Source organism: Phocaeicola vulgatus ATCC 8482 (assembly GCF_000012825.1).
GTDB classification, from domain to species: Bacteria; Bacteroidota; Bacteroidia; order Bacteroidales; family Bacteroidaceae; genus Phocaeicola; species Phocaeicola vulgatus.
On record NC_009614.1, the window covers coordinates 865,070 to 980,412 of the forward strand.

The 115,343-nt window shown below is 44.5% G+C and carries 98 protein-coding genes, 2 tRNA genes and 1 pseudogene (2 of these 101 running past the window's edge); 38 read left to right on the top strand and 63 right to left on the bottom strand.

The genetic code is table 11. The annotated features are described in order from the left end of the window. Positions 1-309: the beginning of a hybrid sensor histidine kinase/response regulator transcription factor gene (locus BVU_RS03060; protein ID WP_008667576.1), read on the bottom strand. It extends 3,852 nt beyond the left edge of the window; 309 of the gene's 4,161 nt are visible here — the first part of the coding sequence; its start codon is at positions 307-309; the stop codon falls past the left edge of the window. Between the two features lie 148 nt (positions 310-457). Here BVU_RS03060 and BVU_RS03065 point away from each other — a divergent pair, with 148 nt between their 5' ends. Together BVU_RS03065 and BVU_RS03070 are read left to right on the top strand one after the other, a co-directional pair. Then, on the top strand, positions 458-1,378 hold the full coding sequence (locus BVU_RS03065) for an AraC family transcriptional regulator (protein WP_005841013.1): 921 nt from the start codon (positions 458-460) through the stop codon (positions 1,376-1,378). Positions 1,379-1,385: 7 nt separating this feature from the next. Further along, positions 1,386-2,384: a lytic transglycosylase domain-containing protein gene (locus tag BVU_RS03070; RefSeq protein ID WP_022508165.1), complete on the top strand. Its 999-nt coding sequence runs from the start codon at positions 1,386-1,388 to the stop codon at positions 2,382-2,384. A gap of 25 nt (positions 2,385-2,409) precedes the next feature. On the opposite strand, the gene BVU_RS03075 is transcribed toward BVU_RS03070, so the two are convergent. Beyond that, entirely contained in the window at positions 2,410-3,267 is an 858-nt protein-coding gene (locus tag BVU_RS03075) for an ion transporter (protein WP_005850728.1), read from the bottom strand. A 115-nt stretch (positions 3,268-3,382) separates the two neighbouring features. Between BVU_RS03075 and BVU_RS03080 the strand changes: the two genes are divergently transcribed. The 4 genes from BVU_RS03080 to BVU_RS03095 all read left to right on the top strand — a co-directional run bounded on the left by BVU_RS03080 (position 3,383) and on the right by BVU_RS03095 (position 11,030). Continuing rightward, the gene (locus BVU_RS03080) at positions 3,383-6,478 is read left to right on the top strand and encodes a glycoside hydrolase family 2 TIM barrel-domain containing protein (protein ID WP_008667581.1); all 3,096 of its coding nucleotides are present in this window, start codon (positions 3,383-3,385) and stop codon (positions 6,476-6,478) included. Between the two features lie 395 nt (positions 6,479-6,873). Further along, positions 6,874-9,441, top strand: coding sequence for an outer membrane beta-barrel family protein (locus tag BVU_RS03085; RefSeq protein WP_011964825.1), 2,568 nt, complete (start codon positions 6,874-6,876; stop codon positions 9,439-9,441). A 54-nt stretch (positions 9,442-9,495) separates the two neighbouring features. Then, positions 9,496-10,023 carry an RNA polymerase sigma-70 factor gene (locus tag BVU_RS03090; protein WP_005840998.1) on the top strand — a complete coding sequence of 176 codons (528 nt, stop codon included), beginning with the start codon at positions 9,496-9,498 and terminating at the stop codon, positions 10,021-10,023. Further along, entirely contained in the window at positions 10,020-11,030 is a 1,011-nt protein-coding gene (locus tag BVU_RS03095; protein WP_011964826.1) for a FecR family protein, read from the top strand. Before BVU_RS03090 ends, BVU_RS03095 begins: the two co-directional genes overlap by 4 nt. Positions 11,031-11,153: 123 nt before the next feature. On the opposite strand, the gene BVU_RS03100 is transcribed toward BVU_RS03095, so the two are convergent. The 19 genes from BVU_RS03100 to BVU_RS03195 all read right to left on the bottom strand — a co-directional run bounded on the left by BVU_RS03100 (position 11,154) and on the right by BVU_RS03195 (position 44,066). Next, on the bottom strand, positions 11,154-12,395 hold the full coding sequence (locus BVU_RS03100) for a Gfo/Idh/MocA family protein (protein WP_008667589.1): 1,242 nt from the start codon (positions 12,393-12,395) through the stop codon (positions 11,154-11,156). Between the two features lie 458 nt (positions 12,396-12,853). Beyond that, complete coding sequence (locus tag BVU_RS03105) at positions 12,854-13,855, bottom strand: glycoside hydrolase family 130 protein (RefSeq protein ID WP_005840987.1); 1,002 nt, start codon at positions 13,853-13,855, stop codon at positions 12,854-12,856. Between the two features lie 32 nt (positions 13,856-13,887). Beyond that, on the bottom strand, positions 13,888-15,186 hold the full coding sequence (locus BVU_RS03110; protein WP_011964827.1) for an MFS transporter: 1,299 nt from the start codon (positions 15,184-15,186) through the stop codon (positions 13,888-13,890). 47 nt (positions 15,187-15,233) lie between these two features. Next, positions 15,234-17,465, bottom strand: coding sequence for a DUF4838 domain-containing protein (locus BVU_RS03115; protein WP_011964828.1), 2,232 nt, complete (start codon positions 17,463-17,465; stop codon positions 15,234-15,236). A 73-nt stretch (positions 17,466-17,538) separates the two neighbouring features. Then, a complete protein-coding gene (locus BVU_RS03120) occupies positions 17,539-18,528 on the bottom strand; it encodes a BT_3987 domain-containing protein (RefSeq protein WP_158303732.1) in 990 nt (329 codons plus the stop codon). 24 nt (positions 18,529-18,552) lie between these two features. Beyond that, a complete protein-coding gene (locus BVU_RS03125) occupies positions 18,553-19,674 on the bottom strand; it encodes a DUF1735 and LamG domain-containing protein (RefSeq protein ID WP_011964830.1) in 1,122 nt (373 codons plus the stop codon). A 17-nt stretch (positions 19,675-19,691) separates the two neighbouring features. Further along, complete coding sequence (locus BVU_RS03130; RefSeq protein WP_011964831.1) at positions 19,692-20,750, bottom strand: glycoside hydrolase family 18; 1,059 nt, start codon at positions 20,748-20,750, stop codon at positions 19,692-19,694. Between the two features lie 31 nt (positions 20,751-20,781). Further along, a complete protein-coding gene (locus BVU_RS03135) occupies positions 20,782-22,323 on the bottom strand; it encodes a SusD/RagB family nutrient-binding outer membrane lipoprotein (protein WP_011964832.1) in 1,542 nt (513 codons plus the stop codon). Positions 22,324-22,336: 13 nt separating this feature from the next. Continuing rightward, positions 22,337-25,438, bottom strand: coding sequence for a SusC/RagA family TonB-linked outer membrane protein (locus tag BVU_RS03140; protein WP_011964833.1), 3,102 nt, complete (start codon positions 25,436-25,438; stop codon positions 22,337-22,339). 598 nt (positions 25,439-26,036) lie between these two features. Then, entirely contained in the window at positions 26,037-28,052 is a 2,016-nt protein-coding gene (locus tag BVU_RS03145; protein ID WP_011964834.1) for a glycoside hydrolase family 97 protein, read from the bottom strand. Between the two features lie 187 nt (positions 28,053-28,239). After that, positions 28,240-29,085 (bottom strand): endonuclease/exonuclease/phosphatase family protein, encoded by an 846-nt coding sequence (locus BVU_RS03150; RefSeq protein WP_005840982.1) that lies wholly within the window; start codon positions 29,083-29,085, stop codon positions 28,240-28,242. A gap of 43 nt (positions 29,086-29,128) precedes the next feature. Beyond that, the gene (locus BVU_RS03155) at positions 29,129-30,898 is read right to left on the bottom strand and encodes a SusD/RagB family nutrient-binding outer membrane lipoprotein (protein ID WP_011964835.1); all 1,770 of its coding nucleotides are present in this window, start codon (positions 30,896-30,898) and stop codon (positions 29,129-29,131) included. Between the two features lie 23 nt (positions 30,899-30,921). After that, positions 30,922-34,323 carry a SusC/RagA family TonB-linked outer membrane protein gene (locus BVU_RS03160; protein ID WP_011964836.1) on the bottom strand — a complete coding sequence of 1,134 codons (3,402 nt, stop codon included), beginning with the start codon at positions 34,321-34,323 and terminating at the stop codon, positions 30,922-30,924. Between the two features lie 288 nt (positions 34,324-34,611). Continuing rightward, positions 34,612-36,924 (bottom strand): GH92 family glycosyl hydrolase, encoded by a 2,313-nt coding sequence (locus BVU_RS03170; protein ID WP_005840972.1) that lies wholly within the window; start codon positions 36,922-36,924, stop codon positions 34,612-34,614. Positions 36,925-36,953: 29 nt separating this feature from the next. Continuing rightward, positions 36,954-39,236 carry a GH92 family glycosyl hydrolase gene (locus tag BVU_RS03175; protein WP_005850708.1) on the bottom strand — a complete coding sequence of 761 codons (2,283 nt, stop codon included), beginning with the start codon at positions 39,234-39,236 and terminating at the stop codon, positions 36,954-36,956. A 17-nt stretch (positions 39,237-39,253) separates the two neighbouring features. After that, positions 39,254-40,246, bottom strand: a complete 993-nt coding sequence (locus BVU_RS03180) for a FecR family protein (RefSeq protein ID WP_005850706.1) — start codon at positions 40,244-40,246, stop codon at positions 39,254-39,256. A 28-nt stretch (positions 40,247-40,274) separates the two neighbouring features. Beyond that, positions 40,275-40,850, bottom strand: a complete 576-nt coding sequence (locus tag BVU_RS03185) for an RNA polymerase sigma-70 factor (RefSeq protein WP_005850704.1) — start codon at positions 40,848-40,850, stop codon at positions 40,275-40,277. A gap of 204 nt (positions 40,851-41,054) precedes the next feature. After that, positions 41,055-43,277 carry a GH92 family glycosyl hydrolase gene (locus BVU_RS03190; protein WP_011964837.1) on the bottom strand — a complete coding sequence of 741 codons (2,223 nt, stop codon included), beginning with the start codon at positions 43,275-43,277 and terminating at the stop codon, positions 41,055-41,057. A gap of 93 nt (positions 43,278-43,370) precedes the next feature. Then, positions 43,371-44,066, bottom strand: coding sequence for a hypothetical protein (locus tag BVU_RS03195; protein WP_011964838.1), 696 nt, complete (start codon positions 44,064-44,066; stop codon positions 43,371-43,373). Between the two features lie 159 nt (positions 44,067-44,225). On the opposite strand from BVU_RS03195, the pseudogene BVU_RS03200 reads away from it, so the two are divergent. The 9 genes and pseudogenes from BVU_RS03200 to BVU_RS03240 form a co-directional block, all read left to right on the top strand. Then, a pseudogene (locus BVU_RS03200) lies at positions 44,226-44,489 on the top strand (hypothetical protein); the annotation flags it as partial. Between the two features lie 23 nt (positions 44,490-44,512). Continuing rightward, a complete protein-coding gene (locus BVU_RS03205; protein WP_005840958.1) occupies positions 44,513-45,328 on the top strand; it encodes a DUF6597 domain-containing transcriptional factor in 816 nt (271 codons plus the stop codon). A 73-nt stretch (positions 45,329-45,401) separates the two neighbouring features. Beyond that, positions 45,402-45,809, top strand: a complete 408-nt coding sequence (locus BVU_RS03210) for a pyridoxamine 5'-phosphate oxidase family protein (protein WP_011964840.1) — start codon at positions 45,402-45,404, stop codon at positions 45,807-45,809. 228 nt (positions 45,810-46,037) lie between these two features. Continuing rightward, on the top strand, positions 46,038-46,346 hold the full coding sequence (locus BVU_RS03215) for an ATP-dependent Clp protease adaptor ClpS (RefSeq protein WP_008781423.1): 309 nt from the start codon (positions 46,038-46,040) through the stop codon (positions 46,344-46,346). 17 nt (positions 46,347-46,363) lie between these two features. After that, positions 46,364-48,592 (top strand): AAA family ATPase, encoded by a 2,229-nt coding sequence (locus BVU_RS03220; protein WP_011964841.1) that lies wholly within the window; start codon positions 46,364-46,366, stop codon positions 48,590-48,592. Between the two features lie 95 nt (positions 48,593-48,687). Beyond that, positions 48,688-49,341 (top strand): leucyl/phenylalanyl-tRNA--protein transferase, encoded by a 654-nt coding sequence (gene aat / locus BVU_RS03225; protein ID WP_005840948.1) that lies wholly within the window; start codon positions 48,688-48,690, stop codon positions 49,339-49,341. Between the two features lie 140 nt (positions 49,342-49,481). Then, the gene (locus tag BVU_RS03230; RefSeq protein WP_008670883.1) at positions 49,482-50,321 is read left to right on the top strand and encodes a hypothetical protein; all 840 of its coding nucleotides are present in this window, start codon (positions 49,482-49,484) and stop codon (positions 50,319-50,321) included. A gap of 214 nt (positions 50,322-50,535) precedes the next feature. Then, complete coding sequence (locus BVU_RS03235; RefSeq protein ID WP_011964842.1) at positions 50,536-51,828, top strand: MATE family efflux transporter; 1,293 nt, start codon at positions 50,536-50,538, stop codon at positions 51,826-51,828. Between the two features lie 114 nt (positions 51,829-51,942). Next, entirely contained in the window at positions 51,943-52,527 is a 585-nt protein-coding gene (locus tag BVU_RS03240) for a hypothetical protein (RefSeq protein WP_005840942.1), read from the top strand. 17 nt (positions 52,528-52,544) lie between these two features. Here BVU_RS03240 and BVU_RS03245 read toward each other — a convergent pair whose 3' ends face one another. From BVU_RS03245 to BVU_RS03255, 3 genes are all read right to left on the bottom strand, one after another. After that, the gene (locus BVU_RS03245; RefSeq protein WP_005840940.1) at positions 52,545-53,315 is read right to left on the bottom strand and encodes a LuxR C-terminal-related transcriptional regulator; all 771 of its coding nucleotides are present in this window, start codon (positions 53,313-53,315) and stop codon (positions 52,545-52,547) included. 50 nt (positions 53,316-53,365) lie between these two features. Next, on the bottom strand, positions 53,366-54,973 hold the full coding sequence (locus BVU_RS03250) for an alpha-galactosidase D (RefSeq protein WP_011964843.1): 1,608 nt from the start codon (positions 54,971-54,973) through the stop codon (positions 53,366-53,368). Positions 54,974-55,255: 282 nt separating this feature from the next. After that, positions 55,256-55,328, bottom strand: a tRNA-Pro gene (locus BVU_RS03255). A 180-nt stretch (positions 55,329-55,508) separates the two neighbouring features. Here BVU_RS03255 and BVU_RS03260 point away from each other — a divergent pair. Next, positions 55,509-55,584, top strand: a tRNA-Phe gene (locus BVU_RS03260). 472 nt (positions 55,585-56,056) lie between these two features. After that, positions 56,057-57,292, top strand: coding sequence for a site-specific integrase (locus tag BVU_RS03270; RefSeq protein WP_011964845.1), 1,236 nt, complete (start codon positions 56,057-56,059; stop codon positions 57,290-57,292). 80 nt (positions 57,293-57,372) lie between these two features. On the opposite strand, the gene BVU_RS03275 is transcribed toward BVU_RS03270, so the two are convergent. Next, positions 57,373-57,555 carry a hypothetical protein gene (locus BVU_RS03275; protein ID WP_229038421.1) on the bottom strand — a complete coding sequence of 61 codons (183 nt, stop codon included), beginning with the start codon at positions 57,553-57,555 and terminating at the stop codon, positions 57,373-57,375. Between the two features lie 35 nt (positions 57,556-57,590). Between BVU_RS03275 and BVU_RS03280 the strand changes: the two genes are divergently transcribed. From BVU_RS03280 to BVU_RS03350, 14 genes are all read left to right on the top strand, one after another. Continuing rightward, the gene (locus BVU_RS03280; RefSeq protein WP_007838828.1) at positions 57,591-57,866 is read left to right on the top strand and encodes a hypothetical protein; all 276 of its coding nucleotides are present in this window, start codon (positions 57,591-57,593) and stop codon (positions 57,864-57,866) included. 20 nt (positions 57,867-57,886) lie between these two features. Further along, positions 57,887-59,014 carry a hypothetical protein gene (locus BVU_RS03285; RefSeq protein ID WP_011964846.1) on the top strand — a complete coding sequence of 376 codons (1,128 nt, stop codon included), beginning with the start codon at positions 57,887-57,889 and terminating at the stop codon, positions 59,012-59,014. A 3-nt stretch (positions 59,015-59,017) separates the two neighbouring features. After that, positions 59,018-59,911 (top strand): hypothetical protein, encoded by an 894-nt coding sequence (locus BVU_RS03290; RefSeq protein ID WP_011964847.1) that lies wholly within the window; start codon positions 59,018-59,020, stop codon positions 59,909-59,911. A 75-nt stretch (positions 59,912-59,986) separates the two neighbouring features. Beyond that, complete coding sequence (locus BVU_RS03295) at positions 59,987-60,352, top strand: hypothetical protein (RefSeq protein ID WP_011964848.1); 366 nt, start codon at positions 59,987-59,989, stop codon at positions 60,350-60,352. Then, on the top strand, positions 60,349-61,329 hold the full coding sequence (locus tag BVU_RS03300) for a hypothetical protein (protein ID WP_011964849.1): 981 nt from the start codon (positions 60,349-60,351) through the stop codon (positions 61,327-61,329). The genes BVU_RS03295 and BVU_RS03300 overlap by 4 nt, the downstream gene beginning before the upstream one ends. A 42-nt stretch (positions 61,330-61,371) precedes the next feature. After that, positions 61,372-61,851 carry a hypothetical protein gene (locus tag BVU_RS03305; RefSeq protein ID WP_011964850.1) on the top strand — a complete coding sequence of 160 codons (480 nt, stop codon included), beginning with the start codon at positions 61,372-61,374 and terminating at the stop codon, positions 61,849-61,851. Positions 61,852-61,945: 94 nt separating this feature from the next. Beyond that, the gene (locus BVU_RS03310; RefSeq protein ID WP_008777969.1) at positions 61,946-62,236 is read left to right on the top strand and encodes a DUF4120 family protein; all 291 of its coding nucleotides are present in this window, start codon (positions 61,946-61,948) and stop codon (positions 62,234-62,236) included. Between the two features lie 281 nt (positions 62,237-62,517). Next, a complete protein-coding gene (locus BVU_RS03320) occupies positions 62,518-62,796 on the top strand; it encodes a hypothetical protein (protein ID WP_032936852.1) in 279 nt (92 codons plus the stop codon). Then, the gene (locus BVU_RS03325) at positions 62,783-63,589 is read left to right on the top strand and encodes a DUF4121 family protein (RefSeq protein ID WP_011964851.1); all 807 of its coding nucleotides are present in this window, start codon (positions 62,783-62,785) and stop codon (positions 63,587-63,589) included. Before BVU_RS03320 ends, BVU_RS03325 begins: the two co-directional genes overlap by 14 nt. Position 63,590: 1 nt before the next feature. Then, positions 63,591-64,349 (top strand): N-6 DNA methylase, encoded by a 759-nt coding sequence (locus BVU_RS03330; protein WP_011964852.1) that lies wholly within the window; start codon positions 63,591-63,593, stop codon positions 64,347-64,349. 12 nt (positions 64,350-64,361) lie between these two features. Continuing rightward, on the top strand, positions 64,362-65,597 hold the full coding sequence (locus BVU_RS03335) for a hypothetical protein (RefSeq protein ID WP_041174400.1): 1,236 nt from the start codon (positions 64,362-64,364) through the stop codon (positions 65,595-65,597). 12 nt (positions 65,598-65,609) lie between these two features. Then, positions 65,610-66,491 carry a hypothetical protein gene (locus BVU_RS03340; RefSeq protein ID WP_011964854.1) on the top strand — a complete coding sequence of 294 codons (882 nt, stop codon included), beginning with the start codon at positions 65,610-65,612 and terminating at the stop codon, positions 66,489-66,491. Between the two features lie 26 nt (positions 66,492-66,517). Further along, positions 66,518-67,672 (top strand): hypothetical protein, encoded by a 1,155-nt coding sequence (locus tag BVU_RS03345; RefSeq protein ID WP_011964855.1) that lies wholly within the window; start codon positions 66,518-66,520, stop codon positions 67,670-67,672. Between the two features lie 119 nt (positions 67,673-67,791). After that, the gene (locus tag BVU_RS03350) at positions 67,792-68,646 is read left to right on the top strand and encodes a hypothetical protein (protein ID WP_049764093.1); all 855 of its coding nucleotides are present in this window, start codon (positions 67,792-67,794) and stop codon (positions 68,644-68,646) included. Positions 68,647-69,007: 361 nt separating this feature from the next. Here the strand turns inward: BVU_RS03350 and BVU_RS03355 are convergent, their stop codons facing one another. The 13 genes from BVU_RS03355 to BVU_RS03410 all read right to left on the bottom strand — a co-directional run bounded on the left by BVU_RS03355 (position 69,008) and on the right by BVU_RS03410 (position 79,059). Further along, on the bottom strand, positions 69,008-69,487 hold the full coding sequence (locus tag BVU_RS03355) for a glycoside hydrolase family protein (protein WP_007838806.1): 480 nt from the start codon (positions 69,485-69,487) through the stop codon (positions 69,008-69,010). Beyond that, positions 69,484-69,942, bottom strand: coding sequence for a DUF3872 domain-containing protein (locus tag BVU_RS03360; protein ID WP_004288765.1), 459 nt, complete (start codon positions 69,940-69,942; stop codon positions 69,484-69,486). The genes BVU_RS03355 and BVU_RS03360 overlap by 4 nt, the downstream gene beginning before the upstream one ends. Before the next feature lie 20 nt (positions 69,943-69,962). Next, on the bottom strand, positions 69,963-70,550 hold the full coding sequence (locus tag BVU_RS03365; RefSeq protein WP_011964857.1) for a conjugal transfer protein TraO: 588 nt from the start codon (positions 70,548-70,550) through the stop codon (positions 69,963-69,965). Next, on the bottom strand, positions 70,547-71,461 hold the full coding sequence (gene traN, locus BVU_RS03370) for a conjugative transposon protein TraN (RefSeq protein WP_008777983.1): 915 nt from the start codon (positions 71,459-71,461) through the stop codon (positions 70,547-70,549). Before traN ends, BVU_RS03365 begins: the two co-directional genes overlap by 4 nt. A gap of 50 nt (positions 71,462-71,511) precedes the next feature. Beyond that, on the bottom strand, positions 71,512-72,819 hold the full coding sequence (traM, locus tag BVU_RS03375; protein WP_011964858.1) for a conjugative transposon protein TraM: 1,308 nt from the start codon (positions 72,817-72,819) through the stop codon (positions 71,512-71,514). Beyond that, positions 72,770-73,072, bottom strand: a complete 303-nt coding sequence (locus tag BVU_RS21230; protein ID WP_005802644.1) for a hypothetical protein — start codon at positions 73,070-73,072, stop codon at positions 72,770-72,772. The genes traM and BVU_RS21230 overlap by 50 nt, the downstream gene beginning before the upstream one ends. Beyond that, a complete protein-coding gene (traK, locus tag BVU_RS03380; protein ID WP_004288760.1) occupies positions 73,069-73,692 on the bottom strand; it encodes a conjugative transposon protein TraK in 624 nt (207 codons plus the stop codon). Before traK ends, BVU_RS21230 begins: the two co-directional genes overlap by 4 nt. A 122-nt stretch (positions 73,693-73,814) precedes the next feature. Then, complete coding sequence (gene traJ / locus BVU_RS03385; protein WP_005802642.1) at positions 73,815-74,828, bottom strand: conjugative transposon protein TraJ; 1,014 nt, start codon at positions 74,826-74,828, stop codon at positions 73,815-73,817. 2 nt (positions 74,829-74,830) lie between these two features. Further along, on the bottom strand, positions 74,831-75,460 hold the full coding sequence (locus BVU_RS03390) for a DUF4141 domain-containing protein (RefSeq protein ID WP_004288758.1): 630 nt from the start codon (positions 75,458-75,460) through the stop codon (positions 74,831-74,833). Beyond that, positions 75,457-75,813 carry a DUF3876 domain-containing protein gene (locus tag BVU_RS03395; RefSeq protein WP_032936879.1) on the bottom strand — a complete coding sequence of 119 codons (357 nt, stop codon included), beginning with the start codon at positions 75,811-75,813 and terminating at the stop codon, positions 75,457-75,459. Before BVU_RS03395 ends, BVU_RS03390 begins: the two co-directional genes overlap by 4 nt. Positions 75,814-75,821: 8 nt before the next feature. Further along, positions 75,822-78,347 (bottom strand): TraG family conjugative transposon ATPase, encoded by a 2,526-nt coding sequence (locus BVU_RS03400; RefSeq protein WP_011964859.1) that lies wholly within the window; start codon positions 78,345-78,347, stop codon positions 75,822-75,824. Continuing rightward, entirely contained in the window at positions 78,344-78,673 is a 330-nt protein-coding gene (locus BVU_RS03405) for a DUF4133 domain-containing protein (protein WP_011964860.1), read from the bottom strand. Before BVU_RS03405 ends, BVU_RS03400 begins: the two co-directional genes overlap by 4 nt. Positions 78,674-78,678: 5 nt before the next feature. Then, the gene (locus BVU_RS03410; RefSeq protein WP_007838794.1) at positions 78,679-79,059 is read right to left on the bottom strand and encodes a DUF4134 domain-containing protein; all 381 of its coding nucleotides are present in this window, start codon (positions 79,057-79,059) and stop codon (positions 78,679-78,681) included. 250 nt (positions 79,060-79,309) lie between these two features. On the opposite strand from BVU_RS03410, the gene BVU_RS03415 reads away from it, so the two are divergent. From BVU_RS03415 to BVU_RS03425, 3 genes are read left to right on the top strand one after another with little or no spacing between them, the layout of a single operon-like run. After that, positions 79,310-80,713: a DUF262 domain-containing protein gene (locus BVU_RS03415; RefSeq protein WP_005802634.1), complete on the top strand. Its 1,404-nt coding sequence runs from the start codon at positions 79,310-79,312 to the stop codon at positions 80,711-80,713. Beyond that, positions 80,706-81,689, top strand: a complete 984-nt coding sequence (locus tag BVU_RS03420) for an AAA family ATPase (RefSeq protein WP_005802633.1) — start codon at positions 80,706-80,708, stop codon at positions 81,687-81,689. Before BVU_RS03415 ends, BVU_RS03420 begins: the two co-directional genes overlap by 8 nt. After that, the gene (locus BVU_RS03425; RefSeq protein ID WP_005802632.1) at positions 81,686-82,591 is read left to right on the top strand and encodes a hypothetical protein; all 906 of its coding nucleotides are present in this window, start codon (positions 81,686-81,688) and stop codon (positions 82,589-82,591) included. The genes BVU_RS03420 and BVU_RS03425 overlap by 4 nt, the downstream gene beginning before the upstream one ends. A gap of 114 nt (positions 82,592-82,705) precedes the next feature. Here the strand turns inward: BVU_RS03425 and BVU_RS03430 are convergent, their stop codons facing one another. From BVU_RS03430 to BVU_RS03440, 3 genes are read right to left on the bottom strand one after another with little or no spacing between them, the layout of a single operon-like run. Then, the gene (locus tag BVU_RS03430) at positions 82,706-83,371 is read right to left on the bottom strand and encodes a DUF4122 domain-containing protein (RefSeq protein WP_005802631.1); all 666 of its coding nucleotides are present in this window, start codon (positions 83,369-83,371) and stop codon (positions 82,706-82,708) included. Beyond that, on the bottom strand, positions 83,359-83,808 hold the full coding sequence (locus BVU_RS03435; RefSeq protein ID WP_004288745.1) for a DUF3408 domain-containing protein: 450 nt from the start codon (positions 83,806-83,808) through the stop codon (positions 83,359-83,361). The genes BVU_RS03430 and BVU_RS03435 overlap by 13 nt, the downstream gene beginning before the upstream one ends. Before the next feature lie 8 nt (positions 83,809-83,816). Then, positions 83,817-84,611, bottom strand: coding sequence for a ParA family protein (locus BVU_RS03440; protein WP_005802628.1), 795 nt, complete (start codon positions 84,609-84,611; stop codon positions 83,817-83,819). A gap of 724 nt (positions 84,612-85,335) precedes the next feature. Here BVU_RS03440 and mobA point away from each other — a divergent pair. The 4 genes from mobA to BVU_RS03465 all read left to right on the top strand — a co-directional run bounded on the left by mobA (position 85,336) and on the right by BVU_RS03465 (position 89,779). Then, positions 85,336-85,758: a conjugal transfer protein MobA gene (gene mobA / locus BVU_RS03450; RefSeq protein ID WP_005840900.1), complete on the top strand. Its 423-nt coding sequence runs from the start codon at positions 85,336-85,338 to the stop codon at positions 85,756-85,758. Beyond that, on the top strand, positions 85,743-86,990 hold the full coding sequence (gene mobB / locus BVU_RS03455; protein WP_005636905.1) for a conjugal transfer protein MobB: 1,248 nt from the start codon (positions 85,743-85,745) through the stop codon (positions 86,988-86,990). The genes mobA and mobB overlap by 16 nt, the downstream gene beginning before the upstream one ends. 36 nt (positions 86,991-87,026) lie before the next feature. Continuing rightward, positions 87,027-89,063 (top strand): conjugal transfer protein MobC, encoded by a 2,037-nt coding sequence (gene mobC / locus BVU_RS03460; RefSeq protein WP_005636903.1) that lies wholly within the window; start codon positions 87,027-87,029, stop codon positions 89,061-89,063. A gap of 221 nt (positions 89,064-89,284) precedes the next feature. Then, complete coding sequence (locus tag BVU_RS03465; protein WP_005636900.1) at positions 89,285-89,779, top strand: hypothetical protein; 495 nt, start codon at positions 89,285-89,287, stop codon at positions 89,777-89,779. Between the two features lie 5 nt (positions 89,780-89,784). Here the strand turns inward: BVU_RS03465 and BVU_RS03470 are convergent, their stop codons facing one another. From BVU_RS03470 to BVU_RS03580, 22 genes are all read right to left on the bottom strand, one after another. After that, the gene (locus BVU_RS03470) at positions 89,785-91,089 is read right to left on the bottom strand and encodes a sigma-54-dependent transcriptional regulator (protein ID WP_005636898.1); all 1,305 of its coding nucleotides are present in this window, start codon (positions 91,087-91,089) and stop codon (positions 89,785-89,787) included. Continuing rightward, positions 91,034-93,409 carry a hybrid sensor histidine kinase/response regulator gene (locus BVU_RS03475; RefSeq protein ID WP_005840888.1) on the bottom strand — a complete coding sequence of 792 codons (2,376 nt, stop codon included), beginning with the start codon at positions 93,407-93,409 and terminating at the stop codon, positions 91,034-91,036. Before BVU_RS03475 ends, BVU_RS03470 begins: the two co-directional genes overlap by 56 nt. Before the next feature lie 329 nt (positions 93,410-93,738). Further along, positions 93,739-96,000, bottom strand: coding sequence for a Helicase associated domain protein (locus BVU_RS03480; protein ID WP_005636894.1), 2,262 nt, complete (start codon positions 95,998-96,000; stop codon positions 93,739-93,741). 24 nt (positions 96,001-96,024) lie between these two features. Next, the gene (locus BVU_RS03485) at positions 96,025-96,333 is read right to left on the bottom strand and encodes an Arm DNA-binding domain-containing protein (RefSeq protein WP_005636892.1); all 309 of its coding nucleotides are present in this window, start codon (positions 96,331-96,333) and stop codon (positions 96,025-96,027) included. A 436-nt stretch (positions 96,334-96,769) separates the two neighbouring features. Next, on the bottom strand, positions 96,770-96,940 hold the full coding sequence (locus BVU_RS22490) for a hypothetical protein (RefSeq protein ID WP_005636888.1): 171 nt from the start codon (positions 96,938-96,940) through the stop codon (positions 96,770-96,772). A 288-nt stretch (positions 96,941-97,228) separates the two neighbouring features. Further along, positions 97,229-98,389 carry a non-hydrolyzing UDP-N-acetylglucosamine 2-epimerase gene (wecB, locus tag BVU_RS03495; RefSeq protein ID WP_007219053.1) on the bottom strand — a complete coding sequence of 387 codons (1,161 nt, stop codon included), beginning with the start codon at positions 98,387-98,389 and terminating at the stop codon, positions 97,229-97,231. An 11-nt stretch (positions 98,390-98,400) separates the two neighbouring features. Further along, the gene (locus BVU_RS03500; protein WP_005656920.1) at positions 98,401-99,099 is read right to left on the bottom strand and encodes a WecB/TagA/CpsF family glycosyltransferase; all 699 of its coding nucleotides are present in this window, start codon (positions 99,097-99,099) and stop codon (positions 98,401-98,403) included. A gap of 12 nt (positions 99,100-99,111) precedes the next feature. Further along, positions 99,112-100,305: a glycoside hydrolase family 88 protein gene (locus BVU_RS03505; RefSeq protein ID WP_005636881.1), complete on the bottom strand. Its 1,194-nt coding sequence runs from the start codon at positions 100,303-100,305 to the stop codon at positions 99,112-99,114. Positions 100,306-100,311: 6 nt separating this feature from the next. Beyond that, the gene (locus BVU_RS23080; RefSeq protein WP_005840881.1) at positions 100,312-100,434 is read right to left on the bottom strand and encodes a hexapeptide transferase family protein; all 123 of its coding nucleotides are present in this window, start codon (positions 100,432-100,434) and stop codon (positions 100,312-100,314) included. A 462-nt stretch (positions 100,435-100,896) separates the two neighbouring features. Then, positions 100,897-101,277 (bottom strand): serine O-acetyltransferase, encoded by a 381-nt coding sequence (locus BVU_RS03515; protein WP_011964865.1) that lies wholly within the window; start codon positions 101,275-101,277, stop codon positions 100,897-100,899. 4 nt (positions 101,278-101,281) lie between these two features. Then, positions 101,282-101,620 carry an acyltransferase gene (locus BVU_RS03520; protein ID WP_005656926.1) on the bottom strand — a complete coding sequence of 113 codons (339 nt, stop codon included), beginning with the start codon at positions 101,618-101,620 and terminating at the stop codon, positions 101,282-101,284. A gap of 69 nt (positions 101,621-101,689) precedes the next feature. After that, positions 101,690-102,871 (bottom strand): glycosyltransferase, encoded by a 1,182-nt coding sequence (locus tag BVU_RS03525; protein ID WP_005636871.1) that lies wholly within the window; start codon positions 102,869-102,871, stop codon positions 101,690-101,692. Between the two features lie 31 nt (positions 102,872-102,902). Further along, the gene (gene wecB / locus BVU_RS03530; protein WP_005636869.1) at positions 102,903-104,084 is read right to left on the bottom strand and encodes a non-hydrolyzing UDP-N-acetylglucosamine 2-epimerase; all 1,182 of its coding nucleotides are present in this window, start codon (positions 104,082-104,084) and stop codon (positions 102,903-102,905) included. A gap of 6 nt (positions 104,085-104,090) precedes the next feature. Then, positions 104,091-104,489, bottom strand: coding sequence for a WbuC family cupin fold metalloprotein (locus tag BVU_RS03535; RefSeq protein ID WP_005636866.1), 399 nt, complete (start codon positions 104,487-104,489; stop codon positions 104,091-104,093). A gap of 6 nt (positions 104,490-104,495) precedes the next feature. Continuing rightward, positions 104,496-105,650 (bottom strand): capsular polysaccharide biosynthesis protein CapF, encoded by a 1,155-nt coding sequence (locus BVU_RS03540; protein ID WP_005656928.1) that lies wholly within the window; start codon positions 105,648-105,650, stop codon positions 104,496-104,498. A gap of 174 nt (positions 105,651-105,824) precedes the next feature. Further along, positions 105,825-106,898, bottom strand: a complete 1,074-nt coding sequence (locus BVU_RS03545; protein ID WP_005636862.1) for a polysaccharide biosynthesis protein — start codon at positions 106,896-106,898, stop codon at positions 105,825-105,827. Positions 106,899-106,903: 5 nt separating this feature from the next. Further along, a complete protein-coding gene (locus tag BVU_RS03550; protein WP_005636860.1) occupies positions 106,904-108,073 on the bottom strand; it encodes a glycosyltransferase in 1,170 nt (389 codons plus the stop codon). 6 nt (positions 108,074-108,079) lie between these two features. Continuing rightward, a complete protein-coding gene (locus BVU_RS03555) occupies positions 108,080-109,282 on the bottom strand; it encodes a hypothetical protein (protein WP_005636858.1) in 1,203 nt (400 codons plus the stop codon). After that, positions 109,270-110,613 (bottom strand): lipopolysaccharide biosynthesis protein, encoded by a 1,344-nt coding sequence (locus tag BVU_RS03560; protein ID WP_005636855.1) that lies wholly within the window; start codon positions 110,611-110,613, stop codon positions 109,270-109,272. Before BVU_RS03560 ends, BVU_RS03555 begins: the two co-directional genes overlap by 13 nt. Positions 110,614-111,431: 818 nt before the next feature. After that, positions 111,432-112,637 (bottom strand): UDP-N-acetyl-D-mannosamine dehydrogenase, encoded by a 1,206-nt coding sequence (wecC, locus tag BVU_RS03570; RefSeq protein ID WP_005636852.1) that lies wholly within the window; start codon positions 112,635-112,637, stop codon positions 111,432-111,434. 81 nt (positions 112,638-112,718) lie between these two features. Beyond that, positions 112,719-113,423: a tyrosine-protein phosphatase gene (locus tag BVU_RS03575; protein WP_005656934.1), complete on the bottom strand. Its 705-nt coding sequence runs from the start codon at positions 113,421-113,423 to the stop codon at positions 112,719-112,721. A 13-nt stretch (positions 113,424-113,436) separates the two neighbouring features. Next, on the bottom strand, positions 113,437-115,343 hold the 3' portion of the coding sequence (locus tag BVU_RS03580; protein ID WP_011964866.1) for a GumC family protein. 472 nt of this gene lie beyond the right edge of the window; 1,907 of the gene's 2,379 nt are visible here — the last part of the coding sequence; the start codon falls outside the window, past its right edge; the stop codon is at positions 113,437-113,439.

Sequence of the window (115,343 nt, forward strand, 5' to 3'; positions counted from 1 at the left end):
ATCGGGTTTATATACAACAATAGAATAACCATCGTAACGCAAGAGACCATTGTAGGTCGAAATCCATATATACCCCTGGCTATCCTGAAATAACTTCCTGACTTCATTGGTAGGGAAGTTCACCGAAGTGGAAATGGATTTAAAATGATAAGTATTCACCTTATTATCAGCCCAAAGCAAAACAGGAAAAACAAAAAGATATATTACTCCAAGAATATATTCGCAGTTACGGTGTGCCAAGTGCATAGATTCAACTTTAAGATTTGATGCAATATTCGCAAAAAAAAGCATTTTAAGCAAATATTCCATAAGATTTGTTCTAAATTTCCCCCATTTGCATACATAAGAAACTAAAATTATACCTCCAGAAACACTTAGAACAAAAAGGTTAGAGGCTGTTAAGATAAAAAATTGTATATTTGCCGATAAGTGTGACCTAATTTTAAAACAGAGAAACATGCATTACAACGACCAAGGCGCTGATTTTAAATACCTAATTGTCAATGAGCGTGACAAGCGTTTCGGCTTGTCGGTGACTACCGTCGGATTCCAGGCTATCAGGGCCGGAAGCGTTTATCCACCACGCAACCACCCGGACGCCTATTATTTCACAGCCCAGAAAGGACGTGTGCTGCATGAATATCAGTTGGTATATATCACTAAAGGACGAGGAACTTTCGCCAGCGACACAACCCCGTCTGTCGACATATCCAAAGGGCAGATACTTTTCCTGTTTCCCGGACAGTGGCATACCTATGCGCCGCTGCAAAAGACAGGATGGAACGAATATTACATCGGTTTTGAAGGCCCGATTATAGACAATCTGGTAAAAAACAGCTTTATCTCAAAAGAAAGCCAGATTCTGGATATCGGTATCAATGAAGAACTGGCCAGTCTTTTTGCCCGTGCACTGGAAGTAGCGGAAGCAGACAAGACCGCAGCTCAACAATATTTGTCCGGCATCGTTTTACACATTATGGGAGCCGTACTTGCTATCTCGCAGAACAAACGCTATGAGGTGGACAATGCGGCACAAAAAATAGAAAGTGCCAAAATCATCATGCACGAAAATGTGTACAAGGATATAGACCCGGAAGAACTGGCCATGAAATTGGGAATCAGTTATTCCTGGTTCCGCAAAGTATTCAAAGAATACACCGGTTATGCGCCCGCCAAGTATTTCCAAGAGCTGAAACTGCGCAAAGCGAAGCAGCTGTTGATTGAAAGTTCCATGTCAGTGAAAGAGATATGTTATGAATTGAATTATACCTCTACTGAACACTTTTTCTCGGTATTTAAAAAGCGTACCAATTTCACCCCTACCGAATATCGTAACTTCGGACGGGGCGGAAAAGAAAAAGAGAATGAAAACGAATAAAGAAAAAATGAGAAAAATAACCATCAATCTGGCTGCTGTGGCAGCCTTTTGCATTGTAGTTGCATCACCGGCCTTAGTAAGCAGCAGTTGCGCTACTCCAAAAACGGAGCAGGAAGATACCACTATCATACGGGAAGATTCAGGTATTACGGCATTGAAATACAGTAGTCCCGAAGTTCCCACCAGTATTGAGTTCTGTGGCAAAACCATTGATTTGAGCCGCTTTGACCGCCACGAGCGTATGGACCGTGAACTATTGGCATTCACCTATATGCACAGTACTTCCTTGCAAATGCTGAAAAAAGCCAACCGCTATTTCCCCATTGTAGAACCCATACTGAAAGAAAACGGAATACCTGATGATTTTAAGTACCTGATGGTAATAGAAAGTAATATGAATCCCACCGCCCGTTCTTCTGCCGGAGCTGCCGGACTATGGCAATTCATGCAAGGTACGGGACGGGATTACGGATTGGAGGTAAACAACAATGTGGACGAGCGTTACCATATTGAGAAAGCGACCCGTGCCGCCTGCCGCTATCTGAAAGACGCGTATGCAAAATATAAGGACTGGGTGGCTGTCGCCGCCTCTTACAATGCCGGTCAGGCACGCATTGCCAGCCAACTGGCCAAACAGGATGTGGACGACTCGTTGGATTTGCAACTGGTAGAAGAGACTGCCCGGTATGTGTACCGCATTCTTGCCGCCAAACAATTATTCAATGCCCCCACTACTTTCGGTTTCCGCCTGCGTGCATCGGATTTGTATCCGCCTATTCCTTATACGGAAATCACTGTGACGAAAGGAATTGCAGACTTGGCACGTTTCGCACGCAGCAAAGGAATCAATCTGGCCATATTAAAGAATATGAATCCCTGGTTACGGGAAACATCCTTGTCCAACCACAGCGGGCGGACTTACGTGATAAAAATCCCTACCAAAGAAGGAATGACTTATGATCCGAAAAAGACGGTGGCGCATGATAAGCGATGGGTGATAGAATAACTTTCTATCATACAGCATTCCATAATCAATTTACCAGTTTTCCTCCACAGTATTTACAATAAGCAGCCCCGTCCTCATGTCCGTCCTTACCACAATGCGGACATTTCAGGGCCACCCTGCGTCTATGTTCCTGGATCATAGACGCAGAAACAATTCCTGTGGGGACTGCAATGATGGTATAGCCCAGTAACATTACAATGGCCGAAAGGAAGCGCCCTAGCGGAGTTTCCGGAGTGATATCCCCATAACCTACCGTCGTCATCGTCACTATCGCCCAATAAATACTATTCGGAATATTATTGAAAGAAGTGCCCGGTCTCTGTCCCTCAATCATATACATCAATGTACCGATCGAAGTCACCAATATCAGTACAAACAAGAAAAAAACAATAATCTTCCGACTGCTGAACACCAAGGAACGCAACAAGAAATTACCTTCATTCAGATAATTGAAAAGTTTAAAGATACGGAACACACGAATCAACCGGAAAGTGCGGATCACCAGCAGATAACGTGCCGTGCCGAAAAGCCAGCCTATATATAGAGGTAAGGTAGCCAGCAAATCCACTATACCGAAAAAACTCAGAGCATACTTCCGCGGTTGGGGAGAACAATAAAGCCTCAACACATACTCTAACGTAAAAAAGAAAGTAAAAACATACTCCGACACCCGCAGATAAGGCCCGATAACGGTATCCCAACTCTTGATACTCTCGGCAATAACCACCAGAATACTCAAGACAATGAACCCTATCAACGCCACATCGAATAACTTTCCCATCGGTGTGTCGCTTTCAAAAATAATCACATATATTTTATGCTTTAATTTCTCATCATGCAGTAAATTCTGCCATTTATTCCAAATACGCCTCAGAAATGCCATAATTTTTTAGGATAGAACACAAATCATTCACAATTATAACAAATATTGCCCGATTTATGTCCCATCGGTAACTATTATTTTCACTATATTTGCACAAAACCAATAAAATAATAGCATGAAGAAACAACTTATGACAGGTCTGTTCACAGTCCTCGCCCTTACAGCAGGCGCACAGACCTTCCAAGAATGGCGCAACCCGGAAATAAATGCGGTAAACCGTGCGCCGATGCACACGAACTACTTTGCTTTTGAGAATGCAGATGCAGCTAAGAAAGCAGACAAAAAACAATCAACTAACTACATGACTTTGAACGGAACCTGGAAGTTCAACTGGGTAAAGGATGCAGACTCCCGTCCGACTGATTTCTGGAAAACCGGCTTCAACGACAAAGGCTGGGATGACCTGCAAGTTCCCGCCGTATGGGAGCTGAACGGATACGGTGATCCTATTTATGTGAACGTAGGCTATGCCTGGCGTAACCAGTTCCAGAACAACCCTCCCGAAGTGCCGACAGAGAATAACCATGTAGGTTCTTACCGCCGTGAAATTGTAGTTCCCGCCTCATGGAAGGGAAAAGATATTATCGCCCATTTCGGTTCGGTTACCTCCAATATGTATTTGTGGGTGAACGGACGTTATGTAGGCTACAGCGAGGACAGCAAACTGGAAGCCGAATTTGACCTGACTCCATATTTAAAACCGGGTCAGAAAAACCTGATCGCTTTCCAAGTATTCCGCTGGTGCGACGGTACCTATCTGGAAGATCAGGATTTCTTCCGGTATAGCGGCGTGGGACGTGACTGCTATCTATATGCCCGCAACAAAAAACGCATTCAAGATATCCGTGTAACTCCCGACTTGGACGCAGCTTACCAAAACGGCAGCCTGGCTGTCAATCTGGATTTGAAAGGCAGTGGTAAAGTCGATTTGGAACTGGTAGATGCACAAGGCAAGCAAGTGGCAACCGCTACCGCCAACAAATCCGGTCTGGTGACCATGAACGTAGAGAACCCCAAAAAGTGGAGTGCCGAAACACCTTATTTATATACCTTGCGTGCCAGCATGCAGGGCAGCAATGAAGTGATTCCTGTCAAAGTAGGTTTCCGCAAGATTGAATTGAAAGGTGACCAGATCTTGGTTAACGGTAAGGCAGTCCTGTTCAAGGGGGCCGACCGCCACGAAATGGATCCGGATGGAGGCTATGTAGTATCTCCCGAACGTATGCTACAGGATATCCAGATAATGAAGCAATTCAACCTGAACGCTGTACGTACCTGCCACTACCCGGATGACAACTTATGGTACGATTTATGTGACCAATATGGTATTTACGTCGTGGCCGAAGCCAATATAGAATCTCACGGTATGGGCTACGGCGACAAGACGCTGGCCAAGAACCCCTCTTATAAGAAAGCCCATCTGGAACGTAACCAGCGCAATGTACAACGCGGATTCAACCATCCGAGCATCATCTTCTGGTCATTGGGTAATGAAGCCGGTGACGGCCCCAACTTCGAACAATGCTATAAATGGATTAAAGCAGAAGACCCCAGCCGTGCCTGCCAATATGAACAAGCACGCCAGAAAGAACATACCGATATCTTCTGTCCGATGTACTATGATTATAACGGCATGGAAAAATATGGTCAACGTACCGATGCTACCAAACCATTGATTCAGTGTGAATATGCCCATGCAATGGGTAACTCGCAGGGTGGTTTCAAAGAATATTGGGATTTGATCCGTAAATATCCGAATCTGCAAGGTGGATTTATCTGGGATTTCGTTGACCAGTCCTGCCGCTGGAAAGGAAAAGACGGCGTGATGATTTATGCTTACGGAGGAGATTTCAACCGCTTTGACGCTTCTGACAACAACTTCTGTGACAATGGTTTGATCAGCCCCGACCGTGTTCCTAATCCGCACATGTATGAAGTAGGTCACTTTTACCAGAATATCTGGACTACTCCCGCCGATTTAAGCAAAGGGGAAGTAAATGTATTCAATGAGAACTTCTTCCGTGACCTGTCCGCCTACTATATGGAATGGCAAGTACTGAAAGATGGAAAAGTAATCCGCACCGGACGCGTGGATGATTTAAAAGTCGCTCCTCAGGAAACAGCCAAGATTACGTTGAATATCGGCAAGACCTGCACCTGCAAGGAATGGTTGCTGAACGTTTCCTACAAACTGAAAAACCGCGAAGGTTTGCTGCCCGCAGGTTTCACCGTCGCCAAGAATCAGTTGACACTGAATGATTACAAAGCACCGTCTATGGATTTGAAGAACGTGGAAACGACCAATGTAGCCACCGTTGTTCCGCAAATCATCGACAACCAATATCATTATCTGATCGTAAAAGGCAATAACTTCGTAGCCGAGTTCAACAAACAGAACGGTTACTTAAGCAAATATGCAGTGGACGGAACGGAAATGCTGAAAGAAGGCGCAGCCCTGACCCCTAACTTCTGGCGTGCCCCGACAGACAATGATATGGGAGCCGGCCTGCAAAACAGATATGCCGCATGGAAAAACCCGGGATTGAAACTGGTTTCCTTGAATTCCAAGACAGAAAATGACCAGATAGTAGTGAATGCGGAATATGACATGAAGAATGTTTCCGCCAAATTATATCTGACTTATGTCATCAACAACGAAGGAGCCATCAAAGTGACCCAAAAGATGACAGCCGACAAGAATGCCAAAGTATCTCCGATGTTCCGCTTCGGTATGCAAATGCAGATGCCTAAATGTTTTGAAACCGTAGAATATTATGGTCGTGGTCCGGTAGAAAACTACAGTGACCGCAACCACAGCACCGACTTGGGTATTTATCGCCAGAGTGTGGATGAACAATTCTACTCCTATATCCGTCCGCAGGAAACAGGAACCAAGACCGATATCCGTTGGTGGAAACAACTGAATGCCGGCGGTAACGGACTGAAGGTAGTAGGTGATGCTCCATTCTCTGCATCCGCTTTGCATTATACCATCTGTTCACTGGATGATGGCGAACAAAAAGACCAGCGTCACTCACCCGAAGTACAGAAAGCAGACCTGACCAACCTGATCATCGACAAGGCTCAGATGGGATTAGGTTGTGTAAACAGCTGGGGAGCTCTGCCGTTGCCTCAATATATGTTGCCCTACGGTGATTATGAATTTACTTTCATCCTGACTCCGGTAAAACATAGCGTCGAGATAGAATAAAACACAGGTTAAACAATAAAAACAAGGTGGCTGGATTTGTTTTCAGCCACCTTGTTTTTATTCCCTCTGTTCTTCATAGCTACTGCCATCTACAATTTTCATAAAACAAGTATCACACAAGTATCTGCCCCAACCATCTCTTCAAAACACATTTTCCACCTTTTTCCCTTCAAATTCTTCATACGCGGGCAATGTTTTGAACCTCAAGTCATTACAATGAACCATTCTTATTCCAATCCTTCATAAATTCTTCATAAAGTTATATCCGTTCCCTTCGCATGAACCAACCACGGGAATCCATTCCGGCAACCCATCGAATCTTTTTCCTTATTTTACCGTACCCGATTACAAACCTCGGTTGTATTACTCATAAAGAACAATTAAACACTAGTAAAATGAGACCAGACGGCTATTTGAAAACAGCGTGGATCATGACCGTATTATTCAGCATCATCCTTCCGCTTCATTCACAAACACCCCGGCAATTCTCTATAGAATTAAAGGACAAACCACTTCCCGCCGCCCTTAAACTAATCGAAAAGGAAGGCGGAAAGAATATTATCTTCTCCTATAACGAAACAGAAAGCTACCGGGTTACAGCCTCCATCCGGCAAAAGACCGAACTTGAAGCCATCGGCACTGTCCTGAACGGCATTCCTTTCATTTGTAAAGAACGGGAAGAATACTTCGCCATACAGAAAAAGGGAAGAGACATACGCATTACCGAAATACGAGGACAAGTAACCAATGAAAAGAATGAACCGCTGCCCTACTCCAATGTACTCTTATTGACTCCCGGCGACTCCACCTTTGTAAACGGATGTGTCACCCGTGAAGACGGAAGTTTCCTGATGATAGCGGAAGAAGGGATACCTTACTTGATACGGGTTTCTTATATAGGCTATAAGACGGAAGTGCAACCTTGCCACCCTACTCTTACGTTTCACCTGCTTCCCGACACCCAACTGATGCAGGAAGTAACCATCAGCGCCCGACGCCCCATGATAGAAGTGGGTCCCAACGGACTAAAAGCCAACGTGGCAGGAACTTCCCTGGCCCGAATGGGGTCTGCCGCAGAAATGTTGCCCCATCTTCCTTTCGTCACCGGCCATAACGGCGAATACAATGTAATGGGATGCGGTTCTCCTGTAATCTATATAAATAATAAGAAAGTACGTGACATGACAGAACTGGACCGTATCCGGGCCAACGAAATCTTATCCGCAGAAGTCATCACCACTCCCGGAGCCGAATATGCCTCGGACGTAGCAGCCGTCATCCGCCTCCGCACCATCCGCCGGCGCGGACAAGGGTTGAGCGGCCACTTCAATACGACTTATTCACAAGGACATTCCGCCAACGCCAACGAATATATGGCATTAAATTATCGCACCGGCGGTCTGGATCTCTTTGTAAAGGGATATATGGCACAGCAAAACTCGTATGGAAAAACCACAAATATGAACCGTATCAAGGGTTCCGCCATTTGGCAAACCAACAAAAATGATGTGCAGACCCATAAGAGCCAACGTTTTTCCGGTGAGCTGGGATTCAATTATGAACCGGATGAACACCATTCTTTCGGTCTGCGCTATATGCCCGAAACCGGAATAGGGAATGCAGACAGAAATTCATCCGGTAAAACCGTCACCAGACGTAACGATGAAGAAACCGACCGGATAAACTTTACTACAGCAGAACAAATACATACAGGTTGGGATCACGCGGCAAACGCCTACTACGCAGGAGAACTGGGCAAATGGAATATTGACTTCAACGCCGATTACCTGTTCAAACGCTCACATTCCGACCAGAACGCCATGAATAATGACGATGCAACCGTGCAAGCAGACAGTCGCATGCGCAGCTCCCTCTATGCCGCCAAGCTGGTAGTCAGTGCCCCTTTATGGAACGGACGTTTTTCATTCGGTACGGAAGAAACTTTTACCAACCGCCATGATATCTTTACCCAAAACGGTTTCTCTGCCGATGCCGACGACCACATCAAACAATCCGTATATGCCGCATTTGCTGACTATTCAAGATCCATCCGCCATTGGAAACTGAATATGGGAATACGTTATGAACATCAACAAACAGATTATTATGAAAAAGGGATAAGGATAGATGCACAAAGCCCTACCTATAATGATATTATTCCTGTATTGGCCGCCAGTTGGTCACACAATGGCAAAAGTTTCAGCCTCTCTTACCGGTTACGTAAAAATAACCCCGATTATAGCCTATTGACCAATTCCATCCGCTATCGCAGCAAATATGAGTATTCTCAAGGAAACCCTTTGCTGAAAACCCAAAAGACGCATCGCTTTTCGGCCGGCGCCTCTTGGAATTGGCTCTATTTCTCAGCCTATTTCAGCCGTATTCTCAATATGTATACCAATATAATTATGCCCTACAAGGAAGATACACATCCGGGCGTCCTCTTATTTGCCACACAGACCATTCCTACAACCCATAATTACGGCATTAGTTTCAATGCCTCTCCCAAACTGGGGTGTTGGGAACCGCAACTCAATGTGAATATGGCTTTTTTGGACATGAATGCGAATAAAATAGGAATCACCGAACACCGGAACCAACCCCGTTTCTATATCAGTCTGGACAACAACTTCAACCTTCCCAAAGGCTGGTTCTTCAATATGGAAGGATATCTCTCCACCGCTTCCCGGCAAGGATTTTTTGTAACGCGCACGGAAGGACAAATCAATGCACGCCTTTCCAAATCCTTTTTAAAAGAGACACTCACCATAACATTCACCGCCAATGATATTCTTAGAACAGGGTATTTCCATTTTGATTTATACGGCATAGATGCCTATATGGAAAATCGGATTTACCGGGATTTCCAACGCTTCGGCCTCCAAGTATCCTATAAATTCAATGCCACCAAGAGCAAATATAAAGGAACCGGAGCCGGACAAAGCGAAAAGAATCGTCTGTAACCCCAGCGGAGAAAAGGAAATTTCCGTACCTTTGTTCACGGAAGACAAGGAAACATGCAGATTTTATTCAGGAGAAGAAACCATAAAGAAGAGCACTTCGAACGACTGTTCGCAGAAATGTACCCACGCCTCGTCCGCTTTGCTACCACCCTGATGAGCAATACGGAAGAAGCCAAAGACATAGTAAGCGAAACCATGGAACAAGCCTGGAAGGAGTTCGACCAACTAAAGGAAAACACCCGTAGCGCCTGGCTCTATGCCACCGTGCGTAACGGATGCCTCAACCGCTTGAAGCATTTGAATGTGGAACAGCAACACATAGACCGCCTCATCGAAGCCACCCGTGCGGAAATGAATCAGGGTTACCGCGCACACGAGGCACTGTTGCAGCAAGCGGAAAACATAGCCCGCAGTTTGCCCGAACCGACTTGCACCATCTTGCGAAGCTGCTATTGGGAGAAAAAAACATATCAACAGGTAGCCGACGAATTGGGAATCAGCCCCGACACCGTGAAAAAACATATATCAAAAGCATTGCGGACTCTGCGCGAAGCGATACTGAAAAAGGAGGATAAACAATGAAAAAGGAGTTTTCAACAAATGACCACATCCATCCGGACAACGGAAAGAATCCCCATAACCAAGACTCCCCCCAAAACGGAACTTGGAATGACCATCAATTGGAACAACTCTTTGGTGAAGCATTGGGGGATATTCCCACCGCAGACGAAACCCGGAAAGCCTGGCAGACATTCATCCGTCGTCACCGTATCAGACACCAATCTATCCGACGGATAACGATACCAGGTATAGCCGCCGCTGTCATCGCCTTGGTACTTGTATTCCAGCCTTTTTTGCAACCTGAGCCGCAGGAAGTGGAAGTCTTCACTTCACTGGAAGTTCCTGAGGAAATTACTTTTCGGGAAGAAGGGAAAAGGATAATTGTAAGCACCCCGCCCGCTACCATTACCTCCGTTCAATTAAGCGACGGAAGCAAGGTATTGCTCAGCGCAAACAGCCGTCTGGAGTATCAAAAGGAGTTTACAGATACCATTCGCAGTGTCAAACTAAGCGGAGAGGCCCGTTTTGAAGTAGCCAAAGACGCTTCCCGCCCCTTTATAGTATGCACCGAGCAACTACAAACACGAGTACTGGGAACGGTGTTCGATATGAAAGCCTATCCCCGTTACTCGCCGGATGTCATCCTCTATCAAGGACGAGTGAATGTAAGTCATACCAAGCGCAATCAAAGTAAGGAAATGCACCCGGGGGAACAAATATCCTTGGATAAACAAGGAAAACTCCAATTGAAAAGAGTTGATACGGAGAAGAGAAAAGGATGGGCGGAGAATGAATTTTCTTTTGACAATACCGACTTGAGGCAAGTCATGCAAGATATAGGTTCATGGTATAACATCAGCATCGCATTCCGTTCACGTCCGTTACTGGACGAACGCATCTATTTCCATATCAACCGCCAACTCCCGGTGAATACCGTACTGGACGCCCTGAATGATTTGAAAATCGCACAGTTCACCATGAAAGAAGGAAAAATAATAGTGGAACCACCACAAGACAAGAAACGATAACATCAATGGGAGTTCAATAAACAAGCCTGTATTTTCACCTGGAGATTAACATATCAGCGTTCTTTTCATCTTCAGGTGAGAACCATTCAGTTTATCCCCCCCTGTGCTAAAGAACTGACAGCACTATCTCTCTTTCCAGTTCCCTCGTGTGAAATCGGGAATCTCCACCGGTACACTGCCCTGCCGCACGGAACGCTCGCTCAGTTCCGTAATGCAGGACCATTCGGCAGCGTCATACACATCCTGATCCAACGGCAAACCGTTCCTCAAACAATGAATAAGCCGGTAGTCCATGATATAATTCATCTCATTCGGCATATTCTTCCGCCGCGCCTCCTCGCCGATAACTGCCGTAAAAGGATGTTTATACTGCTCCATCATCCGCTCAAACTGCTCACCGGACAAAGGTTCCTTGCCATATTCATCGAGCAGAAGACAGGGAACAGGATATTTCTGCATGAATCCCTTCGTGCCGCACACCGTCTGATGGCGGCTGTACGGGCGAGGAGTGGTCACATCATATTGCAACAAGATAGTTCTTCCTTTTGCAGTATGAATCAGCGTGGTATTCACATCCCCCATCTCATAACTCTGCGCCGCTTCTTCGGAGGATGCGCCAAACACCTGTCCGGCATAAGCAGACAGACCGGCCTGACGCGAGGACATGGAAACCAGATACTCCATACGGTCTCCCCGATGAATATTCATCCATTGGCAGACAGGACCCAAGCCGTGAGTAGGATAAGGATTCCCCGTATGCTGCTGGCTGTAAAGCTTTATCCAGTGATTGTGATACCCACCCGCTTTTTCGTCTGCAAAATAATGCTTGCGCAAGTCATGGATGTATGCCCCCTCGGCATGAGTAATTTCGCCCAGCACCCCCTGCTGCACCATGTTTAATGTAGTCAGGGCAAATGCATCGTAACAACAGTTCTCCAGCATCATGCAGTGACGGCGGGTTTCTTCGGCTGTATCCACCAAACGCCAGCAATCGGCCACACTCATGGCGGCAGGAACCTCCAACGCCACGTGACGGCCCTGCTGCAAGGCATAAACGGCAATATCAGTATGAGTCAGCCAGTCCGTACAAATATAAATGAGGTCTATCTCCTTGCATTCGCACATCTTGCGCCACATCCCTTCTTCCGAATAGTTCTCGGCTTCGGGACGGCCGAACTCCCGTAAGATATGCTCTGCACGCTCTATATTCTCTTTCCGCAAATCACAAAGTGCTTTCACCTCAATGCCTTCCAGGTGCATATATCTCTCAAGTGCAAGAATGCCCCTGTTTCCTAATCCGACAAAACCGATCCGAACTACGGGGATGGCAGGGCAGGTTAAATTAAGTACGTTGGGTCGTTTCATGGACTGCTTTATTTTTCCGGCAAAGATAAAGAGAAAAATCGAGAGGCGGAGGACTGCCTGTGAATAATTTGCCGGTATACCGGTCTGATGTCTTTCCGTATCGGAACCTAACCTCTTTCAACAGCAAACATAAGCCTTTTTCTCCATACAACTAAGGTCTTTATTCCTATTATCTTCTATAGTCTTCCGATGCAGACCGTACAGTCCACTGTAGCAGACCGTACAGTCCATTACGGCAGACTCTACAGTCCATTGCAATGGACTGTAGAAGGTTTCAGTATAAAAGCCCTTAATCATCCGGAAGAAAACGCTTAGCCAAAGAGAAGACAGCACTTAAAAGCCGCTTTATAACCAGACAGTTCCCTTTCCCGGAAAAAGACAAAGAGGATGTGTCCGGGCCGAAGTGACAGCCACAGGACACATCCTCTGTTTTCGAATGAGAACAGCACAAACGGTGCTTAAATAATAGAAGTACGTTTGGTAAATTCTATAATTTCGGGAATATAACCGAATGCCAGACCGGTCACCGTGTCGGCACAACCATAATAAACGGCCACCCGTCCCGTTGCCGGATCATGCAAAGCCGCACAAGGGAAGCATACATTGGGCACATCACCCATGCATTCGTAAGGTTCACGCGGAGAGATAAGATAAGGTCCCGAACGGAATTTCACCTTCCAGGGCTCGTCCAAGTCAAGCAATGCCGATCCAAAGGCATAGACATAACCGTTGCAGGAGCGAAGCACACCGTGATAGAACAGCAACCAGCCCTCACTGGTTTCGATGGGAATGGGGCCGGCGCCAATCTTCAGGCACTGCCATGCACTTACTTCAAAAGGCGCGGGTGACATGACGTGACGATGGTGTCCCCAAAACTCCAAGTCGGGCGACTCGCTATAATAAATATCTCCGAAAGGAGTATGCCCGTTGTCACTGGGACGGCTCAACATGGCAAACTTACCATTGATCTTGCGGGGAAACAGCACGCCATTACGGTTGAAAGGCAGGAAAGCATTCTCCACCTGATGGAATGTCTTGAAATCCGTAGTCCATGCCACGCCGATGGTGGGCTGGCCCTTATATCCGTTACACCAGGTCACATAGTAACGGTCGTCGATAAAGCAGACACGCGGGTCATAACCGTACACCCATTCACCAATCTCAGGAATATCACACTGGAACTGCAACTTCTCCGGATTGATGTCCCAATGAACGGCGTCCTTGCTGAATCCCACATGAAGCGCCATCCGGCGGTTTGTATCATCACAACGGAACACTCCGGCATACCCTTCGCCGAAAGGTACTACCGCACTATTGAATATACTATTGGATGTAGGCAGCAAATCACGGGGAATGATGGGATTCGCGCTACATCTCCACATTACATTTTTACAACCTTCGGGACGTTCCTCCCACGGCATACCGGGCAACGGATTGCCCGCAATCTTCAATTCACTCATATTCTCTTTTTTGTTAGGTTAATAGTTTTTCTCTATTTCTTGTCTTCGTGCGTGAAGGGTACAAACCAAGTCATCAGGAATGCCGGAATGGCAGCCACCAGCACAAAGATGAAAAACAGTTTATAGCCCAGCCAGTCGCTGACATATCCGGACATCATACCGGGCAACATGACACCCAGGTTCATGATACCCGATGCAAAAGCATAATGCGCCATCTGATGAGGGCCGGCAGCCACCTGTTGCATCATGAACAAGGTAAGCCCCACAAAGCCGAAGCCATATCCGAAATATTCCAGCACAATGGCTCCGCCGATAAGAGGCGCACTCTGCGGTTGGAAAATGGCAAGCAGCGTGTAAGCCATAAAAGGCAGATTGAATACACAACACAAGGAGAACAAAGTCTTTTTCAATCCACGTGCGGAAATATAATATCCGCCCAGCAATGAACCGAGTACGAAAGCTGCCGCTCCGAAGGTTCCGTAATAAATGCCAATCTCCTGTTCTGTCAATCCCAAACCGCCCACATCACGACCGGCTTTCAGGAACAAAGGTACAATTTTCATCACAAACCCTTCGGCAAAACGATATAAAATAATAAAGCAGATGTAATAAACGATATGCTTTTTAGTAAAGAAGTTCCGGATGACATTCCATAACTCGGCCATACTCTGCGAAAAAGAGGTGACCGAATGGGCATGCTTGCCCGAAGGCAGCATACGGGTATGATAAAGTCCCAAAGCGAACATCACTCCTCCGAGGACAATCATAATGACCGTCCAGGAATAGAGTACCGCATCTTCGGCAGGACCTTCGTATTCATCTTTCAAGAAACCGGCCAGATAGACCAGCAGACCTGTACCGATAATCTTGGCTACGTTATAAAAAGCACCTTGCCAACCTATATACTTAGCCTGTTCCTGTGCATTCAACTCGTCCATATATACCCCGTCACAGGCCACATCGTGCGTTGCCCCGCTAAAGGCGACAATGGCGAACAAGGCGATAGTGATTGCAAAAAAGGACGGAAGATGAAGCGACAAGGCAATCAACCCGAAAGTGACTCCCGACACCATCTGAGTGAGGACGACAAAGAATTTCTTGGTACGGTACATCTCCAGCAACGGACTCCAAAGGGGTTTCAGTGTCCAGGGAAGCATGATAAGGGAAGTCCAGAAGGCTATCTTCGCATCACTGACTCCCAGACCTTTGTACATCAGTACAGCTACCATATTGAGGACAACAAAAGGGAGCCCCATACCAAAATAAGCGGTGGGAACCCAAAAAATAGGACTACGGCGTTTTTTAGAAACCAAACTATCGGTTGTTTTCATTCATTTCATTTAAAAGGTTCTATAATTCATTTATTTTCAATTCCTGTTTACAGCACGGTCACCTCATCTACAAAGAACCAGGACGGATGCCCCACTCCATAATGCCATGCAGGACATTCTTTGGTTCCGGTAATCTCTACTTTGATATAACGCATAGAAACCGGACGGGGACATTCGCTTCTGACTCCCGTAAACTTCACTTTGCCCGAACGTTCCTCGGGCAGATCGTGAACTTCCCAAAGCGTATACTTCTGTCCGTCCTCCGAATAGGAATACACCACTTTAAGCGGGCACAAAATCCATGCGCCAATTTGGTGCAGGAAGTCGGTCTCCACACTGCTGACCGGTTTCTTGTCTCCCAAATCAATAATGAAAGCGCCATCCTTACCTTCCCAGCCCACCCAGCTTTCCACAAAGGTAGAACCGCCAAATAATCCGTCAGTCAAGGCAGCCGCCATTTCCTTGTATTTGCCCGAAGGCTCGGACAAGAAACGCACCGACGCTCCCAACGCTTTACTTTCTTGCGCAGGAGGCATATAGCGTTTCCTGTATAATTCACAATAATCCACCGGTGAATTGCTCCGCTCATTCAAGGTAGGCACACGGAACTCCCGCACGCGTTGCTCAAATAAAGTAAGTTTACGGTCTATGTCCGCCAAATCCTTCCGGCTCTCGGTACGCGCTATCTCCAACGCCGAATACTGCAAAGGCAAACGGGTACGACGGACACGCTTTAAATAGACGGGCTTATCGGCTACCGCCTTCTCCGCCTCATCGAATAACCGGTCGTAACGCCGCATCAAAGCCGGTTTCAACATCCCATTTTTATGAGATACCGGAGAATCATAAATCCACAAACGCTGTCCGCTTCCTATCAATGCCCCTTCCATCATGCGCATGTAACTGTATAAAAAAGGAGCCGCTTCGCCGTAATACCCTTTCAGGAAACGGTGCGTCAACGAGTCCACATTCACTTCCGGATTCCACATCAGTTTGGAAACCAAGTAAGTACGCAGCTCGGCGAAATCTCCTCCCCTGCTACCCGCGATCTGAGAAAAATGCATTTTTGCATGATGCTGATGAAACAGACGGATATTGTCCTGCAAAATATGAAAATTTGGGAAAGGAGACAAATAATTATCAAAGTTTATTCCATAATCCCAAATAAAAAGTTGATCGGATATGCGCGACCATCCTTCCAGAGCCTTGACAAAATGCCGGCCGGAAGCGTTTTCCGTCAATGAGACTTCGCGGTCACAGTCTATGTCGCAAAGCATGATATATACATTAGACAATGGCTTTACGTGCTTGGGGGGAGTCATGGTATATAAATAAGCCAATGTCGCAAATTCCTTATCCGGGAAGCGGGCGGCCAATTGATTGATAAAATGGATCAAGCTGCCCGACGGCCCCCCTTCTTCTTCGTCCAGTTTGCGGCAATTGTCACAGGCGCAATTCGTATAATTACCGTCATTTTGACTGACGCAGATCATTTTCTTGTCGGGATGGGCCTTAAACAGGGAGTCAATGCGCTGAGAAACAATTTCCAGCACCTCAGGATTAGTCAGGCACCACTGGCTGGCTTTGCCGGGATGACGTTTCCCTTTGAAATAAGAGTAGTATTCGGGATGGGTCTTTCCATAGACGGAAGAAGGCAGCAGCTTGTCGAAGGTATGTACCCAATAACCGGCCGCAAAGACTTCCGCCGGCTCTTCCAGGCGGTTCCACCATTTATAGACCGTATCTGTACGCATGGCATAACACTGGCTTTGCCTGTAACGGAAAGCCGGATAGTCGTACAAGGAGATAGCAGGCAACGCGATGGTACGTAAGGAAGGATAATCAGCTTCTTTTTCTCCCCAATAGTTCACGTCCAGATATTGTTCCAGGAGTGTCACGGCTCCATAAACCGTTCCATTCCCTTCTTTACCCAAAATACGGAGTATCCCCTCTTGCGTAGAAATGAAAAAGCCATCGTGCCGAATAGAGGAGCGGGCGGCTTCCAGTCGCGGATTTCCGTTTACTTGCACATCTCCGATGGCGATATCTCCTTTCCGCGGAGTGCCCTTGGTGACAATCGGCAAGCGGCAGCCACTGATTTTCTGAATGAAGTCTTGTAAAATGGTTGCAGCCGTCCAGTCGGTCGCATTACTTCCATCTATCAGGATAGAGGAGCGGGAGGTTCCGTCTTTTACCAAGACGACTTGAGCGCAAAGGGGAAGTGCCGGACATACCCCCAATAAAAGAATCAGTATGAATCTAAAAGTAAGGTGTTTCATCGTATGTATAGAAAAACATAAAGGAGTGCCGCCCCTGACAGGCAGCACTCTTTTATAGGGTCATTTAAACTTTTTATTGATACAGGTCCAACTCTGCAAACCCTGTAAAATCAGCAGGCGAAACAATATCTATCCGGAACTCTTTTACATTTTCAACAGCCGGAATAAATACAGCATACTGAGGATCGTTTCCTTTGAAACTTCCAAACCGGAATAATCCAGCCTCAGTCCATTCGGTATCTCCTTCTTTTTTCACTTTCACCTTCGCCTCTCTTACATTGTATGAAGAGCCGAAAGTCGTCTGCCTAGTGAGAGAGAATCCGGTCAAGTGGGTCGGAGCAGGCAAAGTGGTCGCCCACCAACACTCACCGGCACTCACTACTCCCCATGTAAACCAAGTAGTAGAGACATCGCCATCAACCGCCAGGCGCCCACCAAACTGCGCCTCATCATACCCATAAGCATAACTAAAACTCACATCCCAGTCAGTACGGTCAAGGGGCTTCCAGGCGGCAGGTTTATTATATCCCGTATTGGTTGTCGAGAAATCCGCAATAAAATAAATCAGATTCCGATCCATGCTGACCGCTCCTTTATCGTCGACCGCTTTCAAGGATACCGGTAAAAGGTATTTATCGATTTTGCTCAGCTTATCCCAATTGCTGAAGGAGATGAAAATCGTATCCGACGAGAAATTATCTCCTTGATTTATTGTTACTTCATTGGTAGAGAATGAATAAGTTCCTTCGGGAAAAGGCAAGTATTTCTTCCCGTACGTTTCATTATACTTCTCTACCAGCTTGCTGTCTTCCTCCACACGCAAGGTGGTATTCCGATCTACCCTCATGGTCGATTTACCAACCACATAAAAGAAAGGCCGACCGGCAACCGAATTATCCACCAACGACACACTAAAGGTGGTGGGATAAGTTGTCGCGGAAGGATCGGTTGATATATAATAAATCTGATCGATAACCACATCCTTATCATCATTGCAAGATGCTAACGTAAATGCTGCGGACATACCAACTGCCATCAGCATTAACTTCCAGTATTTTTTCATAATCATAATCTTTTAATAGGGTGACTATTTGAATTTAATGTCATGTCTCCACTCCAAAGTACCTTTGGCGGTCATATCATAATGATTGGAAGTACAGTCCTTCAAAAGGTTGCCTTCACCTTCATCCAGTCTCCAGTAACCTATCAGGTCAGGGCTGGCGGGATTTACTCCCAAGTACATATTGGCTTTAATCTGAGTCTGGCTGACAGCCTTTTTCCACAAGCGCAACTGTGCCATCATACAGTTGTCTCTAAACCAAGTGCCACTGGTAATGATGTGCATGCCATCAATATTGGCCAGACCACCTTTGGTCTGTAACGTCACATCCTTCTCACCATTAATATAGATGGTAACCAAGCCAGTTGCATCGTAAGTTATCGCCAAATGATACCATTTGTTTTTCTCGAATAAAGTAACCGTATTCACCTGGGAACCCATGGTCTTAATCTGCAACGAGTTGTAAGGAATAGAAGCGTCTCCAAAACGAATATAGATTTCAGTACCATTGCCTCCGGAATTAATAATAGCCTGATTATTAATTTGGAAACCGTCCATCCATACCCAAGTCTCAATAGACCATTCGGGAAGAGAGAGGCCAAACGGCGTACTGGTGCCTGCCACATTCGATGTATTCATGAAAGGCGCCGACTGGATTAACGCTTTGTCCAGCAAAATGATATAATGGTCGGATTCGCCAATGGTAGAAACCGCTCCTTCCGCCACTTTCATACGTACAGGAACAGCATATAACTCACCGTTATCATTAGGAAAGTTTTTAATCGTAAAAGTAGTAGCTTCGGCCACTGTTTCGCCTGCCTTTATTTCAAAGTTCTTGTTATAAGACAAGAATTTTTCCGGCAGCACTTCATAAGTAGTGAAATGCTTCTCATTATATTCCGTCAAGATAGCAGGGTCTATTTCGATAGTACCGGTCACGTTTTCCCCGACAGCCTGTCCCAAACGGGCGGTTATCGAAGTAGTCGTCACCTCTCCATCCACCGTCAGCTTCGTATTGTTGGAGGCAGACAGTGAAGGTTCTTCCAAATAAATAGCGTTGTCTATCACATTATACTCTGCATTATCGCATGCCGTAAGGAATGCCAATGATGCGGTACAAGCTATAATATAGTATCTTAGTTTTTTCATAATGCACATTCGTTTAATTATTTTTTTACAGCTGGATTCATGATACCAATTGCCTCACGCAAATATTTATAGTCCACAGGAGTCGTAGGATAGTCATACTCCATGTGATAAGTTCCGACGCCGCCCTTGCGAACCGGCTTGTCATTTACCATCGGGCTCCAACGGGCCATACCTGCCAAAGACTTCATCACATTGCCATAACGGTCTTTATAATGCTCATAACCACCGGTCTGAGCTAAAGATTCGAAATTTTCGGTTACTATATACATCTTGGCAACTTGCTCAGGCGTTAACACCCCGTCAAAATTGCGGATGGTACTATTCAAGCGGCTGTCCAAATCGGCGTCTCCCGTGCTGTTATAAGCCTGAACAATGAAATAGTCAAAATAAGGACCGCTTTCCGATACGATACTTTGAGGCTCTCCGTCGATGACCAATAAGCGTCCTGTACCCGACTTGGGGCCGATGCGTTGTCCCAGCGTCTTGATAAAGTGCAACATATAAGCGTCATTTCCCGACAATGGACCACGATGACCATAGTTAGGTTCATAGTCTATGTCAAACCCGTCATAATCATATTTGTCAATGGTATCACAAATGGCATTGGCATATTTCTCAATAGCGGCCAAGTTGGCGGGATTATCGGGAGCCGCACTTGAACTGTCCCATCCCCAATACTCCTCGGCGGTCTGACCTTGAGGAGTCAGCTGGTCTCCGATATTCTGAATAATGAAACACACCAAAGCACGGGTACCTTTCAATTCCTTCACCTTTCTTTTATCAGCCATGCGGGCCTCATCCAAATTACGCCAGTTTCCCCAAATAGAAACAAAGTCCACACTATCGGGCAATCCCATCATGCTATTCACCATCGAAGCGCCCAGTCCGGTCCAATTGCCAAACCAGCCAAAAGCTACCTGATGGTCAGTCTGCTTATAGTTACGCAAGTTGGCATAGTAGTCCGCTCCGGGATATTCAAAATAATCCTCACTTTCCGTTTCTGTCCAGTCACTGCATCCCCAGAATGTACTAAAAAGCAGACTGAGCAATACGGCATATATATAGTTTGTTTTCATAGGTTTATCACTTATTTTAAGTATTTATACATCAATTCTTCTTCGCCCACCATAAATCAGTGGCACCTGTATCACTGCCTCCCAACATAGAAACGGCAGCTTTCACATTTTCCGAATTCGCCTGTTTTTCCTTCAGCGGGAAAGGCAGACGTCGCTGCTGCCTGCTGGTAGAAATCACTCCGTTGCTTAAATTATCGACTACGGGGAATATTTCAGGATATCCGGTACGTCTGTAGTCAGACCAAGCCTCAAAGCCTAACGGGAAATTAGCGATCCATTTCTGAGTGATGATGCGTTCCAGCTTCTCTTCGAATGGCGCACTTTCCTCCCAAGCTACGGTAATCTCTGTTTGAACTTGATAGCTTAGTCTAGAAGACTCTACGGGTGAAGTATAGTCTTCAGGTGTAGAAGTATTGTCCGACAAGTATTTACCTACGCCCGACACACCCCGTTCCGTAAAGGACAAAGTGACGCCTTGTTCGTAAAGTTCCTGCGCCGTTCCACCCATGTTCCATCCTCTTAATGCACCTTCCGCACGTAAGAAAGCGGTTTCCGAACTAAAGAACATCGGCATACTTTCACCCTGGGAAAAATTAGGCTTTGAGAAAGGAGCGCCTATAGCACTGGTCATTCCCTTGACACCTGAACGGAGTCCTACAAACGTGGCTTCTCCATCGATAGTAGCCGGTGTAAAATAAGCTGCCATACGCGGGTCGTTATAGCCATTCATATAACTGGTCAGTGTAGCGTTCGCCCTGATTTCCCCCCAGCTATTGGCAACCAGCCAGAACGGATTAGGCTCGACTCCTACGGCAACCATCGCGTTGTATTCGGGAGAGTCAATCAAGCCTCCAGCGTCACTCACGGCTTCTTCCGCCATTTTGCGTGCCAATGCTTCGTCCGCATTCACGATACGAAGAGCCAGACGGAGTTTCAAGGAGTTGGCAAAGCGAAGCCATTTAGCATAATCTCCGCCATACACCACATCATTGGCACCCAAAGGTTTCAAACTAGATTCCGACAAATAATCTCTTAATGCGGCAATGGCAAAATTCAAGTCATCGAACATATTTTGGTACAACTCCGGTTCACAGTCATAAGGAACCTGAGAGTTCTCCTGTGTCATCTTACTGAAAGGAATCGGTCCGTAGCACAAAGCCACGCGCTGCATCGCATTGACACGAAGCAACTTAGCCATTGCAAAATAATGTCCCTTCCCACCTGTCGCATCCAACACCTTATAGTAGTTGGGATAGAATTTTTCAAACGGTGTGTTGAAAGGAATTTGATTCCACCCGTCTGTCTGGTTATAAGTATTAAAGTTAGACCCTCCCCACGAAGTGGACATCGTCAGATAACCACCATAAGGGCCGGCCACCATCTGGTCTATCATCTGGTTGTCGTTTTGCTGCACATTGATGCCTGTCGTTATCATTTGTGTAAACAACAAAGGAGGATCCAATTTATGCGGTTCATAAGGATTGGTATTATACTCTTCAAAATTGCCTATACATCCTGTAAATACAGGAAGCAGCGCTGTAGCCAAAGCAATATGTAACAATTTCTTTTTCATAATTCAGGAGTTTTTAGAATTGGAACTTAACGTTAAAACCAAGGTTACGAGTACTTGGTGTCATAAAATAGTCAACTCCTTGATAGAAGTTACTAGAAGTAGAGGCTGTTAATTCCGGATCAAACGGAGCTTTACAATATATCATCCAAAGATTTTTTGCCACAAAACCGGCGGTAATACCGACTTTGTTATTGAACCATTTTTTAGGGAAAGCGTAGCTGAAGCTTAGTTCAGACAAACGGACATTGGTCGCGCTATACGTGTAGTACTGACCCAGACCTCCATTAGATCCACCAATCGTCTGATAATACTCCTTAGCATCCACATAGCCGTTATTAATCCATACGCCACCGGCATCCCGAGCATCCGCAGAAGCCTTTGAAACACCATAGTAATCGAGCACTCCCTGTGTATTCGACACTACCAAACCACCTAGGCGCGCTGTCAGCATCATTCCTAAATTGAAACCTTTATAAGAAAAGCTATTATACCATCCCATATTGGCTTTAGGAGCCATATCACCAATCTTCTTGGGGCTGTCATAAGTCGTCACAGCCAACTTGCCCGACTGAGAGTCAACCCATATAGATCCGTTGCCATCTCTCTTCAGTTCCTTTTCCACATAGAGGTCACTCATGCTTCCTCCTTTACGCAAAATGACACGCGGTCCGTACCCGTCGGCACCCAAAGTGGCGACACGCAATTCAGGCATTTCAATGACCTCACCTGTATTCTGATTTATTTCACCATCGGCCAAACTAATAACCTTGCTGCGGTTCAATGTGAATGTATAGGTGCTATTCCATGTAAAATCACCCCATTGATGACCATATCCTAAAGCCATTTCGATACCATGATTTTCAATATTACCAGTCTGAACATAACTTTTAGAGAAACCGCTTGATGAAGGTTCATCTACAGAGAAGGTCTGATTATACGTATTAGAATGGTAATAAGTGAAATCCAGACTCAAGTCACGCCAGAATTTCAAATTCAACCCGATTTCCCACGAACGGGTATCTTCCGGCTTCAAATTCTTTGCCGGACGCGTAGTTGAAGTGGCCCATTGATGAGATTGTTCATTAAAGGCAAATCCCGGATTAGACAGATAACGCTCAAAAGAAGAAGCTACCTTACTGTAAGAACCTCGCACCTTCGCATAAGACATAAATTCGGGTAATTTAAACATTTCGGATAAAACGACAGACAAGCCGACCGAAGGATAGAAGAAGGAAGGAGTATCTGTATAAGCCAACATGGATTCCCAGTCGTTACGGCCTGTCAAGGTCAAATACACCTGGCTTTTCCAACCGACCTCCAGATTGGCGAAAATGCTCTGAGACTGGTCATGGTAACCAAACTGCTTCGGCTTGAAATTAGAAGAATAGTTCAAGTTACGAACCGTAAAGAAGTTAGGAATACCGGCCAAATCGCCTTCTCCTCCCATCTGTTCATAGACCAAATCCTTAATAGAGGCACCTATATTGGCATTAATAGAGAAATCCTTGATGCGCTTGTCGATATTCACCATCACATCCGCATAGATATTGCGATCCGTACGTGTCATATCAGAGTAAAATCCATTAGCGCCGGCAAAAGTCCCCAAAGTAGAGGCATAGCGCTTTTGCTGCATACGATAATCCGAGTTGTCAACCTTAACACGACCGACTACATTCACCCAATCGGCAATCTTATAAGTTAAGCCTCCACTAATCATATAACGATTCTTTTTCGTAGTCCGATTCATGCGATTGGCAATCCAGTAAGGATTCTGAAGACTCATTCCCTGAGCATCGTACGGCCAATATTGCACCATCAGGTCACGCCCTACGCTGTAACGCTCATACAGCTGGATTTCATCAAAATTATCATTACGGGGGAATAAGTACAATGCCGGTATCGGATTGAAATATTCACCCTGAGACGTCATATTCTTGTCGTTTTGAATGATATAATTGGCACTTAAGTCAAGGGTCAACTTATCATTTAGGAAATTAGCCGTATTACGGATGGAAAAATTATAACGGCTATATGAATTATTGGGAATAATACCTGTTGAATGAGTTGTTGACGCAGAAGCATACGTCTGATTTTTCTTTGTTCCTGTTGAGAATGAAATCGTATTGATGACATTCGAACCCGTATTGAAGAACTTCTTAGGATCATAACGCTTGGTTGTTGTTCCGCCCCAGCTTTCAAACGCACCTTCCATATTTCCGTATCTGTTCTGCATTTCAGGCATCATATATACATCTGAAAAGGTTGTATTGTTAGTAACGGTAAGCGATGTACGCTCTACATTGCCTTTCTTTGTATTAATCAAGACTACCCCGTTGGCAGCAGCATTACCATAAAGAGCTGCCGCAGAAGGTCCGGTCAGCATATTGATGCTCTCAATATCGTCCGGGTTTAAATCGGCAACCCCGTCCGAGCCGGCCTGAGTAGAATAGCGGCTATCGCTGGCTCCTCCCGCATTTGCATTAAACATGGGGATACCGTCAATTACATACAATGCGTTGTTATCCTTGGTAATAGACTTGGATCCGCGCATAATAACACGGGCGGCACCACCGGCACCGGTTGATGAGCTGTTAATCGTCACACCGGCAACTTTACCTACCAAAGCGCTCATAAAGTTAGCTTCCTTCACCGTATTGAACGCGTCATTTTTCACTTGCTGCACATTATAGCTCAATGCTTTCTGCTCGCGCTTGATACCCAATGCGGTGACTACCACTTCATCCAGCACTTTGGTATCTTCTTTCAAAACGATTTTTAAAGGTTGATTATTGGTTATCGTAACGGATTGCGTAGCATAACCGATATAGGATATTTCCAATATGTCACCTTTCTGAGCCGACAATGAGAAATTTCCATCAAAATCCGTGATGGTTCCATTAGTCGTACCTTTTACCAATACGCTTACTCCAATCAATGGCTCGCCTGCCGCATCAGTAACATTACCTTTGATGGTCACACTCTGTTGAAGAGACTTATTTAGAAGAAGATTTTCAGAATCAGCGACATGACTCTTCTCTCCTGCAAATGAATGGCAAGGGATAGCCAACAAAAGAAGTAGCATGTACTGAAACTTGTGTTTCATGATCTTTTTCATTTTGTTCTGTTTTAGGGTTAAATATAAATTCAGGTTAATCAAATCGAATATTGGCAGATATGACTGCCGAAGCATATACAGAATACGCTTTTATTAGGTTACACTTCATTCTTCATATTTACTATTGTTTTAAGGTTAACTTTCTATTTTCACGTATGCCTTCCACACATCAGGCATAGGTTTAATGGTGCAAATATATATATATTTAAATATATCCCGACTGTTTTTACAAAAAAAAGTATTAGTTCTAATCATATATTAAATCTAAGCCACTACAGCACAATGGATTTTCACAAAAAAACAAATACACCCACTCGTTTATTAAAATAGCAACAAGCAGATGGGGAGTTAATAAGAGAAACCATTATAACTAATCAACTGGAAACCTCAAGCTATGCATATACTCCTTGAGGAGAAAAAGAGTGAATTTCGAAGAAAGTATTGGCACATTCGTATGGCACAGAATTACATTACTGACACACCGGTTTTATGCGTACGTATGCGTGAGCCTACACATACATAAACGTAAGCCTACACTGACGTACGTGCAGGGCTGTACATACGTCAGTGTAGGCTTACGCATACGGCAGCAAAATCACTACTCTAACACCAGCATGAAGCTCACCGCCTGCCCGCCGCCTTTTGCCATGCCTACAGACAAGGTGTCGGCTGCCGTCACTTCTTTCTCACTGATCTGATACGAAGTAGGATTCGTTTTCCAGTCGGCATCTTCTCCATCAGCATAAATCACGGCATGGTATTTTTTATCTTTCTCCAGGAAATCCAATGGAATGGTGAGTGTACGCGACTCTTCATTCGTAGTGGCTCCCAGGAAATATTTATCTTTCGCTTTCCGCACCACAGCTACAAACTCTCCCGGTTCGCCCTGCAAGGCTTCGGACCAGTCACAGTCCGCATCAAAATCCCGGAAGAACTGGAAGGCAGGATGCCCTTCATAGTTCTCAATCATATCCGAGGCCATCTGCAACGGAGAATAAATGACAACCCAATTGGCTATCTGCTTTGCCAAGGTGGTATTCACACGGCTGTTTCCTTTATCCAAGTCATTCCACTTCTTGCGGCGTGGGGAATTGCGTGTCTTTTCATAAAGAATATCAAAAGTACCCGGTGTATAATCCATCGGACCGCCCAGCAAGCGGGTAAACGGCAATAACTCATGATGCTCGGGGGGATTACCTTCACTCCATCCGTTCCACTCCATGCCGCGGGCGCCTTCGCGCGTCATCATATTGGGGTAAGTACGACGAATTCCTGTATCTTTGATAGGTTCGTGGGCATTAACGGTTGTATGATAACCGGCGGCAGTCTGCACCACCTTGCGGTAATGGCGTACATTGAACTGTCCATGATGGCTGTGACCGCCCGGCAGTCCTCCGGCATAACCGGTCTTCACGCTGTGCACTCCCAGGTCTGCATACCATTTGTAAGCATTGTCCAGCTGGCGTTCGTAATTAAAGATATTGCCACCCGTTTCGTGGTGACCGATTATTTCAATCCCTTTCTCCTTGGCATAACGTGCCACCTCTGCCATATCGAAATCGGCATAAGGCTTGGTATAGTCAAAAGTCTGCATACCGCCCCAACTTTCCCAGCCTTCATTCCAGCCCTCGAACATCACCGCTTCTATGTTATTGGCAGCAGCAAAATCTATATATCGTTTGGCATTAGCGGTGGTAGCGCCGTGGCGTTCATCCATCGTCCACGTTTCAACCCCCAGATGCATTCCCCACCAGATACCTACGTATTTCATAGGACGTATCCAGCTCAAATCACCCTCCAGCGCACAAGGTTCATTCAGATTCAGTATCAGGCCGGAGTTTATCAGACCTACCGCTTTGGGAGCTATCTGGATACTGCGCCACGGAGTAACGAAAGTTCCTCCGGCAAAACGGGCTTTTACCCCATCGGGCCAGGAGGCCAGTTCCGATTTGAAGTGACAACCTTCGGTATGCTTCAAAGTCATTTCGGGGAAATCGGTCAAAGCCGCTTCGTGAATACTGGCATATACCCCGTTATCTGTTTTGAAAGTCATCGGGGTGTTGGCATTATCCACCTTGCTGACGGGCAGGGTACGATACAGCAACTCGTAGGTTTCAAAACTGGCGGGAATAGACCATGACTTGCCATCCTGCGCCAGATTGAATGAAGTGAGCTCGTCCATCACGAACACACTGTCCACTTGGGGTACTTGATATTCATAACGAAAGCCCAGACCGTCGTCGAACACGCGGAAACGGAGGGTCAGCCGTGTATTCGCCGGATCTTTCAGGCGCACAGCCATCTCGTTATAATGGTTCCGGATAGATTTATTCTCCCCCCAAGGCTGGGTCCAGGTTTCATCCTTTGTGGTAAACTCAGTATTTTCTATCTGAAAATCTTTGGAGAGATTGAGCCCGTCACGGCCTTCAAAGCCCATAACAGAAGGAGTGATGAACGGTTTTCCTCCTACAGAAACTCCATAGGTCATCGCTCCTGCCTCATTCAGGTTGAATACTAATTTTATATTGCCATCCGGCGATGTTAATTCCGTGGGCCGGGAACATCCGCAAAACACAACTAACAAAAATAATACATAGTAACTGTATGTCTTCATACTATTAAATTGGATTAATGATACAAATATAGAACAATTAAGTAAGGTATCACACTTATCGAAGGAGGAAAATTATTTTAAATGGGAGAAGATTACATATAATGAGAAGTATCAACAGAATAAAATAACAAACGCCGATAAAGCCCTTTTAAAGACTCTACCGGCGTAAGTTCACCTATTTAAAAAATCAGAATTCCAAGTCAGCCAACTGAGGATTATGGTCGGAAAGTAAAGCTTCCGGTACTTCAGCCGGTATTTCACAACTCTTCACCAGAACTTGCGGAGTGACAAAGATGAAATCAATCTTTTCACAATCCTCGGCCGGGATACGGGCAAAATCATGAAAAGTATAATCAACGCCGGTCACACGGGCAGCCGTCTTATAAGCATCCTTCATCACAAACTCGTTGGTGGTGATTGTTTCGTATGCATCGCTCGCATCGGTCACATTAAAGTCGCCCGTAACCACTGCGGGACGTTCGCCTACGATCTCTTTTATCTTACGGATAATGAGCAATGCGCTTTGACGGCGGGCCTCTTCACCCACATGGTCAAAATGAGTATTGACAGCCATGAATATCTTTCCGGTAGCCTTGTCCTTAAATTTTGCCCAAGTGGCGATACGGACACAAACCGCATCCCATCCCATCATTCCTACGCTATCGGGATTTTCGGCCAACCAGAAAGTATTGGAGTCCAACACCTCATATTTGTCCTTACGATAGAAAAGCGGCGCATATTCACCTGCTGTCTTCCCGTCATCACGTCCCACACCGATACCATCGTATTCGGGCAAGCCTGCGCGAAGATCCTGAAACTGGTTATGCAAGACTTCCTGCATACCGACAATATCCAGCTCATGGTCCTTAATAAACTGGCACACACGGTCTTTCCGATATTGCCAATTGTTCAAACTGTCCTGCGGATTGTCGTAACGGATATTAAAAGTAGCCCAACGAACGTCGGTCTTCTTCTCTTCCGCACAGCCGCCCAATAACAGGACGGCTGCCAATAAAAATAGAATTTGCTTCATTTTGTTTCTTTTTATGTTCCCTAGGATACAAAGATAGCAATTTCTAGCGGAAATTATTCGGAGTATGCCACTGACCTCTATCATTCATCGTATCGGCCACATCCCACCATACACGGCTACCCTGATTCACATTGCCCGGTTTATTGGGGTTACGGGACTCGCTGTTAGGATAGTTGATGCGTTTGATAAGCTTGCCGGACGCCACTTCTCCATTGGAATTGTTTCCATTGACCGGAGCCAGCAGATAACGCGGATAGTCGGTACGGCGCACTTCCGCCCATCCCTCATTTCCATTCGGGAAAACGGCAATCCACTTCTGAGTAATAATCTGTTCCAACTGTTCTTCCTTGCTACCACCGGTAAATGCTTTTACGCCATCCAGATGACTGATGTATTCATTGGCCTTGTCCGCATCAATTTCATAATAATCCATAGATGCCTTGATACCTTTCAAATAAAGGGCTTCGGCTGTTTCATCCACCAATGACGGCCAGCGCAATGCCGCTTCCGCTTTCAGGAACAAGCTTTCAGCATAACCCATCCAGACAATTTCACGAGCCAGATTCCACCAATAATCCTTGTTCATGGCATCAGATGACAGAATACAGCGGTTGGCAGAATATCTGTTCAGATAAGAACCGCCTACATTGGTTTCTCCATTCATCACTCCGTTGAAATCTCTCTTCAGATTCTCTGTAGGAAGCGGACTGGTAGTCAACGAATCAAACGGAGTAGGACGGAACCATAAAACTTCACAACGAGGGTCGAGATAACAGTTCTCAGAACTCTCATTGAAAGTAACGGCATCGGCTGCCGCACCTTCTTTCAAAGCCTGATTCTTATAAGCCCGTTCCATTTCTTTCGACAATACAGCATTGCCGGTCCAACTGAACAACAACGCGTAGATATTTTCATTACCGCCGGCGATATACTGACGTTTCGGAGTCTGCTTCATATTGTCATCCTGACTTTGCATCAAACCGGCAGGGTCTGTCAAAGCCGCCTTTGCCTGAGTCTGGGCCAAAGCCGGGTCTACATTGGATACACGCAAAGCAAGGCGCAAACGCAGTGTATTGGCAAAACGACGCCATTTGTCCACATCACCCCCATAACATTTGTCATTGTCACCTAAATCATACTGACTGACAGCAGGAAGATTTTCCTGATGCAACTCTGTTATTGCCTGATCCAACAGCTGGAAAAGGATATTATAAACTTCCTTTTGAGGTGTATAGGTCACATTTTCTTCCGGTGGCATGGCTCCCTTCACATAGTAGGCTACAGGAATATCTCCGTAAGTGTCCGTCTGCATGGACAACAAGAAAGCATAATAAATACGGGTGATATAGAATGCCGTATGGTAATAATCCTTATTGCAGAAATAGAATGTCTTGACCAATTGGCTGTATTCCGAAGTGCTGCGGTCATCATAGAAATGCTTCCAGCGGCTGGCCGACCATCCATCCGTATAAGAATAGGTAGGTGCCTGATTCACAAAGCCGCTGACATTGTTTCCCCAATAACCGGCATAGATATCATGAGTCAGATTGGTTGTTGTCTGATAATCATTGTAAGGACCTTCGTAGGTGAAATTGGCAAAAATACTTCCGATAGCACCTTCCATCCCTTTCAAACTTGCCATGGCATGTTCCGTCAAAGTATAATCAATATCTATACCGTCGGCCGATACATTCTCCACAGTCGGGTCGTAAATCGGTGCGTAAGGATTTGTATTCAATTCCTCAAAATCATGGCATCCGGCCAAAGCCAGCAACGAACATAAGGCTACGGATTTATATAATTTGATTTTCATAATCAGTTTTTCCTTTTAATTAATTAGAAACCTAAGTTGATAGAAATACCGAAAGTACGTGTAAACGGCAACGATGCATAGTCAATGGCTTGTGAGAACATCGTAGTGTCATAGCCACCTTCGGGGCTTGTACCCGGTGTGTGCTTCATCAGATAGCACAAGTTACGTGCAACAAATGAAACATTCAGCGAGTTGACAGGAGTCTTCTTCAGCATAGATGAGGGGAATGAATAGCCGATTGACAATTCTTTCAGCTTAATGAAAGAAGCATCGTAGATGAAATCCTCAGCCTGCAATGCACCATAGTATTCTGAAGCGGACACCTGTTTTGTATTCACCTCGCCTGACTCTGTCACACCGGGGAATACCATCATATAGTTGTTTTCCTCACCACGGTTCAAGGTACGTTTAGCCAAACCGTTTCCGGTAGCCAGCATCTCGGAATAAGAGAAGATATCACCACCGAATTTCATATCAAACAGTGCGGACAGTGTAATCCCCTTATAAGTAAAGGTAGGAGATACAGACATGGTCAGCTTTGGCTGGATATTACCGATAGGTTTGTTCACATATTCGGACTCATTGGTCACAGTCATGGGCAACCCATTTTCATTTACGATAATATCACCGTTTTCATTGCGCTTATAAAGCGATGTAGCATAAATCTCGCCTAATTTGTGTCCGGCGCGTGTACCTACTTTTACAGGGAAGTTTCCGTCACCGTTAAAGAACATATAGTTCACATTTTCTTCCGGAGCCAGTTCTTTCACCTTCGATACGTTGTGAGCCATATTCACATTCAAGTCAAAAGCAAAATCCTTTGTTTCTACCAGAGTGGAATACAACATCAGTTCCACGCCTTGATTGGTTACCATACCTGCATTTACCCATTGTCCGCCACTCCAGGGAGCTGCTGCGGGTACTTTCATAATCTGGTTCTTTGTCTTGCTGTAATAATAAGTAAAATCAAATCCCAGGCGATTGTTCAAGAACTTCATATCCAGACCCGCTTCGTAAGAAGTCGCGATTTCAGGCTTCAACTGGTCGTTCATCTTCACATTGTCTTTGGTCGGGGTCAATACACCATTATCGAATTTGAAAGAGTAGGTATTGTATAACTGATAAGGGCTTGTATCCTTACCTACCTGTGCGGCAGACAGACGTGCCTTGGCAAATGTCACCCAGCTTGGCAACGGTTTGTCGATAGAGCGCAAGAAGTCCGACACTACGAAACTGAGGTTGGCAGACGGATAGAAGAAAGAATTGTTACCTGACGGAAGAGTGGATGACCAGTCGTTACGGGCTGTCAAATCCAAAGACAGATATTCCTTCCACGCCATCTGTACAGAGCCGAACACCGAGTTCATGGCACGCTTGTAGCCATCCTCACTACCGGTTCTCAACAAATTGGCCGCATTCAGCATCCAGTTACCTTTGTCCACCATATTACCTACGCCCACGCCCAAAGTTTCCGAACGCTGGTACATAAAGTTACCACCGACATTGAAGCCCAGACGGAAGTTATCAGTCAACTGACGGTCACCCATCAAAATGACTTCAGCATTTGACTCGAAGAAGTTTTCTTCACTACGGTCCATTGAATCATTCGTAATCATGGAAGTATTGGCTTCTCCATTGATACCATCCCCCGCATTGGTGCTTTGCACTCTGGTACGGTAGTAGTCAAAAGCGTATTTGGCAGATAGATGCAGCCAATCAGTGAAATTGATTTTCATGCTATAATATCCGAAAGCACGCCAACGTTCATCCGAATTCTGACGCTGATGCAATACATAATAAGGATTACGGATACTGGCAGTAGGCCCTGTCCAATTCACATGCGCATGAGTTTCATCAGAATATTGTTTCAAGTCATCCAGACGGACGTTGTTAGGGATTCTCATCAACTGGGAAATAGCACCGTAATCTCCATACAGTGGACGGTTATCGGCTTTTGTACGTGAAAGAGAAATTTTTCCGTCCATAGACACCCATTTGTTCAATTCCGTTCCTGCATTCAGATCGGCATTCACACGGCTCAAACTTTCAGTGGGGAATACACCGTCATTGTCGGAGTATCCGAAAGAAGTACGGAAATGTGATTTCTCTGTACCGTTGCTGATAGATACGTTATGCGTATGTGAAAAACCGGTATCAAAATAATCTTTCAACTTATCCCCATAGTTAGAGTAAGCGTACGTTTCTCCGTTCCAAGCCTCTTTCATGCTTCCATCCAATACCGGGCCCCAGCTTCCGCTATCCGTTTTGTCATACACCGCAGTCTTGGCATCTTTTGTATCAATATGTCCTTGTCCGTAACGGCGTTGCATATCCAATGTCTCGCCGATAGCTGTCCAAGTGAAATTACCACTATAACGGATTCCGAAACCATCCTTCTTACTGCCTTTCTTTGTCGTAATCAAGATAACGCCATTACCTGCACGTGAACCGTAAAGAGCAGCCGCATTCGGACCCTTCAAAACAGAAATACTCTCGATATCATCCGGATTAATGTCCATGGAAGCGCTACCACGGTCCACACCATCATAGCGGGATGCGCTTGAAGTGCTAGTGTCGCTGAAAGGAACGCCATCCACAATCCACAACGGCTGGTTGTTATCGGTAAGAGAAGAGTTACCACGAATGGTGATTTTCGTAGAACCACCTAAACCGGTAGCCGAGGTATTCATCTGAAGACCTGCCACCTTGCCCTGCAAGGCACTGGTTACCGAGGGGTCACCTGTCTTGTTCAGTTCATCACTCTTCAGTTCCTGAACCGCATAACCCAACATTTTCTTCTCACGTTTGATCCCCAAAGCGGTTACCACCACTTCGCCAATCTGCTGTGTATCTTCCTGCATGGTTACATTCAGTACATCCTTGCCATCGGGCTTCAATGTTTCCGAACGGTAACCAATGTATGAGAACACAATCTCACCATTTCCGGGAACGGACAAAGAATAGTTACCTTCAAAGTCTGTAATCGTACCGGCTGTGGGATTTCCTTTCACTTGTACGTTTACACCAATCAAGGCTTCGCCTGTCGCATCAACCACTGTTCCGGTCACTGTATGTTCCTGTCCTGTCTGTTGAGGTGTCTGAGGCTCTCCGGATGCTGAAAGATAGACAATGTTATCCTCTATCTTATACGTAATTCCTTTGCCTTGCAAAGCCGCATCAAGTACAGACTGTAATGAACCGTTCTTCACATCAATGGCATTCACCGGCATTTCAGCCAGCTTGTCATCATAGAAAAACTGATAGTTAGACTGTGATTTAATGTTCTTGATCACTGCTCCAAGCGTTGTCTTGGGAGTTGAAAGAACGATTTGCGCGCGGGTCCATTGTATGGGTGCAGCCACAAACAAAAGAATCAAAAGCGCCCTGAGTAATTTGGGCTTTCTCATTAATTGATTGCCTTTCATAATTTATAAATTCGTTAACACTGACTTGTTTTTCTCCAGTGAAGGGGTTCTCATTCCCCTTTCGAGAATAAAAACAGGCAGCTAAAAGAAAACACTTACTCAATCTTGTTCTTTTTTCTAAATTTTCCAGAAAAAAGCAGAGGAAAGGCAAAAGTAGTAATATCATCGGACTTTGACGTATAGAAGAAATACTTAAAAAGAAAAAGGGGATGTACTCTTGCAATGCTGCCAAAAGAGAACATCCCCCTCCAACCTCTCTTTACAAGAGAGAAGTGCATGGTGAAACTTTTATTTTACTTTTTCGTCTTTTGAAAATGAATAAGGCAAATCACTTTCTTGTGTTCCACGCTGCATATTCGGACGGTCGGTCATCTTGAAGTCAATAGTACCGCCTTGTAACAATTCGTTATGCTTCAAATAATTCTTGGTATAAACAGTACCGTTTACACGCATTTCATCTACATATCGGTTGGTATCGCTGTTATCCGATGCGGTTATTACCAAGTTCTTTCCGTTTTCAAAATGAAGTGTCGCCTTCTTGAACAACGGAGCACCCAGAATATACTCATCCGTACCGGGACATACCGGATAGAACCCTAATGCGGAGAATACATACCATGCCGAAGTCTGACCATTGTCTTCATCACCGCAATATCCGTCTGGACCGGCTGTATACATACGGTTCATCACCTCACGCAACCAATATTGCGCTTTCCAAGGCTGGCCTGCATAGTCATACAGATAAATCATGTGCTGGATGGGCTGGTTTCCATGTGCATAGTTACCCATGTTCATGACTGTCATTTCACGAATCTCATGAATTACCTGTCCGTAATAGCTATCATCAAAGATGGGGGGAACCGAAAAGACAGAATCAAGCATGGTAACGAACATTTCCTTACCTCCCATCAAATCAATCAATCCCTGAGGGTCATGGAATACAGACCAGGAATAATGCCAGCTGTTTCCTTCCGTAAAGTCACCTCCCCATTTCAACGGCGAGAATTCAGGAGCGAACTTGCCGTCCTTCTGCTTGCCACGCATCAATTTACTTTCCGAATCAAACAGGTTCTTATAGTTCATGGCACGTTTGGCAAAAAGTGCGATTTCCTTCTTCGGACGCTTCAACTCTTTCGCCAGCTGATAAATACACCAGTCATCGTATGCATATTCCAATGTACGGGCTGCATTCTCATGAATCTTCACATCACAAGGCACATAGCCCAGCTTGTTATAATATTCATATCCCAGACGTCCGGTAGAAGAAACTTCAGGATGTACTGCTTCCGTTCCATGAATCAGTCCTTTGTATAATGTTTCCACATCTTCCACACGTACTCCTTTCAGATAAGCATCGACCAAGATAGAAGCTGAATTATTGCCGACCATGCAACCACGATGACCGGGGCTGGCCCATTCGGGGAAGAAACCGCTTTCCTTATAAGTATTAACCAAACCTTCCTGTATTTCCTTATTTACCGAAGGATACATCAGGTTCAAGAAAGGGAACAAGCAACGGAATGTATCCCAGAAACCTGTATCCGTATACATATATCCCGGCAGCGTTTCGCCATTGTAAGGACTGTAATGAACAGGTTGTCCGTTGGCATCCAGTTCATAGAATTTACGCGGAAACAACAAGGAACGGTACAAGCAGGAATAGAAAGTGCGGTATTGATCCAATGTTCCACCTTCCACCTCTACTTTACCTAAGGCCTCATTCCAAGCCTCTTTACCTTTCTGTACCAATACTTCAAAACTGTCACCACCCAATTCCTTCAGGTTCCGAATTGCTTGTTCAGGACTGATGAATGAAGAGGCCACACGGGCATGAACTACTTCACCTTTCTTTGTCTTGAAACCGATAACGGCTCCGGTATGGAAATCAGTCTGCTCCAGTTTACCTTCTTTCAAGGTTACAGGAACACTGCCATCCGGTTTTTCAGGCTGTACATCATTAGAGAACGTAGCCTCATAAGTAAACGGCTTATCAAACTCAATAACGAAATAATTCTTGAAGTTGGCAGGAACACCACCACTGTTACGGGTAGTATAGCCCACGATTTTGTTTTCTCCGGGAATCACCTTGACAGACGAACCACGATCAAAAGCATCCACCACTACATATGAATCATTCTCAGGAAAAGTGAAACGGAACATTACGGCACGCTCTGTAGGAACCATTTCGGTTACGACATCATGTTCTGCCAAATAAACCTTATAATAATAAGGTTTTGCAATTTCAGCTTTATGAGAGAACCAGCTTGCACGCTTGTCCTCTTCAAATTCCGGTTTTCCTGTTACGGGCATGATGGAAAATTGACCATAGTCATTAATCCACGGACTGGGCTGATGGGTTTGTTTGAAACCACGGATTTTATTAGCCGTATAAACATACTGCCATCCGTCCCCCATCTTTCCTGTCTGGGGAGTCCAGAAATTCATACCCCACGGGCGGGATATGGCAGGATAAGTATTTCCTGTAGAGAGTTCAAAGGAAGACTGTGTACCTACCAACGGACTCACATAGTCTGCATAATCCTTTGCCTGTACAAACAGCGTGACACACAGCGCTACAACTGATAGAAATAGTTTTTTCATGATATTGCTATTTGGGTTAAGTTATACTTTTAATTCTTCACCTGTTTTCCCCATTCCGTCGGTACGGGACTCATGGTAATCTCCATCGTTCCTCCACGTACCAGATCATCATGGGTAAAGAAAGGAACATCCAGCGGTTTTCCGTTCAACAAAACCGACTCAATATACTTATTGGTCTTCGAATTATTGTGGGTACGGATAACGAAAGTCTTGCGGTCGGGTAAATTAATCGTCACCTCCTCAAACAACGGACGTCCGATAGAATAAACCGGCTTACCGGGACATACCTGATAGAAGCCCATGGAATTCAAAATATACCAGGCAGACATCTGACCGCAATCTTCATTACCCGACAAGCCGTCAGGAGCATTGAAATACTGGTTATACAGCACACTGTCAACCAATTCCTGAGTACGCCATGGACGGTTTACATAGTTATACATATGAGTAATGTGATGACTAGGCTCATTGCCATGCGCATACTGGCCTATCAGTCCTGTGATATCAGCAGAGGTAGCCTCCCCTTCCAACTGGGAAGAAACCGTAAACAAGGAGTCCAGCTTTCCTACGAAAGCATCCTCCCCACCCATCAAATTCACCAGTCCCGGGATATCATGCGGAACAAACCAAGTCCATTGCCATGCAGTACCCTCGCAATAATCATCATTACGGTGATTGGAAGAACGGGGATTGAACGGAGTACGCCATTCACCTTTACTATCCAATCCACGCATGAAACGGGTGGCAGGATCAAAATAAAATTCGTAAGCATCTGCAAAACGGGCATACTTCTCCTTGGTTTCAGTATCTCCCAAGCTGTCTGCCAGCACGGAGATACACCAGTCATCATACGCATACTCCAATGCTTTCGCCACCGATTCATTCTCACGGTCACATGGAATATAGCCAAGAGTATTCTTATAATAACGTGCTTTGGGCATAACATATGGAATCAGCCAATCGGGAGCTACAATACCGGTAGTGTCATATTCCGCTGCACGCAGACATGCCTTGTAAGCTTCCTGCACATCAAAATCGCGGTATCCCTTCACATAAGAATCGGTTACCAACGAAGCCGCATGATATCCCACCATAGTCCCGGTATAATTGGACACACAGTCCCATTTCGGAAAGATACCACCTTCCTGATGCTTCTTTATCAATGAACGGATAAACTCCGTATTCAACTGAGGATCGACAATAGTCAGTAACGGATGTAACGCACGGAAAGTATCCCACAAAGAGAAAATGGTATAAACCGGATGTTTCATGTCGGTGGTATGCACTTTCAAATCCATTCCCAAGTAACGCCCGTCTACATCTGTAAACAGATTGGGACTTAGGAAAGCATGATACATAGCCGTATAGAAAATGGCACGCTGGTCTTCATCATTGGTTTTGACTGCAATCTTTGACAAGCATTCATTCCATTTCTTCTTAGCATCGGCACGCACTCCATCAAAATTCCAACCGGGCATCTCAGCCTGGAGGTTCTTATAAGCACCTTCCGCATCAACAGAAGAGATAGAGAACTTAGCCAGCACTTGTTCATCTTTCGCCGTTTCAAAATGCAAAAGCATTTTACATACAGGAATCTGTTTGTCATTTTCCTGAACAGTATCCGTGTACAAGGTATACGTAAAGGGTTTGGAAAATACGGCATAAAAATAAAGATCCTGCCGGTATGCCCAATAGGCACTGCGTTTGCGCCCCCGCAACACAGTATCATTCACTGCCTCCACTTCCATTACCTGATTGATTTGTTGCTGAATATTATAGTCCATATCCAAGATAAATCCAGACTCCTTACTTTCCGGAAAAGTATACCGATGCATTGCCGCACGCTCTGTCGAAGTCAGTTCGGCTTTTACCCCGTATGTATCCAGAAAAACAGAATAATATCCCGGTTCGGCATATTCCTTTTCATGAGAAAAAGCCGATGCGAAAGGACGCTTCTGGCTTTCTGTTCCCAAGAAATCAGTACGCTGCACACCTACAGTCGGCATCAACAGGAAATCTCCGAAATCCGCACACCCTGTACCACTAAGACGTGTATGGGCAAAACCATTGATCGTAGTATCTTCATAATAATATCCGGAACAGGAATCCCAACCGTCAATACGAGTATCCGGCCCCGGCTGTATCATGCCATGAGGAACCATAGCACCCGGATGAGTATGCCCATGGCCTCCTGTACCAATAAAAGGATTGACATAATGGGTGTAATCATTCATTTCATTGCCCTCAGAATCACATGCAGTGAAACACAATAACCCTAGAAGACAGCCGCTTAAGAGCATGTTGATTTTCATAGATCTTTATTTAAAAATTATTTTGTTTCCGATGAGATAAATATATTGTTATCATCTACTTTCTTATAATTGAAAGGAATAGAGTTACGCAAAGAATTCAGCACAGACTCTATATTATCTTTCTTTTTCAGTACACCTGAATAAGTATTAGTACTGTCTACATCCGGTGAAAGGATTATCTTCACTCCATAGAACCGTTCCAATGCTGCCGCAATCTGGAAAATAGATGACTTTTCAAATGGAATCAAGTCATTATGCCAGACTATCTCCATCTTGGGATCGACCTGTTTTACTTGCATCCGCCCTGTTACCCTGTTTAAAACGGCTTTTTGTCCCGGCAACAAAGTAATTCTTCCTTTGTCCGATTTATCTTTTACCTCAACTTCACCCTCTATCAAGGTTGTTTCCGCAAAACTGTTATCCGGACGACATTTTATATTGAAAGAGGTTCCCAAGACCCTGACATCCATTGCCGGGCTTTTTACCATGAAAGGTTTCTCATGATTACGTGCTACTTCAAAATAAGCTTCTCCATCCAGATATACATGACGTTCCTTTCCTTCAAAAGCACGCGGATATTTTAAAACAGACGACTGGTTCAACCATACTTTTGTCCCGTCAGGCAACAACATCTCACGCACTTGTCCATGAGCAGCCGATGCTACCACCAATTCCTCCGCTTTATTCCGGAACCAATAGGCCAATCCCGCAGCCAGCACCATCACACCCACTATAGCAGCTGCATAACGCAACACACTTCTAAGCTTGAACACCTCTTGTTTCTTCTGATTTTCCTGTTCCAATCTTCTACCCAACCTGCGCTCTGCCCTCACTACCAGATTTTCCTCCTCAAAGGGGAATTTACCTAACTGATAAATCTCCTCCATACGGAACAGCTCTCCGGCATTCTCATCAGATTCTTTCATCCATTCATTGATAAGAACAAAATCCTCCTCCGAGCATCGGTTTTCCAAATACCTGATAATAATATCTTCGTTAAGTTTACTCATCTTTTTCCCTATTCATATAGTAAACAATTCAACTTGTAAAAACACTTAGCAGTTTTGCTGAAAATATAATCAATGACAATAATAAATGGCTGAGACGTTCGCGCAAAAATTTCAAGGCCTTATACATATGTGCCTCTACGGTACGTAAAGAAATGCCAAGAGTATCAGCGATTTCCTTGTTTTTCATATCATGAAGATAGCTCAGTTTAAACACCTCCTTACATTTATCCGGCAATTCATTAATCGCTCCAAAAATTTCCTGACGCAATTCCTGATTCTCTATCTTTTTAATGACTTCGGCATGATCCGGCTGGTAATATTGCAATTTTCGTTCATAGATTTCTATCATTGCCGCACTGTAGTTATTCTCTATAACCTGATGCTTCAATAAATTTATAGCCTTGGTATATACAGAACGATAAAGGAAAGCTAAAATCTGCTCTCCTATGACGACTGAATCTCTCCGCCTCCACAACTCCACAAAAACATCCTGCACTACATCTTCGGCTTCTTCGGTACCAACCAGCCGTGTCGCATAGAACAACAGCTTAGGATAGCATTGACGAAAGACGGCCTTATAGGTGTCATCAAGTTCCTCGTTCATATTATATAATTCACCTTTGTATGAAGGAGAGAGCCAATGTTCCAAATAACGATCCAATCATCCACTGTAGAGGCAAAAAGCTTCCGCTCATCATACAATTTTCAGGCAGATTCAAACCGCCTCTACAGCAAAATGATAATAAATATTACTTTTAACTCACCTCCTGTACAATTACAATTCTTAATAAGTTGAACCAATTATTATCTATCTATACCAAATATTTCCCGGTTCCGGACCCATTTCAAATTCTACAGTAGCACCATCCATTATTTGCCGGTGTGTGATATAGCTCTTATCGTATGGTTGCCCATTTACTTTCACCGACTGGATATAGATATTTTCACGACTTACTCCAGGGGCCAGTACTGTGAACGTTTTTCCATTATCCAGATGCATCTGTATCTCGGGGAACAACGGCGTACCAATCTCATATTCACCACTTACCGGATTGACAGGATAAAATCCCATAGCACTGAATACATACCAGGCAGACATCTGTCCACAATCCTCATTTCCACACAGTCCGGCAGGTGCATTGAAATAAAGGTCATGCATGACTTGCGCCGCATACTTCTGAGTTTTCCAAGGCTGACGTACCTTATTATACAAATAAATCACATGATGGCTAGGCTCATTACCATGAGCATACTGGCCAATCATACCTGTACTGAAAAGAGGCAAATCTGCATTACCAGCCGGGATATAAGTAAACATACTATCCAACTTTTCCGTAAAACGATCCTTACCACCAGTCAAGGCAATTAGCCCCTTAATATCCTGCTGTACAGACCAAAAGTACTGCCAACCGTTACTTTCACAAATATGGGCAGTGTAGTCATCCGGGCTGAAATTAGGTTGGAATACTCCTTTATCATCTATCGGCTGCATGAAGCTTGACGCCGGATTGAACACATTGCGATAATTCTGAGAACGCTTGTAGAATTCGTCCGCTAATTGAGTCCTCCCCATCTTCCGGGCCATTTCGGCTATGCAATAATCATCAAAAGCATATTCTAATGTTTTGGAAAGCGACCAATTTTCCGCATTATATTCATCCTTTATATTATAAGGTATATATCCTAATTTTTTATACAGACCAATGCCGCGATAATCATCCAAGTTAGCAGTAGCCACACAAGCCTCCAATGCCTTCTCTGCATCAAAATCACCAATACCTTTCAAATAAGCATCGACAATAACAGGTACAGCGTGGTAGCCAATCATCATATCCGTTTCACTTCCCCAAAAATTCCATACCGGCAAACGTCCGTTCTGTTCATAAAAAGCGATGAATGATTTCACCATATCATTGACACGCTGAGGTTCCGTATAAGTAAATAACGGATGTGCGGCACGATAAGTATCCCACAATGAAAAAGTTCCATAATTCACCCAACCATCCGTCTGATGAATTTTCTTATCGGGACCATAATAAGCCCCGTCCACATCACTGTAAATAGTCGGGGCAATCATTGTATGATACAATGCTGTATAAAAATTAACCTTATCGTCCTTGTTATCACCTGTTACCTCTATTTTTCCCAACTGACGGTTCCAATTATCTTTAGTTTCAGCCAAATATTTATCGAAATCATTGTGAGGTGCTTCAGCCGCCATGTTTTTAGCAGCACCTTCCATGCTTACTCCCGAAAGAGCAGTACTCAGAACAATCTGCTCTCCTTTTTCCGTATCAAAATTAAAGCGGGCGATATAAGCCGTACCTACACGTTTATCTTTCAAAGCAATGGCAGTAGTATCCATCTCTACCGAGGCAAACGGTTTGGAGAAACGAGTGCGGAAATACACATGCTGGTCTCTTGCCCATCCTTCGGAAAAACGATATCCCTGAATGGTGCATGAGTCAATTATCTCAATATAAGAATCATTGGTAAAGTCCCAATTCATCGCTTTCTTCAGATTCAGAAAGACAGCCGACTCTCCTTCAGGAAACGTATAACGCTGTATACCGCAACGCTCTGTAGCAGTTAACTCCACATTGATATCATAATCTTTCAGCAGCACGCGATAATAACCAGCTGAAGCCTCTTCATCCGCATGAGAGAATTTGGAATAGATACCTAAAGGAGCTTCCGCTTCCTGATAAGGCAAAGTTACAGGCATGAAAGAGATATCATACAAGTCTCCGGCTCCCGTTCCCGACAAATGGGTATGACTGAATCCGGCAATCGTACTGTCCGGATAAAAATAACCGGAAATACGGTCCCATCCGGGCAAACCGTTATCCGGACTAAGTTGTACCATTCCGAAAGGCGCTTGCGCTCCCGGATAAGTATTGCCAGTAAAATCGGTTCCGATAAACGGATTCACCAATTGGGTATAATCGGTTGACGGCTGGGTTTGTTTATTGGACACACAGGCTCCAAATGCCACTAAAGAAATGAATAGCGCGAGAACAGGTGTTTTCATACTTAAGAGGTTTTTCATTATTACTTTGTTACAAAAATACACATTATAATAATATGAACAACCTTATTATAAAAAACACTTAGCTTTAATTCATTATTTTTTCGTATTTAAATAGTAAAGAAGGGATTCTTTCACCTTTTCATCCGAAGTTACAATCAAAAATTCACCGCCTCTTTTATCATACAGAAAGCAATAGGTCTTATAAAGAGCTATACCTGCTATCTCCTCCCAAGGGAATGTCTGTTTCAGTTCCGCCTTATCATATGTCAGCCCTTCCGGAGTTATTTCTACCCAAGTCTGCCCCGCAATACTCCGCTTATAAATCTTATTTAGTCTGACAGGCAGCATAATCAAGATATAAATAAGACACAAGAACCAAATTAGCAGCGGACTGAACAGGCTTTGCTCTTCGGGAACAATATAGTGCCCTGTACACAGTGCAATACAAATATAAATGATGAACAACAAAGAAAAACTGAAATGACGGATGTCCCACAATTTATACAAAGCATACTTTTTCAGGCTGATATTATAATCACAAACCACGACACCTGGTTCCCGTGTCAGTTTGCTTTTCGGTATGCTGAAGATACGCAATATCTGGATTCCCCGTTTCACGCCATACCCGAATAATAAAACCATCACACCAAGATTTATCAAGATCCACCACCACAATGATTCGTTTGCCAAAGCCGGTTGCCCGACAAACACCATTGATGCAAAAGTGATACCCGCCACCAATAACAACATACTACAAATTACAGTTAAAATCCATCCTTTTGTTTTCATAATAACCTTTTTATTTTATTCCATGACGGGAAACAAAGATAAAAGATTATAGCTAGATAACAAATAAAGAGCCGTCGAATTTAAATTATTGTTTGGTTAGGAACTTAGATTTTTTTCGTATGTTTGTCGCAAATATTAATGAAAAACACATTTCTATCTATGAAAAAGAGTGATATTCTGTTCTTTTTGTTTGTAATAGCATTGTTTCTACCCTTTTTTATTAGCGATACCATTTATGAATGGTACAAATCTTTCAATGCAATCCATGGTATGGTCATGAGTTTTGTGAAGTTCGCCATTCTAGCTACTTTGGGAGAAATGCTTGGGCTTCGCATCAGCACAGGAGTGTATCACAACAAGACCTTCGGTATTATCCCACGCATGGTAATCTGGGGGGTACTGGGAGTATTACTAGCTATCGCTGCTAAAAAGAAATAACAATCTTCATGTATAATGAATACCAGCCTTCCCTGCTTTTAGCCCCCTATATTGACAAATACTGGGAATTTAAAGGCAATCCGGACTATGGGATGAAAATCAACATATTGCCGGACGGTTGCACCGATTTTATCTTCACCCTTGGCGAAGTAGCTGACATAGCGGAACAAGAAAGTCTTATAATGCAACCCTACCGTTCTTATTTTGTAGGTCCCATGAGCCGATACTCCACCCTAATAACCTATGCGAAAAGCATCCATATGTTTGGTATCCGTTTTCTGCCTTGCGGTTTATTCCGCTTCATGCAATTACCATTGGAAGAACTTGGGAATCAAAGAATCAGCACTTTTGAGTCAGGAGGTATCTTCAACGACTCGCTAGCAGAAAGATTATGTGAACAACCGTACATACAGGACAAAATCAGACTGATAGAATCTTTTCTCACCCAAGCCTTATGTACTAACAACAAGATAGAAAAACAGATATCATATGCAGTAGATTGCATTAACCTTTCCAAAGGCCAACTGCCTATCCGTTCTTTAGTAGAAAATGTATGCTTGTGCCAAAGACACTTCGAGCGCAAGTTCAAACATCAGACCGGATATTCCCCTAAGGAATACAGCCGGATTATCAAATTCAAGAATGCAGTGGATTTACTGCGTTCCACCTCTTCCAATCAACTCTTCTCTGTTGCCATTGAGGCCGGATACTATGACACAGCCCATTTGAGTAAGGAAATAAAAGCCTTATCAGGCAATACACCCGGTTCCTTTTTATCCTTACCGGTTACGGAAGAAACCACATTAACATATCTGAAACTATAAAAGTCGTTTTTTTACAACGAAGCCATCCTGGCGTTTCTTACTTTTGTACCGTATCAAAAACTAAAAAGAAACAATGGAATCACTTAAAGAAAAAGCAAAAGCTTTGCTTCAACAATGTGAAGTAGTCACACTAACTTCCATCAATAAAGAAGGGTATCCCCGGCCGGTTCCCTTGAGTAAAATCAAAACGGAAGGATTAACAACCATCTGGTTTGCAACAGGAAACAGTTCGGCAAAGACAAAGGATTTCCGCTCTAATCCGAAAGCCGGCATATGTTTCTACAAAGAGGGAAACAGCGTGGCCATGACCGGAGAAGTGGAAGTTGTATCAGACACTGGCACCAAGAAAGAGTTATGGCAAGACTGGTTTATCCATCATTTTCCTAAAGGACCGGAAGACCCCGAATATATCCTGCTGAAGTTCCGGGGAAACCATGCCACCATTTGGATTGACGGCCAGTTTATTCACAGAAAAGTCTAAGTTTCCACCTCTTATCCTTGGATTTTTTCACATTTTATTTTTCATACACGTCTGTCATCCTTGAAACATCTTATTATATATGGATGTTTTAAGAATGACAGACAGGCATGAAAGGAATTCAAGACATCAGCTCCAGACCATCCGTCTACAAAATTCATCTCTTCCCTACCCTACCTTTCCAATACTTTCCCTACCTTTGTGCCATAAGTACGTATGACAAATACCAATATGGAACAACAACAATCATCTTATAAAGAAAAAGAACGTATAGACCTTCGCGAGCCGCGACGCTTCAAAGTTACTATTTTCAATGACGACTTTACTACAATGGAATTTGTTGTAAAGATATTAACTACCGTTTTTTTCAAATCAACGATGGAAGCAGAAGCTTTGATGATGCAAGTACACAAAAGTGAATCGGCCGTAATAGGCATCTATACGTATGATATCGCCCGGTCAAAAGTACAAAAAGCCACCCGTATGGCTCGTGAAGAGGGTTTCCCTCTCCGACTCACGGTTACACCGGAAGAAGAATAAAAAATCAAGAATAAGATATGGATATACCAAATACCGATTCGGTGAACTACGCTTTCGCTTCTGCGCAGAGCCAAGCGATGCAATATCGGCATGAATTTATCACGCCCGAACACTTATTGAGCGCATTGCTGGAACAAGTTCCTTTTCAAAAAGCATTGGCAGAGTGTTTTTGTACCCCGGAAGAACTGTCCCAGTCCATTTCCGAATATCTGTCGAAAAAAGTGGAACGAGTTCCTCAAGAAATAGAATATGAGTTGGAAATTTCAGGTCAACTCTCCGAGCTGCTGCAATATGCCTATATGACAATCAGCCATTCAAGCGCAGAAGAAATGGATGTTCCTCATCTGGTACAAGGAATGCTTCAACTGGAAGATTCATGGGCCGGCTATCTGCTAAAAGAAACAGTGGGAGAAGATATGCCGGAGTTTCTCAGCTCCCTCATTTCAAATTACGAGCACATGAATCAGTTTCAAGAGGAAACTTCCTCTGAGCAAGAGAAAAGCGAACCTTGGCGCAACTACGTCACCTGCCTCAATGAAGGTCTGCAAGACCGGAATCCGCTTATAGGCCGGAATGTGGAATTGGAACGCACCATTCAAGTTCTCTGCCGCAAAGAAAAGAACAACCCTCTGCACGTGGGTGAACCGGGAGTGGGAAAAACCGCACTGGTCTACGGACTAGCTGCACGTATAGAAGCAGGCAATGTTCCCGAACGCCTCACAGGCTGTCGTATCTACGAACTGGATTTAGGCAACTTATTGGCCGGTACACAATATCGGGGTGAATTCGAGAAAAGGCTGAAAGCCATTATGGAAGGAATACGGAAAGAAGGACACGCCATTGTATATATAGATGAAATACATAACCTGATAGGCGCCGGACGGACGGGAGACGGTTCGATGGATGCCTCTAATATGCTCAAGCCTTATTTGGAAGGAGGAGAGATCCGGTTTATCGGTTCCACTACTTACGAAGAATTCAACCGCTATTTTTCACGTAGCAGAGGATTGGTACGGCGTTTCCAACAGATTGACATACAGGAACCCGGAATCGAAGAAACTATCCACATAGTGGAAGGATTAAAAGAAAGGTACGAAACGTTCCATGGAGTAGTTTATGAAGAAGGAGTGATAGCATATGCCGTCACAGCTGCCGCACGGTATATCAGCGACCGTTTTTTGCCCGACAAGGCCATCGACCTGGTGGACGAAGCCGGGGCTTATCGTGAAATCCACCCCACAGATACAGAAACACAAACGGTGGACAAAGCATTGATAACCGATATACTGGCACGTATCTGTAAAGTGGATGTACTCGCCATGAAGGAAGAGGACAATGCCACATTAGAAACCTTGCATGAACGCATCAGTGCAAAGATATACGGTCAGGAAGAAGCTGTCTGCCAAGTGGTGGAAGCCGTACAAATGGCCAAAGCCGGGCTACTGGACGAAAACAAACCACTGGCCAGCCTTCTCTTCGTTGGCCCCACCGGAGTAGGAAAGACGGAAGTGGCCAAAGTATTGGCCTCCGAACTAGGTATAGCCCTGCAACGCTTTGACATGAGCGAATATACGGAAAAGCATACAGTGGCCAAACTCATCGGCTCACCTGCCGGATATATAGGTTATGAAGACGGCGGACTGCTGACAGATGCTATCCGCAAAACTCCCAACTGTGTGTTACTGCTTGACGAAATAGAAAAAGCGCATCCTGATATATTCAATATCCTGCTGCAAGTCATGGACTATGCCGTACTGACGGATAACAAAGGACGGAAAGCGGACTGCCGCCATGTTATACTTATCATGACCTCCAATGCCGGAGCACAATTCGCGCACCAAGCTTCTATAGGTTTCAGCGGACAAATTACTGCCGGAGAGGCAATGTTGAAACAGGTTAAGAAAACTTTCAAACCTGAATTCATCAACCGGTTGTCTGCAACAGTCGTCTTCCATGATATGGATTACGGAATGGCTTCTCTCATCCTGAACAAAAAACTCAACGAACTGAAAAACAAACTGTCTGCACGTCATGTAGGAATGGAACTCAGCCCGGAAGCCTATAAGCATCTGCTGAAACTAGGTTTCACCAAAGAATATGGTGCCAGGGAAATGGACAGGGTAATTACTTCGCAGCTGAAGCCACTGCTTATGCGTGAAATCCTATTCGGAACATTAAAAACAGGAGGTAAAGTAAGAGTGACAGCAGGAAACGGAGAATTGAGCTTGCAAGTACTCAAAGAGTAATACCTTTAAATGAATCGGCAACTTCTCCGCAGAGGCAGAGATACGGAGAAGTTCCTACAGAAGATATTATATGAATCCAATAAATAAAAAACAATATGGTCTTTCAACTAACTCAAAAACTTGTTTTTCCCGACCCTCACTATGGCGAACCGGACGGACTATTGGCAGTGGGCGGCGACCTCTCCGTAGACCGTCTCCTCCTTGCCTATTCCAATGGCATATTCCCTTGGTATGCTTTCCGTGAAAAACAGATACAATGGTGGTGTCCCCTGAAACGGTTTGTGATTTTCCCTAACGAGATTCACATTTCTCACTCCATGCGTACTTTTATGAACAAAGAACAATATGGAGTCAGTTTTAACCAGGCATTCCATGAAGTGATTCAAACCTGCGGCAATCTGCGGATGGAAGAAACGGGAGCATGGTTGGGCAAAGATATCATGAAAGCCTACATCCGCCTGCATGAGCAAGGTTTCGCGACCAGCGTGGAAGTATGGGAAGAATCTTGTCTGGTCGGCGGACTCTATGGAGTCACTTTGGGAAAGTGTTTTTTCGGCGAAAGCATGTTTTCTCTAGTCCCCAATGCATCGAAACTGGCGCTTATCTATCTGGCACAAACATTTCAGGAGTTGGGAGGAACCTTGATTGATTGTCAGTTTGAAACCCCACACTTAAAGTCAATGGGTGGAAGGTATATAGACTATGAGGAGTATATGAGGTATGTGCAGGAACCTCTTGAATCTCTGTAAAGTCTTTGTTTACCGATTTTGATTATCAAATCATCAGTCAAAAATAAAATATAGGATACAAAGCTGAGATTATCAAATATATTTGCTAGCTTTGTTTTCGACATTACAAACAGAGCTATTTACCCAACTCAAAAACAAACATGAAAAAGATATTCTACTGTTTTTTACTACTTACCTTCTTTGTCTTGTCTTGCTCCAAAGAAGAGGCCGATATGGATGGTAGCCAAAATAAAGAAACAGAAAATAAAGAGATCAAAATTATATTAGAAGCAGAAACAAGTTCTCAAAACATATTTGCTCCTATTGTATTCTACCAATCTTTTGATTTTGGTAAAGATGCACCTTGTCTAAGCGAAGTGTATGATTCCATAGTGTGGAAATCATCTCATTCCCCAAATAGCTTTAAAGTATTCAGTCATTCAAATTATGCCAGATATGTGGAAACAACATTTTTCAAATGGGCACATGTTTATTATTCACCCGGCACATACAAGACTTATCTGCTAGGTTACAAAAACAATGAAATAATCTATAGTAGTGATACAATATCCATTGATATCACAAATAAAAAAGATTTCCTTGCTTTCAATTGGAAAGACGTAACTGACTCCGATTTTACCACAGGCTATGCAAATAATCTGGACGGATATTATCTGAGTACGCAAACCCATATCCATCAAGGTGTCCCATCTGTTATGCTGTATGCCAAAAATGAGAAATATGAAAAAGGGGGATCTATGAAAAGCAAACAAATACTGTATAACTACATAAATTCATTTTTCTCACTCCCTAATTATACCGCAACCTCAGACGAGTCTTTGAGAAAAGAATTCAGCACTATATTTTCATTTCAAGAGGAGAATGCCATTCCACTAAACATTTGGCTTACCCCCAAAGCTAAAATTGTACTCCTCAGAAAAGATTTCAAGGGACTAGAGAGCGAATACAAAATTTATGCCGAACCAGGAGATTTGATTTAACCTGCAAAACACAATTGTTTAACTAATGAAACATCAACTCTGTATATAGCTACATTCAACGAATAGCACTACCAATCCAAACTATTTGGCTATTTTGACGGATCTTAAATAAGATTTGTTACAGAGTTTTATACCCTTATTATTAATCCACACAGATTGTGCACCATCCCTAAACCGATAAGTGCATAAGCATGGTTATACATTAAGTTAAACAATGAATTATACATATAAACAAATATGGCTCATCAACCTTCCTGTAATGATGAGCGTTTTAATGGAGCAATTAATCAACATTACCGATGCCGTCTTTCTGGGCCATGTCGGTGAAGTGGAACTTGGCGCATCTGCCTTGGCAGGAATATATTATCTGGCAACTTATATGCTAGGCTTCGGTTTCAGCATAGGACTACAAGTCATGATTGCCCGCAGGAATGGAGAACAGGACTATGCAGAAACAGGACGTACCTTCTTTCAAGGACTATTTTTCCTTTCCGGACTAGCACTCTCTTTATGTTTGTTGATACAGGGCCTTTCCCCCTTCCTCTTGAAACAATTAATTACCTCACCGGAAATCTATCAGGCTGTAACGGACTATCTGGACTGGCGCAGTTTCGGACTTTTATTTTCATTTCCCTTTCTGGCACTCCGGGCTTTCTTTGTGGGAATAATAAAGACCAGGTCCTTATCTTGGGCCGCAATAGCAGCCGTACTTATCAACATCCCTTTCAATTACCTGTTAATATTTACCTTAAAATTTGGGATAGCAGGATCGGCAATAGCCTCAACGCTAGCAGAAATGGGATCGTTAATCATTCTCCTTATCCATATGTGGAGAAAGATTGATAAAAACAAGTATGGACTGCAACCGATATTTGATGGAAAGCTATTGAAAAGACTGTTTTACCTGTCCGTATGGAGCATGCTGCATTCTTTTATCAGTATGGCGCCGTGGTTCCTGTTCTTCATCGCCATCGAACATTTAGGAAAGATGGAACTGGCCGTTTCCAACATTACCCGCAGCGTTTCCACCCTCTTTTTTGTGATTGTCAGTTCTTTAGGAGCCACCAACGGTTCCTTGGTAAGCAATCTTTTAGGAGCCGGACAACAAAAAGGTGTTTTTCCTATCTGCCACAAAATCATCAAAATGGGATATGCCATCGGTTTTCCGCTGGTAGGAGTCGCATTGTTTTGTGATTATTGGATTATCGGATTTTACACCAACAACGAAACACTGGTGCAACACACTGTCCCCCCTTTCATCGTCATGCTGTTCAATTATATATTCGCAGTACCCGGATATGTCTACATCAGTGCCGTCACCGGAACCGGAAAGACAAAAATTGCCTTTATCTTCCAAGTGGTTACCATTATGGTATATCTTCTTTATCTTTACTGGCTGAGCCACTGTGTACATGCACCTTTAGCGGTATATATGACAACCGAATATCTGTTTGTCATCATGTTGGGAATACAATCTGTCATTTACTTGAAAAGGAAACATTACTAAGTTCCTTGTTACCCCCTTTCTCCCGATTCATTCCGGCAATAAATAGTTATTTATAACTATCTTCAGTTTGAAAGCTTTTCTCTACTTTTGCAAACCAACTATAAAAGACAGCGTATGAATATTTTCGACATTGCCAAACAGAATCAGGAAAAAGCCTGGCAAGTTATCAAAAACACGAACATTATCCAGATATGGGAAGATGCCGGTGCAAAAATTAATCTGGTAGGTTCACTCAGAACAGGGCTGCTGATGAAACATAGGGACATTGATTTCCATATTTATTCATCACCCTTAAACCTGACGGACAGCTTTCAGGCAATGGCCAGACTAGCTGAGAATCCGTCCATCAAAAGAATAGAATGCGCTAATCTGCTGCATACTGCCGAAGCCTGTATCGAATGGCATGCATGGTATCAAAATGAAGAAAATGAACTTTGGCAGATGGATATGATTCACATCCGGGAAGGTTCACGTTATGACGGTTATTTTGAAAAGGTAGCCCAACGCATTTCGGAAATTATGACCGATGAAATACGGGAAACTATTCTAAGATTAAAATATGAAACACCGGAAACCGAGAAAATCATCGGAGTGGAGTATTATCAGGCAGTCATCCGGGATGGGGTGCGGGATTATAGCGGATTTAAGGAATGGAGAAAGCAGCATCCTGTTACAGGAGTAGTAGAATGGATGCCTTGACCCGATGAAATCGGGCATCAGCTTAACAGCCCCGACTCCTGTCCTAGGCGTATTGCCTCCAAAGAGTTTTGTACTCCCAGCTTACGCAACAGATTTTGCCGGTGAATATGGACGGTATGAATACTGATACATAATTTATCGGCAATTTCTTTGCTTAAGAATCCTCGTTGGATGAGGCGTAATATCTCCATTTCACGTCCGGTAAGACCGAAAGCCGGATTCATTATCACAACACCGGGTGAAAACATTTCTCCATTTCTCAGATTCAGCACAGTACATTCCACCTGTTCTGATTCTTTCTGACCGGGAGCCATACTCATATTCCCTATAATGAGCCATGCTTTTCCGTCATGGCTCTGTTCCAAAACTTGATGCCTGCTTGTTACACGCACATAGTTTCCACGAGCATTGAGTATACGGAAACTATACACATTACAATAGTCATTCCGATGTTCAAAAGGCTGGTTATAAATGAACTTCCCCAGCCTGACTTGCAAGTCTTCCAATTGGGAACGATCATGCGGATGAATACGTGACTCCAGATAATCACCCTGTTTTTCCAATGTTTCTATCTTGTGCCTGTCATACCCCAACCAATCGACAAAACCCGTAGAAGCATACGCATAACATCCTTTATATACATCCACCACGAAAGAACAGCCGCCATTGATTCTGGACAACTTCTGGAGCATGGATTTATCCCGTTCCCATACCGCATAATCCATGTTTTTGCAAGACAAATGTTGCTTTGCCCACAATTCCTCACGGGTGACATTTGTTACACTCATATTCTTACTTTTTATCAAAGTGGTACTTCAAGAAGATAGATCTTATCAGCCTACTCACTTACTTTTTTCAAAGTAAAACAGTCTATATCTGGAGCCCAGCAAAATGAGCTTCCCATACGTATCTTATTATTCCCTGCCTTCAAATGCACCGGAACAGTAATCGAAGCTATCTTTTGAGTCTCATCCGCCGACAGCGAATCAAGAAGAATCCTTTTTTCATTATTCACACAGACTTCCAGCTTACGGTCTGCTTTAGGCACATAGCGGATAGTCATTTCATATTCACCGCCCTGCTCGCTGTACACCTCTTTCCATTCTGCAAAATTCTCTTTCCGCCCTCCCAGATAACTTACCTTCATGCCTCCGGATGCTTCATGTAACGGAGCATATACGATGCTTTTCGGAGTCTTTCCCAAATCATTGAAACAAGGCAGATAAGCCCATTCCGCTTCATAAACAGTCGCTTCCAATCTCTTCTCGGACTCCATACGTAAAATCAGCACACTATGGGGAGGTAATTCTCGATTCAGAACACCCCCTTTTATCTCCGGTAAATCCTGGTGTTTCACCAGATCGCGTGCCTTAACCTTTCCTCCTAATTCCAAAATATTCATCGGAACTGTAAAGCTACAAATCGTATCCGAAGGATTGTATAAAGCAACCGCACGTACATTACCACGCTTTCGTTCTATATCCTTCACCAACACATACCCTTCATTTTCATGCTGAACTACGTATGCCTGCAATCCTAAAGGGTCTTGGTTCAAAGCTATCAGTTCTTTATTTTTCAACAGTTTTAATGACGTCTCCGGAATGGTTGTCAGATCACATCCTATCAACAAAGGTGAACTCATGATACACCACATTCCAAAATGTACCTCTTCCTCTTCAGGTTTTAGCCCTCGACCTATCTCCAACATATCCATATCATTATAATGACCTTCTCCCGCATAGGCAGACAGATAAAGATTTTTATCGATGATATATTTTACTGATCCCCACTCCGGGCGGATATCCGCACTGATTCGCCATGAACGAGCAAGGTTTCTAGCCCAAGTACCCGGGAAAGCCCATCGACAGATATTAATAGAAACATGTCCGCAACCCAGATTATCTATAGCCTGGCGTATTTCGGTATATCGTTTTTCTTCTTCCAGATTCAATTCCTGACCGGCTCCGCAATAATCAATCTTGATAAAATCAAATCCCCACTCTTTAAAATACAACGTGGCATCCTGAAATTCATGTCCATACAAACCGGAACCTATGCCGTTCATATCTTTATCCCAGATGGAACCGCAAGTATTGCTTCCCGCATCCGAATAAATACCGGCTTTCAATCCTAAAGAATGAATATGATCCGCCACTCCCTTCAATCCGTTCGGGAAACGCTCGGGATGTGTTTGCATCACTCCTTTTTCATCCCGCCATCCAAAAAAACCGTCATCTATATTCACATAGGAATAGCCCACTTCTTTCAGTCCTTTTTGCACCATAGCATCCGCTTGCCTTATTATTAAGGTGTCATTGATATGAACCCGATAGGTATTCCATGAGCTCCACCCCATAATAGGAGATTCAAAAACAGTCGTATTTTGGGCGAATACGCCGGAACATAGACCGAAAGCTAAAGTCAAAAACAAATTTCTCATATTCATTAATTCTCATTTTTTACTTAAAGAAATCATCAAGAAGGTATATCTTATGATCCTAATGGTTAACAGGAAAATAAAATCAGTTTTATCATGTAGGGAGCAAAGATAACGAAAAACTCTTACCTCCCTATATACTTTCACAAAAAATATTCGGCTGGTAGGATGTTAGCATCATAATCCGAGAATAGAATTTGACCCATAAAATAGGGTGTCCCGATTTCGTCCCGGCGGATTTGCTAAAAATGAGATAAGCCACTGAAGTTCAGTGGCTTATCCTTTACAATGTCGGAATGAGGCGACTCGAACGCCCGACCCCTACGTCCCGAACGTAGTGCGCTACCAACTGCGCTACATTCCGTTTCTGTTTTGCGAGTGCAAAGGTAAAGCATTTTTTTGAAATCAAAAAGAATTTCATAGAAAATTTGCAAAAAATTTGTAGAATCAAAAAATATGCCTACCTTTGCAACCGCAAACAAGAAACAATAGTTTCTGAGAGGTCTTCTATTACAAAGTGAAAAGCTCTACCGATAACCATTTTGGTGCCATAGCTCAGTTGGTAGAGCAAAGGACTGAAAATCCTTGTGTCCCCGGTTCGATTCCTGGTGGCACCACCAAAGAAAGTACATAAATGCTTTTCACGCATGAAAACCCTTGAATTAGAGATAGTTCAAGGGTTCTTTTTTTACCCTCACTACGCATTCCGCTACATATTTGTGAAGTTGGATTTTGCCAATTCAGTGGCTTTTTTTAAGGCTTTTGAAAAAGCCATAAATATGCACCATACTTCATTGTTTTTCAACTGTTTGACAATTCCAATCTCCGGTGTGAAAAAGTAATTTTGCACACATGACCGGATGAAGTCGAAAAAGTGAAAGAAATTTAAAAATTCGGTATTTCCCATCGGGATAAAAAAAAGGAATCGAACCCGGGATACAAAAGGCAATTCGAACCTGAGAAAAATGGGATTTTTATGGCTTTTCCACAAGTCCCTCAAAAAAGCCACCGAATTTAACATTTCGCTCCATATCCTCATGCCATCCGGTTTTGACGAAACAATTGAATGTAACACCTCAAAAAACAAAAGTGATGAAACAAGGAACAATGAACATTCTGTTTTTCGTGCTTAAAACGAAATTGTTGAAAAACGGTGAGGCACCGGTATTGATGCGGATAACCATCAATGGAGACTATGACGATGTACGTATCCAAAGAAGCGTACCCCTGAACTTATGGAACGCCGCCAAAGGATGCAGTAAAGGCAGGGACAGGGCATCAGTGGCACTGAACGCCTATATTGCCGAACTGCACGCACGCGCCTTGGAAAAACACAAGGAACTGGTATTGGAACAGGCCCTGATTACCCCAAAACTGATTCTTAAACGTGTTTTCGGGAAAGACACCGAAATGCGTACACTGCTCGGCACCATGAGGGAAGGCATCAAGGAAATGGAAACACTGGCGGGTATAGACTACTCTCCCGTCACGATCAACCGGTATAAGAACGTGGTGAAGAAATTACAGCTGCTCATCCCCTCTTATTATGGAAAGGAGGATGTCACTTTCCATGAGCTGACACCGGAGTTCATCCGTGCGTTTGACATTTACCTGAAAACGGAGGCGGGACTGTGCCGGAACACGATAGTCCGTTATATGAAATGCTTCAAGAAATTTACCAATATGGCATTGGCAAAGGAATGGATGCGCAAGAATCCCTTTTACGGTTACAAGATGGAGCAGGACGAGACCGATCCGGTATTCCTGACCTACGACGAGTTGCAGACCGTAATGAAAAAGAAATTCACCATTCCACGGCTTGAACTGGTCAGGGATGTCTTTGTCTTTGCGTGCTTCACCGGTCTGGCATTCTCCGATGTTGCCAGTCTGAACAAAGAGAATCTGGTACAGGACAATCTCGGAGACTGGTGGATAAGAAAAGGAAGGGTCAAATTGGAACACCGTAGGAAGGCCTCTTCCATCAGCAATATTCCATTGCTGCCCGTACCCCTGGCCATATTGGAGAAATACAAGGAACATCCGACCTGCATTAAGAAAGGATGCTGTTTGCCCGTCATGTGCAACCAGAAGATGAACAGCTACCTCAAGGAAATAGCCGATTTCTGCGGCATTAAGAAGAATCTGACCACGCACGTTGCCCGTCACACTTTCGGGACTACGGTCACGCTTGCCAACAATGTGCCTCTTCAAGATGTTTCCGTCATGCTCGGCCATGCCTCCACACGTATGACACAGCATTATGCACGGGTCATGAACAGCAGCCTGAAAGAAGCAATGAACACCGTGAAGGAGCGTCTTGCACAATAAGTATACAAATCCAGTCATTAAGCCGTCCCCTAGGGATGGCTTTTTTTGTAATCTATAAATCACAATATCCTGCCGTCCTTTCAATTTCTTACCTGCAAATATAGCCATTTGTCGGGTTGATTGCGCAAGGCGGCCCCTTTCAGGGGCTGGTTGGCTAAAAGAAAATCATCCTCGCTTCGCTGCGGTATTTTCTTTTGCCAAGCCTTGCTCAATCCCCGACAAAGGACAGCCCGGCAAGTAAGAAAACGAAAATCCGGCTCCATGGAGCCGATCATGTCAAACTTAAAAAAATAAAGGTATGAACAGAAAGACGACAAGCAAAGGACAGCAGGAAGCCAATCCGGAAATGACGATGTTGGTTTATCGGGAAATGAGCTATCCTGCACGGGAAGTGCAAGGCAAAGATGGGAACTATCTGGTTTCCGTAGAAAGACTGGAACAGGAACTGCTGGATGGCATCAGAAGCCTTGATCCGGCAGCATTCGATTTGGACGAAGAAATCGCTTACTATTGTTCGGACGAAGAGATCCGCCTGTTGACGGACGATGAACTGGAAGAAATGATTTACGGCTGACATTTAAAAAAGTAATGATTATGAATGAAACAACAGCAAAGGTCTGCGAAGAGCAAGTAGCAGACCTTACCATAGAGAATGCACACAGGGTCACGATGATCCGGAAAAAAGGTACGGACTATCCCCCCGTACCGTTCCATTTCAGAAAGGAGCATCATGGAACGGGCAACTATGTACACCTGTACGAAAATCCGGAAGATCACAATGAATTGCATTCCAAGGACTTCAAAGACTGGGAAGCCGTAGCATTCAAACATCCTGCCTATTTGGATGATATGTGGAAACAGGCTTGCGACGCATACGCCTGGAGTTCCTTCAATCCGGAGATTCGCGGCGAGACGGACATCATGATTTACGGAGAGGAGCTGCACAACGACCTGCAACTCATGCCGGAAGAGGAACGGGATACATACATCGCCGCCTACCGGCAGAAGTTGTCCGCCCAGCTCTCGGTCCTCTCCCGCTGTGCCAACCCGATGGTGACGGGACGGAGCGGATTTGATTACTACAGGCAGGAAAAAACGAACAGAAGCTATCAGAACCGTTACGAAGAATTCCGCAATTGGCGGAAAAAAGTTCTTGAAACCGTCAGACGGAAAAAGGAAGCCGCACGACCGGAGGAAGAGAAACAGGAAAAGGCATGGCAGACGCTCAAACGCGACATCAAGAGCAGTGCCGATACCATCCACGGGATTGATACCGGACAATGCCGGGGCTATAGCCGTGCCCTGTTTGTCAGCAGCATCCTGAACAAGGTATCCACCCTGGCCAATCACGGGGAAGTGGAAATCGTCCGTAGGGCCGTGGACTTCATTTCCGAATATAACGCAAGGGTGAAGAAACCCGTCATCACACCGAGAAACAAATTCTTCCAATTGCCGGAACTGGCGGAACGGATGCGCGAAAAGCTGAAAGCGATGCAAAGCCGGGAAAACAAGGAAGTGCCGTTCGAGGGCGGGACACTTGTATGGAACTATGGGGAAGACCGCCTTCAGATCCTGTTTGACAGGATTCCCGAAGACAGCAGACGAAAGGAACTGAAATCCTCCGGATTCCGCTGGTCACCCAAAAACAAGGCATGGCAACGGCAGCTTACCTCCAATGCCCTCGGTGCCGCAAAAAGATTGTTGGACCTTCAAAACATCTGAGCCATGAAAAACGACAATTTGAGATTCATCATTGATTCACGTTGCTTTGACGGCAGTTGCGTGACCGTCATGTCTGATGGGATACATAGTGATTATGGTCACGAAACACTGGAAGAATTGAGGGACAGGGAAAATAACCCCAGCCTCATTGCCGTGCCCGGAAATACCGTCCGCAAGATGATACGCATCCACCTGCAGTCTCTCTGCGCCCCGTTCTGTGAAATTACGGAAGAGGACTATTTTGACTATATGGACACCCAGCCACCCATCCGGCACACCCGGAATTTCTTTTTCATGAGCGAGCCGTATCATGCCGGCATTCACCGGTTCTGCTTCCGGATAGACGGACGGTATTTTACGGGGCTGCGTTCCGTGAACACACCAAGAAAGGATTTGGAACAGCAAATGGACAGACATTACCGGAAGGTCACATTCAAAGGCGGCATCCTCAAAGAAAAACCAATGGGAATATTTGACCATACACGGCATAGTTTCACAGTTATAGTCCCATATCTGTTCCTTGACAAAAATGGAGAGAAGAAATTCATCTGCAACCTGGTGAAAGGTACGGACGAATCCTCCGGCAAGGATGCAAGACAGGAAACAGCCAGGGTTCTCCAAAGCTTGCGCCGCCATCATTTCCTCTACTTTTCCGGCTATGAGGGAAACGACGATATGGGCAGATTCCTGGAAAGAGTGGTGCAAAACAGACATACCCTGTCAGCAAACGGGGATTTTCTGCAATATCCCACCAACCGAGAGTCTGTGTCTTTCGCCGGAACGGTCAAAGAAACAGGGGAAAAGTTCTTTTACCGCATCTACGACCTGGAACTATTCCATTACCTGCTGTACAAGCTGCGGAGCATCAGAATGGAAAAGAAGGAAGTGCAGGCTTGAATCAGTATGCAGGATGGGTTCCCGGCAGGGTTTCCATCCTGCACATGTATCAGAAATCCAACAAAAAAACGCAATATGAACCATACAGACTTTTACGCCCGGATAAGGGCTATCAAAGAAATGGAATACAGGGAATTGTATGCAGCCATAGAACTGCATGGAGCTTCCTATGAATGGAACAGCAATGATGGGGAATGCCCCGTCATTGCTGTCAATACAGGCAGCGTACAACCGGCTCCGGCTGATGTGCTGATTTGCAGGGTTACCATGGAGAACGGCAACTTGCGCCTCTATGGTGTGGAGAATGAATACGGGAATGAGGTAAACTTCCAGCCGGATGAAGCCTTTGCCGGACATCTGTCATATATCATAGATTGTTTGCCGCCCGTCAACGGAGTGGATGATGTGACAACATTAAAGACAGAGGAGGAAGCGGTATGAAGAAGGAAAAACAATCCTGGACGGACTATGTTCCTCATTCGGTCAGCCTCTATTACGTGGACTACCGGGAGAATTTGGACAGCCATGATGATTTGCAGGAGCAGTGCATCCGTCGGAACAGTCTCGGTCCGTTGGAAGAACAAATCCTGGAGTGGTATGCCGATCAGGAACATGACAACCTGCAAGGGTATCTCTCGGAGATACGGAATGAGATGGAAGCGGACGGGAAATCCGCCGAATATATCCGACATGAGGAGAAGATAAAAGACCTGCTTTACGAACGGAACAATACCGATCCGGCAGAAGAACTGATAGACAATTCCGCTGTAACCAATATGTTCTACTCCCTTGGAGTCGAAATCGAGGGCTATGTGTACGGAGGCTGTGGGCGCGGAGAATCCGAAACGGTCTCTCTTCGTAAAATCAGACGAGCGCTTCAACTGAAGGAAGGGCTGTTTACCGATGAACTCCATGAACTTCTGGTCAATGCTCCGTACGGTGGCGAACTCCGCATCTATTTCAATGCCATATTCTCCAGACTGATTACGGGAGATACTTCACATGATTTCAAGCGCATCCGATTCTATGGAGGTGTCATTGTTGCTATTGTAGACAGCCGGAATGGTGCGGGGTATCATGTAAGTCTTCAGACTGACATCACCCTTCCGTTCTACAGGGACAATCTTTTTGTGGATTCTCAGGTACATTATTCCTATGCGAATGAAATTTGCGGGTTGTTGAACAGCTGGTGTGATTCCACCCGTTGGGAAACCGGAATGATGCCTCTGGAAGCCACTTTGCAGAAGAGTCACATAAATGAATATCAGAAGCAGGAAGCTCTTTATGAAAAAAGGTTTCGGGAAGGCGGATGTACTTTTGGAGACATGAACCATAAACGTCACAGAGATACCTATTATATAAACAGCTTCCCATGCGGTACCAAATGTCCGCATTGCGGCACGTTTTGGATTGACTGAAAACAGACGAGTCTTTTACACATCTTGAAAATGAATAAAACTATGGATAATCAAAGAACAAAGATGCTGGGTGAGAACCTGACGCACTACAGAAATCTTCAGGAGAACGGCTCTGTAAACCTGATTGAATTTCACACAACCGACAACCGGAAATTCGGCATCGGAAATCCGGATGCCATCAAGCTGTTGCTCTCGGCAGCCGTTACCGAACTGGAACGCCAGCTCCATATAGCGCAGTCCGGAGGTTTACCGGAACGGTTGGAACAAAGCCGGGAGTATAAGGCGGCAAAGGCACTGGAACAGGCACTGAATGATACGGGATTCAGTCCCGAACGTTTTGCAGAGACACTCCCGTTTTTCCATAAGACCTTGGAACAGACATTTTTCAAAACAATAAAGGCATGTATTATCGCCATGGCAAAACGTGAGTCGTGCCGGATTGACAGCCGAAATCAAGCGTCTTACGAAATGTGCCGGATGCTCGCGCCCATGCTGGAAGATACCGACTTACCCTTTATTTGACGACATGGAATTCAAGTATGACCGAAAAGCGGACTCCAGTGCTGAAAAGCCGGAGTTCGCTTTTTCATTGTTTAACAGATAAAACACCAAAGTTATGAAAATCCTGAATGAAGAACATTTCGAGAACGTAAAGCGCTATGCCGAATCCATTGGTGACACCTCACTTCAAAAGTGCTTGGAACGGTTGAAGAGTTGGGAAGGGAATCCTGACTATCCCAGTGAGATTTCACTCTACTATGACCATGCCCCATACTCGTTCGGCTTTACCCAGCATTATGCTGATGGAAGAATAGGTATCGTAGGAGGTCTGCTCTATCACGGAATACCGGACAAATCATTTGCCGTGACATTGCAGCCGTTCCACGGATGGCAGATACATACCTGAAAAACATGAAACTTGACAATGACCGAAAAGCAGACTTCAGAACAGAGAATCCGAGGTCTGCTTTTTCATTTCTTGCTGTAAAGATAGCCGTTTTCCGGGCTGATTGTGCAAGGCGGCCCCTTTCAGGGGCTGGGTTGGCTGAAAGAAAATCATCCTCGCTTCGCTGCGGTATTTTCTTTCGCCAAGCCTTGCCGCAATCCCCGGAAAACAGACTGGAAAGACATCAAGAAATAAAAATGCCTACCCATGTAGGCCGATGTTTTACTTAAAAAAGAACAGATATGGAAACACTGGATTATAACCAGCTGCTGCTTGTCTCCCTGTGGCAATACAACCACCACGGGGATGAAGGGCTGACTCCTGCACTTTTCGAGGAAACGTTCGGAAAGGTCTATGGAAGTCACTATTACGAAAAATGGACCGGCTACTTCAATCGGAATCTCTGGGACATGATTGCCTATTTCAGAAGCGAGAAGGAGAACGGACAGAAGTTCTGCGACATGGTTACCCGTCAGGTCAAATTGTATCAACAAAAACGATCTCAATATGAAGTACGGTAATTTTTATGACCTGGAAAGTCTGACTCTGCTCAACAGGCATGAAGGGTGTGCCTGCTCCATAAAGGAATGTGATGTAGAGAAGGTGAACCGGCTGATTTCAAGGATGCGGGAGGACAGGGAAAGAGTCGGTTTACCGACTGCAGGAGACGTTATCACTTATATCACCCGTGGCGGTGACTATTATCCGCAGGCACACATTGAAAGGGGCGATGACCGGGAAGTTCATATCTGCCTTCTCCCACAGACACCTTTTTGCCATGAAAATGAAAAGTGTACCGGTTACAATACCGAAGGAGGCCCTTGGGTTACAACCGGTCCGGAATTGCTGATTCCCGATGGCATACGCAGCAAACAGTTCCGGATGTGGGGGCATACCGGAAGGCACAGGAACGGTGCCGTCCTCTTCCACACATTCGTCAGGGCATGGAAATACACGGAACCCGATCCTCTGTACGAAAAGTACACCACAAAAGAATGGACGAGATACCTCATCGAGTGTCAGCCGGATATTGAACCGGCTGATGCCTTTGTCTATCGGAATGAGGCATTCACCCTTTACTCGCGGGAAGAACTGGAACGGCTGGTCGGGATTCTGCACGGAAAGCTTTTCAACGGATTCCGTCCCGGTCTGTTCATACTCTGGGCATACCGTATGGAATGGAAGGAACTTCCCGCATGGGAATGGAACATGCTGAAAGCGGACACCCATCTCTCTTTCCTTGGCATTTCTCCCGTCAGGATACAGACTGACCACAAAAGACATATAGTAACAATCTATAAAAAATCAGAGTAATATGGTACCATACAACACACCGCAGACGATACGTCCGCTTGAGAAAATGGTCTGTGATTTCGCCTATTCGAACGGCTACGATCCGATATCCGTTTTCAACGATTTCCTGCGTTATGTCATTCACGGGTTCTCTCCCGGCGCACCGCCCCTTATGGACTGGAAATACAAACGGCAGCAGAACAGGCATTTTATGGAAATGCTTACCGGATGGATACGGCTCATGCAGCGGGAATTGCAATCCGGCGGATGGTTTGATGCGTTCGGTGACCTCTTCATGGCAATATCCTCCAAAAGCGGTCGGCAGGTGAACGGACAGTTCTTCACTCCGCCGGATATCTGCGACCTGATGGTCTTATGTACCGATTCGGGGGAGACAGCGACAGGGAAACGTATCTGTGACCCGACATGCGGAAGCGGAAGGCTGCTGCTGGCATATCATGTACGCCACCTGGGTAATTATCTGGTTGCAGAGGATGTCAGCCGTACCTGTTGCCTGATGACCGTTTGCAACATGCTCGTACATGGCTGCATAGGTGAGGTCATCCACCATGACAGCCTCTGCCCCGAAAACTTCATGGACGGCTGGATGGTAAACCATACACTGACCCAGACGGGCATTCCCTCCATTCGCCGGATGAGTGAGGAGGAATATCGGACAAGCAGGAACATGTCCGTTGACCTGCTCAGAAAGCGGAAAGAGAAATTGCGCCAAATGCAGCCTGGCAAGAAACAATTGCCATATAAACAACAAAATTTATAAACAATAAACCGAATGATTATGAAACTGAATGTTAGCAACGAATTGAAATCCCGCCTGATGCATGCGGCGGAAAACGGAAGTGTGATAGCCAAAGATATCCTTTCGGAAGTAAAAAAGAACGTACCGGTGGAAGAAGTCATACGGGGGTCCTACAATTTTTTCTCCACCAAACGCAAACGGACGGAAGCCGGCACGTTCAAGAAAATCCGGATCGTGTTCACGGCATGCAACAAAGACTTGGGCCATCCCAATTTCCCGGACCGGAACAATCCGCAGGCGCCCTGGTTTCCGGAGAACCGGACAGATCTGGAACCGTCCACGTTTATCGAGCTGTTCAAAAATCTGGGACCGTACCAGCCCGATGAAATCAACTATTTCTGCAGCGCCATCTCACTGGACAGCAAGGTCACAATCAGACTGCATGACAGTATGAACGATTTTATGGAGGCTTATCTGGAAAGCAACTACAGTCCCATATCTGACGGTAGCGAATCCAGCCTGCACAACTCCTGTATGAGATATGAAGACAAGGCCCGTAATGCAGCGGATTTCTATGCCAATTTCGCAGGAGCCAAAATACTCGTGGCAAGGGATGACAGCAGCAATGTGGTCGGACGGGCCATTGTATGGAACGAGATAACATTGTGGAAATCAATAAACACACCGATTGCCGCCTCCCTGCTGGATCGTATCTATTCCTCACACGCATTCGTCATCGAACTGATCCGCAAGCAGGCGCAGGAGGCAGGCATCCTGTTGCGACGCAGATACAACGATTATACACATACGACGGATTTCACCGTACTGAATCCCATTGAGGGGCAGGAATGGGCGGCCGGAGATAATATACAGGTTTCTTTGACGGTGAAAGTGCCCGCCTGCAGGTGGCACAAGAAAGGGGTGCCTTACCTCGACACGTTCTACAGCCTCCATCTGACGGACGGTAACCTGGAACTGAGAAATACGGAGGGCGACACGAGCATAGCCACCTGCCGGAGCACGGAAGGGTGTGCAAACAGGAAAAAATATGTATGTCCCAAATGCGGGAAGATACATATCTTCCCGGATGCGGCATTCTGCAAGAACTGTCAGGATATGTACTATGTATCTACCGTATTTGGGAAAGTCCTGAAAGGATTATCAGTGGAATATAAAGGAAAGAAATATCCGTCTTTTCTCTTTCGTAAAGGGCGTCCCGTACCGGAATTCAGACGATACCTGCAAATCGAAAAATTGTTCATTTCCTAAAATATCATTATCATGGAAAAACTAATGGCTCTTTACGGCATTTCTTCCCCCTCCGGCAGAGAGGGGAAGATGGCTAAATTCATCATAGAGGAACTCAAAAAGATGGAGATTCCTTTCCGGCAAGACAGGTACGGAAACATCTATGCGGTCAAAGGCAACCGGGAAAGCTACCCCTGTGTCGTGGCGCACATGGATGAGGTACACCGGCGCAAGACAGGCTCTTATGCAGCCCATCTTGTGGCGGACTCGATGATTGTCGGCTATGATCACAAGCGTAAACGGATGACCGGAATCGGTGCGGATGACAAGAACGGCATCTGGATCTGCCTGAAATGCCTGGAGGATTGCAAGACGGTGAAATGTGCCTTCTTCGTACAGGAGGAGGTGGGATGCATAGGCAGCAGCCATGCCGATATGTCCTTCTTTTCCGATTGCCGTTTCGTGATTCAGTGTGACCGGAAAGGGAACGGGGATATGGTAACACAAATCAATGGGATGAAGCTCTGCTCCAACGAGTTCATTTCAGCTATAGATGTCCGGAAGTACGGCTACAAGCCGGCACAGGGACTGAATACAGATGTGGCGGCTTTGAAAAGAAACGGTCTGGAAGTATCCTGTATCAATCTTTCCTGTGGATATTACGAACCTCATACGGACAACGAATATACCGTCGTGGCTGATCTTTGCAAGTGTTACCGCTTTGTCCGGCATATCATCTGCTGCCACAAGGGAACCAGCATGCATATACCGGAAGCGGGAAAAAAAACTTTCCCCGGATATTATGAACTGTTCGGGCTGACCGGATATAGCGAAGAGGATTATATCCGTTTGTCAGAAGAAAAATACATGGGACATACTAAAACAACCAAGACAAGCTCTAAGAATAAATTCTGATTCATCAACATTAAAAACATAGTATTATGGAAACAACAGTAATGCCGGCAGCTGCATCGGTACAGAAGCAGCAGGGCCTCAACCAGGTAGTCATTAACAAGGTACAGCGGATGATAGAAAGCAGGCAAGGCGGTGTCATGGACACCATCAACCGTCTGCTCAGCGAGGGACGGATCGCGCAGGATTTCATCGCTCCCATCGGGGTAAGCCAACGTAGCAAGGAACGCCCCGTTATCTCTTTCAAAGCGGAAGGAAGGGTACAGATGGCAATGCCCGAAGGGAACTTCAACCTGCACGGCAATGCCATAAGCCAGATTTCGGAGAAGATGGGCATTCCCGCCAAATACCTGCGCGAGCTTTCCGCCGGGGATGTTTGGCAGAAACAGTTGTGCGCCACCATCCTGAACGAGCATTCGGGATGGACCGAGCGTACACGGGTACTGATACGGGCGGTAGGAATGGAAGTCCGGGGCGTATTGTCGGACTCCTACCGTCGGCTGAACTCGGTGGATATCCTGACCGCTTTCATCCGTGAGGCGGGAGGACAGGGAGCGGTCGTGTCCGATGCCTATATGAACGACACGAAAGTATGGTGTGAGACAATCCTGCCCACTCCGATAGAGATACCCACCCGTAAGAACGGAACGGTCATCATCTTCGCAGGAGCACGCTTCTCCACATCCGACTATGGCAACGGATCGGTCGAAATGCGGTCGTTCCTGCTCAACGGGGCGTGCCTGAACGGGATGGTCAGGGAGTCCGTCATGCGGCAGATACACCTTGGAGGCCGACTGCCGGAATCCCTGTCCCTCTCCCAAAAGACCTACGAACTGGACACGCAGACCACCGTATCGGCTGTTTCCGACCTGACCAAAGGACTGTACAGCAAAGACACCATCATGCAGAAGGCCATCGAAATTCAAGGAGCATCGGAAATAGACGTGGATTTCGACAAGGAACTGAAGAATCTGGTGCAGAAAGGAGCCTTGTTGAAAAATGAGGGACGTGAGGTCGAGAAACTGCTGATGAACAACAATCCTGACGACGGAGTTACAGGCGGGGCCACGCTATGGAAACTGACACAGGGAATCACCGCCTTTGCAAGGGAACAGCAGCCGGAACGCTGCCGGGAACTGCATGAAATTTCGGGACAGCTGATGAACCGGGTAAAGATAAATTAAGAGAATAACAACCGAATTGTATGACAAGGGCGGCCGTGAGTCGCCCGTAAAGCAGAAGAACAATGGGAAATAATATAGTGTGCAGCAGATGCGGATCGGCCAATGTAAGGTGTGAGGCAATGGTAAACCCCAACACAAAAGGGTTCGACCACTTCACGGACGAAGCTTTTTATTACGGGTGGTGCGAAAACTGCGGATTGGGAGTTGCCCTGACCGACAAGGAGGAAATCCGGAACGAAATTTTGGAGAAATACCACAGGTTCAAGAAAGAGAATGCTTGTGAGCCACATTACGCGAATTGCCGGATTGTCCAAAGGGACAGCGGTCAGGTCAAGGATGTAAGAATTATGCTTTCACCGGACACCGGTATGGCCGATGACGGTATTTTCTTTTACTGCCACACATTGGAAAGGCTTATTGGGCTGTCCGTTCCCGGCAGGGAAAGTTTCACCCTTACGGAATGTTTCGGTTTTGCCTTGCTGACAGACAGGGAAAAGATGGAACGGCAGGTATTTAAACATGAAGCGGACGGAAAGCCCGTTATCGTAACAGGCAGGGAAGTGCTGCTTTTCTATGGGGAGCACTATGGTATAAGACCGGAAGAATTGAAGCAATACGCAACGGAGTATTGCTGCCATATCAAACATTACAGGGAATATGGATATCCGTTGCTGGACAGGTCCCTCGTGAAAAAAATGCTGGAGGAAGAGGAACGGATTACAAAAGGGGAAACACGGTCATTCACCCTGCGGATACACTTTCCTTGGCATGTGAAAATCACCAAAGAGGATAATCCTGAATATGCCCCATACAGATATACCTTGAATGCCTATTGCCTGGACAATCCGCAATGTTTTAACCGCAGATACACCACTTTGGAGAAAGCCTTGCTCCATTGTCTGAATGGATTCAATGAAAATGCCGCAATCAAAGACCGGTATCGTTCAATAGGGGAATACTTGCTGCAAAAGTAAGAACAGCAGACAAATACATCTTAAAACAGAAACGTCACAAGGTGATGTATATCACATCATACCTGTGGCGTTTCCGTTTTAGCCACTTCCCGGTTCTTGATTCTGCCCGCTTTGGGAATATGCATCTAATATGGCAATTGGAGTCATTCTGCCCAAGGGACTTTTATGTTTCATGTGCCCTATGACATAAATACAGATCTTTAGTCATGCACATTCCGATGTTCCATCTGTTTCCTGTTACGGTATTCAAGGTTTATTGTGGAATGGAACTTTACAATCCCCTGTTAGGGATATGTTCATGCCGGACAAATAAAAAAGGTTCGGTCGTCTCGTAACAACCAAACCTTTATCAGCAAGCAATCTACGGAATATAGAACAGTTCAAACTCCTCTTTTCTTCTTCTCTCTATGCTTGGAATGACTTTCCCCCGATAACAGCGGAACGATACATATTCCCTGTAAATATCCCGGTTGCCGCTGTCCAGTTTCTGAATCAGTTTGCTTTTAGGTATCTTGCCGTTGCCGATCAGACGGTAACAGCCTACATTAAAGCCTAACAGACTTAAAAGGAGCGAGTCTTTCCCATATTTTCGGAATACCTTCAAACACCGTTCAAGGTCGCATCTCAAAAGTGAGTCTGCCTGTGCCTCACTCAGGTTCTCGGTCAGCGTTTCATGGGGAAGCAGGCGGTGTCCGTAACCGATGTAAGGCATTTTCCCCCGGTGCCAGCCTTCCCACCGCTTAATGCAGGCTACCGCCTTATCTTTGTCAGACGGGGGATTTTCCGCCTTGCCGTACAAGACAAGTAACAGAAAGATCATAACAGCCGGTATTCTTTTCATGCAGCCTCCTTGTTATTTTCTTCATCCGTATCCTTTCCATTAAAATCATATGTCAATTGTTGCAGATTCCCCCAATTATCTTCAAGATAGAGGTCTATGGTCTGGGATTCCTTGCCGCTTTGCGAAGTATAGTAAAGACGGAATTTCCATTCGTTCAGCAGATAACGGTCATTGGGCTTCAGTACCGTGCCGTCCTCCATCTTCAGACTGCCCTTGCCGTCCGGCTGGAAATACCTTAGCGTATAGACGGTTCCGGCAAAGTTCCCTTCCGGCTTGATTTCCAGCCGGATTTCCACAGTCTCCCCATCGGTAATCTCATCCGCTACCGGCATGGTTTCTACCGTAAACGGGTATTCCTGTCTGATATCCAGCTCATTGTCACAAGCGACAAGACCAAGAAAGGAGAATGCCATACAGCAGGCTGTCAGCATAAAATCAAGGATTTTTCTTTTCATGGGTATGTATTCTTTTAAGGTTAGAAAATGTATTTTACTCCGATTCCATACTGGAAGTGGCAGATCCCCGAAGCACTGCCCCACACGAAACGCTCACGCAGACGCACCAGCAGGACAACCCTGTCGGACAGGTATCCTTCCGCTTCCAGCGTTACCGCACCGCCATAGATGAAAGACTCGCATTGCTGCAAAACGGCTCCGTCATCCAGCAGCCGGTCTCCTTCGTTCACGGTCTCATAGCCCAACAGGGCGGAAGCGCCGAGGTTCAGGAAGAAGGACTTGCCGGGGGTGGAAAAGAACGTATGGTAATAACCGCCTTCCCCCGTATATTGCGACAAGGGTATATGCGTACTCCGGTAAGGGATGTTACGTTTCAGCATCTCACCGCCAAACATCCACTGGTTTCCGTTCCCGGTACAGGTGGATACAGCCAGCGAGAAGGCATAGCCTGCATCGTGACGGTTTGCCCGGCTGTAAAATCCGTCGGCCATTTCAGTGGTGAAGCGGACGGCTTTCATTCCCGGCAGGCGGCGTTGGGCTTCTGCCTGCCCCGTAAAGAGGGCAAGCAGGAGGATAATAAAGAGGAAGTTTCTTTTCATGGCGTTCATCTGACTTTCAGTTCATTGACGGTTTCTGCGCGTACCAGGTCCTCATTCTCCACATCAAAGGACTGATGCCGGCCGCCTTGCTTCTCATACATTTCCACTATCAGCTTCTTGTCGTCAGGAATGGTGAACTTGGGCAGGGCAAACACCGTCCGCTCGTTCTTCTTTCCGTCCACACGGGTCACATAGTTGAAGGCACGAAGCGGATAGATGACCTGTTCCTGCATGGCGGTACGTTTCATGATTTTCTTGTCCACGATCTTGAAGGTCACGAAGTCCACATCGAAAGGCACGTTCGTGGCGTTCTTCACTTCGGTATGGAAATAGATCAGTTCGCCGTGCGCATAAAGTCCTTTAAGCAGATATTGCACTCCGAACCGTTTGCAGCCGATGTGCTTGACCTTGCGTTTGTTCTGTTCATACACGGATTTCATGATCAGCCGTACCAGACGGGGAGACTCCCCGGCGAGTTCCTGCAAGTAGATTTCCATTGCATTGTTCGGACGGTTCACGGCCTCTCCGTCATGGATGAAGTCGCACATTTCCACATTCAGCAGCAAAGGCTCGTCGGCATACTTGACGTTGAATGTATAGAAGTTGCCGTCTTCGGTAATTACGCTCATGTTTGTCTCGCTCCGGAAATGTTTCCGGGTTGCCTTCACACGGATCACATTTTCCGCACCGTCCGCCTTGCCCGCTATCAGATTGGGCGAACCCAGGTCCACATATCTCACGGGAGAGGGAAAAATAATATGTACGGTCTTGTCATATGTGATTTCCAGACCGTGCGGGGGAATCATCCGGCTGAATCCGATCTTGCGGCTCAGTCCTTCATAATAATCCCCGCTGCTCTGCTGCGCGTATGCAGCCACTGTGCCCGCAATCAGGGCAAGCATCATCAGAATCTTCTTCATGTGTGTTTCTTGGTTGATTGGTGAATAAATGGTTGATTTCCTTTCCTCCTTCATTTTTCAGGAGAATGCAGCAACAGCCGGTGCCCGGCCTTCAGGGTGATTTTCACCGTGCTCATCTTCTTGCCCACATATTGTGACATACCCTGTATCACCCCCTTGCCCACATCCGAGGCAATCTGCGCTCCGGCATCCGTTGAGATATTGATGCTGCTTCCTATAGAGGTGCCCATGCCGGCGGCAATCTCACGTGCGGCATCATACTCCATCGAGTTCGGTACAAGGATTCCCTGCTGCCCGTCAGCGTCATACACTTCGAGTTCCACCGGAAACAGCGTGCCCCTGTACTCCACTGTCTCGATCAGGATTCCCATCCGTTCCCCCTCGACACGTGTGCCGCCGACCAGTACCGTACCTTTGGGGATAAGGAGATCGTCCACTGCCATCGGCTCAAGCAGGCGGATACGCAGTGCCTGTCCGTCAGATACGGTCTGCGTGCCATGCACACAGGCGGCGATGGTGTTCCTGCCGGAAGATGGCATTTTGCCTACCGGGGTGTGGAAGCCGGTATTTCTCTCGCCTGCATATCCGGAAGCAATGTCTTCATTGCCTGCAGGCTGGGCCAGTGATGACACCATCCGGTTCTGTACCCGTTTTACAGGCCGGACAGCCGTCCGTTCTTTCCGGCTGTTTGGGGCATTGGCCGTAGAGGAAGCATCCGGCTCTTTCCCGTTGTAGCGGGCAGCCAGCTCGTAGGACTTTTCCAGCAGAGCCATCTTTTCTTCCAGGGTCTGGCCTTCCGCCTGTTCTTCCGCCGGCTTCCTTTCTTTTTCCAGATCCTCAATACGGCGGAGCAGATCGGCATTTGGCTGATTTTCATTCCGGGTATATACAGTGCCCAGCGAACGGTTCATATTCCGGTAGGCTTCTGCAGAGGAACGGATGGAGCCGGGGGCTTTCCCCTTTTCCGGTTCCGGCGGAAGTTCCATGTTTGCTTTTCCTGCGGTAAGACCGGCAGTATCCTGACCGTCCTTGTTGAGCAATTCGGACATTTCCTGGAAGGTTCCCCTGCGCCATTTTTCCTTTTTTGCCAGTGCTTCCTGCTCGTAGGCGCTTACCTTGTTGCCCTCCATTTCCGAATCTTCCGGTGAAGGCATCTCCACGTTGAACCCCCTGCCTTTTTCCATTTCCGCCTTCTCCTTTTCCGACGGGCTGAATACCAGCAGGAGGAACCCCATGCACAGCAGGCAGAAAAACGGATAGACAATATACTTTGCGCGCCGGCGCTTCTCTTCGGGAGTCAGCGGCTTGTCATTTGACACTCCGAGCCGTTCCCTGATTTTCTGAAAGTCCATTTTCATGTTTATGGATGTTTGAATGAATGTTTCTTGTTCTTTCCGGCCGGAACACGACGGAACGGATATGTCCCATTGCCGGTCTTTGGCCCGGCTCCCCGAAACGGGATACACAGGAGAGAATCGAGTACAGGCAGGAGGCAGCGAGCAGGAACGAGGCCGTGCCTGCCAGAAGGATGCGCTGCTTTCCTGTCAGCCGCCGGCAGAACAGCCGTACCCGGCTGTCCGCATGGCCGAAGAATCCGCGTTTTCCCCTCATCGTTCCGCACTTCTTATGTCCTTATTCTCCAGCACGGTAAACTGCTCGATAATGAATCCGTTGGGATTGTCATCCGAACGTCCTGTGTTTTGAAGCGAGCAGGAAGTTACTAGGCTGCGCTCGGTCACGTTGCTTTCACGGATAATCAGCTGCCGGGCGTATGTCCGCACCTTGTAAGGGTAGGCGGCAAAGTCGCACACCACGCTGTCCACATGCACCACCTGGTTGATGTTGCCTGAAATCAGGCGGTTGTAATACCCTCTTTCGGCAAAATCCACATAGTAGTGATAGGCACTCTTGTCTGCCAGTTGCAGGGCACGGTTGATATTGTGCTCGATGGCATCCTTCTGGGGTGAGAGCGAGAAAAACAGTTCGTGAAAGCGCCTTACATGTTCCCGCGCCTCGGCAGGCCTGTTCTGTGAGAGGTCCTGCGAAAGGGCCATCATCAGCGATTTGCCCCCGTCAAGCACATAGATTTTCTCGCGTTGCTTCTCGGCAAAGCGGTATGAGCTCCACAGCGCATATCCGGTAACGAGCGCACAGCAGCAGGCAAAGACCGCCAGCATCAGGCGGATGCGCTTGAAGCTGCTCTCAATGTTTGTCAATGACTTGAATTCCATTTTTTTTGATGTCTGGTTTGAATGAGTAAATATTTCCGGTATGACGGGACATCCCGTTCCGACAAGTCACCGGACCCGTCATCTTGGGTTGCCCGACTCATGGGAAGGAGGCTCCGCAGGGTTTATTTGCCCCTCAGCCTGCCTCCGATATTCCCCAATACGGCACCGCCTGCTCCGGCTGCAAGGCCCCCTGTCTTGGTGGCCGTACGGTTCAGGTTACGGCTGAAGTTTCCGGCACCGCCTGCCTGCACTATCCAGCCTGCTACCGTAGGCACGGTGAAGTATCCGATAATCCCGATCAGCATAAAGATGATGTAGACACTGTTCGAGTTGTCTATCGAGTAGTCCGGATTGTTCTGCAGTTCCTGAATGTCATTCTGAAGCATCAGTACCTGAAGCTTGGCAAGCAGGGTGCTGAACAGGTCGCTGACCGGAAGCCACAGGTAAACGGAAATATATCTCGTGAACCACTGTCCGAGCGTGGACTGGAATCCGTCCCATACACTGAAGGCGAACGCTACCGGTCCCAGTATCGAGAGTACGACCAGGAAAAAAGTCCTCACGGTGTCTATCAGCAGCGATGCCGCTGCGAATATCAGCTCCAGCAGGCTGCGGAATGCGTCCCGGATTTTCTTTTCCAGATTATACATCCCGACTTCCACATACATGCCCAGCCGGGAGGCGGTATCTATGGTTGACCAGCCCAGTTCATCCAGCTGACGGTCAAACTCCTCGTCACTTACCAGATATGCTGTTTCGGGATTGCGGAGCATGGCCTCCTTTTCCAGTTCCTCCTTTTGGATCCGGTACTGTTCCATATCCATCGTCTGTCCTTCGAGCATCTTGTGTGTGCCCTGCACGATGGGACTGAGAATATTGTTCAGCGTGCCGAGCACCAGCGTGGGAAAGAGCAGGATGCAGATGCCTATGGCAAAGGGACGCAGCAGGGGATAGACATCTATCGGTTCGGCACGTGCCATCGACTGCCATACACGGACGGCAACGTAGAACAACGCACCCAGTCCGGCAAGTCCCTTGCCCACGTCCATCATGTCCTCGCAAAGGGGAAGCATCTCGTCATACAGGGTTGCCAGTATGGTGTGCAGGTTGGCAAAATCTATCGACAACGGCATCATGGCTACCAGTATTTGGAGGTTTCATTCCCATAGAGCCGCATCACACGTTCCAGGTCGTTCTTCTTTCTGGCCCTGAGGTAGCTTACGGCTATGTTCTTGTTCGTATAATAGCTCACAAGGTTGCGGTAACGGCGCATCTCGTAATAGCAGTTGTCCACCACGTCCATACGGTCCTTGTCGGTCATGGATAGGGTACTGACATTGATAACCTGTTTCAGGTCCTGCAACACGCCGTTGCTCTCTTCCAGCAGGCGGGTGTAACCGAAGGCGATGGCGTCCAGTTCGCGCGGTGAGAAGTTTTCATCGTTCATCATCTTGCCGAAGTTGGTTACATAGATGTCGGACACGTCGCCCACCATCAGGATGATGTCACGCACCTTGCGGGCATCCTGTATCAGGTTGTTGACCGATTTCAGCTGGTCGTAATATTTCTTGGCCTGCTCATAGATCTTTACTGTCTCGGCAAAGCTTTCTGCCGTATTGACTGCCGTCTTTGAGGTATGGGCGATATTGTCCGACATGTTTATGATGCTTTGGGCCAGATTGCCGGGATCTGTCACCACCCATTGGGCGCGTGCTCCGGTAACGCCCAGTACAAATGCCGTTCCGATCAGAAGCGTTCTTGCCTTCATGCCCGTTCCTCCTTCCTTACATAGTCTCCGCCCGGTGAGAATGTCAGCACGTCGGCTGCCTCATTGTAGGACACATCGACACGGTAGCCCGTATTGACAAACAGGTTTCCGTTTTCTTCCACCAGCAGGTAAGTCTGCGGCTTCAGCCTTCGGGTTCTCCCGCTACGGGAAAACACCGTCACCTTATAGCATTCTCCTTCCTTGTATACCAGCACGTCAGGTCTGCCTTCCACGCTGGTCCACGTTCCGCAGATCTTGTCGCGGTCGATACCGCTTTCCGAACAGCTCTGCAATATCATGGCGGCCATGCTTATCAGACATACCGCCAGCCTCATAAGGGGTCTGTTTCTCATAATCGTTTTCATTTCGGGTTTGATACCTGTTTCTGTTCCTCTCGCTTTTTCTCCGCCAGACGGCGGATGGCTCCTTCCAGACTGCCCTCCGGCCCTCCGGCAATCCGTTGTACTTCCAGTTTCTCCGACTCCTCGGTCGTGAACGTGAAGTATTCTTCCTCGCTCACTTCCGTGGCATATACTGCCGAGCAGGTTCCTCCAAGCCCTATCCATACTTCCCGGTAGAAGCGCCCGGGATGGTTCGCTTGGTTGATGGAAAGAATCTGCCCTTTCTCTTTCTCGGTCAGACCGAGCAGCCGCTGGATGTGCTCGAACTTGTTTATGTATTTCCGCTGGTCAAGCAGGATCTTGCAGTCAGAGTTGTTGATGATGGCCTCTTTCACAATCGGGGAGCTGATGATGTCGTCCACCTCCTGTGTCACCACCACAGCCTCGCCGAAATATTTTCTGACGGTCTTAAAAAGGTACTTGATGTATTCGCTCATATTGGCGGACATCAGGGCTTTCCAGCATTCCTCTATCAGTATCATCTTACGGATACCTTTGAGCCTGCGCATCTTGGCGATGAAAGTTTCCATAATGATCAGTGTCACCACCGGAAGAAGCACTTTGTTGCTGCTGATATTGTCCAGTTCGAATACGATGAACCGTTTGCCTGTCAGGTCCAGTTCCTTGTCGGAGTTCAGCAGGAAGTCATAGTCTCCGCCCCGGTAGAACGGTTCTAGAACGTTCAAAAAACCGTCAATGTCAAAATCCTTCTCACGCACCTTTTTCTCTTCAATCATTCTTCTGTAGTCATCGGCGACAAACTCATAGAAACCGTTGAAGTCCGGTCTGATGTTCCGGTTCTCCGAAATCTTTCGGATATAGGCGTTCACTGCTCCGGAAAGAGCGACCTCCTCCGAACGTTTCGGCGACTCGTCTTCCCGTTTCCACAAGGTCAGTATCAGCGTGTTGATACTGTCACGCTTCTCCACATCGAATTTTCCGGATTCGGTGTAGAACGGGTTGAAGGATATCGGATTGTCCTCTTCATACGTGATGTAAATCCCGTCCTTCCCGTTGGTACGGTCATGGATCATCCTGCACAGCCCCTGGTAGCTGTTTCCAGTGTCCACCAGCAGGATATGCGCTCCCTGTTCGTAGTATTGGCGGACAAGGTGGTTGGTGAAAAAGGATTTTCCGCTGCCCGAAGGCCCGAGGATGAACTTATTTCTGTTGGTGATGATTCCTCGCTTCATGGGCAGGTCGGAAATATCCACATGCACCGGTATCCCGTTCTGGCGGTCTGCCAGCCGGATTCCGAACGGACTGGGCGAGCTCCTGTAATTGGTCTCTCCGGCAAAGAGGCATACGGCCTGTTCCAGGAAGGTATAAAAGGATTCTTCGGATGGAAAGTCGCCTGCATTTCCGGGGATTCCCGCCCAATAGATGACCGGTGTGTCAATGGTGTTATACCTTGGCGTGCATTCCATCATGGCCAGCTGGCTGCCCGTGTCGTTCCTGATGCGGCGGAACTCTTCCGCATCCTCCGCCCAGGCGATGACGTTGCAGTGGCATCTGACGGGAAGCACTCCTTTGGTATGTGCCTCATCAAGATACATCTCCGTCCACTCCTGGTTAACGGCATTGCTCCGGCTGTATTTTGACAACGAGAGCATATTGCGCGAGTTTTTCTCCATCATCTGCAGGATTTCCTGTGCGTCGTCGATGAACACGTATTGCGAATAGATGTGGTTGCATGACAGCAGCAGTCCTACGGGTGCGGCAAAGGAGAGGCGGCAGTCGCTGCGGTCCGTGGACATCCTCTCGTAGCGCATGTCCGTGGAAAGTCTGCCGGGCAGGTCTTCCGTATCGGAAAGGGTATGCAGGCAGAGGCGTTTGTCGCCGATGCGCATCCTGCCGGGCTTGAGGCAGATGTCCTGCAATACGGCGGTCTCATCCTCCAGCGAGAGGGAAAAGTATTTTTCCACCAGTCCGGGACGTTCCTTCGTACCGGTGATTTCGTCTGTTTCCAGACGGCGAAGCCTTATATGTCCGGAATCATTCATAATACGCTCGAACTGTTCCACCGCCTCAAGAAAGCGGGCGGCAGCATCCTTGTCGGTTATCTCTTTGGGCAACAGGAATCCCCGGCAAAGGGTATTGAAGTCACTCTTCCGGCGGCTGCGTTCGCGGGTTGTCTTCGTCAGGAACAGGTAGCATTTGTGATTCAGGTAAGGTCTTTCATTGAAATGCAGCTCATAGCTGCGTGTCAGGAAGCTCTGTTCTCCGTCATCGGTCTTCGGACGGTAGGTTTCCTTGACGAACCAGTCCTGTTTGCAGACGACACTATGTTCCGGCAATACCTTCACGGCTTTGATCCAGGAGGAGTGCATGGCCTCATACTCGTCTGCCGTTACCGTGTACAGTTCGGGCAGTTCCACTTCGAAAGCCACGGTCAGGTCTGCATCCTTGCTCACGATACAGCCGTTTTCTACCGATAGCAGGGGGAATTTGCGTTCCAGCGTTTCCGCCTTTAATACATTTCTCATGATTGTTGTTTTTTTCTTCTTCTTGTGAATAATCTGAAAACTCTCTTGCGGTGAATCAGATAGCGTGGATGCCGTTTTTCAGCCAGCAGCTTCATCAGCCCGTGTTCACCGTAACGGGCATTCAAACGGAATATCACCCACACCAACAGGCTGCCGGACAGGATTCCGAAGGATAAGCATATCCATTGGTCCACCCCCGTCAGGTAAAGAAAGACTACCATAAGGAGCATCATCGCAAGCCCTCCGGCAAAGACGAACAGGTATTGCGACTTGAGTCCTTTGAACTCGACGGGGTTGCCGGCACCTTTGTTTACCGGATATTCCATAGGCTTTAGAGGAAGAAGGAACGTAAGATGGTGGCGGCTACGATCAGAAAGATACAGGCAAAGAACCAGCTGGCGGCGGTTTTCGAAGTGTCGGGATCTCCGCTGGAAAATTTGCCATAGGTCTTGATACCGCCTACCAGACCAAGCACCGCACCGATGGCATAGCATAGTTTGGTGGCGGGATCGAAATACGAGGTCATGAGGCTGGTTGCCTCGTTGATACCCGCAAGGCCCTGGCCCTGCGCAAAGGTGTTTGCGGCGATGACCGCGCACATCACAGAAAAAAGGATTCTTCTTTTCATTGTCGAATCGTTTGGGTAAGACATAAATTTGAATTCGACAACAAAGATAAATGGGGATAATGCGCTATGATTCAGAGGTGTCATCAGATGTCATCAAATGTCATCAGATGTCACCATTGTTGTTGCGAGAACACAAAAAATTATTAATTAAAGTACATTTCTATTCCTAGATGCATCTACCTGTCCTCCCTCATTGCAATATACAATACACAATCACAACAAAAAGTAAAAACTGAACTTCTTAATTTGGAAAACCAATATAAATAACTATATTTGTAATTGTAACTGGTGTAAATTAGGAAAAGTGCAGATAAAAATAAAAAATAAAGGAATCTTGGATTTTCATCTAGAACAAACAGATGAAAAAAAATGGGAACTAGTCACCAATGACAGATCAGTGGATATAACTTTGGAATGGTCAGGAGCTGCATTTACTATTTCTGAGAGTGATAAAATATTGATTGATGCTGATGATAAGGATTTGTCGCTTCTTCTAAAACAACTTGCCCAACAACTATCCCCTTTTGGATCGAATGGTGTTGAAGACGAAAATATTGAAGAAGAAAGTGAGGAAATGGAGCCTTTCAATCCAGAAGAAATATCTATTGATCCGAAAGTAGTACCTATGGATGCCCTACTTCGTCGATTAGTACAAAAAACGATTATTTTAAACCCTGATTTTCAGAGAAATGAAGTTTGGGATAATGTGCAAAAATCAAGGCTAATTGAATCCCTGATGTTAAAAATTCCTATTCCAATGTTTTATGTGTCATCCGATACTAAATCAGTATGGAGCGTTGTCGATGGTTTACAACGGATGAGTACAATTCGCGATTTTGTACTAGGTAAAGAATATCTAAAAAATCCCGAGAAAAATAAAGAAAAAAAAGGATATGGCATGAAATTATCTGGACTCGAATTTTGGGGGAGTAAATATGATGGTAAGTGCTTCAATGAATTACCTCTATTTTTGCAAAACCGAATTTACGAAACAGAATTTAGGTTCACCGTTGTTAATCCTGGCACTCCAGAAGAAGTGAAACGTAATATTTTTAAAAGACTTAATACTGGTGGAGCTCCTCTTACTTCGCAAGAAATCCGAAATGCACTTTATACAGGCAATGCTACTATGCTATTAGCACAATTAGCTAAGGAAAAGGCATTTCTTCAAGCTACTTGTGGTTCTATTCAGCCGAACAGAATGCTTGATTATGAAATAATATTGAGATATATCTCTTTTTTAATTAGAGACTATCCATCCTATAATCGTACTTTTGGATCTGATATTTGGCTAAGCGATACAATGATTATTTTGAATGCTCGTCCCACATATGAATTACCAGAATTCCAAAAGCGTATTCTTAAGAGAACCATTGCAATTAATACAATTAAAGACCTCAATGATGAAAAAATCAAAGAAGTTTTTGTTATAGCAATGAAAAGGGCAAAACTATTGTTTGGCAAACATGCTTTTAGAAAAAGTGTACCTGGTATGCGAAGAACCCCTATTAACAAGTCACTCTTTGAATCATGGGGTGTTTTATTAGGTAATATGTCCGAAGAACATTTCAGTTGTCTGAAAAGGCAAGAAAAAGTTTTCTTTCAAGAATATGGTATTTTACTTAAAACAAAAGCCTTTGAAATCGCAATATCTCGTGATAGCATGAGACATACCTCTGTAGCTTTTCGATATGAAAAATTAAAAGAATTACTAAATAAATTTTATGACAATGTTTAATCAACTAGATATACAAGGTTTTAAATCTTTTGAATATGCATCTTTATCGCTACATCCGTTAACAATATTAACAGGATTGAATAGTAGTGGTAAGAGCACTGTTATTCAAGCTATAAGAATGCTTGCACAAGGAATGAAAGGAAAAGATAATTGTTTATTGGATGGTTATGGAGATTGGAATGAATTGAAATGCAACCATTCTAATGAGACGAGTCTAAAAGTCATTACAGATCAAAATAATGAAATAAGTATTTCTCCGGATGAAATTTCTAAAGATAGTAATTTAAATGAATCTTTACCTGATATACTTTATGTTTCCGCAGATAGATTTGGTCCTCAGAAATCAATTCCTGTTACTTATAATATCGAATTAGGCAGTAAAGGAGAAAATATTGTGAAAGTAATTGAACATTTTGCAGAAAGAGAAATGCCTTCTTGTATTCTACATCCTAAAGCTGAAGGAGTTAGTTTTGAATATAACTTAAAAGCTTGGTTAAACATCATTTCTCCCGGAGTAACATTCAGAACAGAAATCAAAAAAGATACGGATATGTCATTTACTTGGTTTGACGATCATCGTGCCATGAATGTTGGATTTGGTTTGAGTTATACTTTAGCTGTTATTGTCGCTTTACTTGTAGGAGCTTTAAACAAATCGGTTGTCCTAATAGAAAATCCGGAAGCACATCTACATCCAAAAGGTCAAACGGAAATGGCAAAACTGATTACTCAAGCTATAGAAGCTGGTGCACAAGTGATTATAGAAACACATAGTGACCATTTGTTTGATGGCTTTCGTTTATCTGTAAAAGAGAAACCTATATTATCAAATTCCATTATAGCCTATTGGTTTACCCTAGATGAAAATCGCCTAACAACATTTGAAAAAATACATATTATAGAAGGTGGTCGTGTAGATAATTGGCCCGAGAGTATGTTTGACCAGTTTGAAATTAATGCTTCCCAGCTATTATGATGACCTTTTGTTTTAACCATTGTCTAAATGAAGTTGAATGTGAGGAAAATATAAATCTCATATTAAGAACTTTATTGGTAGCCCATAGCCGCCTTGGAGTTTCGACACAATATCCTATCATATTGCCATCTGAACCGAATACTGTGATAATTGCAGGAGTTTCTTTGAAGCAAATAGTAGAAACGATACCCGCTGACAAGGAGAATATTAATATAAGACGTTTAGCTTTTTCTATTCTTAACAATTACCCATTGACAAGCTTTTTTACTTCCGATCCAGAACTATCCAACGATGAATGCGGCAATTATCAGCTATTAGAACAAGATGCAGAAGCATTATTTTGGGCTCATAAAATGGGATGGACTGTCATATCTATGCCAGTATGTGATGAGGTAAAACAAAATCAGCTACAGCTAAAGTCAGAACTACTTGATAAAATAATTAATAATTGGTATGGTGATAATTTATCATTTATAAAAGAGTTAGAGGCGAAAGATGAAAAAAAATGCCAACAACAACTATCAAAGTTAGAATTCTTGTTTACAGGGAAAACAGCCCATATTTCTGATGAGTTTATTAAAAACTTTAAAAAGTCCCCACCGGGACTACAAAAATTAGTATTGAGCAAATTTGAAGATGCTAACATAGCAAGATTACTTTTCCCAAGTAGAGGCGATGACAATTTGGTAAAATTTTGCGAGGGAAAAGGGAATGAAACAACTTATGAGTTGCGCTCTAAAGCCATGGGAGGAATGCGTGTTTATTTTTTCTCCAATAATGATACAATAATTATTGCATCGTTACACACTAAAGCTCAATCGGTAGGCACAGAACAAACATCAGATATTAAAAATGCATCTGCAATAATAAAAAAAATAAAAATAAAGAATAACATCAAATAATTGTGAGACACCAATGTCTCTACCAAAAAATAAGTTCCACTCTATTGTCTGTTAAGTATAAAAGGAGTTTTAAACTCATATATAGGATTCTTTTATACTTAACAGATAATATTTTCAGACCAGATTCCTCCAGTCAGTAACATGTTTGCTTTCTTTCCTCTCTCTTTTCAAAGGCAACGCATTCCCCTCCTTATCCACATACTTCCCCATCAGTTCCTCAATCAGCTTCTTGTTCTCCACCTGGGAGGAGAACAGTTCAAACATGTCCGTTTCCCGGATGGAATGCAGTGTCATGGCCGCCCTGTATGATTTGTTCTCGTCCGAGCCGGCACCATTCAGGTTAAGCAGCACGTCGCCTACATTGAGCAGGTCAGCAGGAGTAACCATCGGAGCAATGGCTTCCGTTTCGGGAGAGCGGCTGTCCAGTTCCTCCTGTTCTTCTTTCAGCATTCTCATCTCCTCCAAAGGCAGTTTGCATTCCACTTCATCTTCCGGAATATCCTTATCCGCTCCGATAAAATCACTTCCGGTTTCCAGTTGCTGGCTCATGTAAGGGGCGACGGTCTTCCCGGCATTCTCGTCCAGATAGACAAAGCGGGTAGCTCCCATCACATCCTGTGCATTTCCCGGTTCACCGTTGTCTTTTTCAGCTTGTGGTCGATTGCGGGGAGTATAAAGCAGATCACAGATTTTACCTATTCTCTCTTTTTGTTTCCATACCTTATATAACAGATAAGCGGTACAGCCGAACCGTATTGATAAATAAACTATTTCTTCCATTCTATTGGCTTTTGAGTTGCTTCTTGATTATATATTTCATTGATGATATGCTGATACCTTTCCAGATGGTCTGACAGTACACTCCCTAAAAACATGGGGACAGACATTTCCGGTGCAATGACCGGCAATACTTTGGCAACAGTCCTGTACAATGTATCGTTAATATAGGTCTGCCTTCTTGCTCCCGACAGTTTCACTTTCAGAAACCGGCTCCGGTATTCATCTGAATCAGCCGCTCCATCCGGTGTTTTTTTTATTTGCTGTCTGGAAGAACCGCTTTTCTTCTCCTGTTTCTCCGGACAAGGTCCAGCCTGACTTTTTGTTTCCGGCTCCTCTTCCGGAGGAACCGTTCTTTCCAAAGCGGTCACATCTCCTGCCATCATGCGTTTCAATGCCTCCTCGTCCACTTGGTAATCCGTTCTTCTTTTGGTGGTCATAATTGTTTTTATTGAAGTTTCAGTATGGTTTCTATTTCCGCTGCCAGCAGGTCCAAACTGCTTCCTTTCATTGCGGAGGAAGATGGAGGGAACAAAGTGCTGCGGAACAGAGGCCCTTTCATTCCGGAGTCTTTTTTGTAACGTTCTGCACTGGGAATGACGGTTTCCAGTACCGGCAATTTCAGCGAACGGAAAATTTCAGTATAGCCGTTATACAGGTCTTTGGAAACACGTTTGTCCATCCGGTTCCAGAACATATGGATACCACGCAAGGGTACATCCTTATGCCGGTGCATGTATTCCCGGATGGCAAGGACAAAAGACATACTGCTCCGCATTGCCATTCTTTCCTGCGTGATGGGGGTGAATACATAATCCATATTGATTACGGACTGGAATACACCGGGCACATTTACGGTACCCGGAAGGTCAAAAAGGACAAGGTCATAATCCAGCTCCGACTTTTCAAGAAAGCGTCCGGCTGTTTCCCGGGCTTCTTCCGGAGTGGAGTTCAGGATGCTGTAGGCTTTCCTGCCGCTTGCTCCGAACTGTTCCACCAGCTGGTTTTGCAGATGCACGTTCTTTTCAATGTTTCCCACTTCCCAGTTCCGCATGGTACTGATGCTGTGCTGTGGATAATCACAATCCACCACCAGTACGTTATACCCCTTCAGGTAATGGAAGTAACTGGCGAGCAATACCGTGAACGTGGATTTTCCCACACCGCCTTTCTGGTTGCTCAAAGCGACAAATAAAGGTTCTTTCTTCATAGGCTTGAATTTAGAGTGTATAATTTGTTTCATATCTGTCCGGATTTTTTCGTTTCATCATACGGCAATGCATCCGTTGGTATATGGCAATGACGCATTGTTTGCCGGTTTGCATGAATACATTGCATACCATATTGCACCAGTGTAATACCGGTTGCCGATGGGCATTGCCATATAAGGTGCATTGCATTCATGCAATATGGGGTTCAATGTATCCCATACTGCATTGCACGGATGCAATGTATTCCGTCATGCAGGATTGTCGTGTAGCATATATGGCATTGCACATATATGGATGATGCCGCATTCACATCATGCACCACCTGTGGCAGGCAAGCAATACCCCTTACAGGACAATGTTTCAATGTATGCCCTCATGCACTGTGCCAAAAGTAGCGGCTATTTTTGAAACTTCCACCAACATTTCCCCTACCTGACATCAGATGTCATCAGATGTCATCAAATGTCATATCAAGCGCTGTTTACCAATCGGTTATCACTGTCTAATTTTGCAAAATCGGAATCAGACGATGGAAAAGAACTGACTTCGTCGAACCACAGCGTTCCGTGAACGTCGCACAGCAATCCGACGAAGGAGGATTCTCTGTTCAAGCGAACAGAGCAAGTTGTGTCCTTGTCCGACAAAAAGTCTTTTGTCCGACAAGAACCAACTTGCCCGCCCAGAGGGGCGGGGGAATCCGCTCCAAAGTCGCGGATTCTGGAAGAGAAAAAAGTACAAACCAAAAATCTCATGTGTATGGAGAAAACAACAGGGACAAGGACGGGCAGAAAGCCTAAAAATGATCCGGCGGACCACAAGTACAGTTTCCGCCTGAACGCCGAGGAGAACACAAGATTTGAAAAGTTGCTGGCGGATTCAGGAGCCGGCAACCTCACGCTGTTCATCAAGAAATCCATCTTCTCGGGACAGATAAAGGTCGTGAAAATAGACAAGGCGACGATGGACTATTACATCAGGCTGACAGAATTCCACAAACAGTTCCAGGCTGTCGGCAACAACTACAACCAGGTCGTCCGTGCCTTGAAGAACAATTTCGGGGAGAAACGGGCGATGGCATTGCTCTATAAGTTGGAAAGATTGAGTCTTGAGCTGATGCTCATCTGCAAAAAGGTCATGGCGCTAACCCAGGAATACGAGCGGAAATGGTTGCAAAAATAAGCCATGGCATGAGTCTTTACGGAGCGCTTGCTTATAACTACGAGAAGGTAGCGGCTGGTACGGCTGAGATTCTTTCCGGTAACCGTATGATTTCCGACCGGCTCGGATTGCCAAGCGAGGACATGCGCTTGGCATTGCTCTCTTTTGAGAATTACCTGCTGGCAAACCGCAATACGGAGAAGCCCGTCCTGCACATTTCCCTTTCCCCAGCACCGGAAGACCGGCTGACCGACGGGCGGCTGGCAGAACTGGCGGAACGTTATATGCAGAAGATGGGGTATGGGAATCAGCCTTACATCACCTACAAACATGCCGATACACACAATACCCATATCCATATTGTCAGTGTCTGTGTGGATGAACAGGGGAAAAAGATCAGCGATGCCTACGAGCATCGGCGTTCCATGACCGCCTGTCGGGAGCTGGAAGTGGATTTCGGTCTGCGAAACGGAGCGGATGCGGAAAAGCGGAATCCAAAAGCGGAACTAAGAAAGGTGGACGCTTCCTTGGGAGATGTCCGCCATCAGGTAGGTAATACCCTTAAAGCCGTATTGGAAAGCTACCGTTTCCAAACCTTCGGGGAATACAATGCGCTGCTTTCCACGCTCAACATCGAGGCGAAACAGGTCAGGGGAGAATACAACGGTACCCCATATACCAGTATTGTATATTCGGTCACGGATGATACCGGCAAGGTTGTCAGCCCACCGTTCAAAAGTTCCCGATTTGGGAAACGCTTCGGAAATGAACAGTTGGAAAAGCGGATGCTGATAAATCTGAAAGCTCTCAAAGATGGGAAATGGGCCCCCTCCATACAGGCGGACATCGTTCGTGCCTTGCGGCAGGCGGATTCACAGAAACGGTTTGTGGAACTGCTCGGGCAAAGGCGTATTGATGTGGTTTTCCGCAAGAATGAGCGGGGACGTATCTATGGTGTCACCTTTATTGATCACAACCATCGGGAGGTGTTCAACGGCTCACGCATGGGCAAGGTGTTTTCTGCCAATGTGTTCAACGACTATTTCAAATGGTTGGAAAACATACCCGAAAAGGAACGGGGCGGACATTCCGCTACAGAACTTTGGCAGCATCACCGTCACGAATCCTCTAGCACGCTCGAACTGGCGGCAGGCATTTTTTCCTTGGAAACCAATCCGCGGGATTACGAGGAGGAAGCCTTTGCACGCCGCATGAAGAAAAAAAAGAAGACCGGACGCAAGCGTGGCATTTAGACAAAACAAGTATCAACCCATTTATATACAATTCTTATGCAGCAGGAAGATGATTTGAGGGCTCTCGCTAAGATAATGGAATTCGGCAGGGCCGTGAGTATTTTTCTTTTGGTGGTACACGTCTATGTGTACTGCTATCCGAGTATCACCGCATGGCACCTGAACCTTGAGGTGATAGACCGGATTCTGGTAAACTTCAACAACACGACCGGAATTTTCAACTGTATTCTCTGGAGCAAACTGTTGGCAGTGCTTCTGTTGGCCGTTTCCTGCCTGGGTACGCATGGGGTCAAAGGTGAAAAAATAACCTGGCCTAAAATTTATGCGGTGTTGGTGGCAGGATGCGCATTGTTTTTTCTGAACTGGTGGCTTCTTAAACTGCCATTGCCACACATGGCAAATACCGCATTCTATATTTTTACTCTTACGGCAGGCTATCTCGCCCTGTTGATGTCGGGATTATGGATGAGCCGCCTTTACAGGCACAACCTCATGGAAGATGTGTTCAATATGGAAAATGAGAGTTTCATGCAGGAAACCCGACTGATGGAGAATGAATATTCGGTAAACCTCCCGACGAGATTCTATTATAAAAAACGCTGGAATAACGGATTTGTCAATATTGTCAATATTTTCCGTGCCTGCATGGTTATCGGGACACCGGGCAGCGGCAAATCCTATGCGATAGTCAACAGTTACATACGCCAGCTTATAGCCAAAGGCTTTGCGATTTACATCTATGATTACAAGTTTGATGACCTGTCCACCATCGCCTATAATTCTTTGTTGAAGAATATGGACAAGTACGAGGTAAAGCCCCGGTTCTATGTCATCAATTTCGACGATCCGCGCAGGTCTCACCGGTGCAATCCCATTAATCCGGAATTCATGACGGACATTTCCGATGCGTACGAGGCAAGCTATACGATAATGCTCAACCTCAATCGCACCTGGATCGAAAAGCAGGGGGACTTCTTCGTGGAGTCTCCTATCATTCTGCTTGCGGCAATAATCTGGTATTTAAAGATTTACAAAAACGGTATTTACTGTACGTTTCCCCATGCGGTAGAACTGCTCAACAAACCCTACTCAGACCTGTTCACCATTCTGACCTCTTATCCGGAGCTGGAAAACTATCTTTCTCCCTTCATGGACGCATGGAAGGGAAATGCCCAGGACCAGCTCCAAGGCCAGATAGCCTCGGCTAAAATACCCCTTACGCGCATGATCTCCCCACAACTCTACTGGGTGATGACCGGTAATGATTTTTCATTGGATATCAACAATCCGAAAGAGCCCAAACTGCTCTGCGTGGGCAACAATCCGGACAGGCAGAACATTTATTCGGCAGCGCTCGGATTATATAATTCCCGTATCGTCAAGCTTATCAACAAGAAAAAACAGCTTAAATGCGCCGTTATCATTGACGAGCTTCCCACCATCTATTTCCGTGGGCTTGACAACCTGATCGCGACGGCGAGAAGCAACAAGGTGGGTGTGCTTCTGGGTTTTCAGGATTTCAGTCAATTGACACGTGACTACGGAGAAAAAGAATCCAAGGTCATCCAGAACACGGTGGGGAATATTTTCAGCGGACAGGTGGTCGGTGAAACCGCAAAAACGCTTTCAGAGCGCTTCGGCAAGGTGCTTCAGCAACGTCAGTCCGTATCCATCAACCGTCAGGACGTATCCACCTCCATCAACACACAGCTAGACTCGCTCATTCCCGCATCAAAGATCGCCAACCTCTCACAAGGCACGTTTGTCGGGGCTGTGGCGGATAATTTTGATGAGAGGATAGAGCAAAAAATATTTCATGCCGAAATTGTCGTGGACCATACCAAGATCAGCGCAGAAGAAAAGGCTTATCAGAAAATCCCGGTCATCAACGACTTCAAGGACAGGAACGGTAACGACATCATGATGCAACAGATACAACGCAATTACGACCAGATCAAGGCGGATGCGCAGGCTATTATCAATGAGGAGATGCGGCGTATCAAAAATGACCCTGAACTCCGTAAACGACTAGGTCTGGAAGATGAAAAAGGAAAGGACCCCGACAAATCATGACAAGTGGAGGGGTAATTGAAGAAATTATACCCCGACTGATCGGATTATTGAAAAAGATGCCGTATATTTGAAACTTGAAATAGAGAAATAAGGCCGGTCTCGACAATTGGGACCGCCATTATTATACATAAGTCGCAAGACGTCTCGAACAGGAATCTGACAAATTCAAAAACACAGAGGCTATTGCGTGAGGCTTATGCTATACCTTATAGCATGAGCCCATGCGGGTTTCTGTGTTGGGCTTTGTCAGAGCCTCTGTTCGAAATAAGCATGGGTTTCATGCTTTTTTAACAAGAGGTATGGCAAAAATTCAAGTTATCATGGCACTCACTTTGGACGGGTTCCTTCCGCATGAAGACGAGATGCTTATGCGATGGGTGAGGGAAAACAAACGGTATGGTTTCCCACGCTGGCAGCGACAGGCCACATTCCACATCTACCCCCATTACGGTTTGATGGACTTGCTGAATGTAAAGGAAAAGCATGACAAGGATTGTATTTATCTGGCAGGAGTGGGAGATGGAGGAAGTGCGGAATATGCCGATGGACTTTTTCGGTATAATCTGGTGGATGAGACAGTACTTTTTCTGCTGCCTCTTTCTTATGGTGGTGGAATCCCCTTGACGGGAGAATTCCGGTCTGCCCGCTGGAAACTTCTTGGCTGCAAAACTTTCTCCAACGGAATCTGCCGGCTTATGTATAAACGAAACGGATGAAGATGCTATCTCAACCCATACCTTTCCATTTTCTTGTATAGCGTCGGACGGCTCATCCCCAACATTCTCGCCACACGACTGATCTTACCTCCACATTCTTCCAGAATCTTCCTTATTAGTTCTTTCTCTTCTGCTTCTTCCATCAAGCCTTTTTTACATTTTTCGCCTGTCCTACAGATGGTCGCATTAAGATTCAGATCTTTATGGGTTAACAATGGAGATACCGCCAACAGGACAGCACGTCTTATCCGGTTGTCAAGTTCACGCACATTGCCCGGCCATGAGTGGGAAAGCATGGAGATTTTGGCTTGTTCGGTAAAACCGGAGGTCTCCACACGTATCTCTTCTGAATGTTGCTCACGAAAGAAGTCAGCCAGTGGCAATATATCTTCCGGGCATTCGGAGAGAGAGGGCTGGCGTATCTCAAACTCGGCGAGACGGTAGTACAGATCCTCCCGGAAACGTCCCTCCCGTATGGCACGCTCCATATCCTCGTTGGTGGCCGACAATATCCGTACATCGGCTTCAAGTTCTTTGCGGCTGCCCACTGGACAATACACTCTTTCCTGTAATACCCTGAGCAGCAGTGTCTGCATTTCGGGAGGCATGTTTCCGATCTCGTCAAGGAAGAGCGTACCGCCCTTGGCCGTCTCAAAATAGCCGGCAGTATCCTTTTTCGCATCGGTAAATGCCCCCTGCACGTGACCGAAGAACTCAGATGCGGCAAGTTCCCCCCGGATACAACCACAGTTCACCGCCACAAAAGGCTTGTCCTTACGCCCGCTATGCTGTTGGATCAGCTGTGCGACAGATTCTTTTCCGCTACCGTTCGGTCCAAGGATCATGACGGAACAATTCAAAGGAGCCACACGACAAGCTATCCGCTCGGTCTCCCGGACCGCCCCGCTAAGCCTTTTCATTAATGATTTCTTCGGGGGAACGGAAACTGGCAGACCGATCAATCCCCGTAACAGTTCCATCAGTAACTCCTCGTGGACAGGCTTGGGCAAGTAGTCCTTTGCGCCCAATTTGACGGCACGCACCGCATCTGCAATGGAGGCATGTTCGGTCATCACCACAAAAGGGATATGTAACCCTTGGGAGATGCTCCATTCCAGTAAACTGATGCCATCCCCTTCGGGAAGGCGGACATCCGTCAGTACCAGCGCCACGTTATTCCCCTTGATTTTCCGGCGTGCCGAAGGCTCATCTATGGCCGTCAATACCCTGTAACCGGCTTTCTGTAGCCATCTCTCAAGAATATCGCAAAGAATCAGGTTGTCCTCCACGATCAATAAAGTCTTTTTCATCCCCGTCATTTTTCTTTCTTAATTCATTATTTACTTCGTCTATCAGTAACCGTATCTGTTTCATAATTCTCATCGTGTACTCTCTGACCGTCTCGTCGCTCGAGGTCTTGTCATGCAGGAGCTTCCGATAACCGAACAGTACATCGTTGGCCCCTAACAACTCCCAGACCGGAGCCATCCGATGTACGATCCTCCGCATGGCTTCCCGATCGTTTTCTCTTAAAGCCTCCTCCAGTTCGGCAAGATCCTTTTCTGACTCTTTTGCGACAAGACCGAACATATGACGACGGTCGTCCGTACTTTCCATCAGGCGGGAATAGTCGAACGGAGACATGCCTGCACTTCTGCCCTCCGTAACGGAGGAGATAAAGGCCAGCAGTCCTTTTGAAGAGAAAGGCTTATGTATGCAACCGCAAAAACCGGACTTCATATACACGCCCGAGTCCCCGTCCCCCCGTGCCGTCATGACAGCGACCGGAACGGTACGGGAATTTCCGATATCCGAGTTACGCAGTAATCTCAACAAGCCGAAACCATCGGTCACGGGCATCTGTATATCTGTCAATACCAAATCATAATCCAAGCGGTCGAGTGCTAGAATGGCTTCTTTTGCATTTTGACAGGTCGTGCATTCCACCCCGTTGCGCCCGAGCATGTCTTCCGTTATTTTCAGAAGGATGCTGTCATCATCCACTACCAGTACATGTTTGGGAAGTATTGTCGCAGATTGTACCGGAAGCTCCTCTGTTTCCGGTTCTCCTGTCGTTTCCGAAAGGGGAAACGACAGGCGGAATGTTGTACCTTTACCTGGTCGGCTCTCTACTTCAATGCTTCCGTCCAGTACCTTTACAAGAGCTTTCGTGATAAAAAGCCCAAGACCGAAACCTTCCGAGTTTATCTCCTGCGCCGCACGCTCGAACGGACGGAAGACACGTTCCAATGTCTCCTCGTCCATACCGATACCGGTATCACCGACCTCCACATATAATCTTCCCGCCATGTACTCGGTATGGAAACGGATCGTACCCGACAGGGTGAACTTGATGGCGTTTGTCAGCAGATTGTCCAATATTTGTTCCAATTTGTCTGCGTCTCCTCTCACTGTAATATCACCGACATTCTTATGCCGGTGCTCGAACAGCAAGGCCCGGCCACCCGCTTTGCGGGCATATTCCTTCGATATGTTGTCAAGCAAGTTGTTTAGACGGAAAGGAACCTCGTTACGGGTATCCTTGGTCTCATTGATCTTATAAACATCCATCAGGTTGTTCACCAGATTCAGTATATGGCGGCAGGAATGGCGGATGTTCTCCAGATAGCCTTCCCGTTTTTTCTTTTCACGGGTTTCCGAGGCCAGTTCCACGCAGTTGTTGATATTACCCAATGGTCCTCGTATATCGTGCGAGATGGTCAGGATGATCTGTTTACGCATACCGAGCAGTTCCTCGTTCTCACGGTTTATCCTTTGGAGCTGTGCCCGCCCTTCCCTTTCTTTCCTGATGTCATGCCGTATGATCAGGAACGAGATGAATAGCAAGGAGGAAGCAGAGACGATTACCAAGACAAACAGTTTGAAAGAAAAATCTCCGGCTTCCGTGATTTTTTCCTCACGACTGATGAACGCCGCCTGCGCTTGCCCGTCAAGATGGGTGATGAGTATTTGCAACTTCCGGTTCAAGGCCTTATTCTGTATGCGCAGACTGTCGGTATACATGTCTATCCGGCGTTCACGTTCCTCTTGCATGGCGATCAGCTTCTCATTCAAATCTTGCAGTCCTTTCGATGGCTCGAAGACCTGTACGCTCCTTTTCCCTCCGAACCAACCGGCAATCCCTTTTTTCTTTTGGGTGACTGTCCGGGTACGAACCGCTTCCCTGATAACAATAGGCAGACGATTTGCGAGCAGGCTGTCCGCTTCCCCCTGTCTGGTAATGGTCTCCATAATGCGGAGCAGATGTATCTCCTTAGCTTCCAATAAATGACATAGGGAGTCTATCTGCTTTGGCAGGACGAACGTGCCACAACTCACTTTCAATATTTGTAACAAGCTGTCCGTTTGCAAGCGTTTTCTGCGATACTCACGAAAATCGGTATCCTCCCAGACAATGACGGACTCTCCATAGGTGGCAAGCTCCGTGATATAGCGATGCGCCGTACTGATGTCATGGCGTATCCTGCGTATCTCCGATGTTTCCGTTTTTATCTCACGCATGCGGCTCCGTTCGTATAACAAGATGGAAACCATGCCGCAAACAGCCATGATCAATATCATATACCCTAAAAGAACCTTATGCTGTAATGAAACTTTCCTTGCTACCATAAATATTTTCATTTTACGTAAACACTCACTTTAAACCACCAAGGATTTGTAACGGATTCGTTAAGCCAGTGTAATAGTTATCTATAATTCATTTATAAAATATAGAAGAAGCCCCTGTCTTCTCCGATAACCGGCTTCAGACAAGGGCTTCCATATTGGGATGAATCAATAACGATTTACTTTATGAGATTGGTCTTATTCCGGTTTTATCAGTTGGTTCCACCCGTATGCTGGCAGTTCCAAATCCGGGTAATGACAGACACTGTTCCAATGTTGATTATAATTGAATAGACAACTTTCATAACGGATAGAATCGAATATATTCCATATCAGGCAAGAGGGAAACCGATTCTTTCCAATTGTGCTTTTCGCTCGTCTGACATGTTCCCCTTGCGGTAATCCCGTCTTTGAATGGTACACCAGCGTCCCAATGCTCCTTCACGGCATCCCGGCCATCGTCCTTGCAGGTTATGGAACAGGCACAATTGTTCGAAGTTGCCTTGCCAGACCTGTTCCGCCGACCAGACAAATCCTATTTTATCCAACAGGAGCCGGCGGTCATTGGGTAACTTTCCCTGTTTACGCATTTTCCGTTGTGTATGGCACCATCCGCCCAAATTCCCTTCCGTCGATTTAGGGAAACGCCGATATTTTCTGACAAAAGACTTCAGCTCCTCGTAGTTCTTCATCCATTCCCCTTGGAGGTTCTGATTCCAGACAAAGCCGATCTCATTCAAAGCCCGGATGCGCTCTTTGCTCAAACGTCCATCCTTCCGTCTTTCCCGCTGGGTATAACACCAGGTCGCAAGCGGGCCGTCTTCACGTTTGGGCCAGCGTCCGCAGGTATCAAAGAAGACTTTCAATGCATGGTATTCCCTCATCCATTTGGAGTCGAGCTGATTCCACTCAAAACCGATTGCATCAAGCTGGTCGCACCGTTCCTTGGCAAGACAGCCTCGTTTGTAGGCGATGCGTTGCGTGTTGCACCAAAGGCCCAGTTTCCCTTCCGTCACTGAAGGCCAGTCGTTCTCTTCCCGGTGGAACTCGACCAGCCGCTCGTACATAATCTGCCATGGTTCCAGCTCGGCCAGGATCTCTTCGATGCGGAGCCGGATATCCGACAAATAGCCGGTAGCGAGGAACGAGGTTGTTCTTTCAAATCCGTGGGGCGATGGAAGATAAGAGAGTCGCTCCCAGTGGCACGCCATCACGTCGTAGACCGATTTACCCGACAGGTTATTCACGAAATCCAAGACGACCGGCTGTTTCCCGCTTCCGGCATCCAGACAGCGCCCCAGCTGTTGCAGGGTGACAATGTAAGATTCGGTGCGCCGCAGGAACAAGACGGCATCCACTCCCTCGACATGCAATCCTTCGATCAGCATATTGACGGAAAAGAGTACGTGTAACCGGTCCGACTCTTCTCGGAAAGCGGCCAACAGCCGCTGATTCTCCTGCTCGCTTTGCGCATGATGGATTTCAAATGGCGTAATCGATCGGCCTGCCTGTGTGAGCCAGTCGCACACTTCCGGCACCATCTGTCTGAGATCGGCCAGGTCGCGACAGAAAACCAGCAGTTTGCGTACGCTTTCGGGTAGGAACTTCCGGATCACCGACGACGCGCCCAAAGCACCTTTGAAATCGACCCGCGCCAGGTCCAGTTTCTTTTGGATGCGCTCTCTCCGGCGGACTGAACAACCGCTGCGTTCCAGCTTTCTTTGCAGCCGATCCAGTTCGTTGTCCAGCCCGTAAGCACTTTGTACCAGGATCGGCACTGGTAAGATATTGTAATACCAAGCTTGCGGCAAGGTAAGTTCATAAAACAAATTTCCTTCGAAATAAAGATCCACCGTATCGATCATTCCTTCCGGACGGATTGGCGTTGCCGATGTTCCCAGGACATAGGCACAGGGATTGTTTTCTATCACTTCCTGCAAGGCACTTCCCCAAATTTCCGCCCCGAAATGATGGAATTCATCAATAAGAATATGATCTGCCCGTAACAACCCATTGTCCTCCCGGTTACGAATCAGTGACTGGAATGTCCGGTACGTCACTTGCGGAATGGAGAATCCGACGGCTTTCCGGATCTCATCCAGAATCGTGATGTTCGGAGCAAAGACCAATATATTTTCCTTTGCATGATCTGCGATATAGCGTGCCAGCAAATAGGATTTCCCTGTTCCGGTAGCCTGCACGACCGTACCGATACGGTGTTGTTTGAATCCCCGCATGATCGCCCTGTAAGCCGCTTCGTTATGCGGATAAAGCTCCACATGTCTTCCGGACAAGAGGCTTTCAATATAGCTTTCATCCGAAACGGTCAGCCCGTGCAGTTCAAAGTCCAATGCCTCCGGCAGGAATCCACCGTGCGCCACGATCCTGAAATAGAGATTTCGATATCCTTTGTTCAGTGAAGAAAGCTTTTCATAAAACCTTTCAACATCCGAACGGGTCAAAGGCTGCTCGTTCCAAATCTCCTTCACGATAGCATGTGCCATTCCCGGTTTGAAGCCTATCCGTAATCCATCTTCGGATTCTGTTACCTGAAAACCTAGACGGTGATAGCAATCTGTCAAAGACGGTACCATCCTATTGACTTACAAGTCAAAAGTTCATTTGATTATTGTCCTTTGATGTTTAAAGATGGCTATCATATCGCCCATTGTCAGTCGACCGGTAACATCTTCCGTTATAATCCGGTTCAAAAGCCGAAGATCCGCTTCCATCTGAGCACGAAAGAGACAGGCTTTGGGATGCTCTCCCCGGATTGTCTTTGTGGTTTCATCCCAAGAAGAAGTTGGTAGGTGAAGGTGGGAAGAAAATTCCATACGTCGGTTATGTCCTTTGTAGATACGGTAATAAACCGTACCGTACCCTATGGCTTTCTTACAAGTCTCAAAACGGACAACGACTGTAGGCATCCTTATTATTTTCTTGATTAGTATTTTACAGTAGGTTGATGTAAAAGCATATACCTTCCGAAGAATATTTCCCGTTTTGCAAAGAGGACTGATAAGTCATACAGTCTGCCACTCCATTCCATTTAATTGTAATCACGTTTTCATTTTCGGTAGGTGACATAGAAACCTATGATATGTTTTTTTTTCGTATATTTAGTGGCAGCAACATAATAGTTCCCCAATATGGTTCTTCTACTATCCGGCCAATCATCTCTTTTCACCTTGTCACTCGTCGTAATGTGATCATTACTTCCAATAGCAATACATGATCATCATTCGTTTTCTTTGATAGGCCTGATTCTTTTAGATAAATATCAATTCTTGTGATCAAAATCCATATTATCTATATTGCTGTCTTTTAATTTTTTCTGTATAGTACAAATAATTCCAGCTCAATCTATGAAAAAGGAATGATGCTCAAAAAATGATTGCCTGTATGATACATCCACTTTCCTAACGAATTCAAGCTGACATCGGGCAGGAACTCTTTTCTGAAAAAGTGACCACCTATGCGAGTTTTTCCTCCATCATCTATGTCCGTGCTCGGCACATAAATCAATCCACTCATTCTTGTATTTACTGCGTAAAAACAGGAAAAGTCACAAACAACAAAAGTCCTCCGAGGAATATCCACCGAAAAATTTCTTTTTTTCGTTTATCATTCTTCATTTTATACCCGATGTTAGGTTTTGCAACAATTCGTATATCTTACCATGAAACAAGTCCCGATAATGAAGTTCAACTCCAGAAAAAACTTTCACTTTAAGTTTATTAGCTCTTGGTAATGCAAACCATAAGTAATAACAAGTATTTCGATTTGTAAAAATATTTTTCAGTATCAGCTTCATAGCTCAGCTTATATCCTATATAACAATGCATTTACAATACGTCCGCAGGCTAATCCGTCACCGTACGGATTTACAGCCTTACTCATTTTTTCATAAGCTGCTTTATCATCAATCAAAGATGATACTTCGTTTACAATCTTATTATAGTCCGTACCTACCAGTTTCACCGTTCCGGCATCTAATGCTTCTGGTCGCTCCGTGGTATCACGCATCACCAATACCGGTTTACCCAGTCCCGGAGCTTCCTCTTGAATGCCACCGCTATCTGTCAATACGATGCTGCTCTTCTCCATTAGATACACAAAACTCAAATACTCCAATGGTTCAATGAAGAACATATTTTTTAAGCCGGACAGATTCTCCCCGAACACCTCATGAATCGGCTTGCGTACATTAGGATTCAAGTGCATAGGATAAACAAAATCCAAATCTGGATATTTAACCGTCAAATCTTTAATAGCTGTACACATATTGATAAATCCGTCACCAAAATTCTCACGACGATGCCCTGTAATCAATACCAGCTTCTTGCCATTGTTCAAGCGGTTTACATCATAACCCGCTTTGCTCAATATATCTTCCAATTCATTATCTAGCTCCTTGTTGTTCTTGATTTTATCCACTACCCAATAAAGTGCATCAATCACTGTGTTACCAGTTATAATGATATTGCGGTCATCAACGCTCTCTTTAATCAGATTATTACGACTTAACGGAGTGGGAGAAAAATGATAGGTCGCCAGACGCCCCGTCAACAACCGATTCATCTCCTCCGGCCATGGGCTATAAATATTATGTGTACGCAAACCAGCTTCCACATGTCCCACCGGTATCTGTTGATAAAAAGCAGCCAAAGCTGCAGCTGTAGAAGTGGTAGTATCCCCATGTACCAATACCACATCGGGCTTTACCTCTTTCAGTACATCACGCATACCGGTCAGCACACGAGCGGTCACATCATACAGATCCTGTCCCTGCTTCATGATATTCAAATCATAATCCGGTTTGATGTCGAATATCTTCAACACCTGATCCAGCATTTCCCGATGCTGTCCGGTTACGCACACCACAGTCTCTACCCGTTTTGGCTGTTTCTGGAATTCTTTCACCAGCGGAGCCATCTTGATTGCCTCCGGACGGGTGCCGAAGACCAACATCACTTTCTTCATATTTCCTCTGTTTATAATTTTTTCTTCATCAGCCACCAAGCATACTTCACCAAGTGGATCTGACGTTTAATTCTTTTGGGTTCTTTTATCAAGCGATAAGCAAATTCCAGATTATGCTCCACCCACCATTTCGGTGCGCGCTGCACATGACCTGTATAGACATCGAAACTGCCACCCAATCCTTGGAAGATAGCGCGATGCCGTTGCTGTATCTCCTCCATCAGCAATTCCTGCTTTGGCGACCCCATAGCCACGAATACCACATCCGGTTTCTTCTCCACAATATCGTCTATCAATCGTCGTTTCTCTTCATCCGTCTTGATATAGCCGTTACGATAACCCACTATTCGGATATCCTGATATTCAGAACACAGTTTCTCTACGGTCTCATTTACGATTTGCGGTTTTCCACCAACCAGATAGAATGTCTTTTCCTTGTAAAAGCGAGTAATAATCTTTAGCCATAGTTCACATCCGGGAATCTTACAGGCATCTTTATAACCTTTCTGCTTTAAAGCCATTTGTGCACCGGCTCCATCACAATACCCAATATTTCGATTGATAATGGCACGTGTCTGTTCCGTGGCATGCAATATCTTTTCTGCATTGATCGCTACCAATATGCCCTTATGCGTGTCCACATAATGCAATAGTTGCTGTTCGGAGTCGAAAGGGAATATTTCGACCCCGTTTAATGAAACTTTATCCATAAGATTAAAATATTATTCGGCAAGTAAATAATGGCTCATAGCATTAAATATAAACGCATTGCTCCAACGCATATATGATATTTTTGAACTTATCCCCGGCTTTAACTGGTAGTAGAAATAGCCTTTCCGGTCTTGCATATTGCGGATAGTCCAATCAATGACCTTTTCTGCAATTTCCTTGTATTCTTCGATCTTGTGCAACCTTGCGAGCGTTACGAGCAACTGCCCCGGGCAGTGAATGTCGATGGGATAAGTGCGGTTGTCGTAGTATTTTGGCATTCCGTTGGCTTCAAAGAAGTTTTGAATATAATATTCAAAGCCCTTCTCAATATATTTGCGATACTTATTGTCGCCTGTCAGCTCCTGATATGCAATAAGCGCATCAAGGTTATAGCCTGTATGAAAACTGTCAACCCAACTCTGAACGGGTAGCATGCCATATACCCATGCACCGTTTGGCTTTTGACCTGAGCAGCATGCCTTTATGCTTTGCTCTGCAAGTTCGCAGTATTCCTCGTTGCCTGTGTACTTGTAGCAAAAACTAAGCAGCCTTGAGCCGAGCAGTGAGGCGTTAAAGACAGTGTCGTTTCCCTGCAACGGGCTGTAAGAGAATAGGAATCCGTCCTTATATTCCGTGCGGTGAAGGTCGTTGATAACGAAATGTGCCGCACTGAGAGCGATTTCAAGAAACCTTTTCTCTCTGGTAATTTCGTATGCTTCCATAAGAGCGGTTGCACAGAAATTGCTCGCAACAACGGTTGGAGTAAACTTTGGGAAAAGGAAAAGTCTGCGAGCCTGCCAGTCAAAGTTATATCCCCAGCAAGCACCGCTGTAACCTTTTGATTGTAGAGAGATCAACAGTTCAGCCAGTTCGTTAATCCGTGATTTCAGGGAATCGGGAGAGCCGAGGCTTTCCGCAAGTTTGGGGTTTGCCTTAACCGCATTATATAGGTTGCAGTAACCGGAAAGGAAAAGCCCGATGCCCTTGGCATTATATTCCTTGGGGACAAGCGCAAGCCTGCGGAGATTGACTGGGCAGCGCTTAAATCCTTGGATAACAACCAGGCGGCAGATTGCCGACTTCTTCAGGAACGGCAACGCCTGAAAAACCTTCGAGTTAAGTCCGTCATAGGGATCCCAACCCTTGAACCCCTCATTCTCGCAATACTCCTTCAGCAAGCGAAAAGAGTTGATAACTTTATGCATATTATGTTATTCTTTAGTCCTTAGAATTTTGGTGGGTACGCCTGCAACGATAGCATTATCGGGAATTGGTTTGGTTACGACTGCGTTTGCTCCTATTGTAACATTGTTTCCGATTGTTATACCACCCATAACGATAGAACCTTTCGCAATATAAACATTATTACCTATCACTGGTACTTCCGGAAATCTTGAATTACCCCCCTATGGAAACTTGCTGACATATAGTGCAGTTTACCCCTATAATTGATTTAGAATGGATAACAACACCCATACCTCCGTATCCAAAAGTTGACCCTCTGCCAATCTTTGCCTGGTATGGAATCTTGCTGTTGTAAATTAGGAAAATAAGCAATGTTATCAATTTTGGCAGTACAGGAATGTGGTGCAAGTACAGCCACCTTGATACCCGATAAAAAGAGATTGCATTCAACATAGTTTTATCCTTTTAAAACTATATCCGATTGCAACTTTTGATTTACTCTTTTGGTTGCAGATATGGTGCTATTCCATCTAAATCTTTTTGATTTGAAGAAATATTATAGTTTAAGTCTTTAGTATATCCGATTATTTTAGCAGGAGAGCCTGCAACAATTACCCCCCCCTTAATGATTTATCAACAAACGAATTAGCTGCAACAATACAGTTATCACCAATTTCTACTGGTCCACAGATTACAACGTTTGGACCGATAAAAACGTTATTGCCAATTTTAGGAACGTTTTTATATGGAAATTTTCTTACTGTTGAGAATCGTAAACCTAATACGCAGTTTTCTCCAATTTCCGTTCCTGGGATTAGTACAGTGCTAATTCCTTTACAAACAAAATAAGATCCTTTACCGATTTTTGAATCAGCAGTAATTTTAGTGTTGTAAATCAGAAAAATTAATAGTTGAATTAATTTAGGTAAAAATGGAATGTGGTGTAAGTATAACCACCTCTGTATTCTGTAAAAAAATATTGCGTTTGGCATAATTTTATCGTTTTCTGATAAAGCGGGCGGGGTTTCCTGCCCATACTTCGTTTGACGGTATATCTTTCGTCACTATTGCCCCGGCGCCTACGATTGCCCCTTCTCCGATTGTGACCGGCTTGACAACCATTGTTCCCATGCCAATGTAGGCTCCTTTGCCAACATGCACTTGACCGCGGTCATAACTGCCTGTCTTCGGGTTCATGAAATGCGTTACAATCCGGACGCCGACAGTCAGGCGCACGCCCTCTTCAATGACAATATCTTCGGGATAATTTGTGTCGAAAATAACGTCCTCTCCGATGAAGGTCTTTTTAGGGCATTTGATGTTTACCCCCCCCATTTACAAAGCGTTGGTCTCCAACCCCTTGACTTCATTGGCAAATGCTGTAAATGAAGGAAGACAAGTTTTTTAATTCTTGACAGTTTCATTATTAAATCTAATTTTATTGCATATATATTCTATATTTTTTGCTCTATTTTTCCATGAGATTTTTTCCGCTAATTGCCTATTAGCGTACCCCATGGTCTTTAAATCGCTATAAGGTATATCTTTAATTTCTTGTAAAATTTTTAATATCGAGTATTTATTGTATTCTACTATAAAAAAACCTTTTTCATTTTTTACAAAATCAATTATATCACCATAAGGTGACAATATAACGGGCTTCCCAAATGCTAAATAATCACCTAATTTATTAGGCCATCCAGCTTTAGAAACATTGTTGTCATCTAATAATTGCAAAAACACATCTATATCTTTTAAGGTAGAAACATCTTTAGAATAATCTAACCATCCTCTATATTCAGCAATTTCAGACAATCCTAATTGATTCCACTTTTCGTTTGAGATAGTATTCCCATATAGAATCAACCTGTAACTGTTTTTAACATTTTCACATTTCAATGCTTCTATAAACGGAGCTATCAAATCAATTTCGTGATTATTAATGCCAATGTATGCTATATTTATTTTTCGTTTTTCAACAGATGAATAGGATGGATATAACGGCTTTACATCTTTCACTATAGACCCACCAGGAACAATAAAAATTTTTTCTGAGTCAATTCCATTTTCAACAGCCCTATCTTTCATAAAAGTAGATAATACGACTATAGCATCAGCTTTTCTTTTATCGTTGAGTTCATTATAGCATTCCAGTCTACCGTATGTTAACCTAAACAATCTACTTTTCTTTTTAATATAACCTCCTTTACCAAAGAAATCCCACCACTCAGAAATATAAACAGAATGATAAATAAATCTATTTAATTTACAAGGTAAGGAAGTAAATCTATGTCCACAATCTGCTATACATATTTCAAATTTATGGAACATCGAGTATATCAATCCAAATAAAGTACTCCAAATAGCAAAACCTGAGGATTTCATTTTGGCAGGAAAAAAGTCTGGTAGTACTTTTATTTTAACACCTTGATAGATAATAGTATTTATCTTAAAGAATGAACATTTAGGATTGATTGTTAATAAGGTCACATCATGTCCTAAATCTGCTAATCCTTGTGCCATATAAAAGGTTCGTCCCCATCCATTTTTTCCTTTCATGCCATGATGAGAATAAAGAACTTTCATTATTTATTGATGATTTAGGTAAAATTCTTAATTATTTTCTCCATATCATTTTATTGACAACGCCGGTGTAACTTTGGATGAGTTTAACGGTCTTTGTTGATACGTTCTCATCAACATAGTTTGGCACTGGAATGCCGTTATCTTGATTCTTGTTCATCTCTACGGCTGTATCAACCGCCTGAAGCAATGATTTTTCGTCAATGCCTGCCAATATGAAGCATGCCTTGTCGAGGGCTTCCGGACGCTCTGTGCTCGTGCGGATGCAGATTGCCGGGAACGAATGGCCTACTGATGTGAAGAATGAACTCTCCTCTGGCAATGTTCCACTGTCGCTGACAACGGCAAATGCGTTCATCTGGAGACAGTTATAATCATGAAATCCGAGAGGCTCGTGCTGAATTACTCTTTTGTCTAATTGGAATCCGTTTGCGGCAAGGCGTTTGCGGCTTCTTGGGTGGCAACTATAAAGCACCGGCATATCGTACTTCTCTGCCATCGCATTGATTGCCCGGAACAATGAAGTGAAGTTCTTTTCTGAGTCGATATTCTCCTCACGGTGGGCGCTAAGAAGGATATATTTGCCCTTTTCAAGGCCGAGACGGTTATGAATGTCGCTTGCCTCAATCTCTTCAAGATTATTATGAAGGACTTCCGCCATTGGTGAACCGGTAACGTATGTCCTCTCCTTCGGCAATCCGCATTCTGCAAGATAGCGGCGAGCATGCTCGCTATAGGCAAGGTTGACGTCACTGATGATATCGACGATACGGCGGTTTGTCTCTTCCGGAAGGTTCTCATCCTTGCATCTATTACCTGCTTCCATGTGGAAGATAGGTATGTGCAGACGCTTTGCTCCGATAACTGACAGGCATGAGTTTGTATCGCCAAGAACAAGTACAGCATCGGGCTTTACCTGCGACATGAGTTTATAGGAAGCACTTATGATATTTCCCATTGTTGAACCGAGGTCATCGCCAACGGCATCCATATACACTTCTGGTTCTTTCAACTTCAGGTCTTTGAAAAAGATGCCGTTCAAGTTATAGTCATAGTTCTGGCCTGTATGAGCAAGGATTGTGTCGAAATAGATGCGGCACTTACTGATAACGGCTGCAAGGCGGATAATTTCAGGTCTTGTTCCTACAATTATCAAAAGTTTCAACTTGCCGTTTTCCGCAAATTTTATATCTGAATAGTCAGTTTTTAATTCCATAATATTTTATTTTGTCATTGTATTTTTAGGAGTAAGTGGTGTGTACGGTCCATCCTTAACTTCAAAGATTACCGTTCCGCTTTCAAGGACCTCAATCGTATGCCATTGACCGATAGGAATCTGAACGCCGTAACATCCTTTCAAGGGGTCAAGTTCACGGCTTTCTTCCAACTGACCATCTTCACCGTAAAACAGCACGTTGATTCTACCGCGTAGAACGAAATACGTTTCTGCAGTATGGGTATGGCGGTGAATCGGCAAATCGGTTCCGGGTTCCATAGCGTTCATCAGTCTCTGCGCCTTTGCCTCAAGACTGTCATGCAGATTGTAGTTCATCCGCAAACGGGGACTCGCCTTTGCCTGTGCCGTTACCCCGTCAAGCAATTCTTTGTCGATAACCAACATAACCTGCTATTTTACTACTTTATCGAAATAAGTATCTGGGCGGTTCGGGTCAAAGCACTCGTTACACCAAATCAGAGTTACAAGATTCTCTGTTTCTGAAAGGTTTACAATGTTATGAGTGTATCCCGGGATAGTCTCAACAACCTCGATTTTATCGCCGGAAACCTCAAAATTGACGACCTCGTCTGAATCGACCTTACGCATCTGAATAAGGCCGTGACCGCTGACTACAACGAATTTCTCCACCTTTGTATGGTGCCAGTGCTCACCTTTGGTAATACCCGGTTTGGATATATTCACCGCAACCTGACCACGATCGGCTGTCCTGATAAATTCAGTAAAACTGCCGCGCTCGTCGACGTTCATTTTCAAAGGATACGCAAAACGCTCCTTCGGCAGATAAGTAAGGTATGTTGAATAGAGTTTCTTAGCCAAACCGTCGCCCATATCTGCAACGCCGAGATTTGCTGGCATATCCTTAAACGAGCGGATAATCTCAACAATCTCGCCAAGTGTGCGGGTATGAGTGACTGGAACTTCACAGAAGTTTTCATTGCAATGCTCGTTGCCGTTAAGTGCCGCTATCATCTCATCAACAACGTCGTCTATATAAACAAGATTCATAACAATGCTCGGGTCATTGACGCTAATAGGAAGATCATTCGCTATATTGTTGCAGAAAGTTGCAATGGCACTATTATAGTTTGGACGACACCACTTTCCGAAAACGTTCGGGAAGCGGTAGACAAGCACTTTCGCTCCAGTTTCCGCCGAATATTCAAACATCAACTGCTCGCCAGCACGCTTCGACTCACCGTAAGGATTGTCAAGAACCGCCTGAATAGATGATGAAATCATAACAGGGCAAGTGTTTCCATACTTCTTCAAAGTGTCAAGAAGCACCGACGCAAAGCCGAAATTGCCCTTCAGAAACTCAGAATTGTCCTTCGGGCGGTTAACACCGGCAAGATTGAAAACAAAGTCTGCATTCTTGCAATATTCCTCAAGGTCGGCAGGGTCACTGTCAATATCATATTCATAAACGGCCAAGTCCTCACTGTCAATGCCGTAATTGCGAGCTTTGCCATCGCGGATATTGTAAAGTTGCGAAACAAGATTTCGACCGACAAAGCCCTTGGCTCCGGTAACTAATATTTTCATTGAGATAAAATTTAATTATGATGGAAAAGAAAGATAATGTCTTCCTGTGTGTAAAAGATTTCCTATTGGTGATTTCTCAATAGCGGGAACACTTTGAATAATTGTTCCCCCCCCCAAAAAAATACTTTGCGAAGTCGATGGCAACGCAGTAGATTGCCGGTTTTCACACACCGGCTATTCGGAACGGATTTCGCGCGCCTTTGCCTTCTCAATCAAGCCCAAATCCTCCTGAATAAAGCGCAGACGCATCAACTGCTTCTTCATACCCTCAACATCAAGGCGCTGAGTATTGTGGCTATGATAATCCTCAATACGAGAAACCACCTCATCACCCTCAGAGAAGAACTTGTCATAATTTAAGTCACGGTTATCACAAGGAATACGGTAATAATTGCCCATATCAATAGCCTTAGCCATCTCCTCGCGAGTGACAAGAGTCTCATAAAGTTTCTCACCGTGGCGAGTACCAATAACGCGAACCTCAGTATCTCCATATTTCGGATCAACCTTAGAATATATTTCCTTCAGTGCGGTAGCAAGAGTCTCCAAAGTAGCGGCAGGAGCCTTTTGGACAAAAAGATCACCATTATGACCATGGGTAAACGCGTATATAACCAAGTCAACAGCATCATCAAGAGTCATCATAAAGCGGGTCATATTCGGATCAGTGATAGTAATAGGATTACCCTCTATCATCTGCTCAACCCACAAAGGGATAACAGAACCGCGGCTTGCCATAACGTTACCATAACGAGTACAACAAATGGTAGTAGCCGCACCCTCGCCAAGTTCACGACCCTTAGCAATCGCAACCTTCTCCATAAGTGCTTTGCTGATACCCATAGCATTGATAGGATAAGCTGCCTTATCAGTAGAAAGGACCACAACATTTTTTACCCCATGCTCGATAGCAGAAAGAAGAACGTTTCCAGTACCGAGAACATTAGTGCGAGTAGCCTCCATAGGGAAAAACTCACAACTCGGCACCTGCTTGAGAGCGGCGGCGGCAAAAACGTAGTCAACACCACGCATAGCAATATCTACAGAAGTCTTGTTGCGGACATTACCGATATAGAACTTCACCTTAGAATTCTGCAAGCGGTGACGCATATCGTCCTGCTTCTTCTCATCACGACTGAAAATTCTGATTTCCTTGATGTCGCTGTCAAGAAAACGACGTAGCACAGCATTCCCAAAGGAACCCGTACCGCCTGTAATTAACAGGACTTTGTCTTTGAATACTGACATACTATTTATAATGATTTTAAAAATTTATGCATCTTTTCTCCAGCAGATATATGAGAATACGATTGCTCTATTAGCATTTTCCCTTTTTTAGCAACAGCTAATGCTTTCTCATAATTATCTATGATATATTTGAGCTTGTTAGCATAATCCAATGGCGATTCTGGTTTTGCAAAATACATATGTTCGCCATCCTTAAAGTATTTTGATGTTTCTCCAACATTGGTTGATAATACAGGAGTACCCGACATTAAATATTCTCCCAATTTAGTTGGGAATCCTCCGTCTGCACGAACAGTCACAGGTTGGGAGGAAACTAAAATGTCTGCTTCTGATAGAATCTTTGGAACATCATTATATTGAGCAAATCTAAAACTTGTGTTGTTTGCTAATCCCTCTTGCTCAATAATCCTTTCCAATATAGATTTATCTTTTAAATTTGGTTTTCCAAAAAGATACAAATGAACATCATAATTATCTCTTAGCAAGATAGATAAAGCGTACAAAATATTGTCTACATTATCTTTTGATAATTCCATATTTCCCATATAAATTAATTTCTTAGTTTTATTTATAGGCTTTTTTATTATATTATGGAATCGATTGACATCGGTAATGGATGAAATTATAATACCTGGATTGTCTGTGATTTTTTTATAATATTTCAATAAATTTTCGGTCATGGAAATATATCCTGAATATTTACTTAAAATAACACGATAAATCACTTCTTTCCAAAATGGTATTTTATTCTTTAATTTACCTCTAATAGGTGTTGGATACTCATCAAAAATAAAAATAAGTTTTCTCTTAAATAATATATTTAATACCCTCATATACAGCAGGCAAATGAGACTATCTGAGCTTATAATAAACACGTCATATCTTCTAATTTTATCTCTTTTATGTAATTTTACACCTAAGATAAAAAGAGAATAAATCATTTCATATGCATGGAATAGCTTATTACTAAATCGTTTGCTTCTGAATGAATAAAAATATGATATACCATTAAAAACGCCTTCATTATTATTATTCGCGTTAAAATTATTAGGTGCAATTGACCATACATCAACTTTATCACCACATTCTAATAAGCCCTTAGAATATGAGAAGATACGTGTTGTGGCTGCCATTCCATACGGAATAGGGTATTTACAAATAATGCCAATATTCATGTTTTATCAATTAAATTCTACGATATAAGGAGATAAAATTAACAAATAGAGTAGTATGTTATTTTCTATAGGATTACTAAAAAAACTAATACATACTACTAATAATGAAAGTGTAACAATAATAATTGACTGCCTATATTGATAGAAAAAATTACCAATCGAGTACATAAAAAAAGAGAATGCGAAAATACCCCATGTCACTAATGTGTTTCCCAAGCCATTAACAGTAACAATATGTTTCAAAGCCATATATGAAGTTGTATCTTGGACGCAACCCCAACCTATTGGAAACATCAAAAATTTATCCGTCAACAATTTGAAAGAAAGGATTCTATTGGCTTCATATAGTTTCCTGTAACCTTGATGGTGTACTATTCCCTTTTGTGCGGAGGATATAAATTCTTCGATTTTTGGAAGAAGGAAGTCTGCATTCATCAACCAACCTATTGAAAAAGCAGTACAGATAAGAATAAGTGCTTTTATATAAATATTTTGTCCTTTCAAAAGAAACAGTAGCAAAATGATAAAAAATGCCAAATATCCTGCTGTGGAAAATGTAGTTAAAAGGATTATAGTATATACCTTAATGTGTCTATTCAATTGAAAACCTTGTCGACATATATTATATGCAATCAAGATATTTAAAATCATCGCATATGCACCCGGTTCCCACATAAAACCACTATTCCTGAAGTTTCCATTACCCATATATGTAAAAAAGAAAGCATAGAAATAGTATTTCTGAGACTCCTTCTGATAAAAAATATCAGCGGTAAAAGGACGGAATACAGAAGTAAGGCTATTAAACATACTGGGAAAGAACAAGGATAAGATATAAAATATTGTAGAAATTAACGCCAGTTTATACAAAAATTGCTCATATTTATCCCAAAAGTTATCCTTGCAACAAGATAAACATAAATATGCAAGATAGATCAAAACAATTTTCCCTATAAAAGGAAAAAAATCTATATTTTTACCAAAATATAATGAGGATATTAGGTTTATTAAAATCCATCCACTTAATAAATAAAAAAGAATATTATTATATAAATTCTTATGATTTATAAAGCTATAAAGAGCTAATAATCCCACAACTATAATTCTAATAAAATCATTACTAGCAATGGACGATGCTCCTGATATCATCATAGTGAGAAAAACAAATATCGCTATTTCTAGCTTTGTAATAGAATTTACTTTACCCATATACTTCGTTTTCCTAAAAAAATATTTTTGATCTGTATCTTAGGCCAAATAGTATTGGCAAATGTTGATATAATAAGTGAAATAATTACTCCTTTTACACCCCAATAAGTACCAAGCAATAAAGCCAATGGAATATGCACAAAAGCCTCTATCATTGTAATATAGAATTGGAGCTTTACACACCCAATACCATTGATTATGCTCCCATATCTAGCCCATGATAATTGGATGCAGAAATACAATAATAGAAGAAACATTAATGATTTATCGGGTTTGATAGTTGATGATAACCACCATTTGTATACAAAATCTGATAATAAAATCAAAACTCCTCCAGCGGCAATCATTATATATGAAATGAATTGTAGTTTTTTTAATATTCCTTTAATCCATTGATAATCCTTTCTCGCATAAGCATCAGTGGCAGCAGACCAAAAAGGAGTCATGATAATCATAAAGGCCATCTCTATCAAACCAATGTATTTGTAGGCAATATTATACTCAGCCACAGAAGTATTTCCACAAGTATGGGCGATTATCAAGTTGTTTGACTGAAATAATAATAAAGTCGTCAATTGAATCCAAAAGAATTTACTCCCAAGAATAACAATCTCTTTTATTTTAGAACGCTCAAAGAAAGAGGGGGTTGGCATATATTGGGGTATCATTTTTCTAAACAGTATCAATGAAAAAATCATCAATACAACGACTGGAGCCATTGATATAATCATTCCCAATTTCAAAAGAGAAACTTCATTGCAAACATTTGTATAAATAAAAATTCCAATGAAAGCGAACAATTGACTAAGCATCAATATCAATGAGGATAATGCCGGCTTTTGTAAAGCGTACAATACAGAATTTAGAAGTTTTAGTAGCATTTGAAATGCTAAACTTGAAAGAACCCATAACATTAATAATGTAAGTTCACCATTAGGAATCGAATGAGCGTTTAGCAGACTATTCCAATTGCAAAATGGAACAATGCAGGCCTCTATGATAAAGAACAAGAAACATAAGATTCCCATTGCACCATAAGTAGTACTCACATATTTTCGAGCATTTATTTCATCTTTACAAGCAATTGATTCCGCCAATTTATTTCTCAGACCATTACCTAACCCAATGTCAAAAAATGCAATCCAAGAAACAATTGTAGTAATTGTCAACCATATTCCATATCTATCTTGATTCAAACTATTAATCAACAATGGAACATAAGCCAAATTAATAATGATGTTGCAAATTTTTATGAGCAACATCCCCAAAATATTCTTTTGTGCCTTTTGAGTTCTGCCTGAAGATGACTTAATAAAACTCAACCCTTTCATATCTTGAAACCTAAAATCACCTAATAATAGGATTATCTAAAAGAATTTTATACAGGAATAATATTCCACTTCTCCTCATACTCACTATGCATTAATATCGCCTTACCCTCTTTCTATTCAAACATCCTTGGCTTTGTGTCATCGTCGTGAAAGTCTGAATAGGAAGTTATATAGTAGTTCATATCTTGCAAGATCCATTCATTTGTATTAGCCAATACGTTGATTCTATGTTTTCGAAAAAATGTGTTATTTCGTGACTGATAGGGAATTCGATTCTTCCAATTTTGCCCAACCGAATTTTTTTCATCAATTCTAAATGCGATACCGTACCGTCAACGTAACCAAAATCACACAGACATGATGGATAGTCTTCATATATGTAAGATATATTCTATGTCGATATGACGTTTCCTGTATGTTTCTTCACAAGTCTTATTTCCAGCTAACACTTCAAATCTTCGGATAAACATAAATTCCTATTTTTTCGAGTATATATTTTAATTTGGATGCATAATTCTTGTATCAGGCACTGGTGATTATTATATCGAAACGCTTTTGATATTTTTTTACGAACCGCCCCCAATAATATATTGGTAAATACGCTGCAAAAGATATTGTTTTGTGGCAAAATCTTATCAAACTCCGAAAATATACATGAGATTTTTCCTGGAAAATCTCATGTATATTTTGATTATTCCTTTTTACATTGTGTATAAAAGGTCTTAATAAAAATTTCATTTCCGGTACTTGAACTATTTTATGTGCAATTTTCATTAGTTTCGGTGATAATTGTATTTGCACTTATTTAGAAATATCCATTATTTCTTGAATATTCCACAAAAGTCCAATATCATTTTATCCTTCCTCCAAGATAGCTCTTTAAACTCGTTGTGAGCCGTAAGGAACACCACGATGTCTGCCTTGTCGTAGGCTTCGCAGTAGTTAGTCAGCTTAAACACGTTGTGCTCTTTTACATTCGGTTCTACGACCAAAATGTCGGCATTGTTGCAGCTCTGCATCACTTTCGTGGTAATATACTTCGCCGGACTTTCACGCAAATCGTCAATATTTGGTTTGAATGCCAATCCCATCATGGCTATAACTGGTTTACGATGATTCTTCAACTCAAACTTCAACATGGCGTTCTTCACCTTTTCAGCACACCAGAAACTCTTGTAGTTGTTAATATCACGTGCATCGCTGATTAACTTGCTTTCTGCCGGGAAATCAGCAGTGATAAAGTATGGATCTACCGCAATACAATGACCTCCTACACCGCAACCGGGTTGCAGGATATTTACACGCGGATGCTTGTTGGCAAGGTTAATAAGTTCCCAAACATTGATACCAGCCTTGTCGCAGATAAGCGAAAGTTCATTGGCAAAAGCTATCTGTACATCGCGACTGGAGTTCTCCGTCAGCTTACACATTTCCGCTGTACGGCAGTTAGTCTTGTGAAGTGTGCCCTGCACAAATTGCGAATAGAATGCTATTGCCTTTTCGGTAGATTCAGGATTCAAACCACCGATGACCCGATCGTTGTGTACCAATTCATAGATCACATTACCTGGCAATACACGCTCCGGGCAATAGGCTATGAAAATCTTACTTTCCAATTCCGGACGTTCACCAAAAATGATGCGTGCCATAGCCTCTGTAGTTCCTACAGGTGAAGTGGATTCTATTACATAAAGATCCCCTTCTTTCAGTAACGGCAATACGGCACGTGTAGCCGCTTCCACGTAACTCACATCCGGCTCGTGGTTTCCCTTGAACGGGGTTGGGACCACCATGAAGTATGCATCGCTGACTTCCGGTGTAACCGAAGCCTTCAACATGCCAGCTTTCACTACTTCCTGTAACATTTCCTCCATGCCAGGTTCAATGATGTGCAAATGTCCCGCATTGGTCATTTTCACTACATGAGGATTAATGTCAACTCCTGTTATTTGAATGCCGTGCTTTGCGGCAATAATGGCTGTAGGTAGTCCGATGTAACCCAAGCCCATGAAACATGCTTTCATTTATCTTTGTATTAAATATTAAATCATTCATTTACATAAAAAAACACATATTAGGGCAAAGTCTTCCCGAATGTAAATACGCTATATTTTACACACATTTTTCAAGAAAGACAGATTGTCTATTTTTTGCTTACAAGTTGTCACATAAAAAATAAGGGAGTGAACATCATTTCCTCCTAAATCATACATTCCTGCTTTTAATAATATCTTCGCTTTCTTCTCTATGTGCTTACCATACATTCCGACTAATGACGGTATATTTAATTGAAAAGAAATTTGGTTCTTTTTTAACGTTTTATAATCCATCATTTGCATATACTCATATCGTTCCGGATGGGCCAACAAAGGATGATAACCTTTCTTTTGGATGCGTTGCAAAATAGACAGTAATCCCATTGGTGGATTGAAATAAGAAGTTTCCACTAACAGATAACGTTTTCCCTCCTCAAGGGGTAACAGGTCATCCTTTTCCAACCGTTCCTCAAAAAGGTTATCCAACATATATTCCGCAGCCAAAGCCAATTCCACCTTCCCTTGATATTTTTGTTTTAAGCTCAAAAATTTTTGTTGTAATGTAACAGTTTTATTGGACATGTCTTCCATGACGTGAGGGGTAAGCCATATTTTCCGCACTCCTTGCCGCTCCATCTCATCCAAAATTCTCCATGTTTCTTCTTCTGTTTTTACTCCATCATCAATACCTGGCAACAAGTGACTATGGCAATCGGTGAAACCACGGAAAAAACCGCTTTCCGCTAATGTTTTTTTCTGTCGAAAAAGCCACATTCCTGTTGACTATTTATTTTGAGTTGCCGTAATAAAAGGTATACCCATTGTGGTAACCATAACTGTAACCATATCGATAACTATAGCGTCCACCAGTACTTTCCGTCCCATTCAAAATTACCGAAAGGTTTTTGAACCGCTTTTCTAGATAAATACTTTCCAATTCAGATAACAGTGAGCGGTCCAATAATCCCGCCCGTACCACAAAGAGTGTCCGGTCGGCATATTGCTCGATTATTTGTGTATCTGCCACAATATCAATCGGCGGGCAATCAATAAAGATATAGTCATACTCATCGCGTAAGTCTTGCATCAAGGTTGCCAGACTTCCATCCTCCAACAATTCCGTCGGATTAGGAGGAATGGTTCCTACTGGAATTATATGCAGATTAGGATACTTTTTGTCTATCACAAGCAACTCGTTCCAAACGACTTCCTTGTTTCCCAAGTAGTCACTTAAACCTTTCTTAGGCGACCCTACATAAGCCGAAACCGTTCCATGTCGCAAGTCCCCGTCTATCACCAATACTTTTTTTCCCTTAATGGCAAAACTCATGGCGATGTTCATGGACAGAAAACTTTTTCCACTACCCGGATTAAAAGAGGTTTCTATAAATACTTTCTGCTCGGTATTCTTGCTTTTCATAAAGTCCACGTTGGAGCGAAGCACACGAAAAGCTTCGTTGATAATATTCCGGTTACCCTCTTCCACCACAATTGCATATTCCGAAAATTTATTCTTCTTTTTTTTGTTTCGGAAATATAACGGTATTTCACCCAAATAGGGCACACTCAAATTCTCCAAATCTTTCTTACCCCGAACCTTGGTGTTCATGTTTTCTTGCATAAAGATAATAACTGCCGGTACTAAAAGCCCGAGAGCAAGAGCCACCAATAAAATGTTTTTCTTATTTGGTGCCGTTGGTAAAGCACTGCCACGTGGAGCTGTAATCATTCGCGTATTATAAGCGGTAAACGCTTGTGACAGTTCGTTCTCTTCACGCTTCTGGAGCAAATATAGGTATAACTCTTCCTTTACTTTTTGTTGACGTTCTACCGATAACAAGTATTTGGCCTGACTCGGATTAGAAGCCAACTGTTGAGTTGTTGTTGCTTCCTGTTGGCGAATACTGCGTATCTGAGTATTTAACGATACGATCAGATTATCAACCGATTGAAGAATCGTACGTTTCATACTCTGCATTGAGTTCCCTAAATCTTTCACCAACGGGTTTTTCTCGCTACTGTTGGCTATCAGCCGGTTGCGATCCAACACCATCTTGTTGTATTCTCCGATTTGACTTTCGATATTTACGTTGGCTATACCGGAGTTGGTTGGCAAAGGCTGGTTCATCTCTTTCCCCCCCAATTCGCGGCGAATAAATTGAGCCGTCGCAAGCTGGTTGGTGAGTGTCTGAATTTCTTTTTTATTCTCAGCAGACTGGCTCATATACAGACTGGAAGCGGCTTGTACGTCCGGCAACAGATGTTCACTCTTGTAGTTGGAGATATTCTCATCCACATGACCCAATTCGTTTTCAATCACGCCCAAACGTTCACCGATAAACCGTGAGGTACTTACTGCTATCTGGTTCTTGTCCTGGATCCATTTCTCGTTATAAACCTCAATCAGTGTATTCAAAATATCTTCTGCCTTTTGCACAGAAGCATCATCAATGCTCAAATTGATAATGGTGGCATCTTCGTTGCCTAATTCAGCCCGCAATTTCTGTGTATAGCTGTCAGCCATCATATCAGCCGATTCTTTACTATATCGAATAGTGCTGCCTGTAAAAGAATTCTCATATTGAGAAGTTAAGCTGATGGCCAATGTTCCTGCTGATGTTTGAATGGAATCTCCTATAATCCCTTCTAACCGTTCCCCTGTTTCTTCTCCGGCAACAATAAAGTTTGAAAGAT

Bases quoted from the DNA above. Each gene is read 5' to 3' on its own strand.
- BVU_RS03430 (WP_005802631.1), bottom strand. From the start codon at position 83,371: ATGGAAGAAATAGTTTATTTATCAATACGGTTCGGCTGTACCGCTTAT.
- BVU_RS03180 (WP_005850706.1), bottom strand. From the start codon at position 40,246: ATGAGTAAACTTAACGAAGATATTATTATCAGGTATTTGGAAAACCGA.
- BVU_RS03320 (WP_032936852.1), top strand. From the start codon at position 62,518: ATGGAAACACTGGATTATAACCAGCTGCTGCTTGTCTCCCTGTGGCAA.
- wecB (WP_005636869.1), bottom strand. From the start codon at position 104,084: ATGGAATTAAAAACTGACTATTCAGATATAAAATTTGCGGAAAACGGC.
- BVU_RS03100 (WP_008667589.1), bottom strand. From the start codon at position 12,395: ATGAAACGACCCAACGTACTTAATTTAACCTGCCCTGCCATCCCCGTA.
- BVU_RS03425 (WP_005802632.1), top strand. From the start codon at position 81,686: ATGATGACCTTTTGTTTTAACCATTGTCTAAATGAAGTTGAATGTGAG.
- BVU_RS03290 (WP_011964847.1), top strand. From the start codon at position 59,018: ATGAAAAACGACAATTTGAGATTCATCATTGATTCACGTTGCTTTGAC.
- BVU_RS03205 (WP_005840958.1), top strand. From the start codon at position 44,513: ATGTATAATGAATACCAGCCTTCCCTGCTTTTAGCCCCCTATATTGAC.
- BVU_RS03270 (WP_011964845.1), top strand. From the start codon at position 56,057: ATGAAACAAGGAACAATGAACATTCTGTTTTTCGTGCTTAAAACGAAA.
- BVU_RS03560 (WP_005636855.1), bottom strand. From the start codon at position 110,613: ATGAAAGGGTTGAGTTTTATTAAGTCATCTTCAGGCAGAACTCAAAAG.
- traK (WP_004288760.1), bottom strand. From the start codon at position 73,692: ATGGAATTCAAGTCATTGACAAACATTGAGAGCAGCTTCAAGCGCATC.
- BVU_RS03295 (WP_011964848.1), top strand. From the start codon at position 59,987: ATGAACCATACAGACTTTTACGCCCGGATAAGGGCTATCAAAGAAATG.
- BVU_RS03535 (WP_005636866.1), bottom strand. From the start codon at position 104,489: ATGTTGGTTATCGACAAAGAATTGCTTGACGGGGTAACGGCACAGGCA.
- BVU_RS03555 (WP_005636858.1), bottom strand. From the start codon at position 109,282: ATGGGTAAAGTAAATTCTATTACAAAGCTAGAAATAGCGATATTTGTT.
- BVU_RS21230 (WP_005802644.1), bottom strand. From the start codon at position 73,072: ATGAGGGGAAAACGCGGATTCTTCGGCCATGCGGACAGCCGGGTACGG.
- BVU_RS03175 (WP_005850708.1), bottom strand. From the start codon at position 39,236: ATGAAAATCAACATGCTCTTAAGCGGCTGTCTTCTAGGGTTATTGTGT.
- BVU_RS03065 (WP_005841013.1), top strand. From the start codon at position 458: ATGCATTACAACGACCAAGGCGCTGATTTTAAATACCTAATTGTCAAT.
- BVU_RS03110 (WP_011964827.1), bottom strand. From the start codon at position 15,186: ATGAAAACAACCGATAGTTTGGTTTCTAAAAAACGCCGTAGTCCTATT.
- BVU_RS03210 (WP_011964840.1), top strand. From the start codon at position 45,402: ATGGAATCACTTAAAGAAAAAGCAAAAGCTTTGCTTCAACAATGTGAA.
- BVU_RS03300 (WP_011964849.1), top strand. From the start codon at position 60,349: ATGAAGAAGGAAAAACAATCCTGGACGGACTATGTTCCTCATTCGGTC.
- BVU_RS03525 (WP_005636871.1), bottom strand. From the start codon at position 102,871: ATGAAAGTTCTTTATTCTCATCATGGCATGAAAGGAAAAAATGGATGG.
- BVU_RS03330 (WP_011964852.1), top strand. From the start codon at position 63,591: ATGGTACCATACAACACACCGCAGACGATACGTCCGCTTGAGAAAATG.
- mobA (WP_005840900.1), top strand. From the start codon at position 85,336: ATGGAGAAAACAACAGGGACAAGGACGGGCAGAAAGCCTAAAAATGAT.
- BVU_RS03080 (WP_008667581.1), top strand. From the start codon at position 3,383: ATGAAGAAACAACTTATGACAGGTCTGTTCACAGTCCTCGCCCTTACA.
- BVU_RS03130 (WP_011964831.1), bottom strand. From the start codon at position 20,750: ATGAAAACAAACTATATATATGCCGTATTGCTCAGTCTGCTTTTTAGT.
- BVU_RS03350 (WP_049764093.1), top strand. From the start codon at position 67,792: ATGGTAAACCCCAACACAAAAGGGTTCGACCACTTCACGGACGAAGCT.
- BVU_RS03115 (WP_011964828.1), bottom strand. From the start codon at position 17,465: ATGAAACACCTTACTTTTAGATTCATACTGATTCTTTTATTGGGGGTA.
- BVU_RS03170 (WP_005840972.1), bottom strand. From the start codon at position 36,924: ATGAAAAAACTATTTCTATCAGTTGTAGCGCTGTGTGTCACGCTGTTT.
- BVU_RS03500 (WP_005656920.1), bottom strand. From the start codon at position 99,099: ATGGATAAAGTTTCATTAAACGGGGTCGAAATATTCCCTTTCGACTCC.
- BVU_RS03480 (WP_005636894.1), bottom strand. From the start codon at position 96,000: ATGGTACCGTCTTTGACAGATTGCTATCACCGTCTAGGTTTTCAGGTA.
- BVU_RS03365 (WP_011964857.1), bottom strand. From the start codon at position 70,550: ATGAACGCCATGAAAAGAAACTTCCTCTTTATTATCCTCCTGCTTGCC.
- BVU_RS03150 (WP_005840982.1), bottom strand. From the start codon at position 29,085: ATGAAGCAAATTCTATTTTTATTGGCAGCCGTCCTGTTATTGGGCGGC.
- BVU_RS03520 (WP_005656926.1), bottom strand. From the start codon at position 101,620: ATGGGGGGGGTAAACATCAAATGCCCTAAAAAGACCTTCATCGGAGAG.
- BVU_RS03390 (WP_004288758.1), bottom strand. From the start codon at position 75,460: ATGAAGGCAAGAACGCTTCTGATCGGAACGGCATTTGTACTGGGCGTT.
- traN (WP_008777983.1), bottom strand. From the start codon at position 71,461: ATGAAGAAGATTCTGATGATGCTTGCCCTGATTGCGGGCACAGTGGCT.
- BVU_RS03405 (WP_011964860.1), bottom strand. From the start codon at position 78,673: ATGGAATATCCGGTAAACAAAGGTGCCGGCAACCCCGTCGAGTTCAAA.
- BVU_RS03145 (WP_011964834.1), bottom strand. From the start codon at position 28,052: ATGAAGACATACAGTTACTATGTATTATTTTTGTTAGTTGTGTTTTGC.
- BVU_RS03440 (WP_005802628.1), bottom strand. From the start codon at position 84,611: ATGAAACAAATTATACACTCTAAATTCAAGCCTATGAAGAAAGAACCT.
- BVU_RS03085 (WP_011964825.1), top strand. From the start codon at position 6,874: ATGAGACCAGACGGCTATTTGAAAACAGCGTGGATCATGACCGTATTA.
- BVU_RS03360 (WP_004288765.1), bottom strand. From the start codon at position 69,942: ATGAAAAGAAAAATCCTTGATTTTATGCTGACAGCCTGCTGTATGGCA.
- BVU_RS03230 (WP_008670883.1), top strand. From the start codon at position 49,482: ATGAAAAAGATATTCTACTGTTTTTTACTACTTACCTTCTTTGTCTTG.
- BVU_RS03140 (WP_011964833.1), bottom strand. From the start codon at position 25,438: ATGAAAAAGATCATGAAACACAAGTTTCAGTACATGCTACTTCTTTTG.
- BVU_RS03395 (WP_032936879.1), bottom strand. From the start codon at position 75,813: ATGAGAAACAGACCCCTTATGAGGCTGGCGGTATGTCTGATAAGCATG.
- BVU_RS03540 (WP_005656928.1), bottom strand. From the start codon at position 105,650: ATGAAAATATTAGTTACCGGAGCCAAGGGCTTTGTCGGTCGAAATCTT.
- BVU_RS03345 (WP_011964855.1), top strand. From the start codon at position 66,518: ATGGAAACAACAGTAATGCCGGCAGCTGCATCGGTACAGAAGCAGCAG.
- BVU_RS03550 (WP_005636860.1), bottom strand. From the start codon at position 108,073: ATGAATATTGGCATTATTTGTAAATACCCTATTCCGTATGGAATGGCA.
- BVU_RS03135 (WP_011964832.1), bottom strand. From the start codon at position 22,323: ATGAAAAAGAAATTGTTACATATTGCTTTGGCTACAGCGCTGCTTCCT.
- BVU_RS22490 (WP_005636888.1), bottom strand. From the start codon at position 96,940: ATGAGTGGATTGATTTATGTGCCGAGCACGGACATAGATGATGGAGGA.
- BVU_RS03355 (WP_007838806.1), bottom strand. From the start codon at position 69,487: ATGAAAAGAATACCGGCTGTTATGATCTTTCTGTTACTTGTCTTGTAC.
- BVU_RS03095 (WP_011964826.1), top strand. From the start codon at position 10,020: ATGAAAAAGGAGTTTTCAACAAATGACCACATCCATCCGGACAACGGA.
- BVU_RS03220 (WP_011964841.1), top strand. From the start codon at position 46,364: ATGGATATACCAAATACCGATTCGGTGAACTACGCTTTCGCTTCTGCG.
- BVU_RS03435 (WP_004288745.1), bottom strand. From the start codon at position 83,808: ATGACCACCAAAAGAAGAACGGATTACCAAGTGGACGAGGAGGCATTG.
- BVU_RS03250 (WP_011964843.1), bottom strand. From the start codon at position 54,973: ATGAATATGAGAAATTTGTTTTTGACTTTAGCTTTCGGTCTATGTTCC.
- BVU_RS03075 (WP_005850728.1), bottom strand. From the start codon at position 3,267: ATGGCATTTCTGAGGCGTATTTGGAATAAATGGCAGAATTTACTGCAT.
- wecB (WP_007219053.1), bottom strand. From the start codon at position 98,389: ATGAAGAAAGTGATGTTGGTCTTCGGCACCCGTCCGGAGGCAATCAAG.
- BVU_RS03125 (WP_011964830.1), bottom strand. From the start codon at position 19,674: ATGAAAAAACTAAGATACTATATTATAGCTTGTACCGCATCATTGGCA.
- BVU_RS03400 (WP_011964859.1), bottom strand. From the start codon at position 78,347: ATGAGAAATGTATTAAAGGCGGAAACGCTGGAACGCAAATTCCCCCTG.
- BVU_RS03505 (WP_005636881.1), bottom strand. From the start codon at position 100,305: ATGCATAAAGTTATCAACTCTTTTCGCTTGCTGAAGGAGTATTGCGAG.
- BVU_RS03285 (WP_011964846.1), top strand. From the start codon at position 57,887: ATGAATGAAACAACAGCAAAGGTCTGCGAAGAGCAAGTAGCAGACCTT.
- BVU_RS03515 (WP_011964865.1), bottom strand. From the start codon at position 101,277: ATGCCAAACGCAATATTTTTTTACAGAATACAGAGGTGGTTATACTTA.
- BVU_RS03190 (WP_011964837.1), bottom strand. From the start codon at position 43,277: ATGAAAACACCTGTTCTCGCGCTATTCATTTCTTTAGTGGCATTTGGA.
- BVU_RS03275 (WP_229038421.1), bottom strand. From the start codon at position 57,555: ATGGAGCCGGATTTTCGTTTTCTTACTTGCCGGGCTGTCCTTTGTCGG.
- mobC (WP_005636903.1), top strand. From the start codon at position 87,027: ATGCAGCAGGAAGATGATTTGAGGGCTCTCGCTAAGATAATGGAATTC.
- BVU_RS03235 (WP_011964842.1), top strand. From the start codon at position 50,536: ATGAATTATACATATAAACAAATATGGCTCATCAACCTTCCTGTAATG.
- BVU_RS03475 (WP_005840888.1), bottom strand. From the start codon at position 93,409: ATGGTAGCAAGGAAAGTTTCATTACAGCATAAGGTTCTTTTAGGGTAT.
- BVU_RS03245 (WP_005840940.1), bottom strand. From the start codon at position 53,315: ATGAGTGTAACAAATGTCACCCGTGAGGAATTGTGGGCAAAGCAACAT.
- traJ (WP_005802642.1), bottom strand. From the start codon at position 74,828: ATGATGCCGTTGTCGATAGATTTTGCCAACCTGCACACCATACTGGCA.
- BVU_RS03485 (WP_005636892.1), bottom strand. From the start codon at position 96,333: ATGCCTACAGTCGTTGTCCGTTTTGAGACTTGTAAGAAAGCCATAGGG.
- BVU_RS03120 (WP_158303732.1), bottom strand. From the start codon at position 18,528: ATGAAAAAATACTGGAAGTTAATGCTGATGGCAGTTGGTATGTCCGCA.
- BVU_RS03325 (WP_011964851.1), top strand. From the start codon at position 62,783: ATGAAGTACGGTAATTTTTATGACCTGGAAAGTCTGACTCTGCTCAAC.
- BVU_RS03310 (WP_008777969.1), top strand. From the start codon at position 61,946: ATGAAAATCCTGAATGAAGAACATTTCGAGAACGTAAAGCGCTATGCC.
- BVU_RS03160 (WP_011964836.1), bottom strand. From the start codon at position 34,323: ATGAAAGGCAATCAATTAATGAGAAAGCCCAAATTACTCAGGGCGCTT.
- BVU_RS03280 (WP_007838828.1), top strand. From the start codon at position 57,591: ATGAACAGAAAGACGACAAGCAAAGGACAGCAGGAAGCCAATCCGGAA.
- BVU_RS03105 (WP_005840987.1), bottom strand. From the start codon at position 13,855: ATGAGTGAATTGAAGATTGCGGGCAATCCGTTGCCCGGTATGCCGTGG.
- aat (WP_005840948.1), top strand. From the start codon at position 48,688: ATGGTCTTTCAACTAACTCAAAAACTTGTTTTTCCCGACCCTCACTAT.
- BVU_RS03410 (WP_007838794.1), bottom strand. From the start codon at position 79,059: ATGACACCTCTGAATCATAGCGCATTATCCCCATTTATCTTTGTTGTC.
- BVU_RS03185 (WP_005850704.1), bottom strand. From the start codon at position 40,850: ATGAACGAGGAACTTGATGACACCTATAAGGCCGTCTTTCGTCAATGC.
- BVU_RS23080 (WP_005840881.1), bottom strand. From the start codon at position 100,434: ATGGGTGGTATAACAATCGGAAACAATGTTACAATAGGAGCAAACGCA.
- BVU_RS03465 (WP_005636900.1), top strand. From the start codon at position 89,285: ATGCGGGTTTCTGTGTTGGGCTTTGTCAGAGCCTCTGTTCGAAATAAG.
- mobB (WP_005636905.1), top strand. From the start codon at position 85,743: ATGGTTGCAAAAATAAGCCATGGCATGAGTCTTTACGGAGCGCTTGCT.
- BVU_RS03305 (WP_011964850.1), top strand. From the start codon at position 61,372: ATGGATAATCAAAGAACAAAGATGCTGGGTGAGAACCTGACGCACTAC.
- BVU_RS03070 (WP_022508165.1), top strand. From the start codon at position 1,386: ATGAGAAAAATAACCATCAATCTGGCTGCTGTGGCAGCCTTTTGCATT.
- BVU_RS03340 (WP_011964854.1), top strand. From the start codon at position 65,610: ATGGAAAAACTAATGGCTCTTTACGGCATTTCTTCCCCCTCCGGCAGA.
- BVU_RS03575 (WP_005656934.1), bottom strand. From the start codon at position 113,423: ATGTGGCTTTTTCGACAGAAAAAAACATTAGCGGAAAGCGGTTTTTTC.
- BVU_RS03090 (WP_005840998.1), top strand. From the start codon at position 9,496: ATGCAGATTTTATTCAGGAGAAGAAACCATAAAGAAGAGCACTTCGAA.
- BVU_RS03195 (WP_011964838.1), bottom strand. From the start codon at position 44,066: ATGAAAACAAAAGGATGGATTTTAACTGTAATTTGTAGTATGTTGTTA.
- BVU_RS03155 (WP_011964835.1), bottom strand. From the start codon at position 30,898: ATGAAAATCAAATTATATAAATCCGTAGCCTTATGTTCGTTGCTGGCT.
- BVU_RS03545 (WP_005636862.1), bottom strand. From the start codon at position 106,898: ATGTCAGTATTCAAAGACAAAGTCCTGTTAATTACAGGCGGTACGGGT.
- BVU_RS03240 (WP_005840942.1), top strand. From the start codon at position 51,943: ATGAATATTTTCGACATTGCCAAACAGAATCAGGAAAAAGCCTGGCAA.
- traM (WP_011964858.1), bottom strand. From the start codon at position 72,819: ATGAAAATGGACTTTCAGAAAATCAGGGAACGGCTCGGAGTGTCAAAT.
- wecC (WP_005636852.1), bottom strand. From the start codon at position 112,637: ATGAAAGCATGTTTCATGGGCTTGGGTTACATCGGACTACCTACAGCC.
- BVU_RS03335 (WP_041174400.1), top strand. From the start codon at position 64,362: ATGATTATGAAACTGAATGTTAGCAACGAATTGAAATCCCGCCTGATG.
- BVU_RS03470 (WP_005636898.1), bottom strand. From the start codon at position 91,089: ATGAAAAAGACTTTATTGATCGTGGAGGACAACCTGATTCTTTGCGAT.
- BVU_RS03215 (WP_008781423.1), top strand. From the start codon at position 46,038: ATGGAACAACAACAATCATCTTATAAAGAAAAAGAACGTATAGACCTT.
- BVU_RS03420 (WP_005802633.1), top strand. From the start codon at position 80,706: ATGTTTAATCAACTAGATATACAAGGTTTTAAATCTTTTGAATATGCA.